At 47.0% G+C, this 115,343-nt stretch carries 88 protein-coding genes, 1 tRNA gene, 3 rRNA genes and 1 pseudogene (1 of these 93 running past the window's edge); 62 read left to right on the forward strand and 31 right to left on the reverse strand.

The window, feature by feature from the left end; genetic code table 11:
• Positions 1-1,586, forward strand: partial view of an ATP-dependent chaperone ClpB gene (gene clpB / locus ACUZ8J_RS05175; protein ID WP_011623737.1) — the 3' portion only. It extends 988 nt beyond the left edge of the window; 1,586 of the gene's 2,574 nt are visible here — the last part of the coding sequence; its start codon lies off the left edge, out of view; the stop codon is at positions 1,584-1,586.
• Positions 1,587-1,768: 182 nt separating this feature from the next.
• Here the strand turns inward: clpB and ACUZ8J_RS05180 are convergent, their stop codons facing one another.
• Positions 1,769-2,233 (reverse strand): DUF4124 domain-containing protein, encoded by a 465-nt coding sequence (locus ACUZ8J_RS05180; protein ID WP_446693264.1) that lies wholly within the window; start codon positions 2,231-2,233, stop codon positions 1,769-1,771.
• A 91-nt stretch (positions 2,234-2,324) separates the two neighbouring features.
• Here ACUZ8J_RS05180 and pssA point away from each other — a divergent pair, with 91 nt between their 5' ends.
• The 7 genes from pssA (at position 2,325) to ACUZ8J_RS05215 (ending at position 12,719) form a co-directional block, all read left to right on the forward strand.
• A complete protein-coding gene (gene pssA, locus ACUZ8J_RS05185) occupies positions 2,325-3,143 on the forward strand; it encodes a CDP-diacylglycerol--serine O-phosphatidyltransferase (RefSeq protein ID WP_279775395.1) in 819 nt (272 codons plus the stop codon).
• 691 nt (positions 3,144-3,834) lie between these two features.
• A 16S ribosomal RNA gene (locus ACUZ8J_RS05190) occupies positions 3,835-5,377 on the forward strand.
• A 361-nt stretch (positions 5,378-5,738) separates the two neighbouring features.
• Positions 5,739-8,631, forward strand: a 23S ribosomal RNA gene (locus tag ACUZ8J_RS05195).
• A 127-nt stretch (positions 8,632-8,758) separates the two neighbouring features.
• Positions 8,759-8,874 (forward strand): 5S ribosomal RNA (rrf, locus tag ACUZ8J_RS05200).
• Together the 16S, 23S and 5S rRNA genes form the textbook arrangement of a ribosomal RNA operon.
• A 646-nt stretch (positions 8,875-9,520) precedes the next feature.
• The gene (locus tag ACUZ8J_RS05205) at positions 9,521-9,733 is read left to right on the forward strand and encodes an OadG family protein (protein ID WP_446694906.1); all 213 of its coding nucleotides are present in this window, start codon (positions 9,521-9,523) and stop codon (positions 9,731-9,733) included.
• A gap of 11 nt (positions 9,734-9,744) precedes the next feature.
• Positions 9,745-11,580: a sodium-extruding oxaloacetate decarboxylase subunit alpha gene (oadA, locus tag ACUZ8J_RS05210; protein ID WP_446693265.1), complete on the forward strand. Its 1,836-nt coding sequence runs from the start codon at positions 9,745-9,747 to the stop codon at positions 11,578-11,580.
• An 8-nt stretch (positions 11,581-11,588) separates the two neighbouring features.
• Complete coding sequence (locus ACUZ8J_RS05215) at positions 11,589-12,719, forward strand: sodium ion-translocating decarboxylase subunit beta (RefSeq protein ID WP_011717987.1); 1,131 nt, start codon at positions 11,589-11,591, stop codon at positions 12,717-12,719.
• A 49-nt stretch (positions 12,720-12,768) separates the two neighbouring features.
• On the opposite strand, the gene ACUZ8J_RS05220 is transcribed toward ACUZ8J_RS05215, so the two are convergent.
• A complete protein-coding gene (locus ACUZ8J_RS05220) occupies positions 12,769-12,936 on the reverse strand; it encodes a hypothetical protein (protein ID WP_011623730.1) in 168 nt (55 codons plus the stop codon).
• A gap of 244 nt (positions 12,937-13,180) precedes the next feature.
• Here ACUZ8J_RS05220 and tnpA point away from each other — a divergent pair, with 244 nt between their 5' ends.
• Positions 13,181-13,618 carry an IS200/IS605-like element ISShes4 family transposase gene (tnpA, locus tag ACUZ8J_RS05225; protein WP_446693266.1) on the forward strand — a complete coding sequence of 146 codons (438 nt, stop codon included), beginning with the start codon at positions 13,181-13,183 and terminating at the stop codon, positions 13,616-13,618.
• 97 nt (positions 13,619-13,715) lie between these two features.
• Here the strand turns inward: tnpA and ACUZ8J_RS05230 are convergent, their stop codons facing one another.
• Positions 13,716-14,969 (reverse strand): dicarboxylate/amino acid:cation symporter, encoded by a 1,254-nt coding sequence (locus tag ACUZ8J_RS05230; RefSeq protein WP_086903826.1) that lies wholly within the window; start codon positions 14,967-14,969, stop codon positions 13,716-13,718.
• A 287-nt stretch (positions 14,970-15,256) separates the two neighbouring features.
• On the opposite strand from ACUZ8J_RS05230, the gene ACUZ8J_RS05235 reads away from it, so the two are divergent.
• The 5 genes from ACUZ8J_RS05235 (at position 15,257) to ACUZ8J_RS05255 (ending at position 21,741) form a co-directional block, all read left to right on the forward strand.
• The gene (locus ACUZ8J_RS05235; RefSeq protein WP_133182208.1) at positions 15,257-15,682 is read left to right on the forward strand and encodes a YqaA family protein; all 426 of its coding nucleotides are present in this window, start codon (positions 15,257-15,259) and stop codon (positions 15,680-15,682) included.
• A gap of 141 nt (positions 15,683-15,823) precedes the next feature.
• On the forward strand, positions 15,824-18,673 hold the full coding sequence (locus ACUZ8J_RS05240) for a M16 family metallopeptidase (protein ID WP_446693267.1): 2,850 nt from the start codon (positions 15,824-15,826) through the stop codon (positions 18,671-18,673).
• A gap of 183 nt (positions 18,674-18,856) precedes the next feature.
• A complete protein-coding gene (gene gshA / locus ACUZ8J_RS05245; protein WP_446693268.1) occupies positions 18,857-20,506 on the forward strand; it encodes a glutamate--cysteine ligase in 1,650 nt (549 codons plus the stop codon).
• Positions 20,506-20,967, forward strand: coding sequence for a hypothetical protein (locus ACUZ8J_RS05250; RefSeq protein ID WP_446693269.1), 462 nt, complete (start codon positions 20,506-20,508; stop codon positions 20,965-20,967). The genes gshA and ACUZ8J_RS05250 overlap by 1 nt, the downstream gene beginning before the upstream one ends.
• 156 nt (positions 20,968-21,123) lie before the next feature.
• Complete coding sequence (locus ACUZ8J_RS05255) at positions 21,124-21,741, forward strand: transglycosylase SLT domain-containing protein (RefSeq protein WP_446693270.1); 618 nt, start codon at positions 21,124-21,126, stop codon at positions 21,739-21,741.
• Between the two features lie 48 nt (positions 21,742-21,789).
• On the opposite strand, the gene ACUZ8J_RS05260 is transcribed toward ACUZ8J_RS05255, so the two are convergent.
• The 4 genes from ACUZ8J_RS05260 to dauA form a co-directional block, all read right to left on the reverse strand.
• The gene (locus tag ACUZ8J_RS05260) at positions 21,790-23,052 is read right to left on the reverse strand and encodes a sensor domain-containing diguanylate cyclase (protein WP_446693271.1); all 1,263 of its coding nucleotides are present in this window, start codon (positions 23,050-23,052) and stop codon (positions 21,790-21,792) included.
• 152 nt (positions 23,053-23,204) lie between these two features.
• On the reverse strand, positions 23,205-24,302 hold the full coding sequence (gene purK, locus ACUZ8J_RS05265) for a 5-(carboxyamino)imidazole ribonucleotide synthase (protein ID WP_446693272.1): 1,098 nt from the start codon (positions 24,300-24,302) through the stop codon (positions 23,205-23,207).
• Positions 24,302-24,793 (reverse strand): 5-(carboxyamino)imidazole ribonucleotide mutase, encoded by a 492-nt coding sequence (gene purE / locus ACUZ8J_RS05270; RefSeq protein ID WP_011626975.1) that lies wholly within the window; start codon positions 24,791-24,793, stop codon positions 24,302-24,304. Before purE ends, purK begins: the two co-directional genes overlap by 1 nt.
• A 259-nt stretch (positions 24,794-25,052) precedes the next feature.
• The gene (gene dauA, locus ACUZ8J_RS05275) at positions 25,053-26,819 is read right to left on the reverse strand and encodes a C4-dicarboxylic acid transporter DauA (protein WP_446693273.1); all 1,767 of its coding nucleotides are present in this window, start codon (positions 26,817-26,819) and stop codon (positions 25,053-25,055) included.
• A gap of 225 nt (positions 26,820-27,044) precedes the next feature.
• Here dauA and ACUZ8J_RS05280 point away from each other — a divergent pair, with 225 nt between their 5' ends.
• From ACUZ8J_RS05280 to ACUZ8J_RS05295, 4 genes are all read left to right on the forward strand, one after another.
• Entirely contained in the window at positions 27,045-28,919 is a 1,875-nt protein-coding gene (locus tag ACUZ8J_RS05280; RefSeq protein WP_446693274.1) for a vWA domain-containing protein, read from the forward strand.
• 44 nt (positions 28,920-28,963) lie between these two features.
• Complete coding sequence (locus tag ACUZ8J_RS05285; RefSeq protein ID WP_446693275.1) at positions 28,964-29,566, forward strand: sigma-70 family RNA polymerase sigma factor; 603 nt, start codon at positions 28,964-28,966, stop codon at positions 29,564-29,566.
• Complete coding sequence (locus ACUZ8J_RS05290) at positions 29,559-30,281, forward strand: hypothetical protein (protein WP_446693276.1); 723 nt, start codon at positions 29,559-29,561, stop codon at positions 30,279-30,281. Before ACUZ8J_RS05285 ends, ACUZ8J_RS05290 begins: the two co-directional genes overlap by 8 nt.
• Before the next feature lie 220 nt (positions 30,282-30,501).
• Complete coding sequence (locus tag ACUZ8J_RS05295; protein WP_109285562.1) at positions 30,502-31,038, forward strand: hemerythrin domain-containing protein; 537 nt, start codon at positions 30,502-30,504, stop codon at positions 31,036-31,038.
• Positions 31,039-31,105: 67 nt separating this feature from the next.
• Here the strand turns inward: ACUZ8J_RS05295 and ACUZ8J_RS05300 are convergent, their stop codons facing one another.
• The 5 genes from ACUZ8J_RS05300 to ACUZ8J_RS05320 form a co-directional block, all read right to left on the reverse strand.
• On the reverse strand, positions 31,106-31,291 hold the full coding sequence (locus tag ACUZ8J_RS05300; protein WP_007650190.1) for a DUF3545 family protein: 186 nt from the start codon (positions 31,289-31,291) through the stop codon (positions 31,106-31,108).
• A gap of 216 nt (positions 31,292-31,507) precedes the next feature.
• Positions 31,508-33,145: a glucose-6-phosphate isomerase gene (pgi, locus tag ACUZ8J_RS05305; protein ID WP_446693277.1), complete on the reverse strand. Its 1,638-nt coding sequence runs from the start codon at positions 33,143-33,145 to the stop codon at positions 31,508-31,510.
• A 20-nt stretch (positions 33,146-33,165) separates the two neighbouring features.
• Complete coding sequence (tal, locus tag ACUZ8J_RS05310; protein WP_446693278.1) at positions 33,166-34,122, reverse strand: transaldolase; 957 nt, start codon at positions 34,120-34,122, stop codon at positions 33,166-33,168.
• 248 nt (positions 34,123-34,370) lie between these two features.
• Positions 34,371-35,489: an OmpA family protein gene (locus tag ACUZ8J_RS05315; RefSeq protein WP_167373567.1), complete on the reverse strand. Its 1,119-nt coding sequence runs from the start codon at positions 35,487-35,489 to the stop codon at positions 34,371-34,373.
• 240 nt (positions 35,490-35,729) lie between these two features.
• On the reverse strand, positions 35,730-38,099 hold the full coding sequence (locus tag ACUZ8J_RS05320) for a phosphoketolase family protein (RefSeq protein ID WP_374918496.1): 2,370 nt from the start codon (positions 38,097-38,099) through the stop codon (positions 35,730-35,732).
• 433 nt (positions 38,100-38,532) lie between these two features.
• Here ACUZ8J_RS05320 and ACUZ8J_RS05325 point away from each other — a divergent pair, with 433 nt between their 5' ends.
• Together ACUZ8J_RS05325 and yaaA are read left to right on the forward strand one after the other, a co-directional pair.
• Positions 38,533-39,999, forward strand: coding sequence for an alanine/glycine:cation symporter family protein (locus tag ACUZ8J_RS05325; protein ID WP_126511742.1), 1,467 nt, complete (start codon positions 38,533-38,535; stop codon positions 39,997-39,999).
• 108 nt (positions 40,000-40,107) lie between these two features.
• The gene (gene yaaA / locus ACUZ8J_RS05330) at positions 40,108-40,881 is read left to right on the forward strand and encodes a peroxide stress protein YaaA (protein WP_446693279.1); all 774 of its coding nucleotides are present in this window, start codon (positions 40,108-40,110) and stop codon (positions 40,879-40,881) included.
• 71 nt (positions 40,882-40,952) lie between these two features.
• Here the strand turns inward: yaaA and ACUZ8J_RS05335 are convergent, their stop codons facing one another.
• Positions 40,953-42,359: a M28 family metallopeptidase gene (locus tag ACUZ8J_RS05335; protein ID WP_446693280.1), complete on the reverse strand. Its 1,407-nt coding sequence runs from the start codon at positions 42,357-42,359 to the stop codon at positions 40,953-40,955.
• Between the two features lie 135 nt (positions 42,360-42,494).
• On the opposite strand from ACUZ8J_RS05335, the gene ACUZ8J_RS05340 reads away from it, so the two are divergent.
• Complete coding sequence (locus tag ACUZ8J_RS05340; RefSeq protein ID WP_006084975.1) at positions 42,495-42,791, forward strand: ArsR/SmtB family transcription factor; 297 nt, start codon at positions 42,495-42,497, stop codon at positions 42,789-42,791.
• 60 nt (positions 42,792-42,851) lie between these two features.
• On the opposite strand, the gene rpsT is transcribed toward ACUZ8J_RS05340, so the two are convergent.
• Entirely contained in the window at positions 42,852-43,118 is a 267-nt protein-coding gene (gene rpsT, locus ACUZ8J_RS05345) for a 30S ribosomal protein S20 (RefSeq protein WP_011623708.1), read from the reverse strand.
• A gap of 252 nt (positions 43,119-43,370) precedes the next feature.
• Between rpsT and murJ the strand changes: the two genes are divergently transcribed.
• From murJ to ACUZ8J_RS05405, 12 genes and pseudogenes are all read left to right on the forward strand, one after another.
• Positions 43,371-44,930, forward strand: coding sequence for a murein biosynthesis integral membrane protein MurJ (murJ, locus tag ACUZ8J_RS05350; protein ID WP_089067203.1), 1,560 nt, complete (start codon positions 43,371-43,373; stop codon positions 44,928-44,930).
• Positions 44,931-44,995: 65 nt separating this feature from the next.
• Positions 44,996-45,931, forward strand: a complete 936-nt coding sequence (gene ribF / locus ACUZ8J_RS05355; protein ID WP_011623706.1) for a bifunctional riboflavin kinase/FAD synthetase — start codon at positions 44,996-44,998, stop codon at positions 45,929-45,931.
• A 32-nt stretch (positions 45,932-45,963) separates the two neighbouring features.
• Positions 45,964-48,786, forward strand: coding sequence for an isoleucine--tRNA ligase (gene ileS, locus ACUZ8J_RS05360; RefSeq protein WP_446693281.1), 2,823 nt, complete (start codon positions 45,964-45,966; stop codon positions 48,784-48,786).
• Between the two features lie 9 nt (positions 48,787-48,795).
• The gene (lspA, locus tag ACUZ8J_RS05365; protein WP_011623704.1) at positions 48,796-49,308 is read left to right on the forward strand and encodes a signal peptidase II; all 513 of its coding nucleotides are present in this window, start codon (positions 48,796-48,798) and stop codon (positions 49,306-49,308) included.
• A complete protein-coding gene (gene fkpB, locus ACUZ8J_RS05370) occupies positions 49,308-49,730 on the forward strand; it encodes an FKBP-type peptidyl-prolyl cis-trans isomerase (protein WP_446693282.1) in 423 nt (140 codons plus the stop codon). The genes lspA and fkpB overlap by 1 nt, the downstream gene beginning before the upstream one ends.
• Before the next feature lies 1 nt (position 49,731).
• A complete protein-coding gene (ispH, locus tag ACUZ8J_RS05375; RefSeq protein ID WP_011623702.1) occupies positions 49,732-50,688 on the forward strand; it encodes a 4-hydroxy-3-methylbut-2-enyl diphosphate reductase in 957 nt (318 codons plus the stop codon).
• A gap of 215 nt (positions 50,689-50,903) precedes the next feature.
• The gene (gene pilV, locus ACUZ8J_RS05380; RefSeq protein WP_446693283.1) at positions 50,904-51,455 is read left to right on the forward strand and encodes a type IV pilus modification protein PilV; all 552 of its coding nucleotides are present in this window, start codon (positions 50,904-50,906) and stop codon (positions 51,453-51,455) included.
• Positions 51,456-52,457, forward strand: a complete 1,002-nt coding sequence (locus ACUZ8J_RS05385; protein WP_446693284.1) for a PilW family protein — start codon at positions 51,456-51,458, stop codon at positions 52,455-52,457.
• Between the two features lie 27 nt (positions 52,458-52,484).
• Complete coding sequence (locus ACUZ8J_RS05390; RefSeq protein ID WP_446693285.1) at positions 52,485-52,925, forward strand: pilus assembly PilX family protein; 441 nt, start codon at positions 52,485-52,487, stop codon at positions 52,923-52,925.
• A pseudogene (locus ACUZ8J_RS05395) lies at positions 52,925-56,409 on the forward strand (pilus assembly protein). Before ACUZ8J_RS05390 ends, ACUZ8J_RS05395 begins: the two are co-directional and overlap by 1 nt.
• A 14-nt stretch (positions 56,410-56,423) precedes the next feature.
• Entirely contained in the window at positions 56,424-56,816 is a 393-nt protein-coding gene (locus ACUZ8J_RS05400) for a type IV pilin protein (RefSeq protein WP_446693286.1), read from the forward strand.
• Entirely contained in the window at positions 56,813-57,115 is a 303-nt protein-coding gene (locus ACUZ8J_RS05405; RefSeq protein ID WP_446693287.1) for a TapY2 family type IVa secretion system protein, read from the forward strand. Before ACUZ8J_RS05400 ends, ACUZ8J_RS05405 begins: the two co-directional genes overlap by 4 nt.
• Positions 57,116-57,410: 295 nt before the next feature.
• Here the strand turns inward: ACUZ8J_RS05405 and ACUZ8J_RS05410 are convergent, their stop codons facing one another.
• The 3 genes from ACUZ8J_RS05410 to ACUZ8J_RS05420 all read right to left on the reverse strand — a co-directional run bounded on the left by ACUZ8J_RS05410 (position 57,411) and on the right by ACUZ8J_RS05420 (position 59,875).
• Entirely contained in the window at positions 57,411-58,619 is a 1,209-nt protein-coding gene (locus ACUZ8J_RS05410) for an IS4-like element ISVsa5 family transposase (protein ID WP_001352368.1), read from the reverse strand.
• A 110-nt stretch (positions 58,620-58,729) separates the two neighbouring features.
• Positions 58,730-59,209 (reverse strand): GspH/FimT family pseudopilin, encoded by a 480-nt coding sequence (locus tag ACUZ8J_RS05415; protein WP_446693288.1) that lies wholly within the window; start codon positions 59,207-59,209, stop codon positions 58,730-58,732.
• Between the two features lie 153 nt (positions 59,210-59,362).
• Entirely contained in the window at positions 59,363-59,875 is a 513-nt protein-coding gene (locus tag ACUZ8J_RS05420; protein WP_446693289.1) for a GspH/FimT family pseudopilin, read from the reverse strand.
• Positions 59,876-60,113: 238 nt separating this feature from the next.
• Between ACUZ8J_RS05420 and glnB the strand changes: the two genes are divergently transcribed.
• Positions 60,114-60,452, forward strand: coding sequence for a nitrogen regulatory protein P-II (gene glnB, locus ACUZ8J_RS05425; protein WP_011073353.1), 339 nt, complete (start codon positions 60,114-60,116; stop codon positions 60,450-60,452).
• A 192-nt stretch (positions 60,453-60,644) separates the two neighbouring features.
• On the forward strand, positions 60,645-61,934 hold the full coding sequence (locus ACUZ8J_RS05430; RefSeq protein ID WP_011717954.1) for an NAD(P)/FAD-dependent oxidoreductase: 1,290 nt from the start codon (positions 60,645-60,647) through the stop codon (positions 61,932-61,934).
• Between the two features lie 60 nt (positions 61,935-61,994).
• Here ACUZ8J_RS05430 and ACUZ8J_RS05435 read toward each other — a convergent pair whose 3' ends face one another.
• Positions 61,995-63,011: a LacI family DNA-binding transcriptional regulator gene (locus ACUZ8J_RS05435; RefSeq protein WP_011623692.1), complete on the reverse strand. Its 1,017-nt coding sequence runs from the start codon at positions 63,009-63,011 to the stop codon at positions 61,995-61,997.
• A 427-nt stretch (positions 63,012-63,438) separates the two neighbouring features.
• Here ACUZ8J_RS05435 and ACUZ8J_RS05440 point away from each other — a divergent pair, with 427 nt between their 5' ends.
• The 3 genes from ACUZ8J_RS05440 (at position 63,439) to ACUZ8J_RS05450 (ending at position 68,410) form a co-directional block, all read left to right on the forward strand.
• Positions 63,439-66,063 (forward strand): TonB-dependent receptor, encoded by a 2,625-nt coding sequence (locus ACUZ8J_RS05440; protein ID WP_086903084.1) that lies wholly within the window; start codon positions 63,439-63,441, stop codon positions 66,061-66,063.
• 97 nt (positions 66,064-66,160) lie between these two features.
• A complete protein-coding gene (locus ACUZ8J_RS05445) occupies positions 66,161-67,684 on the forward strand; it encodes a tryptophan halogenase family protein (protein WP_446693290.1) in 1,524 nt (507 codons plus the stop codon).
• Positions 67,685-67,720: 36 nt separating this feature from the next.
• Positions 67,721-68,410, forward strand: a complete 690-nt coding sequence (locus tag ACUZ8J_RS05450) for a SapC family protein (RefSeq protein ID WP_446693291.1) — start codon at positions 67,721-67,723, stop codon at positions 68,408-68,410.
• An 18-nt stretch (positions 68,411-68,428) separates the two neighbouring features.
• Here the strand turns inward: ACUZ8J_RS05450 and ACUZ8J_RS05455 are convergent, their stop codons facing one another.
• Positions 68,429-69,337, reverse strand: a complete 909-nt coding sequence (locus tag ACUZ8J_RS05455) for a sulfite exporter TauE/SafE family protein (protein WP_446693292.1) — start codon at positions 69,335-69,337, stop codon at positions 68,429-68,431.
• Between the two features lie 490 nt (positions 69,338-69,827).
• Here ACUZ8J_RS05455 and ACUZ8J_RS05460 point away from each other — a divergent pair, with 490 nt between their 5' ends.
• The 8 genes from ACUZ8J_RS05460 (at position 69,828) to nagP (ending at position 81,352) form a co-directional block, all read left to right on the forward strand.
• The gene (locus ACUZ8J_RS05460; protein ID WP_446693293.1) at positions 69,828-70,814 is read left to right on the forward strand and encodes a substrate-binding periplasmic protein; all 987 of its coding nucleotides are present in this window, start codon (positions 69,828-69,830) and stop codon (positions 70,812-70,814) included.
• Positions 70,814-72,301, forward strand: a complete 1,488-nt coding sequence (locus tag ACUZ8J_RS05465) for a methyl-accepting chemotaxis protein (RefSeq protein WP_446693294.1) — start codon at positions 70,814-70,816, stop codon at positions 72,299-72,301. The genes ACUZ8J_RS05460 and ACUZ8J_RS05465 overlap by 1 nt, the downstream gene beginning before the upstream one ends.
• Before the next feature lie 28 nt (positions 72,302-72,329).
• On the forward strand, positions 72,330-75,020 hold the full coding sequence (locus tag ACUZ8J_RS05470; RefSeq protein ID WP_446693295.1) for a family 20 glycosylhydrolase: 2,691 nt from the start codon (positions 72,330-72,332) through the stop codon (positions 75,018-75,020).
• Positions 75,021-75,243: 223 nt separating this feature from the next.
• Positions 75,244-76,152, forward strand: coding sequence for an N-acetylglucosamine kinase (gene nagK / locus ACUZ8J_RS05475; protein WP_169548102.1), 909 nt, complete (start codon positions 75,244-75,246; stop codon positions 76,150-76,152).
• Between the two features lie 58 nt (positions 76,153-76,210).
• Positions 76,211-77,209 (forward strand): glucosamine-6-phosphate deaminase NagB-II, encoded by a 999-nt coding sequence (nagB-II, locus tag ACUZ8J_RS05480; RefSeq protein WP_446693296.1) that lies wholly within the window; start codon positions 76,211-76,213, stop codon positions 77,207-77,209.
• Between the two features lie 43 nt (positions 77,210-77,252).
• Positions 77,253-78,389 carry an N-acetylglucosamine-6-phosphate deacetylase gene (gene nagA / locus ACUZ8J_RS05485; protein ID WP_446693297.1) on the forward strand — a complete coding sequence of 379 codons (1,137 nt, stop codon included), beginning with the start codon at positions 77,253-77,255 and terminating at the stop codon, positions 78,387-78,389.
• 138 nt (positions 78,390-78,527) lie between these two features.
• Positions 78,528-79,715, forward strand: a complete 1,188-nt coding sequence (gene nagX, locus ACUZ8J_RS05490) for a transmembrane glucosamine N-acetyltransferase NagX (protein ID WP_446693298.1) — start codon at positions 78,528-78,530, stop codon at positions 79,713-79,715.
• Between the two features lie 338 nt (positions 79,716-80,053).
• Positions 80,054-81,352: an N-acetylglucosamine MFS transporter NagP gene (nagP, locus tag ACUZ8J_RS05495; protein ID WP_109285592.1), complete on the forward strand. Its 1,299-nt coding sequence runs from the start codon at positions 80,054-80,056 to the stop codon at positions 81,350-81,352.
• Positions 81,353-81,416: 64 nt separating this feature from the next.
• On the opposite strand, the gene ACUZ8J_RS05500 is transcribed toward nagP, so the two are convergent.
• From ACUZ8J_RS05500 to ACUZ8J_RS05515, 4 genes are all read right to left on the reverse strand, one after another.
• Positions 81,417-82,139 (reverse strand): TorF family putative porin, encoded by a 723-nt coding sequence (locus tag ACUZ8J_RS05500; RefSeq protein ID WP_126511732.1) that lies wholly within the window; start codon positions 82,137-82,139, stop codon positions 81,417-81,419.
• A gap of 184 nt (positions 82,140-82,323) precedes the next feature.
• Positions 82,324-82,689, reverse strand: coding sequence for a cupin domain-containing protein (locus ACUZ8J_RS05505; protein WP_011623678.1), 366 nt, complete (start codon positions 82,687-82,689; stop codon positions 82,324-82,326).
• A gap of 16 nt (positions 82,690-82,705) precedes the next feature.
• Positions 82,706-84,196 (reverse strand): CoA-acylating methylmalonate-semialdehyde dehydrogenase, encoded by a 1,491-nt coding sequence (locus ACUZ8J_RS05510; protein WP_446693299.1) that lies wholly within the window; start codon positions 84,194-84,196, stop codon positions 82,706-82,708.
• Positions 84,197-84,247: 51 nt separating this feature from the next.
• Positions 84,248-85,588, reverse strand: a complete 1,341-nt coding sequence (locus tag ACUZ8J_RS05515) for an aminotransferase class III-fold pyridoxal phosphate-dependent enzyme (RefSeq protein WP_446693300.1) — start codon at positions 85,586-85,588, stop codon at positions 84,248-84,250.
• A 280-nt stretch (positions 85,589-85,868) separates the two neighbouring features.
• Between ACUZ8J_RS05515 and ACUZ8J_RS05520 the strand changes: the two genes are divergently transcribed.
• The 4 genes from ACUZ8J_RS05520 (at position 85,869) to ACUZ8J_RS05535 (ending at position 89,530) form a co-directional block, all read left to right on the forward strand.
• Positions 85,869-87,365, forward strand: coding sequence for an aldehyde dehydrogenase (locus ACUZ8J_RS05520; RefSeq protein WP_446693301.1), 1,497 nt, complete (start codon positions 85,869-85,871; stop codon positions 87,363-87,365).
• A gap of 192 nt (positions 87,366-87,557) precedes the next feature.
• Positions 87,558-87,923 carry a septal ring lytic transglycosylase RlpA family protein gene (locus tag ACUZ8J_RS05525; RefSeq protein ID WP_374916760.1) on the forward strand — a complete coding sequence of 122 codons (366 nt, stop codon included), beginning with the start codon at positions 87,558-87,560 and terminating at the stop codon, positions 87,921-87,923.
• A 144-nt stretch (positions 87,924-88,067) separates the two neighbouring features.
• Positions 88,068-88,925 (forward strand): sulfurtransferase, encoded by an 858-nt coding sequence (locus ACUZ8J_RS05530; RefSeq protein ID WP_446693302.1) that lies wholly within the window; start codon positions 88,068-88,070, stop codon positions 88,923-88,925.
• Positions 88,926-89,017: 92 nt separating this feature from the next.
• Positions 89,018-89,530 (forward strand): DUF2937 family protein, encoded by a 513-nt coding sequence (locus ACUZ8J_RS05535; protein ID WP_282633902.1) that lies wholly within the window; start codon positions 89,018-89,020, stop codon positions 89,528-89,530.
• Between the two features lie 42 nt (positions 89,531-89,572).
• Here the strand turns inward: ACUZ8J_RS05535 and ACUZ8J_RS05540 are convergent, their stop codons facing one another.
• On the reverse strand, positions 89,573-90,880 hold the full coding sequence (locus ACUZ8J_RS05540) for an NAD(P)/FAD-dependent oxidoreductase (RefSeq protein WP_446693303.1): 1,308 nt from the start codon (positions 90,878-90,880) through the stop codon (positions 89,573-89,575).
• A gap of 233 nt (positions 90,881-91,113) precedes the next feature.
• Between ACUZ8J_RS05540 and ACUZ8J_RS05545 the strand changes: the two genes are divergently transcribed.
• From ACUZ8J_RS05545 to gabT, 10 genes are all read left to right on the forward strand, one after another.
• On the forward strand, positions 91,114-91,662 hold the full coding sequence (locus tag ACUZ8J_RS05545) for a cupin domain-containing protein (protein ID WP_039977919.1): 549 nt from the start codon (positions 91,114-91,116) through the stop codon (positions 91,660-91,662).
• Positions 91,663-92,054: 392 nt separating this feature from the next.
• Entirely contained in the window at positions 92,055-92,816 is a 762-nt protein-coding gene (locus ACUZ8J_RS05550; RefSeq protein ID WP_446693304.1) for a gamma-glutamyl-gamma-aminobutyrate hydrolase family protein, read from the forward strand.
• Between the two features lies 1 nt (position 92,817).
• Positions 92,818-94,173, forward strand: coding sequence for a glutamine synthetase family protein (locus tag ACUZ8J_RS05555; RefSeq protein ID WP_011623668.1), 1,356 nt, complete (start codon positions 92,818-92,820; stop codon positions 94,171-94,173).
• Between the two features lie 616 nt (positions 94,174-94,789).
• On the forward strand, positions 94,790-95,890 hold the full coding sequence (locus tag ACUZ8J_RS05560; protein WP_446693305.1) for a polyamine ABC transporter substrate-binding protein: 1,101 nt from the start codon (positions 94,790-94,792) through the stop codon (positions 95,888-95,890).
• 159 nt (positions 95,891-96,049) lie between these two features.
• Entirely contained in the window at positions 96,050-97,186 is a 1,137-nt protein-coding gene (gene potA, locus ACUZ8J_RS05565) for a polyamine ABC transporter ATP-binding protein (RefSeq protein WP_011623666.1), read from the forward strand.
• A complete protein-coding gene (locus ACUZ8J_RS05570) occupies positions 97,183-98,088 on the forward strand; it encodes an ABC transporter permease subunit (RefSeq protein WP_011623665.1) in 906 nt (301 codons plus the stop codon). The genes potA and ACUZ8J_RS05570 overlap by 4 nt, the downstream gene beginning before the upstream one ends.
• Complete coding sequence (locus tag ACUZ8J_RS05575; RefSeq protein ID WP_011623664.1) at positions 98,085-98,900, forward strand: ABC transporter permease subunit; 816 nt, start codon at positions 98,085-98,087, stop codon at positions 98,898-98,900. Before ACUZ8J_RS05570 ends, ACUZ8J_RS05575 begins: the two co-directional genes overlap by 4 nt.
• Before the next feature lie 293 nt (positions 98,901-99,193).
• The gene (locus ACUZ8J_RS05580; RefSeq protein WP_011717931.1) at positions 99,194-100,480 is read left to right on the forward strand and encodes an NAD(P)/FAD-dependent oxidoreductase; all 1,287 of its coding nucleotides are present in this window, start codon (positions 99,194-99,196) and stop codon (positions 100,478-100,480) included.
• Positions 100,481-100,536: 56 nt separating this feature from the next.
• Entirely contained in the window at positions 100,537-101,985 is a 1,449-nt protein-coding gene (gabD, locus tag ACUZ8J_RS05585) for an NADP-dependent succinate-semialdehyde dehydrogenase (protein ID WP_446693306.1), read from the forward strand.
• Positions 101,986-102,087: 102 nt separating this feature from the next.
• A complete protein-coding gene (gene gabT, locus ACUZ8J_RS05590; RefSeq protein WP_446693307.1) occupies positions 102,088-103,365 on the forward strand; it encodes a 4-aminobutyrate--2-oxoglutarate transaminase in 1,278 nt (425 codons plus the stop codon).
• A 53-nt stretch (positions 103,366-103,418) separates the two neighbouring features.
• Here gabT and ACUZ8J_RS05595 read toward each other — a convergent pair whose 3' ends face one another.
• Both ACUZ8J_RS05595 and ACUZ8J_RS05600 read right to left on the reverse strand, forming a co-directional pair.
• Complete coding sequence (locus ACUZ8J_RS05595) at positions 103,419-104,477, reverse strand: LLM class flavin-dependent oxidoreductase (RefSeq protein ID WP_446693308.1); 1,059 nt, start codon at positions 104,475-104,477, stop codon at positions 103,419-103,421.
• Positions 104,478-104,844: 367 nt separating this feature from the next.
• The gene (locus ACUZ8J_RS05600; protein ID WP_089067236.1) at positions 104,845-106,395 is read right to left on the reverse strand and encodes a peptide MFS transporter; all 1,551 of its coding nucleotides are present in this window, start codon (positions 106,393-106,395) and stop codon (positions 104,845-104,847) included.
• A 418-nt stretch (positions 106,396-106,813) separates the two neighbouring features.
• Here ACUZ8J_RS05600 and ACUZ8J_RS05605 point away from each other — a divergent pair, with 418 nt between their 5' ends.
• Complete coding sequence (locus tag ACUZ8J_RS05605) at positions 106,814-108,934, forward strand: methyl-accepting chemotaxis protein (RefSeq protein WP_446693309.1); 2,121 nt, start codon at positions 106,814-106,816, stop codon at positions 108,932-108,934.
• A gap of 227 nt (positions 108,935-109,161) precedes the next feature.
• Here the strand turns inward: ACUZ8J_RS05605 and ACUZ8J_RS05610 are convergent.
• The 5 genes from ACUZ8J_RS05610 to rpsU form a co-directional block, all read right to left on the reverse strand.
• Positions 109,162-109,238: transfer RNA gene (locus ACUZ8J_RS05610), tRNA-Ile, on the reverse strand.
• Between the two features lie 289 nt (positions 109,239-109,527).
• Positions 109,528-111,378: an RNA polymerase sigma factor RpoD gene (gene rpoD, locus ACUZ8J_RS05615; protein ID WP_089067238.1), complete on the reverse strand. Its 1,851-nt coding sequence runs from the start codon at positions 111,376-111,378 to the stop codon at positions 109,528-109,530.
• A 135-nt stretch (positions 111,379-111,513) separates the two neighbouring features.
• Positions 111,514-113,235 (reverse strand): DNA primase, encoded by a 1,722-nt coding sequence (dnaG, locus tag ACUZ8J_RS05620; protein ID WP_446693310.1) that lies wholly within the window; start codon positions 113,233-113,235, stop codon positions 111,514-111,516.
• Positions 113,236-113,318: 83 nt separating this feature from the next.
• Positions 113,319-113,762, reverse strand: a complete 444-nt coding sequence (locus tag ACUZ8J_RS05625; RefSeq protein ID WP_011717923.1) for a GatB/YqeY domain-containing protein — start codon at positions 113,760-113,762, stop codon at positions 113,319-113,321.
• Positions 113,763-113,768: 6 nt separating this feature from the next.
• Positions 113,769-113,984: a 30S ribosomal protein S21 gene (rpsU, locus tag ACUZ8J_RS05630; RefSeq protein WP_006080725.1), complete on the reverse strand. Its 216-nt coding sequence runs from the start codon at positions 113,982-113,984 to the stop codon at positions 113,769-113,771.
• Between the two features lie 214 nt (positions 113,985-114,198).
• On the opposite strand from rpsU, the gene tsaD reads away from it, so the two are divergent.
• The gene (gene tsaD / locus ACUZ8J_RS05635; RefSeq protein ID WP_011623654.1) at positions 114,199-115,215 is read left to right on the forward strand and encodes a tRNA (adenosine(37)-N6)-threonylcarbamoyltransferase complex transferase subunit TsaD; all 1,017 of its coding nucleotides are present in this window, start codon (positions 114,199-114,201) and stop codon (positions 115,213-115,215) included.
• The last annotated feature ends 128 nt before the right edge of the window (positions 115,216-115,343 follow it).

The raw sequence follows: 115,343 nt of genomic DNA on the forward strand, positions 1-115,343 counted from the left end.
AGCGCCGCTTCCAAAAAGTATTAGTGGATGAGCCTAGCGTGGAAGATACCATCGCGATTTTGCGTGGCCTCAAAGAGCGTTACGAGCTGCATCACCATGTGGAAATTACCGATCCGGCGATTGTGGCAGCGGCCACCATGTCGCACCGTTATGTGTCGGACCGTAAATTACCCGATAAAGCCATCGACTTGATTGACGAGGCTGCGTCGAGCATCCGTATGCAGATGGATTCTAAGCCTGAATCCCTCGACAGATTGGAGCGCCGTGCAATCCAGTTAAAACTGGAAGAGCAGGCATTAGCCAAAGAAAACGATGAGGCGAGCCGACGTCGACTCGAACATTTGCGTGTCGAGTTGCATGAGGTTGAGGCTAAGGCGTCGGAGCTTAATGAAATCTGGCGCACCGAAAAAGCGGCGCTTGCAGGGACTCAGCATATTAAAGCCGACCTTGAACAGGCGCGGATGGATTTAGAAGTGGCACGCCGCGCGGGCGACTTGACCCGTATGTCTGAGCTGCAATATGGCCGTATTCCAGAGCTTGAAAAGCAACTGGACTTAGCATCGCAAGCCGAAATGCAGGATATGACGCTGCTACGCAATAAAGTTACTGACTTAGAAATTGCCGAAGTGCTCTCAAAGGCGACGGGTATTCCGGTTTCTAAGATGCTTGAAGGCGAGCGTGAAAAACTGCTGCAAATGGAAGTGGCACTGCATGAGCGGGTGATTGGTCAAAACGAAGCCGTGGATGCGGTGGCCAATGCGATTCGCCGTAGCCGTGCAGGACTTGCCGATCCGAATCGTCCTATTGGTTCGTTCCTGTTCTTAGGACCAACAGGTGTGGGTAAAACTGAGCTGTGTAAGTCGTTGGCTAAGTTCCTCTTCGATACGGAATCGGCCTTAGTGCGCATCGACATGTCTGAATTTATGGAGAAACACGCGGTTTCCCGTTTAGTGGGGGCGCCTCCGGGCTATGTCGGCTATGAAGAGGGCGGTTACTTAACCGAAGCGGTACGCCGTAAGCCTTATTCGGTGATTTTGCTCGATGAGGTGGAAAAGGCTCACCCAGACGTGTTCAACATTTTGCTGCAGGTGCTGGATGATGGCCGCTTAACCGATGGTCAAGGTCGTACCGTCGACTTTAGAAATACGGTGATCATCATGACCTCAAACTTAGGCTCTGACATTATCCAAGAAGGATTCGGTCACCTAAGTTATAGCGAAATGAAGAGCGCGGTGATGAATGTGGTGACCCATAGCTTTAGACCCGAGTTTCTAAACCGGATCGACGAGTCAGTGGTATTCCATCCCTTGGATGCGGAAAATATCAAGCATATTGCATCTATCCAAATTGCTTCATTGCGTAAGCGTTTGGCAGAGAAAGACTATACGCTGGAGATCACCGACGAGGCATTATCGTTAATCGCAGAAATTGGTTTCGACCCAGTCTATGGCGCAAGACCGCTGAAACGTGCCTTGCAGCAAGAGATGGAAAACCCATTAGCGCAAAAATTATTGCGTGGCGATTTACTGCCCGGCAAACCGATTAAGGTCAGTTGCGCCGGTGGTGAGTTGGTATTCGAGCAATAATTTGCGCGGATGGTTAACGTGCTAAATGCTGCTTAACCTAAATAAAAAAACCGAAGTTTTAGACTTCGGTTTTTTTATATCTATACGCTACAGATAAATGTTCGGTAACCCTAAAAGAGCTGTACGCGATAGTCTGGCGTGACTAACAAGGTTTGCATGCAGCCTATAACAAACGCAGAGCATTATTTCTTATCGCAAAACAGTTTTATCCGCTGCTGATTCTCGCTAATTGCCGCTTGGCGCTCTTCTTCAGTCATTGCGACTGGTTCTTTATTGCCTTCTTCTTGGCGGGTGAGCTTGGTATGAGTCGTTAACACATCTAAATTATGTTTAGCGTTTTCACAAATCGTTTCGGCTTGCTTGGCGTCTTTCTCTTTAATTAACGCTGCTGACTTTTCGGACTCGGACATTTCAGGGGGCGCATCTTTTTTAGCGGGAGCGATATAGCCAATTTTACCAGGCTCGATATCTTCGCTATAGAGTTGCTGCGTTTTGGATTGTTCCTGCTCCGGTGGCTGCTGGCTGTAATGGGTGACACCATTCTCATCTACCCAAGTGTAAATCACCCCGGCGAATACGGGCTGAGTGAGCATCATTAAGCATGCAATCCGCAAAAACATAGCGCTAACCTTGGCTTTTCTTAACATAAAAATCATCCCTAAGGGTCACCATCGACATGATAGTAAAATATGCTATCTTGAAGCCTACTTCCATTTCAGCTCATAGCTTTATAAGTGTATGCAAAATTCCTCGAATCAAACAGTAAAGAATAAAGGTATCTATTTACTGCCGAATTTATTCACCACCGCAGGCTTGTTTTCCGGTTTCTATGCTGTGATTGCCTCTATGAATGCTAACTTTGAAGCGGCGGCGATTGCGATTTTTGTGGCCATGATTTGCGATGGCTTAGACGGCAGAGTGGCAAGGTTAACGAACACGCAAAGTGACTTTGGTGCCGAATATGACAGCATGGCAGACATGGTGTCCTTTGGTATGGCACCTGCGTTACTCGCCTATAATTGGGCGCTTGCGGATTTAGGTAAGGTTGGTTGGCTCGCAGCATTTATCTATTGTGCGGGCGCAGCATTAAGGTTGGCACGTTTTAATACCCAAGTCGGCGTGGCAGATAAGCGCTATTTTCAAGGCTTAGCGAGTCCTGCTGCAGCGGCAGTAATTGCTGGTAGCATTTGGCTTGGCAATCAGTACAACCTCGATGGTAAGAATATCAGTTGGATTGCCGGATTGATTACGGCCACCACGGGATTATTAATGGTGAGTAATTTCCGTTATCACTCATTTAAGGAAATTGACTGGCGCGGCAAAGTGAATTTCATTGCTATCTTATTTGTGGTTGGCGTGTTTGTGGTGGTGTCGGTGCAACCGGCATTAATACTCTGTATTGGTTTTTACCTCTACGCTATCTCGGGGCCTGTGATCACCATTCGTACCGTGAGAAAACTAAAAGTGGCGCACATTGTGGGTGATGGCGATCATGAAAAGGAACAAGACACGGGAGAGGGCACCAAGAGTTCGACAAATTCTACGGATAATCCTTAGCCCGACAGTTCCAACACTCGCAAGCTTTATTCAATGAGTCAGTTCTGCGGTTCAAGAGTCACCATTCGTTATTCTTGAACCGTTTTCCTCATTCGACACCTATACATATATATACAAAAGTTTTAAAGCATCCTTTCTTAAGGCTATTCGATCTATAGAATTCCCTGCACATCCATGCCGCATATGCCAAACTTATCAACCCGAGTGACAAAGATTGCAGCATATTTATCCGATACTTGTAGTTTTGCTGGTTATTTGCTCACTTGGCGTGATTTGTTAAAAAAGCCCTTGCGTAAAAAGTTCTGCTGCCTATAATGCGCATCCACTGACACGGCAGACAGCAAAAGCAAGCGCAGTATCAGTGCGAATCGAATGCAAAATGTGCAGTTGACTCGAAAGCCTCAAGAAGTTTGCAAAAACGCCTTGACGCGACAAGGGAAATGCGTAGAATACGCAGCCCTGACCCGCTGAGCGGTAACGCGAAAGCTGAGGTCAAATGCTCTTTAACAATCTAAACAAGAAATCTGTGTGGACACTCACAGGTGTTGAGTTAATCGAAATTACTCTGCCGTTTGGCGAGTAATCAAAATTTAAATCAATGAATGAGTGTTCATAGCAATATGTACAACGACTTATTAAGTTAAGTCGATTCAGAATTCATTGAGTCGAATCTTCGGATTCACAAAACTTTTAATTGAAGAGTTTGATCATGGCTCAGATTGAACGCTGGCGGCAGGCCTAACACATGCAAGTCGAGCGGCAGCACAAGTGAGTTTACTCATGAGGTGGCGAGCGGCGGACGGGTGAGTAATGCCTAGGGATCTGCCCAGTCGAGGGGGATAACAGTTGGAAACGACTGCTAATACCGCATACGCCCTACGGGGGAAAGAGGGGGACTTTCGGGCCTCTCGCGATTGGATGAACCTAGGTGGGATTAGCTAGTTGGTGAGGTAATGGCTCACCAAGGCGACGATCCCTAGCTGTTCTGAGAGGATGATCAGCCACACTGGGACTGAGACACGGCCCAGACTCCTACGGGAGGCAGCAGTGGGGAATATTGCACAATGGGGGAAACCCTGATGCAGCCATGCCGCGTGTGTGAAGAAGGCCTTCGGGTTGTAAAGCACTTTCAGTAGGGAGGAAAGGTTGTAAGTTAATACCTTGCAGCTGTGACGTTACCTACAGAAGAAGGACCGGCTAACTCCGTGCCAGCAGCCGCGGTAATACGGAGGGTCCAAGCGTTAATCGGAATTACTGGGCGTAAAGCGTGCGCAGGCGGTTTGTTAAGCGAGATGTGAAAGCCCCGGGCTCAACCTGGGAATTGCATTTCGAACTGGCAAACTAGAGTCTTGTAGAGGGGGGTAGAATTCCAGGTGTAGCGGTGAAATGCGTAGAGATCTGGAGGAATACCGGTGGCGAAGGCGGCCCCCTGGACAAAGACTGACGCTCAGGCACGAAAGCGTGGGGAGCAAACAGGATTAGATACCCTGGTAGTCCACGCCGTAAACGATGTCTACTCGGAGTTTGGTGTCTTGAACACTGGGCTCTCAAGCTAACGCATTAAGTAGACCGCCTGGGGAGTACGGCCGCAAGGTTAAAACTCAAATGAATTGACGGGGGCCCGCACAAGCGGTGGAGCATGTGGTTTAATTCGATGCAACGCGAAGAACCTTACCTACTCTTGACATCCAGAGAATTCGCTAGAGATAGCTTAGTGCCTTCGGGAACTCTGAGACAGGTGCTGCATGGCTGTCGTCAGCTCGTGTTGTGAAATGTTGGGTTAAGTCCCGCAACGAGCGCAACCCCTATCCTTATTTGCCAGCGCGTAATGGCGGGAACTCTAGGGAGACTGCCGGTGATAAACCGGAGGAAGGTGGGGACGACGTCAAGTCATCATGGCCCTTACGAGTAGGGCTACACACGTGCTACAATGGCGAGTACAGAGGGTTGCAAAGCCGCGAGGTGGAGCTAATCTCACAAAGCTCGTCGTAGTCCGGATTGGAGTCTGCAACTCGACTCCATGAAGTCGGAATCGCTAGTAATCGTGGATCAGAATGCCACGGTGAATACGTTCCCGGGCCTTGTACACACCGCCCGTCACACCATGGGAGTGGGCTGCAAAAGAAGTGGGTAGCTTAACCTTCGGGAGGGCGCTCACCACTTTGTGGTTCATGACTGGGGTGAAGTCGTAACAAGGTAGCCCTAGGGGAACCTGGGGCTGGATCACCTCCTTACCTATACGACTAACTCGATGTTTGGTTGGTAAGAAACTGCTCCATGCGTTTCTTACACACGGCACATCCATGTGCCTGAGTGTTCACACAGATGGCTTGTTGAACTTCTCGAAAGAGGAGGGAGAGCGAAATGCACCGCATGCCGGTAAGCATTGTTCTTTAACAATTTGGAAAGCTGATAGTAATTAATACAATGATGTCTGTCGTTGTGTTAATACGAAAAAATTGAGTTCTTAAAACACTTTTTAAGTGTCTTGAATATTCAAGTCTAAGGCGAGTCCATCTTCTTGGTCGAAGATGAGACAAGTAAAACCAGCTGGTCGCAACAGCGCAAGTGATGTGAAACTCATTTGGGTTGTATGGTTAAGCGACTAAGCGTATACGGTGGATGCCTTGGCAGTCAGAGGCGATGAAGGACGTAGTAACTTGCGAAAAGCGTTGGCGAGCTAGTAACAAGCATTTGAGCTAACGATGTCCGAATGGGGGAACCCAGCAGCATAAGCTGTTATCACTACATGAATACATAGTGTAGTGAGGCAAACGAGGGGAACTGAAACATCTAAGTACCCTTAGGAAAAGAAATCAACCGAGATTCCCCTAGTAGCGGCGAGCGAACGGGGATTAGCCCTTAAGTCAGAGGGGTGTTAGTGGAATGGTCTGGAAAGTCCAGCGGCACAGGGTGATAGCCCCGTACACGAAAACTAACCTTTGATGAAAACGAGTAAGGCGGGACACGTGATATCCTGTTTGAATATGGGGGGACCATCCTCCAAGGCTAAATACTCCTGACTGACCGATAGTGAACCAGTACCGTGAGGGAAAGGCGAAAAGAACCCCTGTGAGGGGAGTGAAATAGAACCTGAAACCGTATACGTACAAGCAGTGGGAGCGGTACTTGAGACCGTGACTGCGTACCTTTTGTATAATGGGTCAGCGACTTACGTTTTGTAGCGAGGTTAAGCGAATAGCGGAGCCGTAGGGAAACCGAGTGTTAACTGCGCGTTTAGTTGCAAGGCGTAGACCCGAAACCCGGTGATCTAGCCATGGGCAGGTTGAAGGTTGAGTAACATCAACTGGAGGACCGAACCGACTAATGTTGAAAAATTAGCGGATGACTTGTGGCTGGGGGTGAAAGGCCAATCAAACCGGGAGATATCTGGTTCTCCTCGAAAGCTATTTAGGTAGCGCCTCGGACGAACACCTTTGGGGGTAGAGCACTGTTAAGGCTAGGGGGTCATCCCGACTTACCAACCCTTTGCAAACTCCGAATACCAAAGAGTGCTATCCGGGAGACAGACGGCGGGTGCTAACGTCCGTCGTCAAAAGGGAAACAACCCAGACCGTCAGCTAAGGTCCCAAAGTGTATGTTAAGTGGGAAACGATGTGGGAAGGCTTAGACAGCTAGGATGTTGGCTTAGAAGCAGCCATCATTTAAAGAAAGCGTAATAGCTCACTAGTCGAGTCGGCCTGCGCGGAAGATGTAACGGGGCTAAACATACCACCGAAGCTACGGGTGCAATCCATTAGGGTTGCGCGGTAGAGGAGCGTTCTGTAAGCCGTTGAAGGTGAAGGGGTAACCCACGCTGGAGGTATCAGAAGTGCGAATGCTGACATGAGTAACGATAAAGGGGGTGAAAAACCCCCTCGCCGAAAGACCAAGGGTTCCTGTCCAACGTTAATCGGGGCAGGGTGAGTCGACCCCTAAGGCGAGGCCGAAAGGCGTAGTCGATGGGAAACAGATTAATATTTCTGTACTTCCGCTAACTGCGATGGAGAGACGGAGAAGGCTAGGCTAGCGCGGCGTTGGTAGTCCGCGTTTAAGGTGGTAGGTGGAACGCTTAGGCAAATCCGGGCGTTCTTAACACTGAGAGCTGATGACGGTCCCCAAGGGGATGAAGTAGTTGATGCCATGCTTCCAGGAAAATCTTCTAAGCTTCAGGTTAGCGGGAATCGTACCCCAAACCGACACAGGTGGTCGGGTAGAGAATACCAAGGCGCTTGAGAGAACTCGGCTGAAGGAACTAGGCAAAATGGTACCGTAACTTCGGGAGAAGGTACGCTGCTGTTGGTGATGGGACTTGCTCCCTAAGCTGACGGCAGTCGCAGATACCAGGTGGCTGCAACTGTTTATCAAAAACACAGCACTGTGCAAACTCGCAAGAGGAAGTATACGGTGTGACGCCTGCCCGGTGCCGGAAGGTTAATTGATTGGGTTATCGCAAGAGAAGCTCATGATCGAAGCCCCGGTAAACGGCGGCCGTAACTATAACGGTCCTAAGGTAGCGAAATTCCTTGTCGGGTAAGTTCCGACCTGCACGAATGGCGTAATGATGGCCACGCTGTCTCCAGCCGAGACTCAGTGAAGTTGAAATTGCGGTGAAGATGCCGTATACCCGCGGCTAGACGGAAAGACCCCGTGAACCTTTACTATAGCTTGGCACTGAACATTGACCCTACATGTGTAGGATAGGTGGGAGACTTTGAAGCGGGAACGCTAGTTCTCGTGGAGTCGTCCTTGAAATACCACCCTTGTAGTGTTGATGTTCTAACTTGGGCCCCTAATCGGGGTTAAGGACAGTGCCTGGTGGGTAGTTTGACTGGGGCGGTCTCCTCCCAAAGAGTAACGGAGGAGCACGAAGGTTGGCTAAGTACGGTCGGACATCGTACGGTTAGTGCAATGGCATAAGCCAGCTTAACTGCGAGACAGACACGTCGAGCAGGTACGAAAGTAGGTCATAGTGATCCGGTGGTTCTGAATGGAAGGGCCATCGCTCAACGGATAAAAGGTACTCCGGGGATAACAGGCTGATACCGCCCAAGAGTTCATATCGACGGCGGTGTTTGGCACCTCGATGTCGGCTCATCACATCCTGGGGCTGAAGTCGGTCCCAAGGGTATGGCTGTTCGCCATTTAAAGTGGTACGCGAGCTGGGTTCAGAACGTCGTGAGACAGTTCGGTCCCTATCTGCCGTGGGCGTTGGATGATTGAGGGGAGTTGCTCCTAGTACGAGAGGACCGGAGTGAACGAACCGCTGGTGTTCGGGTTGTCATGCCAATGGCATTGCCCGGTAGCTATGTTCGGAATCGATAACCGCTGAAAGCATCTAAGCGGGAAGCGAGCCCCAAGATGAGTCATCCCTTGGACTATAAGTCCACTAAAGAGCCGTTCGAGACTAGGACGTTGATAGGTCAGGTGTGTAAGCGTTGTGAGGCGTTGAGCTAACTGATACTAATGACTCGAGAGGCTTAACCATACAACCCAGATGGGTTTTGCGAGTTCTTAGACGAATACAAACACTTAAGAAGTGGCACTCAATCCAGCTTTCCGAATTTAATTTACTGCCTGCATGAGATAAGAAGGGTAAGTAAATACCAAATTTGCTTGGTGACAATAGCATTGTGGTCCCACCTGATCCCATCCCGAACTCAGAAGTGAAACGCAATCGCGCCGATGGTAGTGTGGGGTCTCCCCATGTGAGAGTAGGTCATCGCCAAGCGCCTAATTAAACGAAGAAGCCAGCTGAATAAGCTGGCTTTTTTGTTTTTCGTGTTTACCATTTCAGTTTCTGTATTCTTCATAAGCCTTCTTTAATTACTAACGTTATTACTCTACGGTCTAAGATGCAGCGTTAATGGAGAACGGCTGATTATCTTGTTTTCTAGACTTTTAAACCTGTGTTCTCATTATTCCTCTAAACACCTTCTTGGCAGCTTAACGCTTTAGCGCTGTATTTCGATGCTTCTTGGCTTATGTCCTTACTTATAAGACTCATCGTTAGATTTAAACTTGTACTCATTTAATAAGAGATTCAAGACCTCATTGTCGCTGGATTTCATCTTCTGCTGCTGTTTACTCAGGGCTTAATCTTGAGAGCCAATAACCTTTCTCTCCCCAATAAAAATATCTGCTTTGCTGTTTCATTAACGAATATTCATTTTATCGCTCATTCACTAAGGATCCCTCAGACACTTGTTGTCGATCTTATGTAAATTGGTCTTACCAATTTACATCTATAGATTGAGTTTGTTATCAATGAAGATGTTGTGAAGTTGTAAAACTAACACTTGATTGGGTTGAAAGCTGGAGGAGGTACTAACGTGAAAGGGGAGCTAATACAACAGCTTTTAGATGCTGTTGGCATCATGTTATTGGGCATGGGGCTAGTCTATTTATTTTTAAGTGTATTGATATTAGGGGTACATCTGGTTGCTAAGTGGTGCCGTGAAGAGCCCAAAGCAGTAGATCCGTTAAAGGCGAATGATGCGAGCTCGACCGGAGCTGCAAACACTTTAGATCCTAAATTGGTGACAGCGATCAGCTTAGCCGTCCAGCAGTATCGTTCTCAGGCTAGATAATGGAGCGCCATATGAACCGAGTAAATTGGATTATGGCGCCTAAGCCATTACAGTTAACCGATGTCGTCTTGAGAGATGCACATCAGTCTATTTTAGCAACGCGTTTACGCATTGATGACATGCTTCCGATTGCACCTCTGCTTGATAGAGTCGGTTTTTGGTCGCTTGAGTCTTGGGGCGGAGCGACCTTTGATGCCTGCATTCGCTATTTGGGTGAGGATCCTTGGGACAGGATCCGCGAGCTGAAAAAGTTAATGCCCAATACGCCTCAGCAGATGTTACTGCGCGGACAAAACCTTTTGGGTTATCGCCATTATGCCGATGATTTAGTGACACGTTTTGTCGAGCGTGCCCATGCCAATGGTGTGGATGTGTTCCGTATCTTTGATGCGATGAATGATGTGCGTAACCTCGAGATGGCGGTAAAAGCGGTGCGGGATGTTGGTGGGCACGCGCAGGGCACAATTTCCTATACGACCAGCCCTGTTCATTCGGTTGACACTTGGGTCGATATGGCAAAGCGTCTTGAGGACATGGGCTGTCATTCTCTGTGTATTAAAGATATGGCGGGTCTGCTGAAGCCGATGGAAGCCTTTGAGCTTATCAGTCGCTTAAAATCACAAACTCAACTCATGCTCTCATTGCATTGCCACGCCACAACAGGCCTGAGTACCGCAACCTATCAAAAGGCGATAGAGGCAGGAATCGATGTGCTCGATACCGCGATTTCTTCCATGAGTCAAACCTATGGTCATACGGCAACTGAAACCGTGGTTGCCATGGTGGCGGAGACTGAGCGTGAAACTCACTATGATCTTGCCTTGCTTGAAGAGATTGCCGCCTATTTCCGTGAAGTGCGGAAAAAGTACGCCAAGTTTGAAGGGGCATTAAAGGGCATTGATTCGCGCATTCTTCGCGCTCAAGTGCCCGGTGGAATGTTGACGAACATGGAGAGTCAGCTTAAAGAACAAGGCGCGGCTGACAAGCTCGATGCTGTGCTGGAGGAGATCCCTCGGGTACGTCAGGATTTAGGTTTTCTGCCTTTGGTTACGCCAACCTCGCAAATTGTTGGCTCACAGGCGGTGATCAACGTACTGATGGGGCAACGATATCAATCGTTAACGAAAGAGACTGAAGGCGTGTTAAGGGGCGAATATGGCGCTACTCCAGCCCCGGTTAATCCCGAGTTGCAGGCCAAAGTGCTTAATGGCGCGGCGGCGATAACCTGCCGTCCTGCGGATTTACTTTCACCAGAACTTGAGAACTTGCGTGCGGAGTTATTATCAAAGGCGCAGGACCAAGGGATTAGTCTCGTCTCAGAGAGTAAGGAAAAGTCACTGGACGATGATTTACTCATCTATGCGCTCTTCCCACAGATAGGCTTACAGTTTTTAAAACACCGTCACGATCCAACCGCCTTTGAGCCAAAACCCGAACTTGCGCCAGTGTTACCTGCTACGCCGCGAGAGGCCGAAACCTATACCGTTACGGTTGAGGGGCAAACTTATGTGGTTGAGGTTGCCGAGGGCGGCGAAATCAGCCAGATCCAAGCTCAAGGGCAAGGTGGACAGCAGCTTGGTCAAACTAATCCTTCTCAGTCGAGCGCTGCACCAGTGCCTCAAACCTGTGAGGTGAAGCTTAAGATGAGTGCGCCCCTATCGGGCAATATCTTCAAAGTGCATGTTGGCATTGGTGACAAGGTGTGCGCCGGCGATGTCGTTATCATCCTAGAGGCCATGAAAATGGAGACCGAAATCCGCGCACAGGGGGATGGCATTATTACTCATCTCTTTGTGAAGGAAGGAGATTCGGTTGCAGTGGGTTCTCAATTATTGGCCTTAGCCTAGGAGTTGTTATGGATGGTTTACTGGCTTTCTGGGCCGAAACGGGCATAGCCCATTTTACCGCGGGGCAAGCACTAATGATGGCTGTAGGCGCCTTGCTATTATACCTAGCGATAGTGCGTGGCTTTGAGCCCCTACTGCTGTTACCTATTGGTTTTGGCGCCGTGCTGGCGAATATTCCTAACGCGGGTTTTACCGAAGAGGGTGGAATGCTGTATTACGCCTACCATGTTGGGATTGAAACAGGGGTGTTTCCGCTGCTGATCTTTATGGGAGTCGGGGCACTGACAGATTTTAGTGCGCTGATTGCCAATCCAAAGACCTTGCTACTCGGCGCAGCGGCGCAGTTTGGGATTTTCGCAACCTTAATTGGGGCGATAGCGCTAAATCTGGTGCCTGGTTTTGAATTTACCATGCAGGATGCTGCTGCCATTGCCATTATCGGTGGCGCGGATGGACCAACGGCGATTTTTCTTGCCTCTAAGCTTGCACCTGAGTTGTTGGGGGCGATTGCTGTGGCGGCCTATTCCTATATGGCGCTGGTGCCAATTATCCAGCCGCCCATCATGCGTTTACTTACGACTCAAGCCGAGCGTGAGATAAAGATGGAGCAGCTTAGGGAGGTGAGTAAAAAGGAGAAGATTATTTTCCCGCTGATGGTATTGGGCTTAACGATTTTATTCTTACCCGCAGCGACCCCTCTGGTTGGCATGTTTTGCCTTGGCAACCTAATGCGCGAGTCGGGTGTGGTTGATAGATTATCGAAAACAGCGCAAAACGAGCTGATTAATATCGTTACCATTTTCTTAGGTTTAGCTGTTGGTTCTAAACTTTCTGCGGAGCAGTTTTTGCGCGTCGAAACCTTAGGGATCTTGGTTCTGGGGGCGTTGGCATTCGGGATTGGTACCGCAGCTGGAGTGCTGATGGCAAAACTGATGTGCAAATTAACCGGTGGTAAGGTCAATCCGTTAATTGGCGCGGCGGGCGTATCAGCTGTGCCCATGGCGGCAAGGGTGGTGAATAAGGTGGGATTAGAGGCTAATCACCATAACTTTTTACTAATGCACGCCATGGGGCCAAACGTTGCTGGGGTATTAGGCTCTGCGGTTGCGGCGGGGATTTTACTGGCTGTGCTTGGCTAAGCTGCGAATTTGGAGGCTAGAGCAAAGCCTATTGTGAACCAATAGGCTTTTAAGCCGTTAACCACAGGAGCAGCATAAGAAGCAAAATCACAGTGCCGCTGATGGCTATGATGTAGATAAAGCCACGTTTTCCTTGAGCCAGCGGTAAACCATTGGCTTTTAAAAACAGTATCCACAGCAAGCAAAGGATAAGCGGGAATAAAAACAGTTTAGTCATGCTTCATTCTACTTTTGGTAAATAAGTGAAGAGTTTAACAGCTTGTTTGACCGAAAGTCATGGACGTTTTATTCGCAATAAGTGAAATACGGATAATAAAAAAGACCGCATTTGCGGTCTTTTTATTGTCATCCCAAAACCACCGCCTCTGGCGGTGGTGATTGTCCCTTAAGGCTATAGCCTGAATAACGCCCATGTTAAAAGAGACCTTCTTATTCACCACAAGTAAGAGGAAACGAGAAACATGGGCGATTACAGAAGTTCATCACATGTTTACTGGCGTTGTAAATATCATATCGTTTGGACGCCTAAGTACAGATTCAAAATTCTAAAAGGTAACCTTGGTAAAGAGCTCTACAGGTCGATTTATATTCTATGCAATATGAAAAGTTGTGAGGTCTTAGAATTAAACGTCCAGATAGATCATGTGCATCTAGTCGTGATAATTCCCCCAAAGTTGTCATTATCCACATTAATGGGGATATTGAAGGGTAGGAGCGCAATAAGGCTTTTTAACAAATTCCCTCATGTTCGCAAGAAGTTATGGGGAAATAGCTTTTGGGCGAGGGGTTATTTTGTTGATACGGTAGGCGTAAATGAGGAAATCATAAGACGCTATGTTCGCCATCAAGATAAGCAAGATCTTGAGCATGATGCTCAATTGTCGTTACAGATGAAGTAGGTGTAAGGAAATAGCCCCTTCCAGGGGCAAATCAAAGCCGCCTTCTAAGAAGGCGGATTCTTTACTGGATAAATCTTTAATGATTTACCCTGAGTGATTAATTATCGGCAATCGCAGCCGTTTGAGTCTCGTTGCTGTAGAACTGATCAACATCAAGCTCATTTTCAGATTTGCCAATCACCACGGCGGTCATCATGTCGCCTGTGACGTTGGTTGCGGTGCGGATCATATCGATAATACGGTCGATAGCGGCAATAAAGGCGATACCTTCTAGGGGTAAACCAATTACGCCTAAGGTAACAGTTAACATCACCATCGCGCTGCCTGGCACGCCAGCGGTACCGACTGAGGCCACCGTGGCTGTTACGGCAATCATCACATAATCTAAAGTATCGAGTGGAATACCGTAAATTTGAGCGATAAAAATCGCGGCAATCGCAGGGTAGATACCACCACAGCCATCCATGTTCATGGTGGCGCCGAGCGGCATAACGAAGGCGCTATAACGCTTTGAAACACCCATGGTTTCAACCGCTCTGGTACTTGCAGGCAGAGTGCCGAAACTTGAAGAGGTACTAAAAGCCACTAATTGCGCCGGCATGGCCTTACGGAAAAATTGCACAGGGCTTAAACCCGCGGCAAATTTCACCAGTCCGCCGTAGACAAAAATCATATGGATAAGGGCGGCAATATAGATAGCGGCGATAAATTTACCTAGAGGTAATAGGGTCGATAAACCATATTCACCGACCACCCAAGCCATTAAGCCAAACACGCCGATAGGGGTGAGTTTGAGCACCATGCGTGTCAGTTGGAACATGACTTCAGCACCCGCTTCGATGGTGCGTTTTAGTGGCTCGGCTTTCTCGCCAACTTTGTTGATGGCTATCCCGACCAACGCAGCAAAGACAATGATCTGAAGTACTTTTCCATCCGCCAGTGAGGCAAAGGGATTGACTGGGATCATATCGAGCAGCACCTGCGCAAACCCTGGAATATTGCGCTCACGCACTTCCGTGGTGGCCAGTTGCATTGTGCCGCCCATATCGATAAGCGAGCCAACCGCTAAGCCAATCAGTGAGGCGACAGTGCCAGTCAGCATAAACATGCCTAAGGTCTTAAGGCTTAAGCGTTTGAGATTCGTTTGAGAGCCGAGCGAGGTGATACTGACCACAATCGCACAGAAGACCAATGGGGCAACCAGCATCTTAATGGCGCTGATAAACAAATCGCCAAGCGGTTTAAGTACAGTGGCGGTTTCACCTAAAAGTACGCCAACGAGCGCGCCTAAAATAAAGCCGGCGAGGACTTTTTGCCAAAAAGGAATGCGGCTAATGGTTTGAAGAATCATGCGTTTTCCAAAAATATATCATTACAAGCCCATGGACCTGAGATGCTAGTATGAGTATCCACTTGAAGTGAGTGAACTTATACCAAGCGACGAGTCAGGTACAGGACATTTTTTGCCATTAAAGGCATTGTATCGGCTGTGATAGGGTTATAACAAACCGATTTTCTTATAACTTATTGTGATAAATGAGTTTGTTGTGAAATGGTTAGCCGCTACATCCTTTTAACGCTGTGGTAGTTCTCTGTTCGAGATCGTGAAAGAGCTGTAATTTCATAGAGTAAGCTTTTATGTCTGAATTAAGTATGATGTTTTCTGGGGCTTTTTTAGCCGCGACCTTGTTACCGGGAGGATCAGAAGTTTTACTGATTGCGTTGCTGAATAAAGCGCCGCAAGCTTGGGTCGCATTAGTGGTAGTCGCCAGTGTCGGCAATACCTTAGGGGCGATGACTAGTTTTTATCTAGGGCGTATCGGCCGGTTTGCAAAGTCCCCCGAGGCCCTTAGTGAGGGAAAGCATGCCAAAGCCTTAGCCCTTATTGAGCGTTACGGTGTTTGGTCGTTATTGTTGTCGTGGGCGCCAGTGATTGGCGATCTATTATGTTTATTGGCGGGATGGTTAAAGCTTAGGGCGTTCCCCGCATTAGTGATGATTTTGATCGGCAAAACCCTGCGTTACCTTATCGTGGCGGCCGCCACATTGCATTGGTTTAGTTAGTTTTTACACTCGTTGTTCGGTTAAAGGATAATAGCGCTGCAAAGGAAGTCCTTGTATTACTTGGAACTTTGTAGGGCTTAATGAGTCTGAATTCATTATTGATACCGAGCATTCTACAGGGGCTAATTTTTTAGCCTATTGATGTATAAGGGGAATACCTTGAAAAAATGGATATTAGCGGTCGCGATTTCCGCCGCACTCGCAGGTTGTGCCAGCCAAACCTCAACGCAATTACCCGCGGGCGTAAAGTTAATTGAAAATGTGCAACTGAAGGACTCTGAAGTCGGTATTCCCTTTAAAAAATATCAGCTTGCTAATGGCCTAACGGTTATTTTGCATCAAGATCATTCCGATCCCTTAGTGCATGTCGATGTGACTTATCACGTCGGCTCGGCCAGAGAACTGGCAGGCCGTTCAGGATTCGCCCATTTATTCGAACATATGATCTTCCAAGGCTCTGAGCACGTCGCCGATGAGCAACATTTTGAGGTGGTAACTGAGGCGGGGGGCACGCTGAACGGCTCAACCAATACCGACAGAACCAACTACTTTGAGACAGTCCCTAGCAACCAGCTCGAAAAAATGCTGTGGCTTGAGTCTGACCGCATGGGCTTTTTGTTGCCAGCGCTAACCAGCGAAAAGTTTGAAGTACAGCGCGAGACAGTGAAAAACGAGCGCGCTCAACGCATTGATAATCAACCCTATGGCCGAATGAGCGAGCGCTTTAATCAGGCGATGTTCCCGGTCGGTCATCCCTATTCTTGGCCTGTGATCGGCTGGCCAGAGGATCTTAACCGCGCCACAGTGGATGATGTGAAACACTTTTTCCAGCGCTGGTACGGCCCGAATAACGCCACTCTGACCATTGGCGGCGATTTTGATGAGTTGCAAGCCTTAGCCTGGGTAAACAAATACTTTGGCGAAATCCCCCGTGGTCCCGAGGTTCAACCCGAGCCTAAGACCTTAGTTACGCTCGATAAGACGCGCTATATCTCGATGGAAGATAACGTGCATCTGCCGCTGATCCGTATCGGCTTTCCGACTGTGTATGCCAGCCATCCCGATGAAGCCGCGCTGGACTTATTAGCCAATATTCTCGGTGGCGGTAAAACCTCACTCGTGTACAAAAACCTTGTGAAGGATGGTTATGCCGTGCAGGCAAGCGTGAGCCAACCCTGCCAAGAGTTAGCCTGCCAGATGTCGATTTATGCCTTAGCCAATCCGCAAAAAGGCGCGACCTTAGCCGAACTTGAACAGCGTATTCTCGACTCGATTAATGAGTTTGAGCAGCGGGGCGTCACCGACGATGACCTGCAAAAAGTGAAAGTGCAATTTGAGGCCGATACCATTTTTGGCCTGCAGAGCGTAAAAGGCAAAGTGTCTATGCTTGCCTTGAATCAAACCATGTTTGGTGAGCCGAATAAGATTGGAGTAGACCTTGCGCGCTACGCCAATGTGACCAAAGACGATGTGATGCGGGTATTTAAAAAGTACATCAAAGACAAGCCCATGGTGGTGATGAGTGTGGTACCGCAGGGAATGACGGCTTTAGTCGCTCATCCGGATAACTTCACCCCTCAAACCTTGCCTGTGGCGAATACGGCTGTAGAGGGCGATTTACCCGCCGCTAAGTTGGTGTCAAGTTTCGACCGCTCAACAATGCCTGCCTCGGGCGCGGCGCCCGTGCTTAAAGTCCCGACGATTTGGAGCACTAAGCTAGCCAATGGCATCGAAGTGATGGGCACTCAAAGCAGTGAAACCCCAACAGTGGAGTTAGTGATTTATCTTAACGGCGGGCACAGATTAGTGCCCGTTGAAAAGGCGGGTCTGGCAAGCCTAACCGCTGAGATGCTGAATGAGTCGACTCAAAAGCGCTCAACAGAGCAATTGTCGCAGGCGCTTGAGATGCTCGGCAGTACGGTGGACTTTAGTGCCTCCGAATCCCAAAGCACGATTAAGGTGTCGGCGCTCACCGAGCACTTGGATGAAACCTTAGCCATATTGGAAGAAAAGCTGTTCCAGCCTGCGTTTAACGACGCCGACTTTGCGCGGGTGAAGCAGCAACAGTTGCAGCAAATTCAGCATATGCAGTCAGACCCTGGCTATGTCGCTAACTCTGCGCTGTATAGCTTGCTTTATGGCAAGAATAACGCTCAAGGCGTCAGTGATGCTGGGACCTTAGATTCAGTTGCCGCGCTGACACTTGCGGATGTGAAGGCGTTTTACGCTGAGCAGTACCGTGGTGCGAACGCTAAAATCATTACGGTAGCGAATCTGCCTGAAAGTGCGTTACTACCTAAGCTTGCGGGATTGAGTCAATGGCAAGGTGAGGCGAGTACATTACCGCCACTCAAGTCATTCCCTGCGCTGAAGGGCGGGACTATTTATCTGATCGATAAACCTGGCGCCGCTCAGTCGGTAATTAACATTGCCAAACGTGCCTTACCCTATGATGCAACAGGTAATTATTTTAAATCTTACCTGATGAACTATCCGCTCGGTGGCGCCTTCAATAGTCGTATTAACCTCAATTTACGTGAGAACAAGGGGTATACCTACGGGGCTCGCAGCTCATTTACCGGTGGCGTCGAAGTCGGTGATTTTGTGGCCTCGAGTGATGTGCGTACCGATGTGACGGCCAAGGCGGTAAATGAATTTATCAAAGAGATCAAAGCCTATCAGCAAAATGGGATGACAGACACTGAGCTCGGCTTTATGCGTAACTCGGTTTCCCAAGGGCAAGCATTGGATTATGAGACGCCTTATCAGAAGGCGGGCTTTATGCGGATGATCCAGCGTTATCAGCTGAGCCAAGATTTTACTACCGAGCAGGACAAAATTATAAATACTGTAACAAAAGATGAACTCAATGCCCTCGCGGCTTCCGAGCTAGATATCTCGAAAATGATCATCTTAGTGGTGGGAGATAAGGCGAAAATTGAAGCGGATTTAGCAACTTTAGGCTATCCAATTGAAACTTTAGTATTGTAAATTAGCTTTTCGACCCAATATAAATTGCAGACAAGCTAATTGTGCAGCACAACCTCGCTGCCAGTCTAAAGTATTAACGAGTAAGACGGTGACAGCATTAGCTGTCACCGTCTGCGTTTTATCGCAGAAGAATGTAATTAGGCTTGCTCCACGGACAGGTTTAGATTTATTTTGAGGCGTATTTTGAAAGATAAGCCTCAAAATAAAGGTCTGACTGTTAACCTTGTCGCGATAGCGAATCACCAATCAGAGAAGCGCAAATTGAAGCCATTCAATGAATTAGTACAACATTTCTCGGACGCTCAAGGGCGTGCCGCACTCCTTGGCATGTTACGTGGAATTGAGCGTGAAGCGCTGCGTATCGACGAGTCAGGCTACCTTGCGTTAGATGGTCATCCATTAGAGCTCGGCTCGGCATTAACGCATTCGCGCATTACGACAGATTACAGTGAAGCCCTGCTTGAATTTATCACGCCAGTAAACAATCACGTTGGTCCCCTATTGCAAGGACTCACCGAGACCCATGCCTTTAGCGTGCGTCACTTACATGGTCAGCGCCTGTGGCCCGTGAGCATGCCATGTTACGTGAAGGATGAGCAGAATATTCCGGTCGCCCGTTATGGCAGTTCTAACACGGGCAAGATGAAAACCTTGTATCGCAAGGGCTTAACCTACCGTTACGGTGCCCTAATGCAGATCATCTCTGGGGTGCATTTTAACTTCTCGGTATCGCAGGAGCTGTGGCAAAGCCTCTATGAGTTGAGTGACAAAAGCGTGAGTTTTGAAGATTTTATCTCCGAATCTTACTTTGGTCTCATTCGCAATTACCGCCGTTTAGTCTGGGTATTACCTTATCTGTTTGGGGCATCACCTGCGCTGTGTAGCTCGTTCATCAAGGGACAGAAGACCGATTTACGCTTTGAAAAATCGGGTCGCGGCACCCTGTATTTACCCTATGCGACTTCGCTGCGGATGAGCGACCTGGGTTACACCAATAAAGAGCAGGAAGATCTCAATATCAGCTATAACTCCCTGCCCGAGTATCTGGCTGGGGTGAGGGCCGCGATTAAGATGCCATCGGCCAACTTTGCCAATATCGGCGTGAAGGTGGATGGTGAATATCGCCAGCTCAATGCCAATGTGCTGCAAATTGAAAACGAATTTTACTCGCCTATCCGTGCGAAGCGCGTCACTAAAAGCGGTGAGAAGCCCTCTGAAGCCCTTGCCCGTGCGGGGGTTGAATATATTGAGGTGCGTGCATTAGATGTAAACCCCTTCAGCCCGATTGGGATTGAAGAGAACCAAGTGCGTTTCCTCGACCTGTTTTTACTCTATTGCTTACTAACCGAGTCGCCTAAGTCCGATGCGGCAGAAGAAGCCCGTTTAAGTGCTAACTTAAAATCTGTTGTGCTTGAAGGCCGTAAGCCTGGGCTCGAGTTATTAACCGAGACAGGTACACGCTCACTGCAAACGTGGCTTTTGGATCTGTTTGAGCATTTGGATTCATTGGCTAAGTTACTCGATGGCGATAAACAGGATTACCAAGTGGCATTAGCCCATTGGCGTGAAGCCGTGAATGACCCACAAAAGACCTTGTCTGGGCAAGTCATTCAGCAATTAATCACCAAAGGCCAAGACCATGGACAATGGGTGATGTCACTGGCGCAGCAATATCACCAATATTTTATGGATTACCCCTTATCAGCCGAGGTTGTCAGCGATTATCAAGCCGAGGCGCAAGCATCGCTTAATAAGCAAGCGGACATCGAAGCGGCGCAAAGTGCGGTATCCTTTGATGATTATCTGACGGACTATTTCGGGACTTCATCCTAATGAGTCACTATTTAACCGGGCGCAAACTTATACTGGCCTCCAGTCTACTTGGGCTCACGGCATTCCTGTCTGGTTGCGCCTCCTCGCCTGAAGATGACTTAAGTTGCGGGACTGTGTCTGGGTATTTACAGCCCGATGCTAGCACCCATTGGTATCGCGTGGTGGTGACCCATCTCAATGGTAAGCCTGTGGTATCTAAACCTAATTATCAACTGGCGCCGGGGGAATATGAGTTCACTGTTGCCGAGCTGATTGATGATCCTTCTCTTGGGGTTTCTCTCAGTGCGCGTACTCCTAAAACCTTTAAGTTAATGGTGGAAGGGCATCAGCGTTACCATATTGGCGCTTTATTCCACACGGATAAACGCTATATGGGTAAAGATACCAACTATTGGGAGCCCGGTGTGTGGCAGCAAGAAAATCATGAATGCCAGTTTGATCTCAGCCCTGAAACAAAATAGTCCGATTTAACAATGGATTGTCATTTCTGTTAATGAGTTTGGTCTGAGAATAGGCGCTAAGGTGATCTTAGCGCCAAAAACAGGATTGGCGCTTTGCCTCACCCTATGACTGTGCGATGATGGGCCAGTTTTATTTCTTGGGAGAACAAGCGCTGAATGAAATGGCTTTCGACAACTCTGCTATGTGCATCCATAGGGTTACTCTCTGGCTGCGCCACTTCTCCGCCTAAATCTCCCGATAACCTTTGCGATATTTTTCAAGAGCATCGTTCATGGTACGAAGCCGCTAAGGACACCCGTGATAAATGGGGCGTGCCTGTGCATGTGCCGCTGGCGATGATGTATCAAGAAAGCTCCTTCAAGCATAATGCCGTGCCGCCAATGGAATATTTTTTAGGGTTTATTCCCATCGGGCGAGCCAGTGATGCCTATGGCTACGCGCAGGCAAAAACCATGACCTGGGATGATTATGTTCGCGAGACGGGAAACAGTTGGTCTTCTCGCAGCAATTTTGATGATGCCATGGATTTTATGGGCTGGTTTATTTACAAGACGAATAAAATCAATGGCGTTTCCAAGTGGGATGCGAGGGCGCAATACCTCAACTATCACGAAGGCTGGGGAGGCTATCGCCGCGGGACTTATAAGTCTAAGGCGTGGCTGGTTAAAGTTGCGGCTAAGGTGGATGACAGGGCTAAGCGCTATGCTGCTCAATATAAAACCTGTCAGGAGGATTTAGATTCTTCTTGGCTATGGCGCTTATTCTTCGGCTAGTAACATTCATGCGTTTAGGAGCTTATGGTTGATAAGCTCCTGATGCCACTACTGCGCCAATTGGTTATTGGCCGCAATCGCTTCGAGTGCTTTTACTGCTTTCTTCTTACCGCGTTTTTGCTCATACATGGCTTGGTCTGCTAGTTTAAATGACTGAGCCCAATTATTGTTGTATGCGGCTATGCCCACGCTGAAGTTAAGATTTAAGGATGACTCTTGGTGTAACTTGACGCGCATAGCATCCAAATCACTTTCAAGCAGCTCTAATGGACCATGGCAGAGGGCGACAAACTCATCCCCTCCGAAACGCGAGATAATGCCTTTATTCTGCCAAAAACTGAGAATAGTCTTGGCTACTTGTTTGATGGCTAAATCACCGACTTGGTGCCCTTGTTGGTCATTAATAATCTTGAGATTATCCATATCGATAATCACCAAAAAGCTGCCTAGGTGCGCTTTAGGCTGCCAATGTTGCAGGGCATCTTCGAAGTTTTTACGGTTATAAAGTCCGGTTAAGTTATCGAAGTTGGCGAGTTTAGTGATTTGCAATGACTTTTGATACAGAGCAATTGCATTGCTGGCCTCATGGGTGAGAATAGAGACGAGATTGCGGTCGTAATCACTAAAGGCGCCAACACTGCTGCTGTCGAGATTAAGCATGCCATAGAGTTTGCCATCGATGCGTATTGGGCTTGAGAGCGTAGAGCGTATTGGTTGTTTGGCCGCGTTGAGCAAGATGTGCTGCTCTTCGCCGGTGAGCGTGCTGCCCGCATTGATATTCTTCATATCATCCACTACCACCACACGGTCGCATTTGCCACTAGTGAGTCGATACTCGAAGGATTGCTCGAGGGAAAAATTCAATTGCTTGAGCATGTTAAGATCGAGCCCTACAACGGATTCGAAGTGCAGTTTATGGGTCTCTTCGTTGACTTTGATGATGCTACCCATTTCGGCTCCGTTAATGATGCAAACGGCTTTATTCAGCAGAGCATCAAGAAACGCATGTTCATTTTTATACTGGCTCGATAGATGGGCAAGCTCATAAATGGCGTCGTTAATGCTCACGACTTGCTCTAAGTGTTGCCATAGACGGGTTAAGCGACCCTGGTGAAGGTAATAAATAAGGCTGTAGGCAATCACATAGATAAGACAGACAAACAGCAGCGGCAGAATAGTCCAGCCTTCGGTGGGAGCATTAAACACAAACAGTAAGACGAATAAGACTATTGGCACTATCAGCAGCAATAGATGATAGCGATAGTCCAGGCGGTCTATGGTTTTACGTTTAAAATTATCCCTTAATTTCACTCGGCAGTTCCTTTATTCGTGCTCCGGTTAGTCATCTTTAATCACTACATCACTAACTCATTCACGCTGAGTATGGATAAGTATATATCGAAGATTAAAAATCGACTGATAAGGGAAAAAATTTGCTCCCTTATCAGTGGTCTGCGGCTCGGTTAGGCTTTAGCGAACTCAGCTAAAATCCACGCGAGTGGCGCTTGGTATTGGCTTGGCATCCAAGTTTGCAGCGCGCTAATGCTGTCTTTTAACACGGCAGTATTAGGCACCGAAAGGTTTAAATGCCCGACTTTACGGCCAGGACGAACCTCTTTGTTGTACCAGTACAGTTCGGCATTAGGCAGGGTTAGCCAGCGGGGATCGTTTTCAATACCAATCAAATTGACCATCACGCATTGAAAGTTCACCTGTGGCTGCGGAATCGCAATACTGCACAGGGCTCTTAAATGCAGTTGGAATTGATCCATATGGGTGCCTGCTTGGGTCCAATGGCCTGAGTTGTGCACCCGCGGGGCTAACTCGTTAACCAGCAACTTATCGCCAACACGGAAGCATTCCATCGCCATCACGCCGACATATTCCAGCTCATGCATAATGGCGCTGAGCATGCCTTCCGCTTGGGCTTGCAGGTGATTCAGGCGAGTCAGTGGCGAAATTGAGGCCATCAAAATGCCATCTTGGTGCAGGTTGAGTGTTAATGGGTAAAACACGCATTGACCTTCACGGGTACGTACGCCGACTAAGGAGACTTCTTCATCGAAGTTGATTGCTTGTTCGGCAATGGCTAAGTTACGCCAATCTTGGGGGATCTCTCCCGCTTCGGCTTGTTTTAGCCAATGTTGACCCTTACCGTCGTAACCACCTGTGCGGCGCTTCATTAGCACTCGCGGGCCAAAATCTTGGTACAGATTTTCGACGTCGGTTTTATCATCGACAAGTGTCCAAGGCGCTGTTGGGACTTGGATCTGATCGAGTAAGCTTTTTTGGCTGTAACGGTCGGCTAAACGGCTAAATACTGGGCCGTTAACAAAATGCGGATGGGTGCTGAGTTGTAAGCTTAAGGCGGATTCGGGCCACTGCTCGCGTTCGGCGGTGATGATATCGTGAGGCGCTAGCGGCAGGATTTCATCGGTTGGCGTCATGATATCGACGGCGCGAACATCAATCGCCAAAGGCTCGCCCGCGTGGGTCAGCATGGCGCCAAGTTGGCCATTACCTAATACCCAAACCTTAGGTTTTGCACTTGCTTGAGTCATTAGGCTTCCCTCGGGTCGGGATTGTCCAGCACTGCGCGGGTTTGTTCTTCTCTAAAGGCTTCTAAACGTGCGGCAAGTTCAGCATCGTTATTGGCTAAGATTTGGCAGGCGAGTAGACCGGCGTTAAAGGCACCTGCGGTTCCGATGGCCAGAGTGCCAACGGCAATGCCTTTTGGCATCTGCACGATAGACAGTAAGCTATCCATGCCCGACAGCGCTTTGCTTTGTACTGGTACACCTAATACGGGTAAGCGAGTTTTTGAGGCAATCATACCGGGTAAGTGAGCAGCACCGCCCGCACCACCGATAATAATTTTAAAACCACGGTCAGCGGCTCCGGCTGCAAACTCCATCAGTTTATCTGGCGTTCTATGGGCAGATACGACTTCAACATGGTAAGGCACTTGCAGTTTATCCATGATCTCAGCGGCGGCTTCCATTGTGGGCCAATCACTCTTAGAACCCATAACAACAGCAACAAGGGCTTGCATGATAACTCCTTAACTCACTAATTTTAATTATATTTTGACCTTGTATCAGGTCTGGGTACAGTCGATGTCCGCAACCCCTATCAGAGCCGGGAGCATCATGGCGCAGAATAATAGCATGTAAAGCCTGATTTCTGACGTTTTTTGCGCGTAAAAATAGCGCTTTTAGCGTGGATAAAGTGTTTGCTGAATGGGCTTAACGTCGCGGTCATCCCCAAAGCCCGATAAGGGGCTTTGGGGATGAGGTACAAAATCGTTAATCCTACATGTTAGTTGTCTCTGCCGCGTTTGATTCGCCGGTCTGTTCTGGCAGCGGTGCCTCCGCCAACGCTTCGCGCAGGGTGGGATAAAACTTCAATACTCCTTCAATCGGCTGCACTTTAGCTCTCGCAAGGGTACGAATAGGCTGGAACTGCAAATCCGCCACAATCAACTTAGTGTGGTTAAGCTTACATTTATCAATGAGTTTATTGAGCGCCGACAAACCGCCCGCATCGAGAATGGACACCCCATCTAAGTAAAGCACTATCACTTGTTTGTCTTGGGTGAGGCTCGCTATCTCGGCAAAAATCCGGTCCGCCGCGGCAAAGAATAATGGTCCGTTAATCTTTATCACCGCCCAGTCAGCGGGAAGTGGCTGATCGACATAGCGTTTATTGGTGCTGATATCATAGAGCTTGGTCATCTCGGCTATTTCTTTCATAAACAGCAGAGCGGCTAAGATAATGCCCACGCTGATGGCGATCACCATATCGAAGATGACCGTTAAGGAGAAACAGCTTAAAAACACTAAGATATCGCTGGTGGGCGCCGTTTTAAGTAAATGCACCGCTTTGGGGGCTTCACTCATATTCCAAGCCACCACCAGTAATAATGCGGCCATGGCCGACATGGGTAAGTAGGCGAGTACACCTGCGAGCGCGACTAACCCAATTAACACCACAATGGCGTGGATCATCGATGCTATCGGGCTCTGGGCGCCAGCCTTAACATTTGCCGCACTGCGCGCAATGGCGGCCGTTGCCGGGATACCGCCAAAGAAGGGGGTAATAATATTACCTATGCCTTGGCCGAGAAGTTCGCTGTTTGCGCTGTGGCGTTTGCCTGTCATGCCATCGAGTACCACGGCACACAGTAACGATTCAATCGCACCTAACATGGCAATCGCGAAGGCGGCGGGGAGTAATGCTTGAAAGGTGGCCAGATTAAATTCAAAGACTTGGCCGTTGGCACCAGCCTGCAACCAAGGCCATTCAAAGTGGGGGAGGACCGCGGGGATCCCTGTGCCGACACTGCCGTCGCTTAATTGATAATGAAAGCGTGTCCCTATGGTTTCAATCTCTGCGCCCATGGCATTTAACACTAGAGCAAGAATACTGCCTAGGGCGATTGCAGGCAGATGGGCTGGTACTGGGATCTTCAATTTAGGCCAGAGTAGCATAGTGGCTAAGGTGGCACAGGCGACGAATAAGCTTGGCAAGTGAAGGCTGGGTAATGCCTGACCTAAGGCCATGAGTTTGGCAAAATACTGCTCTGGCATGTGCTCTATATGCAGGCCAAAGAAGTCTTTTAGCTGCAAGGTTGCAATTACCACCCCGATCCCCGCGGTAAAGCCTAAGGTGACGGATTCTGGAATGTAGAGGATCAATCTGCCGAGCCTTAACATCGCCATGGCAACTAACATCATGCCTGACATGACTGTGGCAATGAGCAGCCCCGCCAAACCAAATTGCTGGGCGATGGGATAGAGTAATACCACGAAGGCGGCCGTTGGCCCTGACACGCTATAACGGGAGCCGCCCGTCATGGCTATGATAAAACCACCGACAATGGCGGTGTATAGGCCATATTGTGGGGCTACACCGCTGGCAATAGCCAGTGCCATTGCGAGCGGAATGGCAATAATCCCGACGGTCAGTCCCGCCAGCAGATCTTGTCCAAAACGCTTAACCGAATACTTATCTTTTACGCACGCCTCGCTAAGGGCGTGGGCAATTCTTAATGAAAACAAATGAGCAGAGTGTGACACGTGTGGGTCCATAAACGCGGCTTGTTACAAGGCTCTATTTTAGAGTCCAGAAAAATGTCCTTGTGTGATCATAGTTACAAAAGGCGGTTAAATGTCTTTGTTTTTAATAAATACTGTGCTTGGTAAAGTGAGTGTGACAATTTCACTCTCCAAATAACCCTTTTGTGCCGGGCCTGCGTTTATAGGGATATCAACCACTGAGAACACTTTGATTAGGCCACTATCATGAGATATCCATCTTCAGTCTTTCACCACAAAACGCATTTAAGCTTTGTTGTTTCGGGATTAACACTCGCCGTATTACTTGGTTTGAGTGGTTGCAGTGATAAAGCCTCTGAACAAAAGCGTGCTGAATTAGCCGCTCAAGCAAAACTCGCCGCAGAGCAACAGGCAGAGCTTGATGAAAAAGCTGAGCTTGAGGAAAGAGCCGAGCGTCAGGCCAATAGGCAACGGGATGCCGCTATCGCCATGCATGAGCAAGTCTCGTCAGCAAAACTGCGGACAATGAGTGCTGAACATCGAGCCTATATAGCTCAACCTGCGGCCAGTATCAGTGCGGCGCCCGCGTTAAACCGCGATTGGCCGGGGGCTGTGCCACCTGAGCGCAATCGATTCGAGAAACAAGTGCAAAACGGCATCATGGTTGCGGGGGAAATCCCAGTTTCCACCTTTGCTATCGATGTTGATACAGGTAGTTACACGACCTTAAGACGAATGTTGAAGGAAGGGCGTTTACCACAGAAGGGCACTCTGCGGGTTGAGGAAATGCTGAATTATTTTTCCTATGACTATCCACTGCCGGGTAAAAATGAGGCACCTTTTAGTGTTACCACAGAGCTTGCACCATCGCCCTATAACGATGACATGATGTTACTTCGCATCGGTTTGAAGGGATATGAGCAGAGTAAAGCCGAACTCGGCGCCAGTAACTTAGTGTTTCTGCTGGATGTGTCAGGGTCGATGGCATCGCCCGATAAATTACCTCTGCTGCAAACTGCCTTGAAAATGCTGACTCAGCAACTCGATGCTCAGGATAAGGTATCGATTGTCGTCTATGCCGGCGCCGCTGGAGTTGTGTTAGATGGCGCGGCGGGTAACGACAGTCAAACCCTTAACTATGCGTTAGAGCAGCTCAGTGCGGGTGGTTCTACCAATGGGGCGCAGGGGATTAAGCTTGCCTATCAGCTTGCGAAAAAGCACTTTGTTGAAGGCGGCATTAATCGAGTGATACTTGCGACCGACGGTGACTTTAATGTCGGCACGACCAACCTCGATGAGTTAATCGATTTGGTTAGCACGCAGAAGCAACTGGGCATTGGGCTAACGACGCTCGGCTTTGGTATGGGTGATTACAATGACCATCTGATGGAGCAATTGACCGATAAAGGCAACGGACAATACGCCTATATTGATTCTATCAATGAGGCGAGAAAAGTGCTGGTGGAACAGTTAAGTGCAACCTTACTCACCATAGCCAAAGAGGTGAAAGTGCAGGTCGAGTTTAATCCCGCCCTTGTGGCTGAGTATCGTCTGATTGGTTATGAGAACCGTGCCCTCGCACGTGAAGATTTTAATAATGATAAGGTGGATGCGGGCGAAATAGGTGCTGGGCATACGGTCACGGCGCTTTACGAGCTTCGCTATGTTGATGCGGGGAATTTGGCTAATGATAAACTTCGCTATGGCTATAATCCCAAGACTGGCAATGAAAAATATAGCCGCGACGAAATTGCTTTTCTTAAATTACGTTATCAGCTACCGGATGCGACTCAGAGCCAGTTACTGAGTTATCCAATCCGTGCCGACCAAAGGGTAAACTCATTAGCGCAGGCGAGTGACGATTTTCGTTTTGCTGCTGCAGTGGCAGGATTAGGACAGTTACTCAATCAAAGCAACTATTTGCATCAATTTGATTATAATAAGCTTAGTGTGCTCACACGTTCTGCGCTGGGGGATGATACCAGCGGCTACCGACATGAGTTTATGCAACTTGTCGATACCGCTGCGATACTCGCACAAACACAGCGAGTGCCAATCAAAAAATCCTTTGATGCCGGAGATAAACCTTTCCCGCCCGAGGATAAACCGCATCAGCAATGAGCCAAATTATTATGTTTCAGTTAGTTAACCACTAGGGAGCTGCCATGGCCTTGGCGATACCGCAAATGCATGCCCATGAGCATACCGATGAACAGTTAATGCAACGCTATGCCAAGGGCGATGGCAAAGCGTTTGAGCAGCTTTATCTTAAACACAAAGGCGCCTTGTACCGTTACTTTGTGCGCCAACTCGGTGACAAACAATTAGCCGAAGATTTATATCAAGAAACCTGGGGACGGGTGATCCGTGCCGCCGCCAATTATGAGCCGAGCGCCAAGTTTAATACTTGGCTCTATCGGATTGCTCATAATCTGTTGATTGATCACGTCAGGGCGGTTAAGCCAGTTGATCTAGTCAGTCACGATAACGATGAAGGGCTAGATACTTTTGTGGGAGCAGAGCAGGAACAACCCGATGTGCATTGGCAGGAAACGCAAAAGAGTCAGTTGCTGAAAACTTGTATTGCCCTGTTACCCCAAGTGCAAAAAGAGGCTTTTATTCTTAATATCGAAATGGGCTTTACCGCTGCAGTGATAAGCGATATCGCAGGGGTAACACTCGAAGCGACCAAGAGCCGCATTCGCTACGCGTATCAAAGCTTAAAAGATTGTGTCAATGCTAAATGGCAGGAGGTGGGTCATGAGTAATTCGACTCTGTCATCGGAAGAAGAGGCGCTACGTCAGGAAGTTTCGGCTTGGTATCACAAGCAAGCACTGGAAATGCCACCTGAACGACTTGACCAAGATATTTTGCGCCTGTCACAGGCCCATTTGGCTGACATCAACGTTAACCAGCTCAAGCTCTCTGTCACGCCTGTGTGGCGCCGTTTTCCATGGGCGTTATCGAGCGCAGCCTCCTTAGTGCTCGTCGTCGGTTTAGTGATCCTCAACCGAGGCCATTTTGAGGAAGAGTTAGTTGCGCCAGTCGCTTTGACTATGAGTGCACCTATGCCCGCTCAGGCTGAGCTAGATAATGCTGCACAACAAGCAGAGATGGCGCATCAAGCTAGAGAAGAAGCCGCCACACAAAATAGGCAAAGGGAAGCAATGAGGGCACAGGCTAAGATGTCTGCGCAGGAAAATCAGCAACTAGAGTCTCGTGCAGCACCACAAATGGCAAGGGCACTATCGCAGCAAGATACACCTGTAATGGCTCGGGAAGACGCTATGATGGAGTCTTTAACTCACTTACAAGCCTTGATTGAAGCCAAACAAACACAAGAGGCATCTGCCTTAGTGCAGACGCTGCAGAAGCAATACCCAGAGTTGGCAAAAGCCGAGGGAGAAGTCACCGCAGATGATACGCAAGCGATAGCGAAGTTTAAGGCATTGCAACACCAGTTGAATCAACTAACAAAATGACATAAATAAACAGTGAGTTAGCTTTGCTTTAGTTAACTCACTGTCCACTCTTTATTAGGCATTTAGGGTTAATATGCCGATCAATTCACGCATTTTTACAGACTCTCATGTTAATTACTTGATCGTGGTCATAAAGTGAACACGAATTCGCCTGTTATATTGGAGATCGATAAACGACTTGACTAGTATCAATAGTCAGAGTCCCAGTTCAGGAGGCGATATGCTTAAAAGACTCATGCATGATCATAAACATATAGCAGTGTTGTTGAATGTCTTGAAAAACAAGCAGATGAAATTAGCTGAAGGTGAAGCCATCAATTTTATCGTGGTTCGGGACATAGTTGAGTATATGCAAGGATATGCTGAGCGCAGTCATCATCCTGTGGAAGACATTATCTATGCTTACTATTTGGCGCATAAGGCGAACGATGAAATTGATAAGTTGAGTGATGAGCACCAAGTGGTGACGGCGGCATCCTCGGCGTTAATGAATACCTTAAATCTCATTTTGAGTGATATTGTGGTCGCGAGGGATAAGTTAGTCGCTGATTTTGCCGAATATGTGGAGCTGCAAGAAAAGCATATGCAAATGGAGGAGCGAGAAATCTTCCCATTACTAGCTAAAACCTTAACCGATAAGGATTGGCAGGTGATTGAGCAACAGTGCCAAGCGTCTTTAATCGATGATCCGTTATTCCTCGACCGCGAGCAACAGGCCTTTGATGAACTGCGCTCTTACCTCAGGACAGCCGAATAGCGGAATGTAAAAACAGAAAAAGCGCCATTGGCGCTTTTTCTTTATATGCTGTTTATCAAACAATGGGTTACAACTGGATAGCGTCTATATCGTAATCAAAGTTGTTATCAATCTCTTGAAGTTCCTTGAGTAAACGATGTTTGTCCTTTAACGCTTCAATTTCTCGCCACTTACGCTTTTTATTGGAGCCTCGCGAGCGATCGGGTCTTTCTACGACTTCATCTAGCGCACAACCATAATCTAAACGATCCATGGTAACCTCCTGTTGTTGTATGTTTTGTCAGCGATTAAATAACATATTTTCAAAACAGGGTGCAAGAATTATGTTTCATTTGTGTTAACTTGAAATGAAGTTTGAATGATATTTCATTGATCTTCGCGGGAGTGGTAGAGGAAGTTGTGAGGGAATATCTTAAGTTTATTAATGGGATAAAATAAAAAAGCCAGCGATTGCTGGCTTTTTGTTCGATCAGATTTTACCGTGTCGATATAGGTTAATTAACCCATTGCTCGAGGCATCTAAGGCGGTGGCATCTTGCTCTGCGCCAATACGGGCGAGGACGTCATTACCTAAGCTTTTACCGAGTTCAACACCCCATTGGTCGAAGGAGTTGATGTCCCAAATAGCGCCTTGGACAAAGGTTCTGTGCTCATAGAGCGCAATCAGTGCACCTAAGGTTTCAGGAGTCAGCTTATCCATTAACAGAGTATTGCTTGGCTTATTGCCTGGCATAACTTTGTGTTTGGCGATAAGTAACTTCTCTTCATCACTTAAGTTGCTCTTGCTCAATTCGGCCAGCGCTTCATCTAAGTTGCGGCCTTGCATGAGCGCCTGAGTCTGTCCGAAGCAGTTAGAGGCTAACTGATCATGGTGCTCACCAATAGGATTATGGCTTTGCAGCGGCATAATGAAATCGGCCGGAATTAATGCAGTACCTTGATGCAGCAGCTGGTGGTAAGCGTGCTGACCATTTGTACCTTCGCCGCCCCAAATCACCGGACCCGTGCTGTAATCCACATGGCTACCATTAAGGGTGACTGACTTACCGTTACTTTCCATATCTAGTTGTTGGAAGTAAGCGGGAAGTCCACGTAGGTAATGATCGTAGGTCAATACCACATGACTTTGAGCATTAAAGAAATTGCCATACCACAGAGACAGTAATCCCATGATCACTGGCATGTTTTCCGCGAGAGGCGCATTGGCAAAATGGGTATCCATTTGGTGCGCGCCCTTTAATAGTGAGCGGAAGTTATCCATGCCGATGAGTAAAGCGATGGGTAAACCAATGGCTGACCAAAGCGAATAACGACCACCAACCCAGTCCCACATTGGGAAAATATTGTCAGCATCGATACCAAAATCGGTCGCTTTTGCCACGTTAGAGGTCACGGCAACAAAGTGTTTCGCCACATCTGACTGTGAACCACCTTTGGCTAAGAACCACGCCTTTGCCGTTAGGGTATTGGTCAGCGTCTCTTGTGTACCAAAAGACTTAGACGACATGATAAACAGAGTGGTTTCTGGATCGAGCAGCTTGAGTTTTTCACTGATCGAGGTGCCATCGACGTTGGCAACGAAATGGCAGTTGAGACCCGTAATCCAGTAAGGGCGTAATGCTTGGGAAACAATTTTAGGGCCAAGGAACGAACCACCGATTCCGATACTGACGATATCGGTAATGGCTTTGCCAGTGAAACCTTTCCATTGTCCTGAGGTGATTGAAGTAACAAACTGCTGCATTTTGTTCAGCGTTTGCTGTACTTCAGGAACGATATCTTGACCTTCGGCAACAATGGACCGCTCGGCGGTGCTGCGCAGTGCGGTATGTAATACGGCACGTTTTTCGGTGGTGTTAATAATATCACCGGCAAACATCGCCTTGATTTTAGCTTCAAGTTTTGCCTCTTGCGCTAGTGTCAGCAGCAAGTTGAGTGTCTCAGGTGTCGCTCTATTTTTTGAATAATCTAAAAATAAGTCACAGGTAGCAAGCGACATGTTGCTAAAGCGTGCCGGATCGCCTGCAAAGAGTTCCCGCATATGCGGGATCTGATGGCTATGCGCTGCTAACGCTTGCCAAGTTGTGCTTTGGGTCAAGATAGTCATCGAATCGTCTCCGAAGATACTTAGTTTGCCAGTTTTGCCTTGAGCATGACTTCGAGTTTGCCTTGGTCGATGGCGAAGTTACGGATACCTTCTGCTAACTTGTCGACAGCCATAGGATCTTGGTTGAAGTCCCAGCGGAATTGCGCTTCGGTTAACGGCTCACCGGCAGCAACTGTGGTGCTTGCAGGTATGAGTTTAGGTTGAATAGCAACTTGAGAGTTTGCCAGCTCTTCAAGTAATGAAGGGCCAATAGTCAGGCGGTCACAACCCGCTAATTCGATGATTTCACCGATATTACGGAAACTCGCGCCCATGACTACCGTGTTATAGCCATGCTGTTTGTAGTAGTTGTAAATTTCAGTCACAGAAATAACACCTGGGTCATTTACTGCGTCATAGTCTTTACCTGTGTCTTTTTTGTACCAGTCGAGGATGCGGCCAACGAATGGAGAAATTAAGTACACGCCAGCTTCTGCACAGGCACGTGCTTGAGCAAAGCTAAATAGTAGGGTTAAGTTACAGTTAATGCCTTCTTGCTCTAACTCTTTGGCGGCACAAATGCCTTCCCAAGTTGAGGCTAATTTGATCAGAATGCGAGATTTATCCACGCCCGCTTCTTGGTACAGACGTACTAGCTTATGCGCTTTGGCAATGGATTTTTCTTTATCGAAGGATAAGCGGGCATCCACTTCGGTCGAAATACGGCCTGGGACCAGTTTTAGGATCTCGACACCAATGTTCACTGCAAGTTTATCGCTGGCATCATCAATCTGTTGCTCAATATCAGCACTTTGTAATTTAGCCCACGCGATAGCATTGTCGATTAGAGCGCTATACTCGGGAATTTGAGCCGCTTTTAAAATGAGTGATGGGTTGGTCGTTGCGTCTTCTGGCTGATAGCGTTTGATCGCTTCAATATCGCCAGTATCGGCCACAATCGTAGTGTATGACTTGAGTTGCTCTAATGTATTTGCCATGAAAAACATCCTTCTCAGATAGCGGTCTAAACTCAGAAATGAACTGATGACTATTAGAAGCGATTTTGCCAACTTTTCCAACCATCAATGTAAAAAAATTACAAAAATGGTAAAACTATATCGAATTTAGGCCAAAAGCTGTGATTGCATTACAACAGTGAGCTAAGCGTCATCAGATTGCATAGTGTAGATGTTACAAAAACAAAAAGTCGCTGCAAGCAGCGACTTTTTTATTCTTAAGAGTGCAATTACTTCAGAACAGGTTGTTTTTCAGTAGTTGTCACGATAGCTTCGATGCGACGGTTAGCTGCATGAGCTTCTTTAGTGTCACCAGCGACTAATGGCTTAGTGATACCGTAACCGTTAGAAGTTACACGGCTTTGGCTGATACCATATTTTTCAACAAGGATCTTCGCAACAGCGTCAGCACGCTTGTCAGACAGAGTCATGTTGTAGTCTGGTTTACCTACGTTAGAAGCGTGACCAGCAATTTCAACTGTGAACTCTGGGTTTTTGTTCATGTAGTTAGCCAGTCTTTCGATGTCTTTGTAGTACTCTTTCTTCACTACAGCAGAATCGTTAGCAAACTGGATAGAACCTACATCTTCTTGCTTCTTAACGTTTTCATAGATAGTACAGCCAACAGAGTCAACTTTGTGAGTTGCTGGAGTTGCTGGGCACTGATCTTTATCGTCGTAAACGCCATCGTTGTCAGAGTCAACTGGTGTTGCAGCAACAACTGCTGCAGCTACTGGAGCAGCTGGAGAACCGAAACGGTAGCTTAATTCTAAGCCCCAGTAGTTGCTGTCAGCATTTACTGGAACGATCGCACTGGCACCAGCGTTATCGTCTAAGTTTTCATAGCGACGGTATTTAGCTTGTAACTTCAGGTTATCAGTGAAGTTATAACCAACACCTGCACCGAAGTAAGGTGCAAAGTCGTTTTCGCTGTAAGAACTAGAAACGCCACCAACGCGTTGGTTGTTTTCTAGGGTGTAGTACATTGCGCCAGCTTCAGCAGATAGGCTCCAACGGTTGCCTAGTGGCCATACACCAACTAAGCCAAGAGTTGCACCTTTAACGTCTGCATCATTGCCAATGCCTGCATAGGTCCAATCTGCACTACCTAGATCACGATAGCCGATTTCAGCACCAAAGTAGTCATTAAACATATAGCCTGCGAAGATGTCCCATGCGTATGGGTTGTCATCGCCGTTGTCAGTTGCAATGTGTTCATAGTTATTAACGCCTAAACCTGCACCAACATACCAAGGTGTTAACTCTTGAGATGCACTGGCAGCAAGTGGAAGCATTGATGTAAGCAAAACTACTTTTAATGTATTCTTCATCATTTTCTCTAAGTCCATTGTTTATGATTCTCCACCAATATGCTTTGCAGGTTTTATGCAAAACATTGCTAGCACTTAGTGTGGGGATCCTTTGGTATTGTAGCCAGCGATTAATTATCACTTCATTTGTTAAATTTTTCCAGTGCTTAGTCCAAAGTTTTTTTATGGAATAGCATATTGTTACTTTTGATTGATGTTAAAAAGGCATCCAGAAGGATGCCTTTTAATTGTATTTAATTTGTTAATTAAAATTTGGGGTTAACGGGTCCAAACCCAATTTTCAATTTCAACAGGGTCAACACCGTTTGCCTTAATATAGTTGCGATGGTCAACGAGTCGTTGCAGCATATCGGTTGTGATTGAAACGTGCTTGGTTTCATCGATGACGCCTTGTTGGAATAGTTTGTAAGCCATATCAATAACAAGGTGATAGCGAGAAGTGCCATTACGAACACCCATATCAAATGGTGTTGTAGTCGAACCTTCTTCTTCATAACCTTTAATTCTGAAACGGCGGCTTCCTTTGTAGTCAAAAATTAACTTTTTGATAGTATTTGGATAACCGTGATAGTTAAATACAACCCCTTTATCTTGGGTAAATATTTCATCCATCATCCAAGGTTTTTCTTTAAACTTACGGCTACCTAAACCATCACTGCTTAATTCGGTCACGCTGACAAAACGAATTCTCACTCTAGGTAAGAGTTCACGAATAATCACAAGTGAAGCCATGCATTCTTGAGTGACATAATCACCACAGCCGGCAAGAACGATATCTGGATTTTCATCGGAAGCAAAATCCCACACCATCACACCGTCTTTGGCTTGCTTACGTGCTTCTTCTAAACTCAACCATTGTGGCAGTTCTTTTTTACCTGCTACTAGGATGTTTAGTTTGTCACGATCTGCAAAAGCGCGTTCGGTATAAACTAAAGTGCTGTTTGCATCCGCAGGTAAATAAGCCGAAATGATCTTTGGATGTTTTTCTAGCATCGCACCCAAGAATGATGGATTTTGATGCGAGTAACCGTTGTGATCCTGACGCTCTAATAATGAAGAGAGTACGACGTTGCACGCGGGTAAGGGTTTACGGAAATGCACCCCTTGGCTGGCGTAAACGTACTTACAGTATTGGTCGGCCATGGAAGACACAACCTGTGAGAAAGACTCATAAGTTGGGAACATGCCGTGACGACCTGTCACAGTGTAGCCATGTAGCATACCAAACAGTAAGTTCTCAGAGAGTAACTCGAGTACGCGGCCATCACGAGTCATATCCTCGTCCCAACTTTCAATTGGCCATTGCCATGCGCGGTCGGTTTCTTCAAATACCGCTTGCAGTTGGTTTGAATAGGTTTCGTCTGGGCTAAAGATGCGTAAGTTACGTTGATCACGGTTCAGTTTGAATGCGTCACGCATCCATTGTCCCATTTTCAACATGGAGTAACCGCGGTGTCCACGTGGTACTTCTGGGCCGTAGCTGAGCTTTTCTAGATCTGGATTCGATAGGGCTCTGACGACTTCACCACCATAAGTAAGATGTTGACGACCACAGGCTAAATGTTTTGGTGGGATCAGAGAGCTAATATCCGCATCAAAAATCAGTTCACCCTGGGCATTGATTTGGTAAAGCTCTTGGAACTGATAGCTGGCAAGCCAGTTATCTAGTGCGCTAAGGTGACCTTTATCCGTTGCGCATTTATTGACGATAACTTGGTGCGATTCGCAGTTACCTTCTAATTTTGTACCATTATATTCGCTTACACCTGTCCAACCTTTGGCGGTGCGCATTAAAATCACTGGCCAGCGAGGTTTGACAACATCTTCACCTTTACGAGCACGGGTTTGGATATCGTTGATCATGCTGTAAGCAGTATCCATCGCGGCAGTCATTTGAACGTAGATATCTTCTTCCGCTTCACTGTCGACAATAATTGGGTGATAACCCAGACCACGGAATTCAAGATCTAGCTCTTCATGGCTCATACGTCCCATACGGGTTGGGCCCGAAATTTTATAGCCGTTGATATGCACGATTGGTAACACGGCACCGTTGGTTGCGGGGGATACTAAACGGTTAGCATACCAAGAGGCTGCCAGAGGACCGGTTTCAGATTCACCGTCACCAACTAATACTGTTGCGATAAGATCAGGATTGTCTAATACGGCGCCCCAACCTACAGCTAACGAGTAACCTAATTCGCCCCCTTCAAGGATTTGACCGGGTGCTTCAGGGTTTGCGTGTGATGGATAACCATAGGCCGCAGAAAACTTCTTACAGATATCTTCGATACCGGTTTCATTATAAGGAATAGTTTCTGGATAGAAGTGGCTGAGTGAGCCTTCAATGAATAAGTTAGCTTGTACTGCGGGGAAACCATGGCCTGGGCCGACGAGGTAAATGAAAGGACGATTATGTTTTACAATGAGTCGGTTGACGTTGGCATAGACAAAGTTGATACCTGGACAGGTTCCCCAGTGACCGAGCAAACGAGGCTTAATGTCCGAATGCGCAAGGGGTCGTTTGTGTAATACGTTTTGTTTTAAATAAATCTGAGACGTAGCGAGGAAGTTTGTGGCTCTTACATACTTTTTAAGAGCATTAATCTCATGTGTAGTAGTCGTCATATTAAGCCTCATTAGAGCAGACGGAAGTGAATTGTGTTTTCTTGGATTTACTATATTTGTAATTTTCTTACAAAAATGTGTTCTACATCCAAATTTTAAAACTTGTGTCTGTAGTTAACGCATGTGGCTTAAGTTTGTATTTTTGTTAATTTAATATTAACAGTGACTTATCTGAGCTTTGTCCGTGTGAGTTCACTGCTGTTTTAGTGGGCAAACGTAGGCTTGATCACATGAGTAATTTCGAATACTGTGCTATTTTGCTGCGTTGAATTCGGTAGCCGTGATGTTGTAAATTCACGGAAGGATAATTTGAAAGAATAAATCTACCGATATTCTTACCTTTATTTGGAAGGATTCATTCACCACAAATGTTGCACCTCTCCCTTAATTATAGGTAGAGGAGGGCATTTGCTACGGGAAGAAGTAAAATAATATGCTAGAAACCATTGTAAATTTTTTGAACGCACTGCTCTGGGGCAAATTGCTCGTATACGGACTGGTGGGTGCGGGCCTTTATTTCACCTTACGACTTGTTTTTATTCAACTTACGCATTTCAAACACTCTCTTAAAGTGATGACCATGAGCCGCCAAGGTTGCGAGAGTGGTCTGTCTTCATTCCAAGTCTTTTGTACTAGTATGGCGGCCCGTGTGGGGGCTGGAAACATGGCTGGGGTGGCTGTGGCTATCGGCGCAGCTGGACCTGGCGCTGTATTCTGGATGTGGCTTATTGCCATGCTAGGTATGGCGACGGCTATGGTGGAGTCGACTCTTGCGCAAGTATATAAGGTGCGTGACACCAACGGTCAATTCCGCGGCGGCCCTTCCTATTATATGGAGAAAGGGCTTGGTCAGAGATGGATGGGAGTGTTGTTTGCTTTCTTCCTGATCATTGCCTTTGGTCTAGTGTTTAACGCGGTGCAAGCGAATACCATTACGGGGGCAATGGAGCGGGTGTTTGGCTTCAATCCAACCTATGTGGGTATTGGGTTAGTGATAGCCAGTGGCTTTGTGATTGTCGGTGGGTTACGTAAAGTTGCTCGAGTGTCTGAGTTTATCGTGCCTATTATGGCGCTGGCTTATATTCTGATCGCTTTCATTATTGTGCTGTTCAACTTAGAACAATTACCTGCTGTAATAAGCCTGATCGTAAAGAGTGCTTTCGGTTGGCAAGAGGCTGCGGCGGGCGGTGTTGCTTATACTGTCGCACAAGCCATGCAAGCGGGGATTGCCCGTGGTCTGTTCTCAAACGAGGCGGGGATGGGGAGCGCAGCAAACGTCGCGGCCAGTGCATCACCGAATCCTAACCATCCAGCATCTCAAGGTTTTGTGCAGATGATGGGGGTGTTTGTCGATACCATCGTTATTTGTACAGCAACAGCGGCAATTATTTTACTTTCAGGCGATATCGGTTCTAGTGAAGACGGCATTCGTCTCACCATCAATGCGATGTCAAACCACGTTGGAGACTGGGGCGGCGCCTTTATCGCGATAGCCATTTTCCTATTCTGCTTTACCTCTATCATTGCTAACTATTCCTATGCGGAAACCAATGTAATGTTCTTGACGGGTAACAGCACTAAGGCGTTACCGCTATTCCGTCTGTGCGTATTGGGCATGGTGATGTTTGGCGCTGTGGCTAAAATCAGCTTAGTGTGGAACTTAGCGGACGTGTCTATGGGGCTGATGGCCACGGTCAATATCATTGCATTGCTGCTGTTATCGGGCCTCGCGATTCGGGTTATTAATGATTACTGTGAACAATTGAAGAGTGGCAAAATGCCTGAGTTCGATCGCAGCAAGTTCCCTGAGTTAATGGAACAACTCGATGATGGTATTTGGCAGGATAATAGTGCCAACGAGCAGGCGAAAACGCGTACAGAATCTGCGCTGAGTCGCTAAACTCAAGTTCACTGATTAGCGCTATCGGAAAAACCACGTCATCCGTACGTGGTTTTTTTATACCTGTTCAGTATCATAGTGGCGTATTTTATTTGTTGGAGCGTGTTAATGTTGATTTTGGTTTCACCGGCGAAAACCCTAGATTTTGAGCAACCTCCTTTGGCTCAAACCCATACTCGGCCCGATTTTTTAGCTTATAGCCAAGAACTCATTCAAGTCTGCCAACGGTTAACCCCGAGTGACATTGCAACATTAATGAAGGTGAGCGATAACATCGCAGGCTTAAATGCCGCGCGTTTTGGTGAGTGGACGCCCGACTACAGTATTGCCAACGCCAAACAGGCGATTTTTGCGTTTCGGGGGGATGTGTATACGGGGTTTGATGCCGATACGTTGACGCCTGAACAGCTCGAACGTACCCAGTCACAATTGCGTATTTTATCTGGGCTCTATGGTTTACTGCGCCCCTTGGATTTGATTTTACCTTACCGTTTAGAAATGGGGACTGCGCTTGCCAATCCTAAAGGTAAGAATCTCTACGATTTCTGGGGTAATACTCTCACCGAAGCGGTCAATCGTGCCGTTGCAGAGCAGGGTGATGAGCTGATAATTAACCTTGCATCGAATGAATATTTTAAAGCGGTTAAACCAAAGCAATTAACTGGGCAATTAATCACTCCAGTATTTAAAGATTTTAAAAATGGCCAATATAAAGTCATCAGTTTCTTTGCAAAAAAAGCGCGGGGAATGATGGCAAGATATATCATTGATCAGCAAGTCAGTTCGATTGATGAATTAAAAGCGTTTGATGTGGCAGGTTATTACTACAGTGAAGAATTGAGTAAACTGAATGAGCCAACATTCTTGCGTGAAGCGCAGTAACCTATTACGGTTTAAATAAAAAGAGCAGCTTAGGCTGCTCTTTTTATGAGTGAATGATTTACTTATGAGGCTTATTTCGATTCAGTGCTAATGGGGGTTAACACTAAATTCGAGTTTGCCATGATATAAGCAAATTGAGCGTACGCTGCCACATTTTGTGCCAGCGCCTTAGGGTCTATTTTATCTAAGGTATCGTTAGGTGTGTGGTGATAATCGAAGTAATCGTGGCCATCCTGTCTTAATGAAGCTACAGGTACGCCTAATGCGGGCAGCATTGAGACATCTGGCCCACCTGAGGCTTGGTTATTGCCGAGGGCAACACCGTTGTATGTCATTGGTTTTATGCTCTCTTGAACTTGGGCGAAAACACTGTCACTTACCTTAGTGTCGATTTGATAAATGGGGCCAGCGCCAAAGTCCGATTCGGCAGCGATATAATGCAGAGGTAGCTCGGCTTTGTGCGCTTCAGCATAAGCCTTGCCTCCAAGTAAGCCTATCTCTTCGGCCGCATATAGTACTACACGCACCGTACGAGCGGGCTTTTGCGGAAGATCTTGAATATGTTTCGCTGCTGCCGTCACAATGGCAACGCCTGCGCCATCATCAATCGCGCCTGTACCTTCGTCCCAAGAATCTAAATGGGCGCCAATCAACACAATTTCGTCAGGTTTACTACTGCCAGTGACTTCTGCAATCACATTGTAGGATGTGTTGGAGCCTAAATCCTTTGGTGACATATGTAGTTCGAGCACCGCGTTTGGATCGCGTTTTAACATGGCATCGACTAAATCGGCATCGGGATTTGACATCGCCGCCGCAGGGATTTTAGGCACGCCATCTTGATAACGCATCACACCAGTGTGCGCCATGCGGTCATGGTCGGTGCCAATTGAGCGAATGACAATTGCTACGGCTCCCTTTTGTGCGGCTGCGACTGCGCCTTTTGAGCGGCCGCCGACACTTTTGCCATAACCTTCACCCGTTATGTGACGTTCGGTCTTTTGGTCGATAAAGGCAATCTTGCCTTTTACATCTTCTGGATTTGCCGCTTGTAATGCCGCAAGGCTATCAAAACGAGCAATTTTGGCTTGAATGCCTTCGGCTGGCGTGGCAATACTGCCCCCTAAGGCTGTTATCACTAAAGGCTGTTCTACCGGTGAGATCATCTTGGCTTTGGCTTCACCGCGTTCCCAAATCGGAACTTGTACCGGCTCTTTATAAACCTTATCAAACCCAAGACTTGTTAACTTATTCACTGCCCAGTTCACGGCAATAATGTCTTTTGGGCTGCCAGCTAAGCGTGGACCGACTTCTACAGTGAGGGATTCGACTATGTCATATCCCAATGATGACGCTAATGCGGTTTGCTGCAATTGAGCCGGAATATCGTTTTTTACGGGTGTTTCTACGTGAGTTTGGCAGGCGCTCAAACCGCCAATAAATAGCCCAGTTATTAGTGTTGTTTGGTAGGATTTCATAGGTTTCCTTTATTTTTATTAAGCATGTCCCATTTTTGAAAACAATCTAGCAAAAAGTGTGCTTTATGTCCCGACTATATCTGTAAGGCAACGCTATATTAGCGCAGGGGTTAGTTTTAGGAGAAAAAGTGCGTAATGAATATTGAATTGATGCAGGAGCGAGCCGATCATGCCGTAGTGCTATTAAAAGCACTCGCAAACGAACGCCGTTTATTTATCCTTTGTTATTTATTGAACGAAGGTGAAATGTGCGTTGGCGAAATGAATAAAAAATTAGGCTTAAGTCAATCGGCACTATCACAACACCTTGCTTGGTTGCGCAAAGATAATTTAGTAACCACACGCAAAGAAGCGCAAACCGTATTTTATTCGCTTAAGAGTGATGAAGTGCGTGAGATGATCCATCTACTGAACAATATTTATTGTCATTAATGGTAATCATCAGATATAAAAAAACCGGCAATTGCCGGTTTTTTTTATTTACTAAGACAATTAAGCAGCTAGTGCTTTGATCTTAGCGTTCAAACGAGCCTTATGACGGGCAGCTTTATTCTTGTGAATAAGGCCTTTAGTCGCCATACGGTCAACGATTGGTTGTGCAGCAGCGAAAGCTTCAGTTGCTGTTTTGTGATCGCCAGCTTTGATAGCAGCGATTACTTTTTTAACGTATGTACGTAACATTGAGCGACGGCTGGCGTTATGCTGACGACGCTTTTCAGATTGAAGCGCGCGCTTCTTTGCAGACTTGCTATTAGCCAAGGTGCAACTCCTAAAAACTGGATTTGATACTTTTAAAGGCCGAGGAATATGCCTGCATTTAGTCACTTTGTCAATGACTATGATTGAATAATCATCATAAAGATAAATTAATTCAACCCGCCTTGGCTATCTTCAACCCAACTCGTGTAATATGTGGCGCAATTCTAACAGCTATTGCCGCAGTGTGACAGAGCCTGAGTCGATTTTTTGAGATGAATCACCTAATCCATTCGATGTAGGTCTGGGGGACGTTTGAGTAAAAAATTATTGAAATCTGGCATGATTGTTAGTGCTATGACGTTGATTTCTCGTGTTTTAGGTTTGGTTCGAGATGTAGTTGTTGCCAATTTAATGGGGGCAGGGACAAGCGCTGACGTTTTTTTCTTCGCCAATAAAATTCCTAACTTTTTACGCCGATTATTTGCCGAGGGCGCTTTTGCTCAGGCATTTGTTCCCGTATTGACCGAATATCAGGAAAAACACACTTCGGACGAAACTCGAGAGTTACTCAGTAAAGTGGCGGGGACCTTAGGGCTCTTGGTGACCATAGTGACTCTTATAGGTGTTATCGCATCCCCCGTATTGTCGGCCTTATTTGGTGGCGGCTGGTTTGTGGCCTGGCTTAACAATGAGCCCGATGGTGCCAAGTTTGAGCTGGCAACCGTTGTGCTTAAAATCACCTTCCCTTATTTGTGGTTTATCACCTTTACCGCGTTAGCTGGGTCCATCCTAAATACCCGTGGGCGTTTTGCGGTATCAGCCTTTACCCCAGTATTCTTAAACGTGGCCATTATTGCGGCAGCAATGTTTTTTGCGCCAACGTCTTCCCAGCCTGAAATTACCTTGGCGTGGGGTGTGTTCTGTGGCGGTTTAATTCAGTTTTTATTCCAGATCCCCTTCCTACTTAGGGAAAAGGCTCTCGTTAAACCGTCATGGGGCTGGAAACACCCTGGGGTCGTGAAGATTAGAACCCTGATGATCCCGGCGCTTTTTGGTGTGTCTGTCTCACAAATCAATCTGTTATTCGATACTTTTATCGCCAGCTTCCTGATGACGGGCTCTATTAGCTGGTTGTACTATTCGGACCGTTTATTGGAATTTCCACTCGGTTTGTTTGGTATTGCCATTGGCACCGTGATTTTACCGGCTTTATCTCGAAATCATGTGAATGCAGAAGGTGATGGCTTTGGTAAGACCATGGATTGGGGCATCAAGGCGATTCTTTTATTAGGATTACCCGCCATGATGGGGCTGATTGTGCTCGCCCAACCTATGTTGATGGTCCTGTTTATGCGCGGCGCCTTCTCTATCCAAGACGTTGAGATGGCATCCTACAGCTTGATGGCTTATGGCAGTGGTTTACTCAGCTTTATGCTTATTAAAGTGTTAGCGCCTGGATATTACTCGCGCCAAGACACTAAGACCCCTGTGCGCTACGGCATTATCGCCATGATCACCAATATGGGCTTTAACTTGATCTTTGCGATTCCCTTTGGTTATGTCGGCTTAGCGATTGCGACATCGATGTCGGCTTTACTGAATGCCACTCTGTTATATCGCGGCCTACATAAGGCGGGTGTTTACCGAATTTCTAAGCCAACAATGGTGTTTTTCCTTAAAGCCGTGGTTTCAACGGCCTTGATGGTGGTAGTCTTGTACTACTTCTTACCTTCACAATCCCAATGGTTGGAATGGCAGCTGGTTGGGCGTGCGAAGGCTTTGATTGGTTTGATTGCTGTTGGCGCTATGACGTATTTACTTGGCTTATTGGCGTTAGGAATTCGTCCTTGGTCAATGAAACGGGGAGTTTGATTGCTGATTCTTATCGTTAGCTGTTATATAATCAGCCGATTTGCGCTTGGCAGTTGTCTAAAGTTATGGAATTAATCCGCGGTATACATAACATTTTGTCATCTCACCATGGCTGTGTGCTGACGATAGGTAATTTTGATGGCGTGCATCGCGGCCATGCACAGGTGATTGCCAATCTGGTGCAAAAGGCCAAGCAGCTTTCATTACCTCCGACAGTGATGACATTTGAGCCTCAGCCACAGGAGTTGTTCCGTGGTGAGAATGCGCCCGCGCGTCTGAGCTTATTGCGGGACAAAATCATCCTGTTAGATGAGTTAGGCGTTGAACGGTTAGTGTGTGTTAACTTCAACCGTGCCTTTGCAGACCAACCGGCGGAGCATTTCATCGAAGAACTGTTGGTGCGCAAGCTCGGGGTGAAATACCTCGTCGTTGGCGATGACTTTTGCTTCGGTCAAGGCCGAAAAGGCAATTTTGAAATGCTGATGCAGGCGGGAGCTCGTTATGGCTTTACCGTGGTAAGCACCCAGAGCTTTATGGTTGGCTCGCAACGCGTGAGTTCGACCGCGGTAAGAGAACAATTGGCTAAAGGAAACCTAGAGCAGGCGAGACGTCTACTCGGTCATCCCTTTACCTTAAGCGGCCGTGTGGCCCATGGCCAAAAAATTGGCCGCACCATAGGTTTCCCCACCGCCAATATTGCCCTCAAACGCAATGTGGTGCCCGTGCGCGGGGTGTTTGCGGTGAAACTCTATTGGGATGAGAGCGATATTTATGAAGGGGTTGCCAACATTGGTTTCCGCCCGACCGTAAATGGTCAAGTTTGTCAGCTTGAGGTGCATCTTTTTGATTTTGAAGGTGACATTTATGGCAAGCATGTTGAGGTTGAGTTAGTGGCAAAACTTCGCGATGAACAACCCTTTGATTCATTGGATGCGCTAAAACAACAGATTTTGAATGATGCAAATGAGGCCAGAGCTTTATTTGGTAACGATGCAGGCTGATATTTATCAGTTTAATTAACGGTATAGGATCAATGAGCGACTATAAATTTACTTTGAATTTGCCGGAAACTGAGTTTCCGATGCGTGGTAATTTGGCAAATCGCGAGCCAGAGATGTTAGAGCGCTGGACGAAAGACGGTCTGTATCAGCAGATCCGTGATAGCCGAATTGGCCGCACACCTTTTATTTTGCATGACGGCCCACCGTATGCGAACGGCAGCATTCATATTGGTCACTCAGTCAACAAAATTCTTAAGGACATTATTGTTAAGTCAAAAACCATGTCAGGTTTTGACGCGCCTTATGTGCCTGGTTGGGATTGCCACGGTCTGCCAATTGAACTGAAAGTTGAGCAAAAAGTTGGTAAGCCTGGTCAAAAAATTTCTGCGGCCGAATTCCGTGAAGAATGTCGTAAATATGCCGCCGAGCAAGTCGATGGCCAACGTGCCGACTTTATTCGTTTAGGCGTGCTGGGTGATTGGCAAAAGCCTTATTTAACGATGGACTTTGCTACCGAAGCCAATATCGTACGCTCTTTATCTAAAGTGATTGAAAACGGTCACTTACATAAAGGTGTTAAACCTGTTCACTGGTGTACAGACTGTGGTTCTGCATTGGCTGAAGCCGAAGTGGAATACGAGGATAAAACCTCTCCCGCTATCGATGTGGCCTTTACTGCGACTGATAGCAAAGCTTTAGCCGCTCAGTTTGGTGTAAGCGATTACTCACATCCTGTCGCTATGGTGATTTGGACTACCACCCCTTGGACGCTGCCTGCTAACCGCGCGTTATCTATCAGCCCAGAGCTGGATTACAGCTTGGTTGAATTTACGAAAGAGGGTGCGACTCACGCAGTTATTCTGGCCGATGTGTTAGTTGAAGCTTGTATGACGCGTTACGGCGCCGAGAGTCACAACGTGTTAGGTAAAGTTAAAGGCGCAGCACTTGAGCTGGTTCGCTTTAAGCATCCATTCTTAGCCTTTGACGTACCTGCTATTTTAGGCGACCACGTGACGACTGACGCCGGTACGGGTGTGGTTCACACTGCACCTGGCCATGGTCAAGACGACTTCGTGGTAGGCCAAAAATACGGTTTAGAAGTAGCAAACCCTGTTGGTGATAACGGCGTTTACAAACCAGACACTGAGTTTTTTGCTGGTCAACACGTATTTAAAGCAAACGACAATGTGGTTGCACTGCTGAAAGAAAAAGGCGCGCTATTACACCATGTTGCGTACCGTCACAGCTACCCACACTGCTGGCGCCATAAAACGCCCATTATCTTCCGTGCTACGCCGCAATGGTTTATCTCAATGGATAACCAAAACCTGCGCAAGCAAGCATTAAGCGAAATTGAGCAGACTCAGTGGATCCCTGACTGGGGCCAAAGCCGTATCGAGAAGATGGTTGAGAATCGCCCTGATTGGTGTATTTCCCGTCAACGTACTTGGGGCGTGCCAATTACCTTATTCGTACACCGTGAAACTGAAGAGCTGCACCCTGACAGCGTGTCGTTAATGGCACGTGTAGCCAACCGTATTGAGCAGGAAGGCATTCAAGCTTGGTGGGATCTCGATGCCGCCGAATTGCTGGGTGAAGAAGCCGAACAATACCGCAAAGTGACCGATACCTTAGACGTATGGTTCGACTCAGGCTCAACCTTTGCTTCTGTGGTAGGCGCGCGCCCAGAGTTTCATGGTCATGGTGTCGATTTATACCTTGAAGGTAGCGACCAACACCGTGGTTGGTTTATGTCGTCACTGATGATCTCTACCGCTATGACTGGCAAAGCACCTTACAAGCAAGTGCTGACCCACGGCTTTACCGTTGATGGTAAAGGTCGCAAGATGTCGAAATCTATCGGTAACGTCATTGCGCCGCAGCAAGTCACTAACAAGCTAGGTGCGGATATTCTGCGTCTTTGGGTTGCTGCAACCGACTACAGCGGTGAAATGACCGTATCGGATGAAATCTTAAATCGTAGCGCCGATGCTTATCGCCGTATTCGTAACACTGCTCGTTTCTTACTGGCGAACCTTAATGGCTTCGACCCTGCTAAGGACTTGGTGGCAGTAGAAGATATGGTGGCGTTAGACCGCTGGGCAGTGCGCCGCGCGGCAGCGCTGCAGCAAGAAATCATTGAAGCTTACGAGCAATATAACTTCCATATTGTGACGCAAAAGCTGATGCAGTTCTGCTCGGTTGAGCTAGGTAGCTTCTACTTAGACATCATCAAAGACCGTCAATATACCGCTAAGCAAGAGGGCCATGCCCGCCGTAGCTGCCAATCTGCACTGTTCCACATTGCTGAGGCTATGGTGCGTTGGATTGCGCCAATCCTGAGCTTTACTGCCGATGAAGTGTGGCAATTACTGCCTGGTCAACGTGATGCTTATGTGTTTACCCAAGAATGGTACCAAGATCTGCAATCTATCACTTTAGATACTGATTTAAGTGATGCGTACTGGGAAAATCTGCTGACTGTGCGTAACGAAGTCAACAAGGTCATCGAGCAAGCGCGCCGCGATAAACGTATTGGCGGCTCCTTAGACGCCGAAGTCACGCTGTTTGCCGATGCTGCTTTAACTGAACAGTTAACGCATATTGGTGATGAGCTGCGTTTTGTCCTGTTAACTTCAGAAGCCAAAGTATTGCCATTGGCAGATGCGACAAGCGATGCCGTTGAAACTGAATTGGCTTCATTGAAGTTAGAGGTAAATGCAACAACAGCAGAGAAATGCGAACGTTGTTGGCACCATAGGGAAGAAGTGGGCACGATTGAGGCTCACCCAACGCTGTGCCATCGCTGCGTAACCAATATTGAAGGTGACGGCGAAGTTCGTCTGTTTGCGTAAAGGATCTGTATGCCATTAACTTGGAAAGACAGTGGCTTACGTTGGTATTGGGTAGTTGTATTGGTGTTTTTGGCCGATCAACTATCTAAACAATGGGTCTTAGCCAATTTTGATTTGTTCGAATCGGTGAAGTTATTACCTTTTTTTAATTTCACCTATGTACGTAACTATGGCGCCGCATTTAGCTTTTTAAGTGAAGCGGGCGGTTGGCAACGCTGGTTATTTACCTTAGTAGCTGTTGGTTTCAGTACCTTGTTGACTGTGTGGCTGCGCAAGCAATCGGCATCCCTCTGGAAGTTAAACTTGGCTTACACCTTAGTGATCGGTGGCGCCCTAGGTAACTTAATCGATCGATTGATGCACGGTTTTGTGGTGGATTTTATCGATTTTTATTGGGGTAAGAGTCATTATCCCGCCTTTAATATCGCCGATTCCGCGATTTTTATCGGCGCCGTGCTGATCATTTGGGATTCGTTTTTTAACAGCAAATCCGAACAAGATAAAACCGAAGAGGTGAAGTAGTGACTGTGACACGTTCGTTATTGTGCCATATGAATATTGTGCTTGAAGATGGTTCGACCGCCGATGGCACTAAAGCCTCTGGTAAGCCAGCACGCCTCAATATCGGTGATGGTACTTTAAGCCCTGCATTTGAAGCGCAACTTGTTTCTTTGAATGAAGGTGATAAGCACAACTTTACGCTTGAAGCGGTCGATGCCTTTGGTGAGTCAAATCCCGATGCGATTCATTATATGGATAGAACCCGCTTCCCTGCCGATATGGAGCTTGAAGTTGGCGTTATCGTCAGTTTCGCAGGCCCTGGTGGCAGTGAGATCCCCGGAATTGTGCGTGAGGTTGCGGGCGATTCGATTACGGTCGATCTAAATCACCCTCTAGCGGGACGCAAAGTGACATTTGAACTCGACGTGGTGAAGGTATTGTAAGATGAAATTAGATCCTACCAGCCCAAGTTTAAATATTATGCTGGCCAATCCTCGCGGCTTTTGTGCTGGTGTGGATCGCGCCATTAGTATTGTCGAGCGCGCACTCGAGTTATTTTCGCCGCCGATTTATGTTCGCCATGAAGTCGTGCATAACCGCTATGTAGTGCAAAATCTGAAGGACCGCGGTGCCGTTTTTGTCGAAGAGTTAGACCAAGTACCGGATAACAATATTGTTATCTTCAGTGCTCATGGAGTTTCTCAGGCAGTGCGTGCCGAGGCTAAGGCGCGTGGGCTGCGAGTTTTCGATGCGACTTGCCCATTAGTCACCAAAGTGCATTTGCAGGTCACTCGAGCGAGCCGCAAGGGGATTGAATGTATTTTGATTGGTCATGAGGGACATCCAGAAGTGGAAGGCACCATGGGGCAATATGATAACCCTAATGGCGGTGTTTATCTGATTGAATCTCCTGCAGATGTCGAAACTTTAGAAGTTCGTGATCCAAATAACCTCTGCTTCGTGACTCAAACGACGCTCTCGGTAGATGATACCCTCGATATTATCACCGCATTGCAAAAGCGTTTTCCTTCGATTGAAGGTCCGCGTAAGGATGATATTTGTTACGCGACGCAAAACCGTCAGGATGCAGTGCGTAACTTATCGGCCGATGTGGATCTGTTAATTGTGGTTGGTTCGAAAAACAGCTCTAACTCTAACCGCTTGCGTGAATTGGCATTAAAGACTGGGACTCAATCTTATCTGGTTGATACCGCGGATGATATCGATTCATCTTGGTTTGAAAATGTGACTAAAGTTGCGGTGACCGCAGGCGCATCGGCACCAGAAGTGCTGGTTCAGCAAGTGGTTCAAGCGATTGCGAAATTAGCACCGAGTGTTGTCACCGAAGTTGAAGGGCGTAAAGAAGATACCGTCTTTGCGGTGCCTGCGGAATTACGCTAGTTCATTCTAATCAATGTGATGAATCAAAAGAGGCCAATGGCCTCTTTTTTATTATCAAAATTCACCAAATACAAACAAGGCATAATGGAATTAACGCTTATATGCTATTGTTACTGGCTACTTACATTTTACTCATCTATTATTAACTGCTAGTAATGTTTTTATCGTAAGATTAAGATTTAAAAGGGTAAATAGCTGAAAAGCTTGTCAAAAATATGACTAAATTCGAACGATTGACGCATAACAGAATTCAACGGGGCTTCTCTTTAATTGAAGTGCTTGTCGCATTGGTGATTCTAGTGATTGGCTTGATCGGTATTTTTAATTTACACATAGTGGCCAAACGCGGCAGCTTTGAATCTTTTCAGCAGACGCAGGCCTCATATTATGCCAACGATGTAATAAATAGAATGAAGTTGAATGCCACTCAATTGGGCACTTATGCAGGTACTTATACCGGAACATTAGCTGCGCCTTCGTTAAGTTGTATAGGGGGTAATTTATGTTCACCTGCTCAAACAGCGTTATGGGATAAATATGAATGGGAGCAAGCTTTATTTGGAGCGTTTGAGATTGTTGGGAGTCAGAAGGTAGGAGGGCTGGAGAGCCCAGTAGGTTGCATTAACATAAATTCTAATACTGTAACTGTGATTATTACTTGGAGAGGAATTAGGGAAACTTCAGACGGCATTGGCGCATTAAGCTGTGGCTCGACCACTCCAGACAAAAGACGCCGTGTCTTCTCTGTTAAAACGGTGATTATTTAAATGTTTCATTTAAATCAAGTTTATGGGTATCAAAAGGGAATGTCACTCGTTGAGATCATGGTCGCGATGGTCATAGGACTTTTTTTGACTGCCGGTGTTTTTACTATGTTTAGTATGTCGTCTTCAAACGTGACGACGACAAGTCAGTTTAATCAGTTACAAGAAAATGGCAGGATAGCTTTGGCTATTTTAGAACGAGATCTTAGCCAGTTGGGTTTTATGGGAGATATAACTGGCACAGACTTTGTCCTTGGTTCAAATGCGACTATTTCCATAGGGACTGCTGTAGTGAATGACTGTGTAGGTGACGGCGTCAATAACGCTAGTTTACCAAATAATCAACCTGCACATTTTCGACGTCTATGGGGTTATGAGAATGGCGTTAGCAGCCAATCATTTGCATGTTTGTCAGATGTTAAGGCCAAAACAGATGTGTTGCAGATTAAGAGGTTGATTGGGCCCCCAGTTGAAGCGGCAGATGTAGAATTAACCCGTTTTTACGTATCGGCTACGTCTAGTGAAGCCGTATTCTTTAGTGGCGCAGGAGGCGTACCTGCATTACCTAATGCGCGGATCTGGGAATATCAGCATCATATTTATTACATAAAGAATGATGCCGATGGAATTCCTGTACTGAGACGAAGAACTCTTTCTACTGGAAACGGTATGTCGAATGAAGAGCAGCTCGTTGAAGGCATTGAAAATATGCGTATTTTATATGGGTTTGATAATGATGGTGATGACACTCCCGATGCATTTATGTCTGCTGCGGAAGTGACATCTCTTATGTGGGACAATCAAGAGTTTCAACGTCTCGTCGCTTTAAAAGTTTATATTTTAGTGCGATCAATACAAGAAGATAGTAGTTATACAAACGTCACAAAATACCGACTAGGTGATAAAGATACGAATACTAAAATTCCAGTGACGGAAGATCACTTTAGACGAAAAGTACTTTCTACCACTGTAGTTTTAGAGAACCCAGTATTGATGCGAAATTGAGTTATTAAGTGGATTTTGAGGCTATTTATGAAAAAACAAGAAGGTATTGTGCTGTTTTTCGCTTTGATAGTGCTCATTATTATGACAGTCATAGGTGTTGCTCTTGCTGTCAATTCGACAACATCTCTACGAATGGCTGGGGCGGGTTCAGAAAGAATAGAAGCACAAAGTATCGCCGGCGGTGGGCTTGATGAGGCGATTGAAAATACTAAAGGATCTACATTGGCGAATATGGCTGTAGAAACGACACTAACAAGTACGCTCGGAAGCAAACAATTATTAACGCCTATGCCTAAAGATGGCACAGTTCAGGATGTTAGTTGTCAACGTAGTACTAAAGCAAGTGGTGCAAATTTGGTTAGTTGCCGTCGTATTGAGATTAGCAGCAGTGCATCATTTGGTCGGGATAATCTGGGCCAGTTGACGGTTGTAGCTGGCATTGAGCAAGAAGTGCTCACTGGGAGTTGATTATGTGGAAAATAGTAACCTTCACTTGTTTGTTTTTCTTGATAGGTCTATCAAGTCAAACTCACGGAGATGATACTGAACTTTATGTATTTGAAACCGCAACAGATGTTGGAGCACGCCCTAAAGTTCTTATCATATTTGATAACTCTGGCAGTATGGACACATGGGAGAATGTCCCTGATCCTGATTATGTTCCTCCAGCCGATTACAATTCTGACTATAATCCTTCGACCGATTACTCAGGCTCTGGTATTAAAGATATTATCTATTTTTCAACAAGCTCGAGTACTGATCTTGAGTCATTGTTGGATTCCAATAAGCGTTTTTATACGAAATATAATGGATGCCATCAAAGTTGGGCGCCACTGGCAGAGTATGGTTTCTTTAAAGGTCATGTAAGTGAGCACTATTCTAAAAACTGGGATGATCTTAGAACCAATCAAGATCTGAGTAAAACAAGATATGTTGATTGCTGGGAGGATATTACAACAGCAGATCCTATTAATTCCAGTGATTATGGTCACTCTGGATTTCCAAAGGATGGTTCAAAGAGTACACCTTATACTCATGTCTCAAGTCCATCAGATAATAACTGGAATTCAGCTATATCTACAGCGAAGAAAACGGATATAGGTAAAGGCGGTTCGGTTACGCTTTACACTGAAAACTACCTTTTATGGTATAAGCTTATTAAGAATGGCAACATTCCTATAGTGTCAAAGAAGCGTATTGATATTGCAAAAAAAGCGATTACAGATGTAATTAATACGACTCCTTCCGTTGATTTTGGATTGGCAGTTTTTAACGACAATTCTAGCAGTAGCAGCAAGGACGGTGGCAGAATCGTTTCTGGTATTCGGGATATGAGTCCTGGCACAACGCCTGGTATTGCGGCTCGTAGTAATATTATTGAAAAAATTGATGATTTATATCCTGATACTTGGACGCCATTATGTGAAACTTTAGTGGAGGCTTATCAGTACTTTTCAGGTGGGGCTATAAAATATGGGCATAAGGATTCGAGTTCCCCTAGCTGGGATACGAGCATTGAGTCTGGCTCAAACTATCTTACCCCCCTGAAAATTTGTACTGATGTTGCATACGTGATTTATGTAACCGATGGCGCTCCAACAAATGATAGCAATGCGAATACCTATGTGAAAGACCTAACAGCTGGGGGAAGCCCGCTAGGGGATTATTCAACCAAGGATAATAGCTATCTTCCCGCATTGGCGAGTTATATGTACCACAATGATTTAGTCAATAAGACAGATGCGAATGGAGATAATCCACTTCAAAACGTTCGAACATTTACGATTGGATTTAGCTCCGGTGCTGATGATGCCGCCCCTCTTTTGATTGAAACAGCAAAACGAGGCGGTGGCAAATATTTTGCAGCTCAAGACAGTTTACAATTAACGAATGCATTATCCGATGCATTGAGTTCTATTCTGAGATAGATTCAAGTTTTACCTCACCAAGCATTGCCAGTAATAATTTTGACCGAACTCAGACTTTCGATTCTGCATATTATGCTATGTTTTTACCAGGAAAAGGCCCTAGATGGATTGGTAATCTCAAAAAACTTAAAGTGACTTCGAGTGGAATATTGGTTGATGCCGGAGGGAATGTTGCTATTGGTGATAATGGAAACATTAAAAAAACAGCCTGTACATATTGGACAGACTGTATTGGTGGTTCCGATGGCAATCAAGTGGAAGTAGGTGGTGTCTCACAAATGCTCGAAGGGTTAAACAGTAGAAAAATATATAGCAATACTGCAAGTAGTAACGGGCTTGAGCTCCTTACTGTAATCAATGCATCAAATGGAAGTACTGCTAATTTAGCTACTTATATGAGTATTGATGAAGCTGAGCTAGATTCTACGTTCAAATGGATCCATGGAGTAGATGTGGATGATGAAGATGGCGATGGCAGTACTACAGACAAACGCACCGATATTATGGGGGATCCACTTCATTCCAAGCCTTTAGCAATAAATTTCGGTACCAATGCCGCACCGGATGTGCGAATTATTTTAGGTACTAACCATGGTTTATTACATATGTTTAAAGATGCTGGAACAAGTGTCGATGAATCATGGGCATTTATGCCGTATGAGTTGTTACCAAATGTTCCTAAATTACGAGAAAATCTGTCCAGTGGACACTATGTTTACGGCATGGATGCTTCACCTGTCGCTTATGTGAAAAGTGGTACGAGTGGTGGAAAACCAACTGCTGCTTGGGTTTTCTCTGGTATGAGGAGAGGTGGTTCATCTTATTATGCATTAAATGTAACATCGCCCGATACACCTAGCTTAATGTGGGTTATTAATCCAGATACGGCGGGATTTTCTGAACTAGGACAAACTTGGGCTGAGCCAGTAATAACATTAATTCCAGGACATGATAAACCCGTGCTCATTTTGGGTGGCGGATATGATGTTAGCTATGATGGAACACCGTCTACTTCGCCGCTGGGGAGGAATGTTTATATTGTTGATGCGGAATCCGGTGCTCTAATACACACATTTGGTTCATCTGCAGGATCTGGAGTTACTGCATTACCTGGAATTAGCGATAGTATTCCCAATTCAGTTGCGGTATTGGATAGCAATAACGATGGTGTTTCAGATCGTATTTATGCCACGGATACTGGAGGAAATGTTTGGCGTATGGATTTACCTAGTGTGAATACCTCTACATGGACAGCATATAAGTTTGCATCTTTAGGGGGGGATTTAGCGGCTGATCGGCGTTTCTTTGCTGAACCAGTTGTTGCTCAAACTTTATTTAGTAATATTTCTGAAGTGTCTGTTGTTAATTCTGATGGTTCGACTACGACTACTAAAAATTATCAGAATGTACCATATGATGCCATTGCAATCGGCAGTGGTAATCGTCCAACTCCATTGTCCAAATCGACCGAGGATATGTATTTTATTCTTCAGGATCGTAATGTTATAACTAAAAGTTATGGTGGTAGTGGTCATCCTGCTGCTCCAGCAGCGATTACGTTAAGTGATTTATACAATGTGACTTCAGCGGCACCATCAACTGAAACTGAAAATATACAATTTGGTAAAAAACTGGGGTGGTATTATGATTTTCAGACAACAGGAGAAAAGAGTTTAACTGCCAGTTTAATTGTTGATGGGAAAGTGTATTTCACCTCATTTATTCCACCTTCTCAGTCAGTTTCTGACACTGTATGTACTGTTTCTGGTATCGGTAGACTTTATGTATTTGATTTGCATAAAGGTATTCGTACTCTGGCTAATGTATATTATGAGTTAGGAGAGCGGGTCCCTGATACCCCTCAAATTGTCATTCCAGCGCCAGAAACAGGTAAAGAACCATATATTTACATTATTGGGGTAGGGAAAGGGGAAAAACGTGATGATGGTGAATATACTGGAACAATTAACGTAGGCTCAGGTTTGGACGTTAATAAAATTTATTACCACATAGATGATAATTAATATAGATGACAAAGATGAAATTAAACAAAGGTTTTACGTTAATAGAGGTGATGATTGCTGTGGTTATCATTGGGATTCTTGCCTCTATTGCCTACCCTTCCTATGTGCAATATGTCGCTAAAAGTGCACGTTCTGAAGGTGTAGCGGCGGTAATGAGGGTCGCTAATTTGCAAGAGCAGTACTACTTAGATAACCGTGCTTATACGACAGATATGACTAAACTAGGATTGTCTGCGAGTCCATTTATTACTGAACATGGACACTATAGTGTTACGTCTTCTGGTACGGCTACTCTAACTGTGACAGCGACAGCAAAAGGTATTCAGGCATCACGGGACACAGCCTGTGCAACTATTACGTTGACAAGTGCAGGGGTAAAAGGACCGTCAGAGGAGTGTTGGAAATGAGTAAATTAATGTATGCCCTCTTTTTTTTAGCGTTAGCTGGTTTTGAAGGCGAAGTTTTGGCTGAAGAATTTCAAGACTATAAGTGTTATGTTGAATCATCGTATGGGGATGAATATTTAGTATTTTTTAAGTGGAATAAAAAGGATGTAAGTCGTCAAATGATGGCTCTACCAGCGAAACAATTAACTGATAAAATGGGAAAAAAATATTTTGTCAAATCGATTGATGAGTGTGTTCCTGTTGATAAGGACTTTATTTCAACTAAAGCAAAGAAATTAGATATTCAGACCTCGAAATAGTATGTAGTGTGGGAGAGATAAAAATCTGTGTAGATAGCATTCTATCTATATGTTTGCAAGGAAGACTGTAAATGTCCGAAGACGTACTGGAGGCAGCTTACAATTTTGTAGCAGGTTAATATTCTCATAAAATAATATGGTGACATGCTATAAAATCTAAGGAAAAAGGTCTGTCAAATCTCCTTGTCGTGAAGAGGTGATCTTATGGCGAGCACAGGTTTCTTATGCGCTTACAGTCGATGGCCGAATTCTAATCTTGGACGCGTTCATTGATGATTAACACTGAGAGATCCCCTCATAATTTCCCCAAAACGTAACCATGTGTGAATAGATTTTGAGTAAGCAGGGTTGCAGCCACGAGTGAGTCTTCCCTTGTTATTGTGTAGCCAGAATGCCGCAAAACTTCCATGCCTAAGCGAACTGTTGAGAGTACGTTTCGATTTCTGACTGTGTTAGCCTGGAAGTGCTTGTCCCAACCTTGTTTCTGAGCATGAACGCCCGCAAGCCAACATGTTAGTTGAAGCATCAGGGCGATTAGCAGCATGATATCAAAACGCTCTGAGCTGCTCGTTCGGCTATGGCGTAGGCCTAGTCCGTAGGCAGGACTTTTCAAGTCTCGGAAGGTTTCTTCAATCTGCATTCGCTTCGAATAGATATTAACAAGTTGTTTGGGTGTTCGAATTTCAACAGGTAAGTTAGTTGCTAGAATCCATGGCTCCTTTGCCGACGCTGAGTAGATTTTAGGTGACGGGTGGTGACAATGAGTCCGTGTCGAGCGCTGATTTTTTCGGCCTTTAGAGCGAGATTTATACAATAGAATTTGGCATGAGATTGGATTGCTTTTAGTCAGCCTCTTATAGCCTAAAGTCTTTGAGTGACTAGATGACATATCATGTAAGTTGCTGATAGGTTTCCAGTTTTCCGCTCCTAGGTCTGCATATTGTACTTTTCCTCTTACTCGACTTAACCAGTACCAACCCAGCTTCTCAACGGATTTATACCATGGCACTTTAAAGCCAGCATCACTGACAATGAGCGGTGTGGTGTTACTCGGTAGAATGCTCGCAAGGTCGGCTAGAAATTGGTCATGAGCTTTCTTTGAACATTGCTCTGAAAGCGGGAACGCTTTCTCATAAAGAGTAACAGAACGACCGTGTAGTGCGACTGAAGCTCGCAATACCATAAGCCGTTTTTGCTCACGGATATCAGACCAGTCAACAAGTACAATGGGCATCGTATTGCCCGAACAGATAAAGCTAGCATGCCAACGGTATACAGCGAGTCGCTCTTTGTGGAGGTGACGATTACCTAACAATCGGTCGATTCGTTTGATGTTATGTTTTGTTCTCGCTTTGGTTGGCAGGTTACGGCCAAGTTCGGTAAGAGTGAGAGTTTTACAGTCAAGTAAGGCGTGGCAAGCCAACGTTAAGCTGTTGAGTCGTTTTAAGTGTAATTCGGGGCAGAATTGGTAAAGAGAGTCGTGTAAAATATCGAGTTCGCACATTTTGTTGTCTGATTATTGATTTTTGGCGAAACCATTTGATCATATGACAAGATGTGTATCTACCTTAACTTAATGATTTTGATAAAAATCATTAGGGGATTCATCAGTGATTAACAGCTGCTACCATTGACGCCGTATGAAATGATGCCGCCAACATTGACGATAACGCCTTTTGAACCTTCACTTTTTCCTCCGGGGCAATAAATTAATGTTCCCGCTGATGAAAGTCCATCAGATGTGAATGTGAGAGAATCAACAGAACCTGTAATTTTGTCACTCGAATGGAAACCGTCGATAGCTCGTAATTCTTTATCGGTCCCAATATATACGCGAATTCCTTTGCTCCAGTCTGTTGATGTTCCGCAAGAAGTTGCGGTCGCAAATGGGCATACATTTACGGTTGTACCGTAGTTCACTGCTTGATTGCGAGCAAAAACCATAATGTCATGAATTTTGGCGATATTATTATTAACGCGCACACCTTCATAGACGGATATTAAAGATGGTACTCCGATAGTTAATAATATTGCAGCCACTGCAATAGTAACCATCAGTTCAACCAGTGTGAAACCAAGCAATTTATTTAGCATGCACTCAACCCTCGCTTATACAAACTAAAGTATAAGCGAGAATAGTCGGGATTTCAGTATCTAAGTTGCATCCTTTGTGCTGTTTAGTTTCTGAAAGATAGTCTTAATCCTTTATGTTGTTAATTGATATCGCCTGCAATCAATACGCGCCATTTATCCGCAGCGGATATTGGCATCTGTCGATAGTCTTGCCCTGCCAGCTTGATTTACCACAATCCCTCGCGAGTAAGGGCTGGTGGGACTTGATGGACAATACTTCAATGTTCCATTAGTACCAGAGGCAAGACCGTCTGGTTGAAAACGAATTGAGGTTCGATTGTAGATGACAATATCACTGGCATTGAAAGCGTTAGTGGTAAAAATAGTCGTTTCATTGCCATCAAGTTGACTATTGCTGTTTACATCAATAAATACCGTTAAACCAAGCTGCCAGTTAGATGTGCACTGACTGTTGCTTAAGGCACAGACTGTCACTTTTCGATTGAAGGAAATGGCATGATTTCGGGCGAGCATTAGTGTTTGCTGGATGACTTTGATATTACTATCAGCTCTGAATCTTGTGTTGAAATCGCTTAACGAGGGAGCGCCAATCGATAACAGAATGGTCGAAATGGATACCGTAGTGATGAGTTCAATCAGGCTAAAGCCATGTAGTAGAGTTTTCATAACAGATCCTTTGTTATAAATGTCGCTCGCATCCTACGAGCCTCTGGAGCAAAACTGCTGCTGTTTAAGTATAGAAGCGTACCAATGAGCCTTTTAGATTTTTACGGACTAAGAATTGTTTTATAGAAACTGTGTTTTATGAGGAAAGCGCTGCCTATACTTCAATAATCGCCTAACCCCGTGTAAGCTAATGGCATTCTATTTCGATTATCTGTCAGCAAGTACCGAGGAATGTTTGATGAAAAAAGTTGAAGCGATTATTAAGCCTTTTAAATTGGATGATGTACGCGAGTCACTTGCTGAGATAGGTATCACCGGGATGACAGTGCTGGAGGTTAAAGGTTTTGGCCGTCAAAAAGGGCACACCGAGCTTTACCGCGGTGCGGAGTATATGGTCGACTTTTTACCTAAAGTTAAAATAGAACTCGTGATTCAAGATGACTTAGTCGACCAAGCGATTGATGTTATTGTGGAAACAGCTCGTACCGGTAAAATTGGCGATGGTAAGATTTTCGTAACCGATGTAGAGCGCGTTATCCGCATTCGTACCGGTGAAGAAAACGAAGAAGCGGTGTGATTTATCCGTTTCAAGAGAGGGCCATTTGGCCCTTTTTTGTTGCTTAAAATTTATGATTGATGGGACTAAGTCTTTCTGTTCCTGAAATATCTTTAATGCAAAATAGCCTCTTTAGTTAGACTAAAGTAGTTATCTCTTATCCGTTCCATGGTATAACTTAGCCACTTAAATAGGCTTGTTGAGGTTGTTATTTTGGCTACGAAACGAATCGTGATAGTAGGTGGTGGGGCGGCAGGTTTAGCGCTAGCCTCTAAATTAGGCCGCAAGATGGGCGGTAGTGATGTCGTCGATGTTTGCTTAATTGATAAAAGCCCAATACATATTTGGAAGCCAAAATTACACGAAGTAGCTGTTGGGGTTATTGACCAGTCTATAGAGGGATTGTTGTATCGAGATCATGGTCTTAAGAATGGTTATCGATACATTCGTGGCGAAATTGAGCAATGTGAACCCGATGCCAAAACAATCCAACTTGCTGCGGTTTATAGTGACTCGGGTGAATTGCTGCTTGAGCCCCGTCAAATTGAATACGATTACTTAGTGCTAGCCTTAGGCGGGGTCTCTAATAGCTTTAATACCCTAGGTGCTGAGAAGCATTGTATTTTCCTTGATAGTTTAGATAACGCTAACTTATTCCATCAAAAATTATTGGATGCATTACTGCAACTCAATGAAACACAAGAGAAAGTCAGTATAGGTATTGTTGGCGCAGGTGCCACTGGTGTCGAATTAGCCGCAGAGCTTCACCATGTTATTGAGTCGGTGAAAGAGTATGGTTACCTCAATATCTCTAAGCATCATCTTGATGTGCATCTTATTGAAGCATCACCAAAAATTCTCCCACAGTTACCCGAACGAGTGAGCGCAAGAGCTCAAGCGGTATTGGATAAAATTGGCATCCGTTTGCATATCGGGGTGCAGGTTAAAGAAGTCACTCGCGATGGGTTTATTACACAGGATGGTGACGTTATCGAAGCGGGACTTAAAGTGTGGGCGGCAGGTGTGAAAGGTCCAAAAGCGTTTCAAAACTTCTCTAAGTTACCCATTACGCCACGCAATCAAGTGGAAGTTGATGCTTGTATGCGAGTTAAAGGCCATCAAGACATTTATGCCCTTGGGGATTGCGCTCTATTAATTTTGGAGTCCGGACAACCTGTGCCACCGCGCGCTCAAGCGGCAGCACAAATGGCGGATACCCTGTATGAGAATATTGTGAACCGTTTGCAAGGGAAGGCGGAAAAACCTTTTGTGTATAAAGACTATGGTTCTCTGGTGTCTTTAAGTCGTTTTTCTGCGGTCGGTAATCTAATGGGGAATTTGCGTTCAGGGACTTTCTTCGTGGAAGGTCATATCGCAAGGATCATGTATATTTCTTTATACCAAAGACACTTAGCGAGCCTATATGGCTGGTTCTCCGCAATTATTTATCGCATTGCGCAAAAGCTACTGAAATGGCAAAGGCCAAAGCTGAAATTGCATTAACTGAAAACAAAACAGAGAGCCTTGGCTCTCTGTTTTGTTTTAGCCTAGCAGGGCTGAAAATTAATGTTTGGGAGAAGCTGAAGAGTCTCGGATCACAGGCTCTGGCGTAAATGTTTTTGCAAACTTGGCATCTTGTTCACGGCGTTTCGCGATTAACAGCTCTGTTGCCACTTGGGCAATTTCAGCGTTAGGTTGATGCACTGTTGTTAGTTTTGGCCAAGTTTGGCGTGAGAATGGGCTGTCTTCGAAGCCGACAATGGATAGATCGCCAGGGATATCTAGCCCTGCTAAACGAGCTGCAAAAAGTGCCCCCGCTGCAATTTCGTCGTTACAGGCAACAATCGCTGTTGGACGGTTCTTCTGTTTGATCAGTGTGTTAGCCCCTTCAACGCCCGACTCAAATGAGTATTTTCCTTCAATTATGTAATCTTCATTCAGAAGCAGGCGATTTTTTGTTAATGCTTGTTTATAACCAAGTAACCGCTCTTTGGTGGACTCATGGTGTAGATCGCCACTTAAAAAGGCAATTTCTTTATGGCCTAAGTCGATCAAATGCTGAGTAATCTCAACCGCACCAAATTTGTCATTGACTAAAATCGTCAGTCCATCCTGCTCCTTATTACCTTCGCCGGCAATAATTCGCACATAGTTGGCCTCAATATCACTTAAGGCTTTAAGTACTTTAGGATCTTCAGAAAGAGGCGGTGTTAACACTAAACCTGCCAGCCGCGAATGTTTCACGAGTTGAGTCAGTTCATCACAAATGGTGTCAGATTTGGCGTTACAAGGATGAATAACCAGCTCATAGCCTTTATCTTTACAGGCCGACAAAATCCCGTTTTGCATATCAATAATGTAATAAGCGTTTGGATTATCATAAATAAAACCAATGGCATAGGATTTTGTGCCGGCAAGGTTCCTGGCCGCTAGATTGGGCTGGTAGTTTAATGCCTTGATGGCCTCATTCACTTTATCAACCGTGGCTTGTTTTACCGAAGGTTCGTTATTGGTTACGCGGGAAACTGTCTTGATTGACACTCCTGCATATTTAGCGACGTCGTTGATAGTGACTTTCATTGATCTACAAACTCTTTATTCAAATGTGCGAAGGGCTAGCTAATTTATGAACCTAAATCCTTTAGGCGCAATTTACAAGCCGACAGCGTTGTCAGCTTGCTTTTTATTATGCTTCTTATAGTGCGAGCATTTACCGCGTATAGCAATGCTGAATTGTTACAAACTGAGGCATTTTTCAACTGTTAACACTCGGTTATAAGTTGTAATTTTACATCAAAATATATAAGTGATTATTTTTGCTGGAATATATTGATTTTTCTCTTCTTAACACTTCGCTTTATGACATTTTTTTTTCGTCCAGAGTTATTTTGTTGTGGCAAGGCTGTTAATTATTGTGTAATGTTTGCACTAGACATGACAGCGTTGTCATTCCATCGGAATGGTTATGAATACTAAAACGATAATAAAGTTATGGAAGGGAAACGAGATGCGACCATCATCCTTTAAGAAAAGTGTACTAGCTACAAACATTGCTATCCTACTCGGCAGCGCTGTTTCAATCGGAGCTGTTGCTGCAGAAGCTGAAGCCACTGCAGCTGCTGCTGAAAATATTGAGAAAATTGAAGTTCGTGGTATGAGAGCTTCGATGAAAGCTTCTGTTAACGACAAACGTTTTTCTGATTCTGTCGTTGATGCTGTGACTGCTGAAGATATCGGTAAATTCCCTGATGGTGACGTAGGGGAGTCCTTAGGTCGTATTCCTGGCGTTGCTGTAAACCGTCAGTTTGGTCAAGGACAACAAGTTTCTATCCGTGGCGCTTCAAGCCAATTAACGAGCACGTTACTGAACGGCCATTCAGTTGCTTCGACTGGTTGGTTTGACCAACAAGCTATCGACCGTAGCTTTAACTACAGCTTACTGCCGCCAGAAATGGTTGGTGGTATTCAAGTTTACAAATCATCTCAGGCTGATATCGCTGAAGGTGGTATCGGCGGTACTGTAATTGTTAAAACTCGTAAACCTTTAGATTTGGAAGCAAACTCAGTCTTCCTGAGTGCGAAAGGGGATTACGGAACCGTTTCAGAAGAAATTGATCCACAAACTTCAGGTTTGTACAGCTGGAAAACGGAAGATGAGAAGTTTGGTTTCCTAGTGGCAGGTTCTTTGGATCAAACACAATATCAACGTAACGGTATTGAAACTCTGTTAGGTTGGGGGGAAATTGTTCCTACTACTTTCCAGCAAGACCGTGAGCGCACAGCTTTAAATGCTGCATTCCAATACAGACCAACTGATAACCTCGAATTCGGTCTGAATTTAATGAGCTTACAGCTCGATGCTAACAACGCTAACACGTCAATTTTCTTATTCCCAACCCAGCAAGGTGAGAATACTTGTCTTAAGAAAAATGCCGCAGGCGTATGTACATTAGTTGAACACACAGATAAAGGCGGATTTGCTTGGGCACAAACATGGGCTCGTAAAGCAAGTATGTCATCAGACACTGTGGATTTAGATTTCGCTTATCAGGCTGAAAACTATAAGTTAGAAGGCCGTATCGGTAAAACTAAAGCTGAAGGTGGTACCGATCTTACTTCTAACTACGGTCAATCAATTGGTAAACCAGAAGATTTCGCAGGGACTTACGATGCAACTGGTGATGTGATTGACATCAACATTGCAAATAACTCATTTGATGCGGGTGACTTCAACGGTCAATTAGAAACTGCTGGTTGGGCACTGAAAAAACAACCTAACACAGACGAAGAATCATTTGCGACCTTCGATATTACTGTTCCGGTTGAATTTGGCGTTATTACCTCTATTAAATCAGGTATTAGCTATGCAGACCACGATGTAACTCAAACAACTGAAGCTGCACAATCATCTAATATCGTCGCAAAAGATGCCTCTGAATATTACTCTGGCACTATGTCATCTGGCGCTGGTTTTACCTTACCTAAGCCAATTTTTGACAATATGATCAGAGATGCTTATGGCGCTATCGATGGCTTTACTTTAGATAAGTCTGGTTACGGTACACTGCAAGAGAAAAACTTAGCCCTGTACACTATGGCTACTTTTGCTGGTGAAGGTGTGCGTGGTAACTTCGGTTTAAGATATATCTCTACCGATGTTGAGTCTGACTACTACGCGTTTAGCCAAACTGGTACTTATGCTGATGATTTAAGTACTGATAAGGCAAGCTATCACGATGTCTTACCAAGCATGAACATTGCGTTTGACTTGGCAAGTGACTTAATTTTAAGAGCATCAGCTGCACAAGTTATTTCTCGTCCTAACTATGCGGATCTCTTCGCGACGTCTAAGTTACCAGGTTTCAACGATGGTACGCCAGGCAACGAGAAGAAAGTGACTGGTAGCGTGAATCTGCAGCCGTTCAAAGCCTCTCAGGCTGATCTGAGCTTAGAATGGTACTTCAGCGGTGAAGGATTATTTGCTGTTACTTACTTCATTAAAGATGTTAACTCTTTCATTTCGACAAGAGAAAAGCTGAACCAACAGATTGGTATTGATGATCCTAACTTAGTTGCGCAAGGTGGCAGTTCTTGTGGTGCAGGCATCTACGACTGCTGGACCGTCAGTGAAAACTACAATGCTAACGGTGGTTCTATCGATGGTATTGAGTTGCAGTTGCAAGACTCATTTGACAATGGTTTTGGTTACTCAGCTAACTACACCTTTGCAGATGCTTCATCTCCAGCTGAAAACTATGCGGACCGTGTAGGGGTGTTCTCAGACTCATCTAAGCATACTGTTAACTTAGTGGGTTACTATGAAATCGATGATTTCTCTGCTCGTGTAGCTTATAACTGGCGTTCTGAGTACATGATGCGCGAATTACCAGGCTTCTACGGTAACCGCGAGCATCAAGCCTACGGCACGTTAGATTTAAGTGCTAACTACGATGTAACTGATTACTTATCTGTGACATTTGAAGTGGTTAACTTACTTGAAGAAGATAGCATTCAGAAAGGTGTATCACCTGTTGATGCTGAAGGCGTTATCAGTGAGTTTAAAGATAACTACCCAGTGTGGAGCTTCGATGGTGAAGCTCGCTACAAACTTGGTGTAGCACTGCGCTTCTAATTCAATTCAGTGACCCAAAAGCCTAGCAATCGCTAGGCTTTTTATTATCAAAAACACCAACAATAAACTCAGCTTATGCAATTTTTAGAGGCGCGTTATGACAATCAGAAAAATAGCCATTATAGGGGGCGGGACTTCAGGTTGGTTAGCGGCGAATCATTTAGGGCGAGTGTTGCAGGGGCGCTCTGAGCTATCTATCACGCTGATTGAATCTCCTGATATTCCTATCATCGGTGTTGGTGAAGGTACTGTACCGTCCATTCGGAAATCACTACAGAGTTTTGGGATCAGTGAATCAGAGTTTATTCGCTCATGCGATGTGACATTTAAGCAGTCAATTAAATTTGTCAATTGGTTAGATAAAGCCCGACATGGTAAGGATAATTTCTACCACCATCTATTTGATATCATCAATTTACAAGGTGTAGACACTGTTTCTGCTTGGTTGGGCGAGAAACAAGGCGATTTTGCTGATTATGTTTCTCCCCAGCATCTTGTTTGTGAGGCTGCAAAAGCGCCAAAGCTAATCACGACACCTGAATATGCCGGAGTGTTAGGCTATGCCTATCATCTAAATGCGGCGAAATTTGCTAAATTACTGGCTAAAAATGCGATTGAGAAATTCAACGTTGAGCACATTTTTGCCACTGTGCAGGATGTTCGTTTAGGCGATGATGGTGCAATTTCATCTTTGCAGACCGAGGAAGGGACTCTCTCTTTCGATTTTTATATTGATTGCAGTGGCTTTGAATCCATTTTGTTAGCTAAGGCACTAAAAGTGCCATTTATTAGTAAAGCGCATCAACTGTTTATTGATACTGCGTTAGTCGCGCAAATCCCAACGCAGCCTACGGATATCATCCCTCCTTATACTCAAGCAACGGCCCATCAAGCGGGTTGGATTTGGGATATAGCATTGACCCAGCGCCGAGGCACGGGATTTGTCTATTCGTCAGCTCATATGGCGCAGTCAGAGGCAGAGCGAAAGTTTGACCATTATCTCGGTGGCAAACTTGCCGATGTTCCCCATCGTAAAATTCCAATGACAGTGGGCCATCGTCAACAGTTTTGGGTAAAAAACTGTGTAGCTTTAGGGTTAGCTCAAGGCTTTTTAGAACCAATTGAAGCGACATCCATATTGTTAACGGATTTCTCTGCACGTTTTCTGGCAGAACGTTTTCCAGTGCATACAGATGATGTTGATTACTTAGCAAAGCGATTTAATGATACCGTGGGCTACGCATGGGAGCGGGTCGTTGAATTTGCCAAACTACATTACTGTTTATCGGATAGAACTGACTCGTCATTTTGGCTAGATAATCAGGCTTCAGAGACTATTCCCGAAGGATTAAGGCAACGACTCGAACTATGGAAATCCTATAGTCCTATTGCTGAAGATTTTCCATCTAAGTTTGAAGTGTTTAACTTAGACAATTATTTATACGTGCTTTATGGCATGAAATATCAGACTAATTTGCGTGGCGGCTCATCGGCAACACAGGCCTCTTTGAACATGTATATGAACAACATGTCGAAGGTAAAACAACAGATGCTAGATGGTTTGCCTGAGCATAGGGAATTGCTCGATAAAATCTGTACCTATGGTTTGCAATCTATTTAATCGTTTTAAATTTAATGGGTAAAAAGGAAAAATATAATGAAAACACAATTTGTACCTTTAAATGACTCGAGTCATAAGAATTTGGCTATTGGTGATAAGGTCGATTACAGCTACTTTGAAACTGTGCATATGCTACCACTGCAAGTGCAAGAGTTTATGTCGGCTGCGACAAGCTTTCCTATTGTATTTACAAAGAATAACCAAACTGGCGAGTTTGTCTCTATCGCGATTACCGCGCTAAAACCTAATACCAATAAGCTGCTAAAAAATGGGCAGTGGCAATCACGATACTTACCTATTCAAGTGCAGCTGTATCCATTAGGCATGACCCATGTCGATGAGGAAAAGATTATCTTAGGTATCGACATTAACAACTCATCCGTGGCTGAAAATGAAACTCACCGATTATTTTCTGAGACTGGTGAGAAAACGGACTACTTGTCCAAGAAGCTCGAACTCGCGGGTTTACAAGCTAGCTACCAAGATATGACGAAGTACTTTATCAAAGTATTGTTGGAGCATGAGTTATTACAACCAAGAACACTTACAGTGACAGCGCTGGATGGTACGAAAACCAACATCGACGGGATCTATACGATTGATGAGCCTAAACTACAGCAGCTTGATGATGCGACTTTGCTGAATTTCGCGAAACGGGGTTTCTATTCAGCCATTTATGCGCATCTTTGTTCATTAAGTTTAATTGATTTAGTGATGGATAAATAAGATAGCGAGCTTTCAATATTAGTTTGCGAGCATGACACTCCCAGTCAAGATAATCCAACTTGAGAAAAACAGCTTTAAGGTTTTGACTGGGAGAAATAGCACCAGTTTTCGCGCTAATAAACCACCGATAATTGCACCTGGACCTGCAAACAGTACCAGTTCGAATAGGGCATGACTGCTACTTGTAAACACATGTATCGGACTTGCCGACCAGACGGTAATTGCCGAGACAACCACTCCGATGGCAACGGCCATCTTGGCACACACTCCCCGTAACATCAGATAGATCACTAGCAGCTCGCCCACGCCAACCGATAACCAGGCGGTGATGATCCCGCCCAAATAACCAATTACTGCTAGCCAGCAATAGTCTAGGGCGTTGAGGCGATGGCTTTGAAGAGTATGCCTCTGGCTGCTGATAATAATCGCTATCCCTAATAGGATGGAAAAAAGGCTAAAGCTGGTATGCAGCGAGGAAGGTGAGTTCAATTGCCATAACTGACTGCTCCAAAGGCCAAGCACTGAGCTGGTTGCCGCTAATAAAATGCTTGGAATAAAGCCTGACCAGGTTTTGTCATGGTGATGGTGTCGTCGATAGTAGCTTGACCATGAAATCGCCCCTGCCGTCATACCAAAACATTGGATCATAAATGACGTGGAGACACTCTGAACTTCACTGAAATTTAAGCTAGAGAAAACCGGAATAAAGATCACTCCACCTCCCGCTCCAGTGGCGTTTGCAAAGATGGCTCCCGTTATCCCCAAAAACACAAATTGACCGTATTGTTTTATTAACTCAATGGGTTGATGAAATTGGACTAACCAACATAGCCATGCACTCAATAGCACAAGGACGATTGCCAACGTTCGATAATATTGACCGAGGTTAATATGTCTACGTTTGAAGATAAGACCATATGGCAGCATTTTGAGTTATTGAGTGGGATGGATGAGTTGTTGCATGCATGTTATCAGTCAAAGACAGCGTTGTCACACTGGTGTGGAAATAAAAAGTTAAAACATAATTTATTGATATTTAATGGTTAAAAGTATTTTGACTAAAAAAATACCGATAAATGTCAAAAAAATGTAGAAAACCTGTTCTTTCTTGTGTAATTTAATCAATGACAACGCTGTCATCTGCTTGTGTGATTCGTTGTTTTGTAAGGTCTGCATGAAGAGGATGAGGTCTCCTTATTCATGTACTTGGCAGAAGTATTGCTGGTCGGGCGGCGATACGTTTGTCTTTAATATTTTGATAGTCTCTCCCCAGAAACTAGCGTTGGCTGGGTACTGTAAGCAGTGCCCAGCCATTTTTTTAGGTAGAGCGACCTTGCTTAGGATAAGCAGACAAGTTAGCGGCATTAAAAAATAAAACTCGCTGGATATTCCAGTCATAAAAAAGAGGCTGCGATTCATGGTTATTCATATTGCTACATTGCTTGGCAGTGTAGTAACTACTTTTGCTAAACGTTTGCTGATGCCCATCATTGGACTCTGGGCGAGCGCTATGGCTTGCGCTTTTAGTTTCACCGCGATAGCCGCCGTGGAGTCGGCGTCGTTTACGCTTACAAATGCCGCTACTGCAGGCAGTTCTACGGCAAATAATCTCGCTCCCATCAAGATAGTGACCACAATCCAACAGCAGTGGCAGTTTAATCTCCTCAAAGAGGCGCTGCGCCGCTCTGGTCAGTCCTATCAGGTCGAACAAATGTCGACGCAGATGAACCAAAAACGTAAGGTCGAAGAAGCGTTGGCTGGTACTGTCGATGTTTTTTGGAGCATGACTTCTAAAGAGCTTGAGGAAACCGTGCTCCCGGTTCGTATCCCTTTGTTTAAGGGATTACTCGGTAACCGCCTGTTAATTATCCGCAAAACGGATGAGGCTAGATTTGCCAATGTAAAAACGCTGGCGGATTTTAAGCGATTAAAAGCAGGGCAAAACCGCTATTGGCCCGATGCCAGCATCCTAGAAGCCAATGGTTTGCCTGTCGTGACTAGCTATCAATACACCAATCTGTATCCGATGTTAGAGGGGGGGCGATTCGATTACCTTGCCCTCGGCGCCCAGGAAATTGGCGATGAACTCGCAAGCCACCCCGATCCTGCGCTGAAAATCGATACTCACATCCTGCTGCAATATCGCTCGCCGGCATATTTTTTTGTCTCCCCCAAACGTCCCGAGTTAGCGGCGGCAATCTTAGCCGGGCTCGAAAATATGATAAGCGACGGCAGCTTTGATGAGATGTTTAATCGTGAGCTTAAGATAGACAAGCTCTACCGTGATGCGCAGTTTGAGCGGCGCGTGATTATCCGCTTAGATACGCCAGATTTACATCCCTTAACGCCGATTGAACGCCAAGAGCTGTGGTTAGATCTATTTAGTATGCAAGGTGCAACATAATGAAAAATTTAGCCTTAAAAGTACAAATTGGGCTAGCTGCGGCGATATTTACGATCGTGAGCGCCTTGTTTGGGGCGTCCTATTGGTTGGCGAGCGATAAGCTGATGAGCGGTGAAATGGCCTTTGAAGACAATACGGTCGCTAATCTGCAAGTCACTATGGCGCAACCTATTTTTACCTACGATTACGAACAGATCCGGGCTGTATTATCCGTCATGTTAAAGTCTGAACAAATTTATCAAATTACCGTTATGGATCATCGCGGTAAACTGCTTGCTGAGGATAAACAAGTCGAGGAAGTTGCCGTCAACTATCTACAAACAAGAGAGTTACAGTTCAGCGACCAAGGTAATCCTACCGGACGCTTAACCATTACTTTTTCCATTTTGCCCGTAAAAGCGCAGTTATCCGAGTTGTTGCTGAGCTACTTTATACAGGCTTTGTTGATTTTAGCGGGCAGCCTCTTCGTGATTTTCATTATTTTAAAGCGTTTAGTGATCACCCCATTAGATAAGGTTGTCACCGCGTTAGAAGAGATTGCTAATGGTGATGGCGATTTAAGTCATCGATTACCCGTTGAAACTGAAGATGAAATTGGCAAACTCGCCAATGCTTTCAACGGTTTTGTCGAACACATTCACGGCACGATTTCAAGGGTGCATGAAACCTCTGCTCTGCTATTGGGCGATGCTAAGGCGCTTGGAACCTTGTCGCAAAGCAACAACCAGCGTGTGCAAGCTCAGCTTAAAGAAACCGAAGCCGCGGTCACGGCCGTCAGTCAATTGAGTGCCAGTGCCAACGAAGTGGCCATCAATGCTAAACGTACCGCCGATGCGGCAACCCAAGCCGATAGAGCAGTTGACGATGGTCAGCGTCAGTTTGACTCGGGCTTAGCCATTACTCGCCAACTTGCGGCTGAGTTAGCACGTTCGGCTCAGTCGGTGTCGCAGTTGCAACAGGAAAACCAGCGTATTGATGAAGTTGTGGTGGTGATCAACAGCATTGCCGAACAGACTAATCTACTCGCCCTAAATGCCGCCATTGAAGCCGCCAGAGCGGGTGAGCAGGGGCGTGGTTTTGCCGTTGTTGCCGATGAAGTGCGCTCTTTAGCGAGCCGCACCCAACAGGCGACGGGAGAAATCCAAAAAATGATCCAACAGGTGCAGAGCCGAGTTGCCGAAACCGTGAATGTGATGCAATCGAGCCAGACTCTCTCCAATCAAGGGGTCAACCGTTCGGAAGAAATTAAGCTAGTGCTGTCTAAAGTGACTGATTTAGTTTCCAATATCAGTAATATGAATATCGAAGTTTCCCATGCGGCGCAGGAGCAAACCTGCGTCACCGAAGCGATTTCTCGTACATTAAATGATCTTGCCAATGTCTCAGGTTCAGCCTCCCTCGATAGTGAGCACTTAGCACAATCGAGTGAGCGACTGTTTCACCAAGGGGAAAGACTGCGGACGTTAGTAACTTCCTTCAGATTGTAGCCATTTCTGAAGCTAGAAAAGGAATATCATGAATAAAACGATTGCCGCCACCGCGATTTTATTGGCTCTGGGCTTAACGGCCTGTAGCGATGCGCCTAAAACCAATGCTGTGCCTAGCTCAAGTACTGCTGAGCAAGCTAAGCCTAACCAATTAACCCAAACGCAATTGCAGCAGTTTGGGGATACCTTGGGCGTGAGTTATCGCGTGCTGACTAACAGGCCCGACGATAGCTGTGACAAAGCCGCCGCCGAAGGTCGCTGTTTTGTTGCTGAAATCGATTTTGTCCCAGAGGTTGAGCTTAAGAGCCGTGATTGGGCGATTTATTTTAGCCAAATGCGCCCAGTTCAAGCCGTTGAAAGCAAAGAGTTTAGTATTACGCATATTAAGGGCGATCTCTATCGCATCGCGCCCACCGAGGCATTTAGCGGTTTTAGCAAGGGCGAGAAAAAGACCCTAAGGTTCCGCGGTGAGTTGTGGCAGCTCTCTGAAACCGATGCCATGCCAAACTATTACATTGTTGCAGGCGATTTATCGCCAGTGGTGATCGCCAGCACGCAAGTGCAGCAAGATCCTGAGACACAGATGGAAGTGCGCCCCTATGTTGAGGCGTACACCGATATGGTGAAGCAGTATCGCCGAACCGATGCGGACAAATTAGCGCCAGCCACACCTGCACAGTTATTTAGTAATAATCAACAGGTCAGTGAAGATGCCAGCTTAGCGGTCAATACCATTATTCCGACGCCACAAAAAGTCGCTATCCACAGCCAAGATAAAGCCGTGTCACTGACCTCTGGTATTAAACTGGATTTCGGCTCGGTCACTAACGCATCTGCGGCGCAACAACCTTTGGATCCTAAACACTTGGCGGCGGCACTTTCCCGCTTAGCGCGCTTAGGCGTTAACGAGTCAGAACAAGGTTTGGCGGTAAAGCTGAACTGGCGTCAAGGCGCTGAGGGCAGCTATTTGCTGGATATCAAAGCGGATGCGATTGAGATTGCCGCTGCCGATGCTGCCGGGTTTTCCTATGCGTTATCGTCACTGGCCAGTTTGATTGATGTGCAGGATCTGCGCGTCAATGCCATGACGATTGAGGATAGCCCAAGGTATCCCTTCCGTGGTATGCATATCGACGTGGCCCGTAACTTCCATAGCAAGGCGTTGATCTTTGACCTGCTGGATCAAATGGCGGCGTACAAGCTCAACAAATTGCACCTACATATGGCCGACGATGAAGGCTGGCGCCTAGAGATTGATGGCCTGCCGGAACTGACCGATATTGGCAGTAAGCGTTGCCACGATCTTGAGGAAAATACCTGTCTGTTACCGCAGCTTGGCAGCGGGCCTTTTGCGGATGTGCCTGTTAACGGTTTCTATAGCAAACAAGACTATATCGACATCGTTAAATATGCCGATGCGCGCCAAATTCAAGTGATCCCTTCGATGGACATGCCAGGCCATAGCCGCGCGGCGATAAAATCGATGGAGGCGCGTTACCGTAAGCTAGTGGCCGAAGGTAAAGCTGAGGAGGCGAAAACTTATCTGTTGTCGGATGCGGCGGACACCACAGTGTATTCTTCGGTGCAGTATTACAACGATAACACCTTGAACGTCTGCATGGAGTCGACCTATCAGTTTGTCGATAAAGTCATTGACGAAATTGCAAAATTACACCAAGCGGCGGGCCAGCCATTAACTCGATACCATATCGGTGCCGACGAAACGGCAGGGGCGTGGAAGCAATCACCAGCTTGTTTGGACTTTGTTGCCAATAACGATAAAGGTGTGAAATCCATCGACGATTTAGGGGCGTACTTTATCGAGCGCATTTCGAATCAACTCGCGAGTAAAGGCATCGAAGCGGCGGGTTGGAGCGATGGTATGAGCCATGTTCGCCCAAGCAATATGCCTGCGAAAGTCCAATCCAACATTTGGGATGTGATTGCCTATAAGGGTTACGAGCATGCCAATCAACAAGTCAACAACGGCTGGGATGTGGTGCTCTCAAATCCTGAGGTGCTGTACTTTGATTTCCCCTATGAAGCCGATCCTAAGGAGCATGGCTACTACTGGGCAAGCCGCGCAACCAACGCACACAAAGTGTTTAGCTTTATGCCGGACAACTTAGTGGCAAACGCGGAGCAGTGGACCGACATTCAAAATCTGCCTTTTGAGGCCGACGATAGGGCCAGAACCGATGAGAAGGGCAAACAATCCGGCCCAAGGGAACAAGGTAAAGCCTTTGCCGGATTACAGGGCCAGCTCTGGAGTGAAACCATCCGCAGCGATAACACTGTGGAATATATGATTTTCCCGCGTTTACTGATGCTGGCTGAGCGTGCTTGGCATCAAGCCGCGTGGGAAGTGCCATACCAATATCAAGGCGCTTTGTATAATCAAACAACGGGGCATTTCACCGCAGCGATGCGTGAGGCTCAGGCGCAATCTTGGCAGCAAATGGCTAACACCTTAGGGCATAAGGAGTTTATCAAACTCGATAAGGCGGGTATCGATTACCGAGTACCGACCGTCGGCGCCGAGATCAGTGACGGTAAACTGTTTGCCAACGTGGCTTATCCAGGACTTAAAATTGAATGGCGACAAGCGAGTGGGCAGTGGCAATCCTATCAAGCTGGACAGGCGGTAACGGGCCCTGTTGAGATCCGCGCCATTGCGGCCGATGGAAAACGTAAAGGTCGCAGCTTAGTCGTTAATTAATAAAAAGCTATATCTGGCTGTATTTTAAAATAAAAATACAGCCTTTTTCTTTTTCACTTTCAGTCAATTCTTTCGCCTGACATTTGATTAGAAATTGCTTCAAAAAGTAAATGACAACGCTGTCATTTTTGCTGTAACATTGAGTTAACTAAAGTTGAGTGTCGTATTAACGGCATAAGTATAAGCAACGGTAGCGCTGCATTAAGAGATGAAGAGGGGTGTCATGGGGTTAGTCCAGACAAAAGATCAACAACTGTTTATCGGTGTTGATGGGGGCGGCAGTAAGTGCCGAGCCACTATCTATACTGCGGACGGTACCGTTTTAGGGACAGGTGTTGCTGGGCGCGCTAATCCGCTGCATGGTCTTGCACAAACATTTGCATCTATTGAAGCATCGACTCGCCAAGCTCTGCTGGATGCGGGCATGAAGGAAACCGACAGCCATTTACTGGTTGCGGGCTTAGGGCTGGCAGGAGTCAATGTGCCGCGCCTGTATCAGGACGTGATCAGCTGGCAGCATCCGTTTGCTGCTATGTATGTCACAACCGATCTTCATACCGCTTGTATCGGTGCACACCGCGGCGCGGATGGTGCGGTGATCATTACGGGTACAGGTTCTTGCGGTTATGCCCATGTAGGTGATGACAGCTTAAGCATTGGCGGACACGGTTTTGCGCTGGGCGATAAGGGCAGTGGGGCTTGGTTAGGTTTAAAAGCCGCCGAGCATGTGTTACTCGCCCTCGATGGCTTTGCCGCGCCGACAGCTTTAACCAAGATGCTGTTAAACCATTTTGGGGTAAGTGATGCCTTGGGCATAGTCGAGCATCTCGCCGGTAAGTCTTCGAGTTGCTATGCCGAATTGGCCAGAAGCGTACTCGATTGCGCAAACGCGGGTGATGAAGTCGCTCGCGGGATTGTGCAGGAAGGCGCCGATTACATCAGTGAAATGGCCCGCAAGCTGTTTAGCCTCAATCCAGTGCGATTCTCAATGATCGGTGGTCTTGCCGAACCGCTACAGGCATGGCTTGGCAGCGATGTGGTGGCCAAGATTTCTGAAACCTTAGCGCCGCCAGAATTGGGTGCCATGTACTTCGCTCAGCAGCAATTTAACTCAGTCAACATTAATGAATAAGCCGTTTTAGCGCATCAGTGCTAAAGCAATACCCGTATTGATTTGTAAGGTAAATAACATGACAAACACTATTATGGAGCAAGAAGCTCGCACCGCGCCGCAGAAGATTGCGGGTCAGTTAGCCGCTAACGCCGATTTAATGCAGCAGTTAGGTGAAAAACTGCGTGCTTTCGATCCCCGTTTTGTGATGATTGTGGGCCGTGGTTCATCGGACCATGCAGGTGTATTTGCTAAATATCTTTTTGAAATCGAAGCGGGTGTCCCCACCTTTGCCGCCGCGCCATCTGTGGCCAGCGTTTACGGTAAAACCTTGAAGTTAGAAGGCGGATTAGTGATTGTGATTTCGCAATCTGGCCGCAGCCCTGATATTTTAGCCCAGGCGCGTATGGCGAAAAACGCAGGCGCGTTTTGTGTGGCGTTAGTGAACGATGAAACCGCGCCAATCAAGGATATCGTCGATGTGGTAGTGCCATTACGTGCTGGCGAAGAGAAAGCCGTTGCCGCAACAAAGAGCTACCTTGCAACTCTGTCGGCGATTCTACAATTAGCCGCGGCGTGGACGCAGAACGAATCCCTCGCCGCCGCAGTTAACTCGTTACCTCAAGCACTGCAAACTGCGGTCGATGCTGAGCCACAGTTGACTCCAGCATCGGTTGAAAACGTGAAAAACTTAGTCGTGTTAGGCCGTGGCTTAGGTTATGCAGTGTCTAAGGAAATCGCACTTAAGTTAAAAGAAGTGTGTTCTATCCACGCCGAAGCCTTTAGTAGTGCTGAGTTTCTCCATGGTCCTGTGACCTTAGTGGAGAAAAAACTCACGATTGTGGATGTCTGCATCGGCGATGAGTCGTACGCTAGCCATATCGAACAGATTGAAAATGTGAGCCAACGTGGCGCCGATTTAGTGCATTTAAATCAAACGTCGACGGATATTCACCCACGTGTTGCGCCGTTAGCCCTGCTACAACGTTTTTATATCGATGTGGCGGCAGTCGCGATTGCCCGTGGTATTGACCCAGACCAACCCGCTGGGCTGAAAAAAGTCACTCAAACGCTGTAATGGATGGCCGTTGTCGCCGCGTTAATTTGAAAAGAGGTTTGGGATGAAATTCACCTTAATTGCCGAGCAACTGTTTGATGGTGAAGCCTTCCATCGGGATGTGCCAGTCACCATTGAGGATGGGCTGATAGCCAGCTTAGACACCGCATCGGGTGCAAAGGAAATTCGCTACCCAGGCACCCTAGTGCCAGGTTTTATCGATGTGCAAGTTAACGGCGGTGGCGGCGCGTTATTTAATAGCAGCCCAACGGTCGCTTGCATTGAAACCATAGGTAAGGCGCATGCTCGCTTTGGTACCACAGGCTTTTTACCCACGCTTATCACCGATGATGTGCAGGTGATGGCCAAGGCTGCCGATGCGGTTGCCAGTGCGGTTGCGCAAAAGAGTGCAGGCGTATTAGGCGTACATTTTGAAGGCCCGCATCTTTCGGTACCTAAAAAAGGCGTTCATCCACAAGGTTTTATCCGTGAGATCACTGAGGCAGAACTGGCGATTTTTTGCCGTCAGGATTTAGGTATTCGAGTGGTGACCTTAGCACCTGAAAATGTCTCGCCCGAGGTGATCCGCCTGTTGGTGGAGTCGGGCGTTAAAGTGTGTTTAGGCCACTCCAATGCGGACTATGATACCGTTGTCGCAGCATTAGCGGCGGGGGCGACAGGCTTTACTCACCTCTACAATGCTATGTCACCCTTAGGTTCCCGAGAGCCTGGCGTGGTAGGCGCGGCGATTGAGAGCGAAACCGCTTGGTGTGGTTTGATTGTCGATGGCCACCATGTGCATCCAGCTGCCGCAAGGGTTGCCTTGCGCGCTAAACCCCGTGGCAAGGTGATGTTGGTGACCGATGCCATGCCGCCAGTCGGCATGGATGATGAAACCAGTTTTGAGCTGTTTGGTACTCAGGTGCTGCGTGTCGGCGATAGATTAAATGCAGTGACGGGTGAACTGGCAGGCTGTGTGTTAGACATGGCGACCGCGGTTGAGAACAGCGTGAAGATGCTCGGTTTACCGCTCGGAGAGGCCTTGAGAATGGCGTCTTTGTATCCTGCCGAGTTCCTTGGCATTGCCAAGAACGTAGGTCGGTTAGCGGTTGGGCAGCGTGCCGATTTAGTGCTACTGGATAATCAATATAAAGTGCTGGCCAACTATATTGCTGGAAATGCGGTTTATGTTCGCCCTTAGTGTGGGTTGAGTCAGTAAAGCGTTAACCTTGGCCCTTGTCTTATTTTGATGACAGGGGCTAAGTTTTTTTATTGTACAGTCTGCATTTTGCTCAAAAGTTATAAAATAAGTGAAATAACAATAATAAAGGATAATGGTATGAGTACGACTGCGCCGGAATCTGTCGCTAATACGGGCGTGAATGCTCAGAATGCTGCCGCGAAAAAGCGCCAGTCAAAACCGCGGTTGATGTCCCTCGATGCCTTGCGCGGCTTCGATATGTTTTGGATTTTAGGTGGCGAAGCCCTATTTGGCGCCTTGCTTATCTTGACGGGCTGGGCTGGCTGGCAATGGGGTGATACCCAAATGCACCATAGTGAGTGGAATGGGTTTCGCTTCTATGATTTGATTTTTCCGCTGTTTATTTTCCTCTCAGGTGTTGCCCTTGGATTATCGCCAAAACGCTTAGATAAACTGCCAATGCATGAGCGTATGCCTGTGTATCGCCACGGGATTAAACGTCTGTTTCTTTTGTTGTTGCTTGGCATTCTTTATAACCATGGTTGGGGGACGGGAGCGCCTGTCGATCCTGAAAAAGTCCGTTATGCCAGCGTCTTAGGTCGAATTGCCTTTGCGTGGTTTTTTGCTGCCTTGCTGGTCTGGCATACCAGTTTGAGGACCCAAGTGCTGGTGGCCTTGGGCATATTAGTGGCCTATGGCGCGGTGCAACTCTGGTTGCCGTTTCCTGGTGGACAGGCTGGAGTGTTATCACCCACTGAGTCAATCAATGCTTATGTGGATAGCCTTTTATTGCCAGGTGTGAGTTATCAAGGACGAACGCCCGATCCTGAAGGCGTGTTATCGACACTGCCCGCCGTAGTCAACGCCTTAGCGGGTGTGTTTGTCGGTCACTTTATTGTGAAATCCCATCCAAAAGGGGAGTGGGCTAAGGTTGGCTTATTGAGCGTTGCTGGTGGTGTTTGTTTGGCCCTAGGCTGGTTGCTGGATGGGGTTATTCCCGTCAATAAAGAGCTGTGGACAAGCTCATTTGTATTGGTCACTAGCGGTTGGAGCATGCTGCTGTTAGCGCTGTTTTATGCCCTAGTGGATGTGCTCAAATGGCAAAAGCTCGCCTTTATTTTTGTGGTGATAGGCACTAACGCCATCATTATTTATTTGGCCTCTAGTCTGGTGGATTGGAAATATATCGCCCAGAGTGTGTTCGGTGGCGTCATCGCGGCATTGCCAGAAAATGCTCAGCCCTTGGCGGCCGTGATTGCTTTGCTCACCGTTCAATGGTTAGTGCTGTATTGGATGTATCGTCGCAACATTTTTGTGCGGATCTAACGTCGATAGCAGATTTTTCTCAAAGCCACAGACTCACCTCTGTGGCTTTTTTATTTCTAGCAAACAAAGGGCGCATGGCATCTTTGGTTGTAAATCAGCGGTTAACTGAGAGTTTAGGGCTCATTCTGGGCAAACAAGGCCATTTTGCGGGCTAAATCGCAAATGACAGCGTTGTCTTTTTGCGTTGTTTGTTTTAACATCACTGAAACAATGGTGCGTTCGGATGATAACATTAGCCATTGCAGATGAGTTGCGATACGGATGTGCGGAATACTCAGCGGTTTTTAGTCCCGCCATCACCTTAAAAATTAATTACTATAAGAAGCAGGTTTATGGAAATGACACTCGATAAAAGCCAGCAGAAAAGCAGTTTTCTCCCCATGGCGATAGTGGCAGCACTCTTTTTCATCCTCGGATTCGCAACGTGGTTGAATGGATCTTTGATGCCCTATTTAAAACAAATTTTGCAACTCAATCCCTTCCAAGCCTCATTAATCCTGTTCTCTTTCTACATTGCAGTGACTTTTACCGCGCTGCCTTCGGCGTGGGTGATCCGTAAAGTGGGTTATAAAAATGGTATGGCACTGGGGATGGGCATCATGATGCTCGCCGGCTTACTGTTTATTCCTGCGGCTAAGACCCAAATATTCGGCCTGTTTTTATGTGCGCAATTAGTGATGGGCACAGGCCAAACCCTCTTACAGACGGCGGTCAATCCCTACGTGGTTCGCCTTGGACCGGAAGAGTCTGCTGCGGCCCGAGTGAGTGTGATGGGCATTTTGAATAAAGGTGCGGGGGTGATTGCCCCCTTAGTTTTCTCTGCATTGATTTTAGATAGCTTTAAAGACCGCATTGGCACTACGTTAACCCAAGTGCAAATTGATGAAATGGCAAACAGTTTGGTTTTCCCTTACCTCGGTATGGCAATTTTTATTGGGGTGTTGGCGCTTGCTGTTAAAAAATCTCCACTGCCAGAACTCTCTAATGAAGATGAAGTGGCCGAGCACACAGATAAAGGCCAAATCAAAGCGGCCTTATCCCATCCTAACCTCGCATTTGGGGTTATCGCGCTATTTGTGTACGTGGCGGTTGAGGTGATTGCTGGCGACACTATCGGTACTTTTGCCTTATCACTGGGCGTTGAACATTACGGTGTGATGACCTCATACACTATGGTGTGTATGGTTTTGGGTTATACCTTAGGGATTATCCTTATTCCTCGCTTTATCTCTCAGCCAACGGCACTGATGATTTCGGCGATTCTTGGTCTATTACTGACCCTAGCCATACTGTTTGGGGATAACCATTCCTACGCGATTGCCAATGCGCTGTTAGTGCCTTTCGGCGGTGTGGCCTTGCCTGATACCTTACTCTTCATTGCTTTCTTAGGATTAGCCAATGCGATTGTTTGGCCTGCGGTATGGCCTCTGGCGCTGTCGGGTTTAGGTAAGCTCACCAGCACTGGTTCGGCATTACTGATCATGGGGATTGCGGGTGGTGCTTTCGGTCCACTGTTTTGGGGACTCACGAGTTCGGCCACCGATATGGGGCAGCAGGGCGGTTATATGGTGATGTTACCTTGCTACCTGTTTATTCTCTTTTATGCCGTTAAAGGCCATAAGATGCGTCACTGGTAATCGGTTATCACGCGATATAAAAAAGCCCTCAACAGAGGGCTTTTTAGTATTTGCAGGGTGTGAATTAGAAGGCGTAACTGACGCTTGCTAATACGGTATCGTCGTTTTTCCACACACCGTCGGAGACTTTCTGATCGCCGCTCAAGTCGGTGCCAAGCCAAGCGAGTGACAGGCCAAATCCCATAAATTCGGTAGATACGCCAACGGAATAATCCGAGTAGCTATCAAAGCCTTCACCATCGTCTAAGGCATCGCCTACGTTGTAGCCGTAATGCAGATCGAGGTTCCAGTTTTCAACAAACTCATAGGAGTAATTGATTTCGCCGTAGTGATAATCTAAATCGCTGCCACCGTAATCATTGGTGTACCAATAGGCAACGCGAAAGCCGCTAAACTCGACGCCAGCTGTTACTTCGAAATAGCCGAGATCACTCTCGCCCGAATAGTTATAGCGGTTGAGGGTCACGTCGTAGCTGACGTTATCATTGATGTCACCGCCGTAGGCAACATAAAAGTCGTACTCGATATCTGGACCGTTATAACCTGGCTCGTCAAAGTCGACATTACTGGCCCAGGCGCCGACCGAAAATCCTGACTCAAAACTCCAATCGACACCACCTTGAACCGCAGGATCGCCCGCTGTTTGCGAGATGCCACGGAAGCGATAATCGTTGGTTACGCCAATTTCCCCCGACACTTCTGCGGCGGCAATGCCGGAGAATAAACTGGTCGTTAGCGCGAGCCCAACAACTTGTGCCAGCCGCTTTTTATTTAGGTTGTTATTCACGGTATTTCTCCCATTTTCTTGGTTGACACGGATGTACTAAGTTCTTTTAGCTTTTAAAACAGGCTAGTACATTCGTTGCTTTGCCAAACAACAACTCAGGAAACCCCGTAGCTGTGACCTCATGGCGAGTTAAGCTAAATCGCTTTAGCTTGGTTAAACGAGGTAAAAAGCACCCCTATGAAACTCACTTTTGTTCGAAGATGACATAAACCTTGCGACAAGGCTCAACGACTTGCCACACCCCTTGAAACCCCGCAGGAATAATAAATCGGTCGCCGACACTGAAGGTTTGTGACTGTCCCTCAAGATCTGTGATGACGCTGGTCCCTTCGAGGATCTCGCAATACTCGTATTCAGTGTAGTTGATTTTCCAAGCACCTGATTCGCTTTGCCAAATTCCACTATGGAATTGATTACAGGGGCTAGAGTAATGATTCTGTAATTGCTGGGTTGGGTTACCAGAGATGCGCTTTTCTGGGGCGACTTGATAACTTTCCACCGGCGACTGTGCGCTGGCAAAGCGAATGATCGAGGTTACGCTCATGGTCATATAGGCTCCACCGAGGTTATTTCATGGTGGGCATAACAAACTCGGCCTGAGTCTGTTTGCCTACGGGCCAGCGCGCCGTGATGGCTTTACGTTTGGTATAAAAACGTACCCCATCAGGACCATGCATATGCAGGGGACCAAAGAGTGAACGTTTCCAGCCTCCGAAGGAGTGAAAGGCCATAGGCACAGGGATGGGCACGTTAACCCCGACCATACCGACTTGCACATGGTGGCAAAAATGTCTGGCAGCTTCACCGCTTTGGGTAAAGATGGCGGTGCCATTGCCAAATTCATGTTGGTTGATAAGCGCCAGTGCGCTGGCATAGTCTTTAACTCGCACAATCGACAGCACTGGGCCGAAGATTTCTTCGCGGTAAATACGCATCTCTGGAGTGACGTTATCGAATAAACAGGCCCCTAAGAAGTAACCCTGCTGATGGTCGGCCACGCTTAACTGACGACCATCTACCACTAAGGTCGCGCCTTCTTGGACGCCAGCATCGACAAATTCCGTGACTTTGGCGAGGTGCTGGCGGGAGATCAAAGGTCCCATTTCCATTTCAGGGGTGAGGCCATTGCCCACTTTTAACTGTTGAATTTGCGGTAATAATTTATCGACTAGCTTGTCGCCCACATCCCCCACGGCCAATACCACCGAAATAGCCATGCAACGCTCGCCCGCACTGCCATAGGCGGCGCCCATGAGGGCACTAACCGCTTGATCTAAATCCGCATCCGGCATCAGTAGCATATGGTTTTTCGCGCCGCCGAGGGCCTGCACCCGTTTACCGTGTTTAGATGCGGTGCTGTAAATGTATTCGGCAATCGGGGTGGAGCCTACAAAGCTGACGGCTTGAATATCTTCATGGCTGAGCAGGGTATCGACGGCCTCTTTATCACCGTTGACTACGTTAAATACCCCTGCAGGGAGGCCTGCTTCGGTGAGTAATTCCGCAATACGCATTACCGCGCTTGGGTCTTTCTCCGAAGGTTTCATAATAAAGGTGTTACCGCAGGCAATCGCGATTGGGAACATCCACATGGGAACCATCACGGGGAAGTTAAAGGGCGCTATGCCTGCGACAACACCTAAAGCTTGATTGACTGACCAAGCGTCGACACCACCGCCGACCTGCTCCGTATGCTCCCCTTTGAGCAAGTGTGGGATACCACAGGCAAATTCGACGACTTCGAGGCCGCGGATGAGTTCTCCCCGCGCATCATCGAGCACTTTGCCGTGCTCTAAGGTAATCAGCCGCGCCAGCTCATCCATATGTTGCTCGACCAGCGCTTTAAACTTAAATAACACACGAGCACGATTGAGGGGCGTTACCTGTGACCAAGTGTCGAAGGCCGATTTGGCGATAGCAATGGCGGCGGAGACTTCGTCGCGACTCGCGAGGGAGACCTGACCTCGGCATTCTCCCGTAGCGGGTTCGAAAATCTCTTGGCTTCTTGTACTGGCGGCGGTGTGCGCGCCATTCACATAATGAGTCATTGTCAGCATAGGTAACCTTTCAATTGCCCCCAATTTGGGCGTTAGATAAAAAATTGTGCATCATCCTACGGCGCGAATTGCATCGCTTAGGCTGTTAACTATTTGGTCTATTTGGTGTTTTTCTACGATTAACGGTGGGGAGATGGCGATAATATCGCCCGTCGCCCGCACGAGCGTGCCTTGATGGAAACAATGCTCGAACACGCTGTAACCGCGTTTGCCTACGCCTTGGCTATTCGGCGCGAGTTGGAAGCCTGCGACCAATCCGGTGTTGCGAATATCAATCACATTCGGCAAACCTTTTAGACTGTGAACGGCATCCTCGAAATAACGCTCAAGTTCGAAGCTGCGTTCAAATAGCTGTTCGTTTTCATAGATGGACAGCGTAGCGAGCGCCGCGGCCGCCGCTACTGGATGCCCTGAGTAGGTATAACCGTGGAAAAACTCGATGAGTTCGGTGGGGCCTTGCATACAGGTATCGTGAATAAAATCCTGCACAAACACGGCGCCCATTGGAATTGCACCATTATTGATGGCTTTGGCCGTGGTGATTATGTCGGGGATAACGCCCCAACGCTGGCTGGCAAAGGCGGCACCAACGCGGCCAAAGGCGGTGATCACCTCGTCAAAAATCAACAGGATGCCGTGTTTTTGGGTGATTTCCCGTAGGCGCTTTAAGTAACCCTGTGGCGGTAAAATCACCCCCGCCGAACCCGACATAGGTTCAACGATAACGGCGGCAATATTCTCAGCGCCGTGGAGTGTGACGAGTTGTTCTAGGACTTCGGCTTTTTCGGCACCTAGGCTAGGTAAGCCACGGCTAAAGGCTGAATTTTGAATATCTAAGGTGTGGGGCAGGTGATCCACACCTTGCAGCAGTTGGCCACTGAAGGCTTTACGGTTATTGCTCAAGCCCCCTACTGAAATGCCACCAAATCCTACGCCATGATAGCCCAGCTCACGGCCAATAAAACGAGTGCGCGACGCTTGACCATTGGCTCTGTGGTAACAGAGTGCCATTTTAAGCGCGGTATCGACGGACTCTGAGCCCGAGTTGGTAAAGAAGACCTTATTGAGTCCTTCAGGGCTGAGTTCAGTTAACCGTTCGGCGAGTTCGAAGGCGAGGGGATGACCCATTTGGAAGGAAGGAGCGTAATCCATCTCGCGAATTTGCTTGCTAATGGCTTCGCTGATCTCACGGCGGCCATGGCCGGCGTTACAACACCACAAGCCAGCCGTTGAGTCTAATACCTTGTTGCCATTGATATCCGTGTAGTACATGCCTTCTGCTTGGGCGAGCAGGCGAGGGCTGGCTTTAAACTGGCGGTTGGCGGTAAAGGGCATCCAATAATGTTCGAGAGAAGGATGCTCATGCGTTGTGTTGTAGGGTGAATCGGCCATAGTGTTTACCTTGTCCTTTTCCTTGTTAAATGAGGTCAGGTCTGCGTTAAGGGTGGCTAATATTTGCTATGCTATGTTAGAAATAATGAACATGGAAGAGGTGTGTGCAGTTATTTGTGGCAAAAATGCTATTTTTGTAAAAAATATTGAATATTAATGATTGAACAGCGTAATCTAAGCAGCAGTTAACGACTTAGGTCATCTTTGGCATTTGGCCGTCGAGATAGCCCTCATCCCAATAAAGCTAAAATAAACAAATACAAACGATTAAGAGGTCATCATGAGTACACCTAAAAAACGGAGTGATTGGGAAAGCCTCGCTGCTAGCCTAGCAATCAATGGCAAGGCTTATATCAATGGCGAATACCGCGATGCGGCAGCGGGCAGCACTTTTGATTGTGTCAGCCCAATCGACGGACGCGTATTAGTCAAGGTCGCCAGTTGCGATCTGATGGATGCCAATATCGCCGTCGCTAATGCCCGTGAGGTGTTTGAATCTGGTGTATGGTCAAAGACAGCTCCCGTTAAACGTAAGCAAGTGATGATCCGTTTTGCCGAGTTATTGGAAGAAAACGCCAATGAACTCGCCCTGTTAGAAACCTTGGACATGGGTAAGCCAATCCGTTTTTCAAAGGCGGTAGATATTGCCGGCGCCGCCCGTGCTATCCGTTGGTCGGGTGAGGCCGTTGATAAACTCTACGATGAGCTGGCGCCTACGGCACATAATGAAATCGGCATGATCACCCGCGAACCGGTTGGCGTGGTGGCGGCGATTGTGCCTTGGAACTTCCCGTTATTGATGGCCTGTTGGAAGTTGGGGCCAGCGCTGGCGACGGGTAACAGCGTTATTCTTAAACCCTCGGAGAAATCCCCCTTAACCGCGATTCGTATCGCCGAGCTTGCGGTACTGGCCGGGATCCCTAAGGGCGTGCTAAACGTACTGCCGGGTTATGGGCATACGGTCGGTAAGGCACTGGCGCTGCATATGGATGTCGATACCTTAGTCTTTACTGGCTCAACAAAAATCGCTAAGCAATTAATGATTTATGCGGGCGAATCGAATATGAAGCGGGTGTGGCTCGAGGCTGGCGGTAAGAGCCCGAACATTGTATTTAACGATGCGCCCGATCTTAAAGCGGCAGCGGTGGCGGCGGCCGAAGCCATTGCCTTTAACCAAGGTGAAGTCTGTACCGCAGGCTCGCGTTTGCTGGTGGAATCTGGGGTTAAAGATCAATTGATTGCGCTGATTGCTGAAGAACTCGCCTCATGGCAGCCCGGGCATCCGCTGGATCCCGCTACCGTCAGCGGCGCTGTGGTCGATAAGCAGCAACTCGATACAATCTTAAGCTATATCAAGGCGGGCCAAGATGAAGGCGCCAGTTTAGTCCATGGTGGACAACAAGTGCTGGCTGATACGGGCGGCGTGTATGTGCAACCCACTATCTTTAGCCAAGTACACAACAAGATGAAAATCGCCAGCGAGGAAATCTTTGGCCCAGTGTTATCTGTCATTGAATTCAATGGCATGGAAGAGGCGATTGCGATAGCCAATGACACCATTTACGGCTTAGCGGCTGGCGTGTGGACGGCGGATATCAGCAAGGCGCACAAAACCGCCAAGGCACTGCGTTCGGGAATGGTGTGGATTAACCATTATGATGGTGGCGATATGACGGCGCCTTTCGGTGGTTACAAACAATCGGGCAATGGCCGCGATAAATCCATGCACTCCTTCGATAAATACACCGAAATCAAGGCGACTTGGATAGTCATCTAAGTCGTTTTGCTCCCTCTCAAGCCTCTTTACGCCGATGCGAAAGGGGCTTTATTTTTTCTGGTTAACCCTCTAATTAAATGGATAAAGTGGCGCAAGGGTGCCTCTTAGGGATTTTTGCTGTACATTGCTCGGATGATGAACTCATTTGCTAAGGGATGTTCTGTGAGTCTCAAATACGTATCTTTGACCTTAATGCTGCTAGTCACCTTGGCCTTGTCAGGCTGTTCTTCTACCCATTCGGGAAACTGGCAGGGGTTTACCGAGTCTGGCCAAGCCTCTTTCTACGGCGATAAACATCAAAATAAGAAAACCGCCAGTGGTGAGCGTTATAACCATAAATTAAAAACGGCCGCACATAAGGAAATTCCTTTTGGCTCAGTGGTTAAAGTGACAAATCTTAAGAATGGTAAAACGGTTGTGGTTAAGGTCAACGACAGAGGGCCTTTCGTGCGGGGCCGAATTATAGATTTGTCCAAATCTGCATTTAGCAGCATAGGCAATACTTCGGCGGGTTTATTAGATGTCAAAATTGAAGTGATTCAAGCGGCGAGTCAGTAATCGACTCTCAATGAGCTTGTCATGTGTGCTTTACCAAAACAGTATCGGTTCGAATGGTTTGAATAGCGCTTGGGTTTTGCATGTGCAGCAAAACCTAGGCTGATAAGTCATTATCCCAGTTGGAAATCAGAATAAGGACAGCCAATGGAATATCCTCTCGTGAGTACTCAATGGCTCGAAGAGCACCTCACCTCGCCAGATCTCGTGTTACTCGATGCAAGCATGGCCGTGGTGTTGGGCAAAGAGCCTATCTTCTATTCCGAACCTGTGTGTATTCCGCGTTCGAGGCGCTTTGATGTCGAAACGGATTTTTGCGATAAAACGTCCACTCAAATCCATGCCTTACCAAGGTTCGAACAGTTTGTCGAAGGCATTGCCAAGTTAGGAATAGACCCGCAAAGCGTGGTGGTTATCTATGATAATCAAGGGATTTATTCATCTCCACGCGCTTGGTGGATATTCAAGGTGATGGGATTTCACCGTGTCTATGTGCTCGACGGTGGTTTACCCCAATGGATGGCTGAAGACAGAGTCACCTCATCCCGCTATCAGGAAGAAGGGATAGATTATGGTGCAAGCGATAGTGAGGAACTGACTGCTGTACTGGAATATCAGCCTGCGAAGGTGATGGATGCTGAGGCTGTGTTAGCCAAGCTTGATGATAGCGATAGTGCGATTATTGATGCACGGGGATCGGCGCGCTTTTTAGGCCAAGTGAGTGAGCCGCGACCTGGAGTGCGCAGCGGGCATATTCCCCATTCGGTCAATCTCCCCTTTGGTGACGTGCTCAATGGCTTCAAAATCAAAGATGTGACCGAATTGGTTAAGCTGTTTCAAGGGCTTGTTAGCGATAAACCGTTAAGGATTTTTAGCTGTGGCTCGGGTATTACCGCCTGTATTTTAATCTTAGCCTCGGTCGCTGCAGGGCATACTGATGCTGTACTTTACGATGGTTCTTGGGCGGACTGGGGCAGTCGCAACGATTTACCCATCGAGCGTTAAACGATATTAGGTGGAGTGCTGTCCTTCGGAATGCTAACCTTGCAGCAATCAATTGACGGTGATATATCCTTTGACTTATCAAGGAGTTTGTCATGATAACCAGATTGTTCGATAAATTGATCTTCGGCTTTATCTTAGTGATGGCGCTGCAACTCCCCCAATTAGCCGATCATTATCAGCAGTTTTTGGCTGGGCTCTATACTTCGACCCAATGGCAAGTTGAGGGCTATAAGGCAACGGCTAAGGCGTATCACTTCAGCGATGTTGAAACCATGATCGCCCGCCATTTGCAAAATGAAGAGCCTAGCGTTAGGGCGGATGCCGAGCAAAAGCGCCAGACGTTGGCTCTGCTGCAAACACTTCAACAGGGAATGCAGACTTTTGAGCAGGGCAATCTCTTCGAGAAAACCGCCTATATGTTGAATCCCGCTCGTTTTGAATATTTAGAGCAGACTATTGTTAACTTTAAGCCTGGCATCCCGTTAACCGCCAGTGGTATCGGTTTTGGCGTGTTGGTGGCGTTGATCGTGTATTATCTTGCTTCACTGCCTTTTATTCTGTGGGCAAGGCGGCGTAGGCGGATTAAATTAACCCGTGCCCTATAGGTCGTTGGATACTTGCGCGTTTATCCAACGACAGGGCAAACCTTAGAATAAGTCCTTAAACCTGTGGTACAGCATACCCGCAGCCAGCATAGGCGAGCGGAATGTGGGGCCGCCAGGGAAGGTCATATGCTTAATCTTGGCGAATACATCAAAATATCCCGCTTGCTGACAAATGGCTTCGGCGAGCAGTTTGGCAGCCATATGGGTGGCATTGACGCCGTGGCCTGCGTAGGCTTGGGCGTAAAAAATATTACTCGCATCGGGGAGACGACCGATTTGGGGCATACGGTTGGCGCCAATGCCTATCATGCCGCCCCATTCGTAATCGATGCGTACACCTTTTAACTGTGGGAATACCTTCTCAAGGTTCGGCCTGAGCGCTGCTTCAATATCTTTGGGATCTTTGCCTGAATAAGTACAAAGTCCACCAAACAGTAAGCGTCTATCCGCTGATAAGTGGAAGTAATCTAGTGCAATTCGCATATCTGCAAATGCCATGTTTTGCGGGATAAGGCTTTGGCATTGCGCTTCTGTGAGTGGTTCAGTTGCAAGTAGATAACTCCCCGCGGGCAGGACTTTACCGCCGATGTAGCTATTTAATTTATGGCCAATATAGGCGTTGCCTGCGAGTACGAGATATTGGCAAGTCACTTCGCCTTTTGCCGTTAATACTCGCGGTTTATTGCCTGAAATAATCTTTTCTGCGGCGCTGTATTCAAATAATTGCGCACCTAATTCACGGGCAACACGAGCCTCGCCCAAGGCCAAGTTAAGTGGATGTAAATGGCCACTTCCCATATCCACTAGGGCACCTTGGTAAAATTCTGAGCCGATAACTTCACTGAGTTGGGATTGGGTAAGCAGCTTTATTTCATGCTGATATCCTAGGCTTTTAAGACTGTCGAATTCGTCTTGAAGCTCAATCATATGTCGAGGCTTCACCGCAAGATCGCAATAGCCCATTTGTAAGTCACAATCGATATTATGGGTCTGTATCCGATTGCTAACGATCTCCACGGCTTCAAAGCCCATTTGCTGGATCGCACTGACACCTTCTTGTCCAATTTCGTTTATAAATTGCGCTGGGTCATGGCCAATACCGCGGATCAGCTCACCACCATTACGCCCAGAGGCGCCCCAGCCTATGCGCTTGGCCTCGAGTAGCACCACGTTTAGGCCCTTTTGCCGAAGTTCGATAGCTGTGTTAATCCCACTGAAACCACCGCCGATAATGCAAACGTCGGTGCTTACCTTGCCCTCAAGTTGGGGATGAGCGTAAATTTCTTTTGCAGTATCAACATAATAAGACTGGGGATATTGTTCACTATGAACGGGAGGTTTGGTGGTCATTTGAGCTCCAAAAAATTGTTTTTATTGTAAATTGGGCTTGTCCCAGTATACTCATCACACTTTTGTGATACTGCTAAAAAGTGTGCATTTTATTTAACACACTTTTTAGCTAGAATACAACGGAAGCGTGTAAACTCACGCTTTGGGGCTAAAATGTGTTTAGGATGGTGTTTATCCTGAACAACCTGTTCTTCATCTATCGGGATGACCGATCCTTTGGGGAGATGTGAAATTTGGATATTGGAGCCAGTCTCAGAACTGTTCGAAAAATGAAAGGCTTATCCCAGCGTGAGCTGGCTAAGCGTGCTGGTGTGACTAACAGTACAATTTCAATGATCGAAAAAAACAGTGTTAGCCCATCCGTCAGTTCTTTGAAAAAAGTATTGTCGGGTATCCCTATGTCTTTAGTAGACTTTTTCTCAATTGAAGCCTCGATTGAGAGCGAGCAAAAAGTGGTTTATCGCTCCGATGAACTCCTCGATATAGGTACTGGGCCGTTAGAATTTAAATTGATTGGCCGCGACTTTCCCAATCGTGCCATGTCGGTGATGAGTGAAACCTATCCACCGGGTTCAGATACGGGCGAGGAAATGCTAAAACACGAAGGTGAAGAGGCGGCCATGGTGATCGAAGGCAAATTCGAACTGACCGTTGGCGATGAGGTATATATCTTAGAAGCGGGTGATAGTTACTATTTTAACAGTGAGTTACCCCATAGATTTCGTAACCCTTTCGATGAACCCTGTCGACTGGTCAGTGCAACAACGCCAGCGAATTTCTAATCGCATAGCTAGTCGCAGAGCGCTGTCCTAGATAGTCTAGGATGGCGCTATCTTGAGATTTCCCCCTTATCTACCTCGCATCAAACTGGCTTTGGATTACAAAATATTTTTCAAAGTGTAAATAATATTTTTCAAATGACTCTAAATCAGCTCTGATTATCTTTGCCTAATTTTCATCATAAACAACCGCTATAAGCCGATTCTGTTACCCTTAGGCAACACAATACCCCCTAATTTCCTGTATTACATCCCAAAATGCTGTCTTGCAACTAAACGATCATTAACAAGTGTTTAACCTCTTGCCTGAGGTTAAAATTCGGTGTACTGTGTGAAAAAATGAACATTAAAACTTAACATGTTCATTATGCAGTCATTCAAGGTGAAGGTGAGTTATGTCTGTCGAGTTGCCCCTTATTGGTGTTATTGCGTGTAATCAACAATTGGGATTACATCCCTTTAATATTGTTGGTGAAAAATACCTCTTAGGTGTAGTGAATGGTGCTAAGGGCTGGCCCTTAGTGATCCCCTCATTAGGTGCTGAACAACCTATAGAGGCGATTCTGGCAAGTCTCGATGGCATTCTCTTTACTGGTTCGCCTTCGAATGTTGAACCCCATCTCTATGCGGGTGAACCGAGTGAAGTCGGTACTCACCACGATCCCAAACGCGATGCCACCACCTTACCGCTTATCCGTGCGGCCATTGCGGCGGGTGTGCCTGTGCTTGGGATTTGTCGTGGCTTTCAAGAGATGAACGTCGCTTTTGGTGGCAGTCTGCATCAGAAGTTACACGAAGTGGGCGGTTTTATTGAACACAGAGAAGATAAAGAGGCCTCGTTAGAGGTGCAATATGGGCCATCCCACAGTATTACTGTGGAGCCTGGGGGGGTCATTTACGAGGCCTGGGGCCGTAACTCGGCAGAGGTAAACTCTGTACATACTCAGGGCGTGGAGCGTCTTGGGATTGGGTTGCGGCCAGAAGCTTATGCTCCAGATGGTCTAGTGGAGGCCTTCTCCGTTATAGACGCAAATGAATTTGCCCTCGGTGTGCAATGGCATCCTGAATGGAAGGTGAGTGAAAACCCATTTTTCCTTTCTATATTCAATGCTTTTGGTGATGCGTGCCGTCGTAGGGCTACAACTCGAGTGAAATAAAATGAATAAGCTAATCGCTTTTTTAAAAGAACGAAAAATCACAGAAGTCGAATGTGTTATCAGCGATATGACAGGTATCGCCCGCGGAAAAATTGCCCCAGTGGATAAGTTCCTCGACGAAAAAGGCATGCGTTTACCCGAAAGCGTGTTGCTGCAAACCGTGACCGGTGACTTTGTTGACGATGATATTTATTACAGCTTGCTCGACGACGCGGATATCGATTTTGTCTGTGTCCCCGATGAAAATGCCGTGTTTATGCTGCCTTGGACGATTGAAGCTACAGCTCAAGTGATCCACGATTGCTACGACAGAATGGGCAATCCCATCGAATTATCGCCACGTAACGTGTTGAAGAAAGTGCTTTCGCTATACGAGCAAAAAGGCTGGGAGCCAGTTATTGCACCTGAGATGGAGTTTTATCTCACCAGCCGTAGCGATGACCACGATTTACCCCTTAAGCCACCAATCGGTCGCTCGGGCAGACCGGAAGCGGGACGTCAGTCTTTCTCGATTGATGCGGCTAACGAATACGACCCGCTTTTCGAAGATATGTATGACTGGTGCGAGCTGCAAGGTTTAGATATCGATACGCTGATCCACGAAGACGGCCCAGCGCAAATGGAGATTAACTTCAGCCATGGTAATCCATTATCTCTTGCGGATCAGGTGTTTGTATTCAAGCGCACCCTGCGTGAGGCGGCATTAAAGCACAATGTGTGCGCCACCTTTATGGCTAAACCTGTGACCGATGAGCCAGGCAGTGCCATGCACATTCATCAAAGCGTGATTAATAAGGAAACGGGCAAAAACATCTTCACCAATGAAGACGGTACTCAAAGCCCATTATTCCTAAGCTATATAGCTGGTTTACAAAAGTTTATTCCTGAACTCTTGCCGTTGATGGCTCCTAATGCCAACTCGTTCCGTCGTTTCTTACCGGGCACCTCTGCGCCAGTAAACTTGGAATGGGGCGTTGAGAACAGAACCTGCGGCCTGCGTATTCCTGAGTCATCACCGCAAAACCGCCGCATTGAAAACCGTATTCCTGGGGCGGATGCAAACTGCTATTTAGCGATCGCGGCGAGCTTACTCTGCGGTTACATAGGTATGGTGGAAGGGTTAAAACCTTCAACACCAGTGCAGGGTAAATCGAACGAAAGCCGTAGCAACAATCCACATTGCCTGCCGTTGACCTTAGAAGAAGCGTTAGCGGCGATGGAAGAGAGTGATGCCTGTAAGGAATATTTAGGTGAAGCCTTTACCACTGGCTTTGTGGCGGTTAAACAGGCCGAGCTTGAAAACTTCCGCCGTGTCGTTAGTTCGTGGGAGCGTGAGTTCCTGTTACTTAGTGTGTAATTTGCACTGTTTTTGTTCAAAACTGTCACGGCCTTAACGGATTTAGGGTCAAGATAGCGGGAATATTTGAACAATCAGTAAAAATGCTCTGCACCAATTCGGTGAGTTTGCTTAACTTTGGTGCAGAGTGCTTTTAAATTGAAATGCTTACGTATGCTTTACGGTAACTGAGTCGCGCTGTGAAATCTCATTCAATGAACTCAAAGCGATGATGATTTTGCACCTTGGTTGCTAATACATAAAATTATTTGAATGAAGCGATTTGTAACTCGCTGTTAGTTAAGGGCTAAAAGAGTTTTCCTGAGATGGTTTCAGCGGTTTTTCTAGGGGCTTGAGGCATTTGCCTGAATGTTGCAAGATGTAGGGCGTACAAATATCTAGTCTTTTTTTGTGCTTGTTAATGCAAGTGAGTAAATCGACAAATTTGGCATGAAATCTGATACTCCCATTCATTGCAGCCACCTAGAGATGAAGGCATTATGGTGCTGTAGAGACTGCCGATGCGGTTTTTAAGGTGTAGCATTGGTCGAGAATAACAACAATAACCGAGCAGATGGTCGGTGACACAATTTCAGAATTGTTAAAGGCAATTCTGCTACCCGAGAAAGGAGAAAGCATGAAGCTATTTAATAAGATGACGACTTTGGTTTTAGTAACCGCGGGCGCCCTCGCAAGCGTTGCTGCTCAAGCTGAAGAAGTAGTGCGCGTATATAACTGGTCTGATTATATCGCCGAAGATACCTTAGAAAACTTCAAGAAAGAAACGGGCATTCGGGTGATTTACGATGTGTTTGATAGTAACGAAGTGCTGGAAGCCAAATTACTGTCTGGCCGCAGTGGTTACGACATCGTGGTTCCATCTAACCATTTCCTCGCTAAACAAATTAAGGCTGGCGCATTCAAGCCGCTAGACCGCTCTAAACTCAGCAACTTTAAAAACCTCAATGCCGATCTGATGAAACAGTTAGAGAAGGCAGATCCTGGTAACCAATATGCCGTACCTTACCTCTGGGGTACCAATGGTATCGGTTACAACATCGATAAAGTGAAAGCCGCGGTAGGTGAAGATGCGCCATTTGATTCTATGGAGCTGATCTTTAACCCAAAATATGCTGAAAAAATCTCTAAGTGTGGCTTTGCTATGCTGGATTCGGCCGATGATATGGTGCCACAGGCGATGATCTATTTAGGTCTTGACCCTAACAGCACGAAAGCCGAAGACTATGAAAAAGCAGGTGAATTACTCGAAAAAATTCGTCCTTACGTGACTTATTTCCACTCATCACGCTATATCTCTGATCTCGCGAACGGGGATATCTGTGTGGCATTCGGCTTCTCTGGTGACGTATTCCAAGCTGCGGCCCGTGCCGATGAAGCGGGTAACGGCAACAAGATTGGTTACTCGATTCCAAAAGAAGGCGCGAACCTGTGGTTCGATATGTTAGCTATCCCTGCGGATGCGGCTAACGTTGAAAATGCTCACAAACTTATCAACTACTTACTTCGCCCTGAAGTGATTGCGCCTATCTCTAACTATGTGGCTTATGCTAACCCTAACGACCCAGCGCAGCCCTTAGTAGATGAAGCGATTCGCAATGACCCTGCGATTTATCCGCCAAAAGAAGTGTTGGATAAATTGTATATTGGCGAAATCCGTCCATTGAAAATCCAACGCGTATTAACCCGCGTCTGGACCAAAGTGAAGTCTGGCCAATAATCGAGATGGGGCAAGCATTGCTTGCCCCTTTTAATCGCACAGACATTGCCTTGCTCCTTGAGCATTCGGCCTACAGATTTTATCTCTATTCATTAATTCATTGTGTAAATCTCAAGTATTGAACGCCTTGTCGCATCAATACTCGGGTGGAGAAGTACTATGGCAAGCACCTCGGGCGTCACCAACAAACCCACTACAAAGACGCAAGAAAAAGTCCTGCTTAAGATTGAGCGGGTCAGTAAATTGTTCGACGATGTACGCGCGGTTGACGACGTATCATTGACGATTAATAAAGGTGAGATTTTTGCTTTACTTGGGGGCTCTGGCTCGGGTAAGTCGACCTTATTGCGTATGCTCGCGGGGTTTGAGAGACCAACCTCTGGGCGGATTTTTCTCGACGGTGAAGACATTACCGATTTGCCACCCTACGAACGTCCCATCAACATGATGTTCCAGTCTTATGCGCTCTTTCCCCATATGACGGTCGCGCAAAATATCGCCTTCGGTTTAAAGCAAGATAAGTTACCCAAAGCGGAAATTGAGCAAAGGGTGCAAGAAATGCTCAAGCTGGTGCATATGGAGCAATATGGCAAACGTAAGCCGCATCAGCTTTCCGGTGGTCAACGTCAACGGGTGGCGTTAGCCCGCTCCCTCGCGAAACGTCCTAAATTACTGCTACTCGATGAGCCCATGGGCGCACTGGATAAAAAGCTGCGTACTCAAATGCAGTTAGAAGTGGTTGAGATTCTTGAGCGTGTTGGCGTGACCTGTGTAATGGTGACCCATGATCAGGAAGAAGCCATGACCATGGCGGGCCGCATTTCGATTATGAGCGATGGTTGGATTGCCCAAACTGGCTCTCCTATGGACATTTACGAGAGTCCAAACAGCCGCATGATTGCCGAATTTATCGGTTCAGTGAACCTCTTTGGCGGCGAGATTGAAGTGGACGAAGTCGACCACCTTATCATTAAACCCAATGATTTAGCTCAGCCTTTCTATGTGGGTTACGGGGTAACGACCAGTGCAGAAGAAAAGCATGTGTGGTTAGCGGTACGCCCCGAAAAAACCATTATCAGCCGTGAGCAACCCGAGGGCGAGTACAACTGGGCCAAGGGCATAGTGCATGACATCGCCTACCTAGGTGGCATTTCGGTGTACTACATTCGCCTCGAGAACGGCCAAATTGTGCAATGCAGTATGACCAACCGTGAACGCCGTGCCGACCATGCGACATGGGATGATGAAGTGTTCATCAGCTGGGAGGACACCAGTGGCGTGGTGTTAAGATCATGAAGATGAAGTCAAAACTAAAATGGCTTAAGGGACGTTTCTGGACGATTAGCTTCCCCTACGCTTGGCTGTTGTTGTTCTTCGCCTTGCCCTTTGCCATTGTTCTTAAGATCAGTTTTTCGACGGCGGCGATTTCGATTCCGCCCTACGAGGCGACCTTCCAATATGCGGATGATGTATTAAACATCTTCCTGCATTTAGGTAACTATTTGATGTTACTTGATGATTCGCTGTATTACACCGCGTATCTCAGTTCATTAAAAATGGCGCTTATTTCGACCATTGGCTGTTTGATCATTGGTTATCCCATGGCCTATGCCATTGCCCGTGCGCCAGCAAGGTTGCAAACCGTGCTGTTGTTATTGGTGATGTTACCTTCTTGGACCTCGTTCTTAATCCGCGTTTATGCCTGGATGGGGATCTTAAGTAACACGGGGATTATCAATAACACATTGATGTGGTTAGGAGTCATTTCTGAGCCATTGCAAATCTTAAACACTAACATCGCCGTCTATATCGGGATTATCTACGCCTATTTGCCCTTTATGATTTTGCCGCTGTACGCGACCTTAGTGAAGTTAGATATGAGCCTGATTGAGGCTGCATCTGACTTAGGGTCGAGCCGTTTAAATACCTTCTGGAAAATCACTTTCCCATTATCGAAGAGCGGGGTGATTGCAGGTTCTATGCTGGTGTTTATTCCTGCGGTAGGGGAGTTTGTGATCCCTGAGCTGCTCGGCGGCCCAGATTCTCTGATGATAGGTAAAGTGCTGTGGCAGGAATTCTTCAATAACCGTGACTGGCCTGTGGCCTCATCTCTGGCGATTGTGATGCTGGCACTCTTGATTATTCCTATTACCTTATTCCATCGCTATCAGGCGCGTAGTTTGGAGAAAGACCTATGAAAAAGCTGAGTTTTTCTTCGGTGATGCTGTGGTTCGGCTTGTTCTTCTTGTACGCACCTATGCTGATCCTCGTGATTTATTCTTTTAACGAATCTAAGTTAGTGACAGTGTGGGGCGGGTTTTCACCTAAATGGTACGGTGAGTTATTTGCCGATCAGCAAATTCTCGATGCGGTGTGGACCAGCCTTCGGATTGCGTTTTACAGCTCAACCATGGCGGTGATTATCGGTACTATGGCCGCCTTTGTGATGACGCGATTTAAGCGCTCTTGGGCCAAGCTCACCCTGTCGAACATGATCACTGCGCCTTTGGTTATGCCTGAGGTGATCACGGGTCTGTCATTGCTACTGTTATTTGTGCATATGGCGGATCTCTTAGGTTGGCCGAAAGAGCGCGGCATGGTGACCGTTTGGATTGCCCACTCGACCTTCTGTGCGGCCTACGTGGCTGTGGTGGTGTCATCAAGATTGCGTGAGTTAGACATGTCAATCGAAGAGGCGGCAATGGATTTAGGCGCGACGCCGCTTAAGACCTTCTTCCTGATCACTGTGCCCATGATTTCACCGGCATTAGTGGCGGGCTGGTTGTTATCCTTTAGTCTGTCACTCGATGACTTAGTGATCGCAAGCTTTGCCTCTGGCCCAGGCGCGACCACCTTACCTATGGTGGTGTTCTCCTCGGTGCGTTTGGGGGTATCGCCTAAGATCAACGCCTTGGCAACACTTATCATTCTATGTGTGTCGTTAATCGCCTTCTTGTCTTGGTATATGGCAAGACGCGCCGAAAAACGTGAGCGTATGCCGCTGAACTAATAAGTGGTGCTATAACACAGAGTAAACAAACACAGAGTGAACAAACACTGAGTTGTCATTCTCTCGCGAAAGGATGGCCTTGATTGCTAAGGCCATCCTTCTTCCTCCCTCCAAGTCTTCTTATCTGTACCTCCACAGTAATTTTCGAATCCGTTTCAGGCATTAAGGATGCTTTGTTTGAAATATCAAACGTTGTGTAAATTATTGTGCTTTTATGGCTAGTGTTTCCCGATTTGAAGGTGTAGGATGTGATAGTTGTTTAAAATAATGAACATAAAAATCAAGGGAACATCATGTCAGCCATACCTCACACTGGATCATATTATGCGGCATCGGCCAACGATAAGGTTGAGCGCGCGCGTTTACAGGAATCGATTGAAGCCGATGTTTGTGTGATTGGCGCGGGGTACACAGGCCTGTCTGCCGCACTGCATTTACTCGAATCGGGTTTTAGTGTGGTGGTGCTCGAAGCGGCGCGAATTGGCTGGGGAGCCTCGGGGCGTAATGGCGGACAAATCGTCAACAGCTATAGCCGTGACATTGATACCATTGAAAAAACCGTCGGCAAAGAACAAGCCAAGCTTTTTGGACAAATGGCCTTCGAGGGCGGACGCATCATCCGTGAACGTATCGCTAAGTACAACATTGACTGTGATCTAAAGGATGGCGGCGTATTTGCGGCGATGAACGAAAAGCAAATGGGCCATTTACGCCATCAAAAGCAGTTATGGGAAAGCCATGGCCACGTGGGCAAGCTGGAGCTGCTCGATGCAAACAGCATTCGTTCTGTGGTAAATACTGAGCGCTATGTCGGCGGTATGTTAGATAAGAGCGGCGGCCACATTCATCCGCTGAATTTAGCCTTGGGTGAAGCCCGTGCGGTAGAATCCCTCGGCGGAAAGATATTTGAAGACTCAGCTGTATTGCGGGTCGATGAAGGCGATAGCCCTGTGGTGCACACCGCTAAGGGCAGCGTAAAAGCCAAGTTTGTGGTGGTGGCGGGTAACGCTTACCTCGGTAAACTCATGCCTGAATTGCAAGCCAAGTCTATGCCCTGTGGCACCCAAGTGATCACCACAGAGCCCTTGGACGAAGAGTTGGCTGCAAGTCTGTTACCCCAAGACTACTGCGTCGAAGACTGTAACTATCTGCTCGATTATTTCAGGCTGTCTGGCGATAAGCGTCTGATCTACGGCGGTGGTGTTGTTTATGGTGCCCGCGATCCTGCGGATATCGAATCCCTGATTATCCCGAATATGCTCAAAACTTTCCCTCAGTTAAAAGGGGTTAAGGTTGATTACGCTTGGACGGGTAACTTTTTATTGACCTTATCGCGTTTACCACAGGTCGGCCGTATTGGTAAAAATATCTATTATTCACAGGGTTGTAGCGGCCATGGCGTCACTTATACCCACTTGGCAGGCAAGTTAATTGCCGAAATGCTCAATGGTCAAGCCACGCGTTTCGATGCTTTTGCGGCGCTGCCCCATTATCCCTTCCCCGGCGGTCACGCCTTACGAGTGCCTTTTAGTGCGCTGGGGGCATGGTATTACAGTTTAAGAGATAAATTAGGTATCTAATTTATATGGATTTTTATACGAGGTAAGGCATTACCTCGCCGCGAGAGGAATTTCCTGTGTTGTTAAAAGACCCGAGTCTGCTACGTCAGCAATGTTATATCAATGGTCAGTGGTGCGATGCACAGTCAAAAGAAACTGTCGCTATCGCCAATCCCGCGACGGGCGTGGTGATCGCCAGTGTCCCTGTGATGGGGCAAGCCGAAACTCAAGCAGCAATTGCGGCAGCCGAAGCGGCCTTGCCCGCATGGCGAGCACTTACCGCAAAAGAGCGTGGTGCCAAGCTGCGTCGCTGGTTTGAATTACTCAATGAAAACAGTGATGACTTAGCGCTAATGATGACTACTGAGCAGGGCAAACCCCTCGCCGAAGCGAAGGGTGAAGTTTCTTACGCCGCCTCCTTTATCGAATGGTTCGCCGAAGAGGCGAAGCGCGTCTATGGCGATACGATTCCTGGGCATCAGGGCGATAAACGCATCATGGTGATCAAGCAGCCCGTGGGCGTGACTGCGGCCATTACTCCTTGGAACTTCCCTGCGGCGATGATCACCCGCAAAGCCGCGCCAGCACTGGCTGCAGGTTGTACTATGGTGGTGAAACCTGCGCCGCAAACGCCTTTTACCGCATTAGCCTTGGCCGTGCTTGCCGAGCGCGCCGGGATCCCTGCGGGTGTGTTCAGTGTGATCACTGGTGATGCTATTGGCATTGGTAATGAGATGTGTAGCAATCCAGTTGTGCGTAAGTTGTCTTTTACTGGCTCGACCCAAGTGGGCATTAAGTTAATGGAGCAATGCGCGCCGACTCTGAAGAAATTATCTTTAGAATTAGGCGGTAATGCGCCATTTATTGTATTCGACGATGCCAATATCGATGCGGCGGTTGAAGGCGCCATGATCGCTAAGTATCGCAATGCGGGGCAAACCTGTGTTTGCGCTAACCGCATTTATGTTCAGGCGGGCGTGTATGACGAATTTGCCCGCAAGCTCAGCATTGCCGTGGGCAAATTAAAGGTGGGTGAGGGGATTACTGAAGGCGTCACGACGGGACCACTCATCAATCGCGCGGCGGTCGAAAAAGTCCAGAGCCATCTTGAGGATGCGCTCAGCAAAGGGGCATCTGTGGTTGCGGGCGGCAAGCCCCATAGTTTAGGTGGCAACTTCTTCGAGCCAACGGTACTGACACATGTCGATAGCAGTATGCGTGTCGCCCGTGAAGAAACCTTTGGCCCACTGGCGCCGCTGTTTAAGTTTACCGATGTGGACGATGTGATTAAGCAAGCCAATGATACTGAGTTTGGCTTGGCGGCTTATTTTTATGGCCGTGATATCTCACTGGTGTGGAAAGTGGCCGAGGCATTGGAATACGGCATGGTGGGCGTCAACACTGGGTTGATTTCCACTGAAGTCGCGCCGTTTGGCGGAATGAAATCCTCAGGACTTGGCCGAGAAGGCTCTAAGTTCGGCATCGAAGAATATTTAGAAATCAAATATATCTGTATGTCTGTTTAAGCATCAGTTTGGAATAGACCGCCAGTGGTAGCCCTTTGGGCATAGGCATTGTTATCGACATTTGTGTATAGCCAAGTTAGGCACGCGAGCAAGGAATACTAAATGAGCACAACCAATGATTCATTAATGGCACGTCGCCAAGCCGCAGTCGCAGGCGGTGTTGGTCAAATACATCCTGTTTTTACTGCTCGCGCCGAAAACGCGACCGTGTGGGATGTTGAAGGTCGAGAGTTTATCGATTTTGCGGGTGGTATTGCTGTGCTTAACACTGGGCATTTACATCCCAAGGTGAAGGCGGCCGTTGCGGCGCAGCTTGAGGACTTCTCCCACACCTGTTTTATGGTGCTTGGCTACGAAAGTTATATTCAAGTCTGTGAAAAACTGAATCAGTTAGTGCCGGGGGATTTTGCCAAGAAGACAGCCTTATTCACCAGCGGCTCAGAAGCGGTTGAAAACGCGGTTAAAGTGGCTCGTGCATACACTAAGCGGGCGGGCGTGATTGCCTTTACCTCGGGTTACCATGGTCGCACTATGGCGGCGTTGGCATTAACGGGAAAGGTCGCGCCTTACAGTAAAGGGATGGGATTAATGTCGGCTAATGTGTTCCGCGCCGAGTTCCCCTGTGCGCTGCACGGCGTGTCAGATGATGATGCGATGGCCTCTATCGAACGTATCTTTAAAAACGATGCCGAGCCGAGCGATATTGCGGCCATCATCCTCGAGCCTGTGCAGGGTGAGGGTGGATTCTATGCTGCATCGCCAGCCTTTATGCAGCGTTTACGCGCGCTTTGCGACCGTGAAGGCATTATGTTGATTGCCGATGAAGTGCAAACGGGGGCGGGTCGTACCGGGACCTTCTTCGCCATGGAGCAAATGGGTGTGAGCGCCGATATCACCACCTTTGCTAAATCCATTGCCGGTGGTTTCCCTCTTTCAGGTATTACGGGTAAAGCTGAAGTCATGGATGCCATTGGCCCCGGTGGTCTTGGTGGCACCTACGGCGGTAATCCGCTGGCCTGTGCGGCGGCGCTCGCCGTACTTGAGGTGTTTGAAGAGGAAAAGCTGCTTGAACGTGCCAATGTAATTGGCGAGCGCATTAAGTCGGCGCTAAACACTATGCAGGTTGAACATCCTCAAATCGCCGATGTGCGTGGTCTAGGGGCGATGATCGCCATTGAATTGATGGAGGATGGTAAACCCGCGCCTCAGTACTGTGCCCAAATCTTAGCCGAGGCAAGAAACCGAGGATTGATCCTCCTCTCCTGCGGCACCTACGGAAACGTGCTGCGTATTTTGGTGCCATTGACAGTGCCAGACGAGCAGTTAGGAGCAGGTCTGGGCATTCTGAAAGCCTGCTTCGATGCCGTGTTAAAAGGTTAATAGCCATAAAAAATCCCGCTTAGGCGGGATTTTTTATGGGGTGGGTTTAACGCTTAAGAGCCTTTTATCTCCATCAGGATTTGTAGCGCGCGCTCACGTTTGTCCTGATCATACAAATCGTTAGTAAAGATAAACTCATCGACACCTAACTCCTTCACTATCATCTCTAAGCGGTGCTTGATGCTGGTGGGGCCACCGGTGACGGATAAGCCTAAGAAGTTATCGACATAGGTTTTTTCCTGCTCGCTCCACAAGCCATTCATACTGTTCACGGGCGGTTTTAACCACAGCGCTTCACCACGGATCAGCGCAAGTACCCGTTGCTTGGAGGTGGTACTCAGGTATTCGGCTTCGGCGTCCGTCTCGGCAGCGATTAGCGGCAGGCCAAGCATGACATAGGGTTTATCCAACACCTTAGATGGCTTAAAGTCGCGGCGGTAAATCTCAATCGCATCGTAGAGGAATCTTGGCGCAAAATGCCCTGCAAAGACATAGGGTAAGCCGCGCTGTGCCGCAAGCTGGGCGCTAAACAGGCTCGAACCAAGTAGCCAAATCGGCACATGGGTGCCTTCGCCGGGAATCGCTCTAACGGGATGATGGCCATTGTAGTCGCCGAGTAAGGTTTGTAACTCGCTCACCTCGGCGGGAAATTGCTCCGCGCGGCTCATATCGCGGTTAAGGGCGCGGCTGGTGATTTGATCGCTCCCTGGCGCGCGGCCAAGCCCTAAATCGATACGTCCAGGATAAAGACTTTCGAGTGTACCAAACTGCTCGGCAACCACTAGGGGCGCATGGTTGGGCAGCATAATCCCGCCCGCGCCGACGCGAATGCGTTTAGTATTCTCGGCAATATAGCCAATTAATACCGATGTTGCGGCGCTGGCGATACCGGGCATATTGTGGTGCTCGGCAAACCAGAAACGATTAAAGCCTAAGTCATCGGCAACCTTAGCGTATTGCAGGCTGGCGCATAGCGTGTCTCCGATGCTGGCGCCATGGCGAACCGGGGCAAGCTCTAACAGTGAAAAGGGTATATCCGCCAGGGGAGATTTAGCCGCGGGCACTGCCTGCGATGGGGCGGCGGATGAGGTTGATGTGGATGATGTAGCCATAAATTAAGCGCCTCTTTGCGTGAGTCAGCTCTGTGGCAGCGGCTTTATTTGGCTCCCACGGATGAATGTGGTGGGTGCTAAAGCGATTGTTCTGTCAGTGCTGATGGAGTCTTACCCTAGGATATGGTGACGTATCAATGATAAACAAGCTCAAGGCTTGAGCTTAACACTGAGTTAAAATTGGAACCGAACATCTTAGTTTTGCAAACAGGGGTGAAAGCCTTATCCCAAGCCAATGTATGAAAAGTCGGCACAGAAAGTTCAGATTGTTTGGTGATGAGCTGTAACCTAAAGGTATAAAAAAACTGCCGCAAGCGGGGCTTGTCGGCAGTTTTTATCGCTCACATATGGTTATGTGAGTGAAGGATTATTGCTCGGCTTTCACATCACGTAGTGAGGCCGCCGCGTTATCATCAATACTGTTATGGGCGTGATGACTTTCGGTCAAACGGCGCATCAGCGGTAATACGGCTAAGGCGATAAAAGTACAAACCACGGCCGCAATACCTAATTTATTGAATAGATTGGTATAGACTGGCAGAGTTTGCAGCGGGTCGACTAAGTCCTGTGGCACGCTGGCAAAGTTAGCCACAACGCCGCCCAAGTACTGAGAAATACCCGATGCCACGAAATAGGCACCCATCATAAAGCCGCCCATGCGAGCTGGTACGTAGCGGGCGATCATGGCTAAACCAAGACCACTCACCAGCAGTTCACCGAGTGAGTAAGAGGCATAACCCCAAATCATCACCCAAGAAGAGGTTTTACCCTCAACGGCAAATTGGCCAGCAAAACCATAGATAAAGAAGCCAATCGCGACAACCGCAAAACCTAAGGCGAACTTAGCGGCAATCGAAAAGTCTTTATTGTTGCGACCTGCCCATGAATAACTCCAAGCCAACACAGGGCTTAACACCATGATCCAGATTGGGTTCAATGCTTGGAACTGTGCCGGAGACCAAGTCCACAAATGGGTACCAAAGACTTGGAAATCCCAATCGACGTTACGCAGCGCAAACAGGGCCAGTGAGGTCGACATTTGTTGATAGAAGATAAAGAAGAATACCGTCTGCACTGTGAGGATTAGCGCCGCGATAAGGCCGGCCCGCTCACTTGGCTCACTGGTACGAATTAAGTGGAAGAAAATCCCTAATACCGCTACACCCGCGGCATACACGAACACTCGAGCAACATCTTCATATTCAAGAATAATGGCAGAAGCAACAACGGAAAGCGCCGCTAATACTAAAACGATAGCCAAGTTCTTCTTATTGACTGGGCGAGTATCAGGCTCTGAGCCATAGTTGGCGAGGCTCTTGTGCATCAGGGCATAGTTACCTAAGCCGACTATTAAGCCCACACAGCACACGGCAAAGGCGGCATGCCAGCCAAATTCGTTACCGTATTGCGCGTTAACATAATCCTTAATCCAAGGTGTTAACAGCATAGAGAAGGTCGAACCTACGTTTACTGCCATGTAGTAGATGGTAAAGGCGCTATCGATTTTAGAATCGTCACCTTCGTAAATCTTACGGACTAAGTTACCCGCATTGGGTTTAAATAGGCCGTTACCGACCACAATCACCCCAAGTGCGGAGAACATAAACCAAGTGTTTTCGGTCGGCACTGTCATCAATGCATAACCTACCGACAAAATCCCCGCACCGAGCAGCATAGTGCGTTTGGTGCCGAGAATTTTATCCCCAACCCAACCACCGATGGCCGGCGACACGTAAATCAGCGCCGCACAGGCACTCCAAACTAAGTTTGCTCGGGAGTCATCAAAGCCAAGACGCTGCACCATAAAGTACACGATCAGCGCCTGCATGCCGTAATAACCAAAACGTTCCCATAATTCGATAAGTGACACAGTCATAAACGAATGTGTCTTGCTTACCTGATTGGTACCAAGAGTCATAAAGCTTGCTTCCGTTATTGTTGTTTTGTGTTAGAGGCCAAGAGTATAAGGCGATAGTCTGTGCAAACCAATGCCACAACGCTACAGAATAGACTTTGTTACAAATGAAATGGGCATTTTTAATCTGGAATTAATTTTTGTAAAAAAATAGTGCTCAACTCGCGGCGCTTATTGTGAGTTGAGTCATGTCAGAGCATGTCGTTTCACGATAAATATCAAACTCTCAGCTAACCGAAATAATTCCACGATTTGCCGAAAAGGAGTCAGTTAAAAGTTTTACTTGCGCTTAACAATTCATTATCTTAAAGGCTGGTAATCTCGTGACTGAGTGCTATTTTTTAAACTGAGAAGCAAAAATAAAAATGAACTAGATCAAAATAATTAGGCTCTTGACCTTCTATCTTTTGGAGTTTACTCGATGAAGCATTTGTCCATCAGTACTAAGTTGTTGTGGATCACTTCCGCCTTATTCCTCTCAATTGTCGCCATTCTTTCCATCAGCCTCTGGTGGACCCTTTCGGACCAAAACACCGAGCTGTCTAATCAGGTTCAAGAGACACTACAAACGGAAACCCGTGACAAACTCGAAGCCCGTGCGGGCGAATATGGCGAGATGGTGGCTGGCTTTATCAATGAAGCCTATCGGATCCCGTTTTCCTTTTCCGGCATGTTGGAGAGCACGGCGGAAGATCTGCCATTAAAGCGTGACCGCTTAGAGCTTGCCGTGGCGGCGGTATTAAAGAAAAACAACCAGATATCCTCCATGTATGCGCAGTTTGAGCCCAATGGTTACGACGGGCTCGACAGTGAATTTTTAAATGTTGAGGTTAGCCACAGCGTCGCATCATCGGGGGCATTGGAGGTGTATTACACTCGCAACGATGATGGTACGGTCGAACATCATCAAGTGGATGACTCAGCTGAAAAATATGTCTCGACCTTAAACGAGTTTGGGATCCGTGAAGCCGAATGGTATCTCTGTGCCAAGGAAACCCTAAAACCTTGTTTAATGGAACCTTATCTCTATGAAATCAGCCCTGGTAATACAGCTTTGATGACATCCTTAACCGTCCCAGTGGTGAAACATAAACAGTTCATCGGGGTGGTGGGCGTCGACGTGAACTTGCCCGTGTTTCAAGCGCTGATTGATAAGCTCTCCAAGAGCCTCTATGGCGGTCAAGCTAAAGTGACCCTACTCAGTACCCGTGGTTTAGTGGTCGCCGCGAGCCATTACAGCAAAAAAGCGCGTCCGCTGAGCGAATCTATCGACCCTAAACTTGCGTCACAGATAGTCGCGTTACATAAAAATGGCGGTTACATGGCGAGCGATGATGAGATTATCGTGGCCTATCCGATAAAAATCCCACTGGCGAAAGCGGAATGGTCACTGGCCATCCAAGTCCCTAAGGCCCAAGCCTTTAAGAGTTCCATTGAGTTGAATGACAAAATGGATGAAATGGCCACATCCCTTGGCAGCATCTTGTTGATGGTCGGTTTAGCCGTGTCTATTCTTGCCGTGGTTACCATCAGCATAGTGATCCGCAGCATTATTGCGCCGCTGAGGATGATCCAAGGCCGTGTTGAACACTTGGCCAGTGCCGATGGTGATTTAACCCAATCCATTGTGGTCGATGCCCATGCAGAACTGATTGCACTGGGTAAAGGCTTTAACTCCTTTATCCATAAGTTAAAAGACTTGATCAGCGAGTTAAAAACGCTCGCGGGACGCACCCAGGAGGAAAGTCTCTCCTCGGCGCAAATTGCGGAGTTGACCCGCGATAGTGTCCATCGCCAGTATGGCGAAATCGAGAGCGTGGTAACCGCGGTCAATGAGATGAGTGCCACGGCGCTTGAAGTGGCCAAAGCCTCTGAACAAACGGCTGCGGAAACTGAAGCCATGTCCCGTAATGTACGTCTCAGCGAAGAGAGCCTGACTAAGGCCATGGAATACGTAACCACAATGTCGCAGGAGTCGATGCAGGCGAAAGTGGCCGTGAGCAAAGTGGCTGAAAGTAGCACTAATATCAGCCGTATTCTCGAGGTGATTAGTTCAATTGCCGCGCAAACCAACTTGCTGGCGTTGAACGCCGCGATTGAGGCGGCGCGGGCCGGCGAACAAGGACGGGGTTTTGCTGTGGTGGCCGATGAGGTGAGGGCGCTTGCCTCTAAAACCCAAAGTTCGACCGATGATATCAGCGTATTAATCGATGCCCTGCAGCAAGAAGTAAATAGTGCCTCTGGCATTATTGATAAAGGTGCTGAGCGTGCGGAAATGGCCGTGTCGCAAACCGAGCAAGCGCTCACCTCGCTTAATTCTATGGTCAGTCAGATAGAGGAAATCTCTTCTCAGGTGACGCATATTGCCGCTGCAGCGGAGGAACAAAGCGCGGTAACTGAAGAAGTTAATCGTAATATCACCGGCATTTCCGATTCGGCCTCGGAGCTGGCGCGCCTTGCGGGTGAAGCGCAGCAAAGCAGTGTGGTCCTCGCCGAACTGGTGAAACAGCAGCATCAACAATTAGGTAAGTTAAAGACCTAAATCGAGGGGCCTTGCACAGCGTGCGCAAGGAAAAGGTATCAAGGCGCTTAAGTGGATTTCACTCAGCGCCTTTATTTTTAATCTTATTCTAGCAATAGCCTAAAGAGACAAATCGAAATCGCGTTTGAGTTGGTTATCGGAAATGAAGCGTGTGGGGATGAATGAGTATCGACAGATAACAGACACAAAAAAGCCCATTATTAAATGGGCTTTTTTGTTGAATTGGGTGGTGGCCCCTCACGGACTTGAACCGTGGACCTAACGATTATGAGTCGTGTGCTCTAACCAACTGAGCTAAGGGGCCGACTAAAGGCAATCGTCATTACCTAAAGCGAGTGGCAGTATACTAAGCTTGTTTGCGCTTGTCACCCGTGTTTTTTGATGAAATTCACCGAATTGATTCAAGTGGTTATCTGTTAATCAACTGTGGTTTTTGCTTGTGGATTTCATATCGTCTGAATGGAGAAGTGATTTTTAACCATTTGATTTTGAAAGAGAGCTTAACGATAGAAATTCAGCGGGAATTTTAGGGATGTTAATGGGGGCAATAAAAAGCCCCGCGAGGCGGGGCTTAGCATCGAGTCTTCGGTTGACTATTCGTCTAAGAATGACTTTAAGATTTCCGAGCGTGAAGGGTGGCGCAGTTTACGCAGGGCTTTCGCCTCGATTTGACGGATACGCTCACGGGTTACGTCAAATTGTTTACCCACTTCTTCCAACGTGTGGTCGGTATTCATGTCGATACCAAAACGCATACGCAGTACTTTCGCTTCACGGGCCGTTAAGCCTGCTAATACCTCATGGGTGGCGCTCTTCAGGCTTTCGCTGGTGGCGCTGTCCAGTGGCAATTCGAGGGTAGTATCCTCGATAAAATCACCTAAATGCGAATCTTCATCGTCACCGATTGGGGTTTCCATGGAGATAGGCTCTTTAGCGATTTTCAGTACCTTACGGATCTTATCTTCCGGCATCATCATACGCTCTGCCAGTTCTTCAGGTGAGGGTTCACGACCCATTTCCTGCAGCATTTGGCGAGAGATACGGTTCAGCTTGTTGATGGTTTCGATCATATGTACTGGAATACGGATCGTACGGGCTTGGTCCGCGATTGAGCGGGTGATTGCCTGACGGATCCACCAAGTCGCATAGGTCGAGAACTTGTAACCACGACGGTATTCGAACTTATCAACGGCCTTCATCAGACCGATGTTACCTTCTTGGATAAGATCCAAGAATTGCAGACCACGGTTGGTGTATTTCTTCGCGATAGAAATTACCAGACGTAAGTTTGCCTCAACCATTTCTTTCTTCGCACGGCGAGCCTTGGCTTCACCGATTGACATACGACGGTTGATATCTTTAATGGCGGCAATCACTAAGCCGGTTTCTTCTTCGATGGCGGCCAGCTTGCTACGGCAACGCTGTACGTCTTCTTCAACCATCCTTAAGCCTTCGGCATAAGGCTTGGTTGAGTTCTTTTCTGCATCGAACCAATCTAGATTGGTTTCGTTACCGGTGAAGAATTTAACGAAGTTCTTCTTCGGCATTTTGGCCTGTTCAACGCAGAGCTTCATCAGTAGACGCTCTTGAACGCGCACGCGGTCCATCATAGAGCGCATGCTTTTCACTAAGCGGTCGAATTGCTTAGGTACGAGGCGGAACTCTTTGAAAATCTCGCCGATTTCAAACAGTGCTTGAATCGATTCTGGGTGCTCACGACCTTTGGCATCGATGATTTTAAGCGCGTTTTCGTAGGCGGTTCTTAATTGGCTAAAGCGTTCACGTGCTTCTTCAGGATCGGGCCCCTTGTTGCCATCGTCATCACCGTCGCCATCACCGTCTTCGTCTTCGTCGTCTTCATCGTCATCTTCATCATCGAGATCTTCTTCCGATAATTCAGAACCGATATGAGTCGCTGTTGGACCTAAGTCTTCTTCGTCCGGGTTAACAAATCCAGAGATAATATCAGACAGGCGCAGTTCGTCGGCTTCGTACTGGTCGTACTGTTCAAGGATCATGGCGATCGCTTGTGGGTATTCGGCGACAGAGCTTTGAACTGTGTTGATGCCTTCTTCGATGCGTTTGGCGATAACGATTTCGCCTTCACGGGTCAGCAGTTCAACGGTACCCATTTCGCGCATGTACATACGCACTGGGTCTGTGGTGCGGCCTAGCTCACTTTCTACTGTGGCAAGGGCGGCTGCGGCTTCTTCCGCTGCATCTTCGTCTGTGTTGTCTTCCGACATCATCATGTCATCGGCATCTGGTGCTTCTTCGAACACCCGAATACCCATGTCATTTATCATCTGGATAATATCTTCGATCTGGTCAGAATCGACCATGTCTGCAGGTAAGTGATCGTTCACTTCTGCATAGGTTAAGTAACCTTGCTCTTTACCTTTGGCAAGCAACAGCTTGAGTTGCGACTGCGGAGTATGATCCATAGATATCATCCAAGTTGGGAAACTGTTACAACGACGGACAGTTAGCTTGTGCTAAGTGCCGCGCAAATCGTCAATTATAGCCATGTGCACTTACCTGTGCTAGTCACTGGGATACTGATTGAGGACATTTTTGCCTCAGTTTAGTCCTTTCATGACTGAGATCAGCTTCTGCAGCTGGATCTTCTCTTCCTTAGTATGGGTCTGTTTTAGACTCAATTCCTGATATCGTTGTTCAATATATTGATTGTTCAACCAAACCAGGGTCTGTTTAAACTTTTCGAGCAGGTTTTCATCCGCCACTTGATGGTCCCATTGGGCTAATTTATGCAGCGTCCCGCTGTGGGGGCTGTCTCTGAATTGCTCAAGTAGTTGTGCGCTGTTTAACCTATGCTCTCGTGTTAATTCCAACAGCAATGGCAGCAAGTCAATGCCTGGCATTTGCAGATGGTTTAATGCCGGTTGTGGGGATAATCCCACTCCCAGCTCTGGATGCTGTACTAGCAAGGCGATGGCAAGTCGCAATGGTGTACCGCGTCCTTTGAGTCCTTTTCTTTCTATCGAATGAGTTGCAAATTTAATTTGAAGCTTTTGTGTAAGTTCTTCAACTGACTGCATTTGCACTTCTTTCATTAACCCATGTAGCAATATATTTTGTAACAATGGGTCTTTTACTGTTTCGATCATTGCTTTTGCTTTTTCAGCAATTAGTTTTTTGTCATTGGCATATTTTTGCGCCAATGTATCAAATAAAAATGTTTCAAGCGGTTGAGCATTATCAATTAACAGCTCGAACTGATCCTTACCTTTTTGCCGTATTAAAGAGTCTGGGTCTTCACCTTGAGGCATAAACGCGAATTTTACGGTATTACCTGGTTTTAACATTGGTAAGCCAGTTTCTAAGGCTCTCCAGGCTGCTTCACGGCCGGCTCTATCGCCGTCATAACAACAAATCACTTCCTTGGCACTACGTAGCAACAACTGGAATTGTTCAGCCGTCGTCGAGGTGCCTAGTGAGGCAACCGCGTAATCCACGCCATATTGGGCGAGGGCGACCACGTCCATATAGCCTTCGACAATCAGTACCTTATCGGGATCGCGATGACGTTGTTTTAGCTCGTATAGGCCGTAGAGTTCATTGCCCTTATGAAATATGGGCGTTTCTGGCGAATTCAAGTACTTGGGGGTGCCATCTCCCAATACTCTGCCACCAAATCCAATCACACGACCACGGCGGTCGCGAATAGGGAACATCAGGCGGTCACGGAATCTGTCGTATCTTTTACCGCTGTCATTGCTGATCAGCATGCCTGCGGTCAGGAGTTTATCCTGTGCATCTTGACTGTGTCGGTAGCGGCTTAATAAGCCATCCCAACCGTCGGGCGCAAAACCAATCCCAAAATGCTCAACAATATCATCGGATAATCCGCGATAGGCGAGGTAGTCGATGACTTTTTGTTTATCTTGGTGTTGTCTTAATTGAGTTTGAAAAAAGCGACTCGCTTCTTCCATTAATTGGTATAGATCACGGCTTAGGCCATCGTCTTGGCGTTTACCCGTGCCTTGTTCCCTTGGGACTTCTAAACCCAGTTGTCCGGCAAGATCTTCGATGGCATCGACAAAGTCGAGTCTGTCGTACTCCATCACAAAATCGATGGCGTTGCCGTGGGCACCGCAGCCAAAACAATGATAAAACTGTTTATCGCGGCTAACGGTAAACGAAGGTGATTTTTCGCTATGAAAAGGACAACAGGCCGAGTAGTTTTTACCCGCCTTTTTCAAGGGCACCTTGCGGTCGATAAGCTCGACAATGTCGGTGCGAGCGATTAGCTCATTGATAAAATCACGAGGTATTGCCATTGAGTGCTTAAAATCTCGCCTTGCGCGAATTTAAACAAACAAGCCGCGCATAGGCACGGCTTGTTCATACATTGAAACGCTAATTATTGCAATTTTGCACGGATCATAGCGCCGATAGCGCCCATGTCTGCACGTCCTTGAACTTTAGGTTTTAATGCTCCCATTACTTTGCCCATATCCGCCATGGAGGATGCGCCTATTTCAGCAATAGCGGCATCGATGAACGCGGCAATTTCCGCCTCAGAGAGGGGAGTTGGCAGGAAAGTTTCAATAACTTGAATCTCTTCTGCTTCTGCTGCGGCCAATTCGCTACGACCCGCTGCTTCATATTGAGCAATCGAATCGCGACGTTGTTTCACCATTTTGGTTAAGACAGCTATAACCTGCTCATCATTCAGAGTTTCGCGGGTATCCACTTCAATCTGTTTGATGGCTGCAAGTGCCATACGAATAGTGCTCAATCTCGCCTTCTCTTTGGCGATCATGGCCTGCTTCATATGGTCTTTTAGCTGATCAATTAGGCTCATAAGAGATTAGTATAAACGTACGCGACGTGCGTTTTCGCGAGAAAGCTTTTTAGCTAAACGTTTAACTGCAGCTGCTTTAGCGCGCTTACGTGCAGTAGTTGGCTTCTCGTAGAATTCACGAGCACGCACGTCAGCTAAAATACCAGCTTTTTCACAAGAGCGCTTGAAACGACGCAGAGCTACGTCGAATGGTTCGTTTTCACGTACTTTAATAATTGGCATACGCCATCACCCCTTAGGTGTAGGTTGTGTGGTTCAATTGCTTGAACCAAGTGTATTTAAAATGGTGCGGAATTTTATACCGAGACAACTAGGCTTGTAAAGCCCTAATCCTTTGTGGCGGGTTTGGCTAGGGGAATATGATGATCGGCGACTGGAGTAATTGTCATCATACAGGTAGAATTAGCGCCCTTTGGTAATTTGGATATGAGGCACCATGCGGGTTCTAGGTATTGAGACATCTTGTGACGAGACAGGTATTGCCGTCTATGACGATAAGCTGGGGTTACTTTCCCATGCTTTATATAGTCAGGTTAAGTTGCATGCGGATTATGGTGGGGTTGTGCCTGAACTGGCTTCCCGCGACCATGTGCGCAAAATTGTCCCGCTGATCCGCCAAGCGTTGAAAAACGCCAATACCGAAATTGCCGATTTAGATGGTATTGCCTACACCAAAGGCCCAGGCCTTATCGGTGCTTTATTAGTGGGCGCTTGTGTTGGCCGCTCACTTGCCTTTGCTTGGAACAAACCCGCCATCGGTGTGCATCATATGGAAGGGCATTTGTTGGCGCCAATGCTGGAAGACGATGCGCCTGAGTTTCCTTTTGTTGCACTGTTAGTGTCTGGCGGCCACTCTATGTTAGTAAAGGTTGATGGTATCGGCCTTTATGAAGTCTTAGGTGAGTCGGTGGATGACGCCGCTGGTGAAGCCTTCGATAAAACCGCTAAGTTGATGGGGCTGGATTATCCCGGCGGTCCACGGCTTGCAAAACTTGCCGCCAAAGGTGAGCCAGCAGGTTATCAATTTCCGCGCCCAATGACCGACAGACCCGGTCTCGATTTTAGCTTCTCAGGCCTGAAAACCTTCACCGCCAATACCATTGCCGCCGAGCCCGATGATGAGCAAACTCGCGCGAACATCGCCCGCGCCTTTGAAGAAGCGGTCGTTGATACGCTCGCGATTAAATGTCGCCGCGCGTTAAAACAAACTGGCTATAACCGTTTAGTGATCGCGGGTGGCGTGAGTGCCAACACGCGCCTACGGGAAACCTTGGCCGAGATGATGACCTCTATCGGTGGCCGAGTTTATTATCCACGTGGTGAGTTTTGTACTGACAATGGCGCCATGATTGCCTTTGCAGGCCTGCAGCGTTTAAAGGCGGGGCAACAGGAAGACTTAGCGGTCAAAGGTCAGCCGAGATGGCCGCTCGATACCTTACCGCCTGTTGCATAAGTTATCGCGAGCCAAATAAGCAAAATAAAAAACAGCGCATGATGCGCTGTTTTTTATTGTTCTCTTGGATTGGTCACTCGAATATTGCTCTCTCGAATGAGTCCAAGCCATTTATCGGCGTGAGTAGT

It is taken from the genome of Shewanella sp. Koi 1 (assembly GCF_052907445.1).

Bases quoted from the DNA above. Each gene is read 5' to 3' on its own strand.
- ACUZ8J_RS05180 (WP_446693264.1), bottom strand. From the start codon at position 2,233: ATGTTAAGAAAAGCCAAGGTTAGCGCTATGTTTTTGCGGATTGCATGC.
- pssA (WP_279775395.1), top strand. From the start codon at position 2,325: ATGCAAAATTCCTCGAATCAAACAGTAAAGAATAAAGGTATCTATTTA.
- ACUZ8J_RS05205 (WP_446694906.1), top strand. From the start codon at position 9,521: ATGTTATTGGGCATGGGGCTAGTCTATTTATTTTTAAGTGTATTGATA.
- oadA (WP_446693265.1), top strand. From the start codon at position 9,745: ATGAACCGAGTAAATTGGATTATGGCGCCTAAGCCATTACAGTTAACC.
- ACUZ8J_RS05215 (WP_011717987.1), top strand. From the start codon at position 11,589: ATGGATGGTTTACTGGCTTTCTGGGCCGAAACGGGCATAGCCCATTTT.
- ACUZ8J_RS05220 (WP_011623730.1), bottom strand. From the start codon at position 12,936: ATGACTAAACTGTTTTTATTCCCGCTTATCCTTTGCTTGCTGTGGATA.
- tnpA (WP_446693266.1), top strand. From the start codon at position 13,181: ATGGGCGATTACAGAAGTTCATCACATGTTTACTGGCGTTGTAAATAT.
- ACUZ8J_RS05230 (WP_086903826.1), bottom strand. From the start codon at position 14,969: ATGATTCTTCAAACCATTAGCCGCATTCCTTTTTGGCAAAAAGTCCTC.
- ACUZ8J_RS05235 (WP_133182208.1), top strand. From the start codon at position 15,257: ATGTCTGAATTAAGTATGATGTTTTCTGGGGCTTTTTTAGCCGCGACC.
- ACUZ8J_RS05240 (WP_446693267.1), top strand. From the start codon at position 15,824: ATGTATAAGGGGAATACCTTGAAAAAATGGATATTAGCGGTCGCGATT.
- ACUZ8J_RS05250 (WP_446693269.1), top strand. From the start codon at position 20,506: ATGAGTCACTATTTAACCGGGCGCAAACTTATACTGGCCTCCAGTCTA.
- ACUZ8J_RS05255 (WP_446693270.1), top strand. From the start codon at position 21,124: ATGAAATGGCTTTCGACAACTCTGCTATGTGCATCCATAGGGTTACTC.
- purK (WP_446693272.1), bottom strand. From the start codon at position 24,302: ATGACTCAAGCAAGTGCAAAACCTAAGGTTTGGGTATTAGGTAATGGC.
- purE (WP_011626975.1), bottom strand. From the start codon at position 24,793: ATGCAAGCCCTTGTTGCTGTTGTTATGGGTTCTAAGAGTGATTGGCCC.
- ACUZ8J_RS05280 (WP_446693274.1), top strand. From the start codon at position 27,045: ATGAGATATCCATCTTCAGTCTTTCACCACAAAACGCATTTAAGCTTT.
- ACUZ8J_RS05285 (WP_446693275.1), top strand. From the start codon at position 28,964: ATGGCCTTGGCGATACCGCAAATGCATGCCCATGAGCATACCGATGAA.
- ACUZ8J_RS05290 (WP_446693276.1), top strand. From the start codon at position 29,559: ATGAGTAATTCGACTCTGTCATCGGAAGAAGAGGCGCTACGTCAGGAA.
- ACUZ8J_RS05295 (WP_109285562.1), top strand. From the start codon at position 30,502: ATGCTTAAAAGACTCATGCATGATCATAAACATATAGCAGTGTTGTTG.
- ACUZ8J_RS05300 (WP_007650190.1), bottom strand. From the start codon at position 31,291: ATGGATCGTTTAGATTATGGTTGTGCGCTAGATGAAGTCGTAGAAAGA.
- pgi (WP_446693277.1), bottom strand. From the start codon at position 33,145: ATGACTATCTTGACCCAAAGCACAACTTGGCAAGCGTTAGCAGCGCAT.
- tal (WP_446693278.1), bottom strand. From the start codon at position 34,122: ATGGCAAATACATTAGAGCAACTCAAGTCATACACTACGATTGTGGCC.
- ACUZ8J_RS05315 (WP_167373567.1), bottom strand. From the start codon at position 35,489: ATGGACTTAGAGAAAATGATGAAGAATACATTAAAAGTAGTTTTGCTT.
- ACUZ8J_RS05320 (WP_374918496.1), bottom strand. From the start codon at position 38,099: ATGACGACTACTACACATGAGATTAATGCTCTTAAAAAGTATGTAAGA.
- ACUZ8J_RS05325 (WP_126511742.1), top strand. From the start codon at position 38,533: ATGCTAGAAACCATTGTAAATTTTTTGAACGCACTGCTCTGGGGCAAA.
- yaaA (WP_446693279.1), top strand. From the start codon at position 40,108: ATGTTGATTTTGGTTTCACCGGCGAAAACCCTAGATTTTGAGCAACCT.
- ACUZ8J_RS05335 (WP_446693280.1), bottom strand. From the start codon at position 42,359: ATGAAATCCTACCAAACAACACTAATAACTGGGCTATTTATTGGCGGT.
- ACUZ8J_RS05340 (WP_006084975.1), top strand. From the start codon at position 42,495: ATGAATATTGAATTGATGCAGGAGCGAGCCGATCATGCCGTAGTGCTA.
- ribF (WP_011623706.1), top strand. From the start codon at position 44,996: ATGGAATTAATCCGCGGTATACATAACATTTTGTCATCTCACCATGGC.
- ileS (WP_446693281.1), top strand. From the start codon at position 45,964: ATGAGCGACTATAAATTTACTTTGAATTTGCCGGAAACTGAGTTTCCG.
- lspA (WP_011623704.1), top strand. From the start codon at position 48,796: ATGCCATTAACTTGGAAAGACAGTGGCTTACGTTGGTATTGGGTAGTT.
- ispH (WP_011623702.1), top strand. From the start codon at position 49,732: ATGAAATTAGATCCTACCAGCCCAAGTTTAAATATTATGCTGGCCAAT.
- pilV (WP_446693283.1), top strand. From the start codon at position 50,904: ATGACTAAATTCGAACGATTGACGCATAACAGAATTCAACGGGGCTTC.
- ACUZ8J_RS05385 (WP_446693284.1), top strand. From the start codon at position 51,456: ATGTTTCATTTAAATCAAGTTTATGGGTATCAAAAGGGAATGTCACTC.
- ACUZ8J_RS05390 (WP_446693285.1), top strand. From the start codon at position 52,485: ATGAAAAAACAAGAAGGTATTGTGCTGTTTTTCGCTTTGATAGTGCTC.
- ACUZ8J_RS05400 (WP_446693286.1), top strand. From the start codon at position 56,424: ATGAAATTAAACAAAGGTTTTACGTTAATAGAGGTGATGATTGCTGTG.
- ACUZ8J_RS05405 (WP_446693287.1), top strand. From the start codon at position 56,813: ATGAGTAAATTAATGTATGCCCTCTTTTTTTTAGCGTTAGCTGGTTTT.
- ACUZ8J_RS05410 (WP_001352368.1), bottom strand. From the start codon at position 58,619: ATGTGCGAACTCGATATTTTACACGACTCTCTTTACCAATTCTGCCCC.
- ACUZ8J_RS05415 (WP_446693288.1), bottom strand. From the start codon at position 59,209: ATGCTAAATAAATTGCTTGGTTTCACACTGGTTGAACTGATGGTTACT.
- ACUZ8J_RS05420 (WP_446693289.1), bottom strand. From the start codon at position 59,875: ATGAAAACTCTACTACATGGCTTTAGCCTGATTGAACTCATCACTACG.
- glnB (WP_011073353.1), top strand. From the start codon at position 60,114: ATGAAAAAAGTTGAAGCGATTATTAAGCCTTTTAAATTGGATGATGTA.
- ACUZ8J_RS05435 (WP_011623692.1), bottom strand. From the start codon at position 63,011: ATGAAAGTCACTATCAACGACGTCGCTAAATATGCAGGAGTGTCAATC.
- ACUZ8J_RS05440 (WP_086903084.1), top strand. From the start codon at position 63,439: ATGCGACCATCATCCTTTAAGAAAAGTGTACTAGCTACAAACATTGCT.
- ACUZ8J_RS05445 (WP_446693290.1), top strand. From the start codon at position 66,161: ATGACAATCAGAAAAATAGCCATTATAGGGGGCGGGACTTCAGGTTGG.
- ACUZ8J_RS05450 (WP_446693291.1), top strand. From the start codon at position 67,721: ATGAAAACACAATTTGTACCTTTAAATGACTCGAGTCATAAGAATTTG.
- ACUZ8J_RS05455 (WP_446693292.1), bottom strand. From the start codon at position 69,337: ATGCTGCCATATGGTCTTATCTTCAAACGTAGACATATTAACCTCGGT.
- ACUZ8J_RS05460 (WP_446693293.1), top strand. From the start codon at position 69,828: ATGGTTATTCATATTGCTACATTGCTTGGCAGTGTAGTAACTACTTTT.
- ACUZ8J_RS05465 (WP_446693294.1), top strand. From the start codon at position 70,814: ATGAAAAATTTAGCCTTAAAAGTACAAATTGGGCTAGCTGCGGCGATA.
- ACUZ8J_RS05470 (WP_446693295.1), top strand. From the start codon at position 72,330: ATGAATAAAACGATTGCCGCCACCGCGATTTTATTGGCTCTGGGCTTA.
- nagK (WP_169548102.1), top strand. From the start codon at position 75,244: ATGGGGTTAGTCCAGACAAAAGATCAACAACTGTTTATCGGTGTTGAT.
- nagB-II (WP_446693296.1), top strand. From the start codon at position 76,211: ATGACAAACACTATTATGGAGCAAGAAGCTCGCACCGCGCCGCAGAAG.
- nagA (WP_446693297.1), top strand. From the start codon at position 77,253: ATGAAATTCACCTTAATTGCCGAGCAACTGTTTGATGGTGAAGCCTTC.
- nagX (WP_446693298.1), top strand. From the start codon at position 78,528: ATGAGTACGACTGCGCCGGAATCTGTCGCTAATACGGGCGTGAATGCT.
- nagP (WP_109285592.1), top strand. From the start codon at position 80,054: ATGACACTCGATAAAAGCCAGCAGAAAAGCAGTTTTCTCCCCATGGCG.
- ACUZ8J_RS05505 (WP_011623678.1), bottom strand. From the start codon at position 82,689: ATGACCATGAGCGTAACCTCGATCATTCGCTTTGCCAGCGCACAGTCG.
- ACUZ8J_RS05510 (WP_446693299.1), bottom strand. From the start codon at position 84,196: ATGCTGACAATGACTCATTATGTGAATGGCGCGCACACCGCCGCCAGT.
- ACUZ8J_RS05515 (WP_446693300.1), bottom strand. From the start codon at position 85,588: ATGGCCGATTCACCCTACAACACAACGCATGAGCATCCTTCTCTCGAA.
- ACUZ8J_RS05520 (WP_446693301.1), top strand. From the start codon at position 85,869: ATGAGTACACCTAAAAAACGGAGTGATTGGGAAAGCCTCGCTGCTAGC.
- ACUZ8J_RS05525 (WP_374916760.1), top strand. From the start codon at position 87,558: ATGCTGCTAGTCACCTTGGCCTTGTCAGGCTGTTCTTCTACCCATTCG.
- ACUZ8J_RS05530 (WP_446693302.1), top strand. From the start codon at position 88,068: ATGGAATATCCTCTCGTGAGTACTCAATGGCTCGAAGAGCACCTCACC.
- ACUZ8J_RS05535 (WP_282633902.1), top strand. From the start codon at position 89,018: ATGATAACCAGATTGTTCGATAAATTGATCTTCGGCTTTATCTTAGTG.
- ACUZ8J_RS05540 (WP_446693303.1), bottom strand. From the start codon at position 90,880: ATGACCACCAAACCTCCCGTTCATAGTGAACAATATCCCCAGTCTTAT.
- ACUZ8J_RS05550 (WP_446693304.1), top strand. From the start codon at position 92,055: ATGTCTGTCGAGTTGCCCCTTATTGGTGTTATTGCGTGTAATCAACAA.
- ACUZ8J_RS05555 (WP_011623668.1), top strand. From the start codon at position 92,818: ATGAATAAGCTAATCGCTTTTTTAAAAGAACGAAAAATCACAGAAGTC.
- ACUZ8J_RS05560 (WP_446693305.1), top strand. From the start codon at position 94,790: ATGAAGCTATTTAATAAGATGACGACTTTGGTTTTAGTAACCGCGGGC.
- potA (WP_011623666.1), top strand. From the start codon at position 96,050: ATGGCAAGCACCTCGGGCGTCACCAACAAACCCACTACAAAGACGCAA.
- ACUZ8J_RS05570 (WP_011623665.1), top strand. From the start codon at position 97,183: ATGAAGATGAAGTCAAAACTAAAATGGCTTAAGGGACGTTTCTGGACG.
- ACUZ8J_RS05575 (WP_011623664.1), top strand. From the start codon at position 98,085: ATGAAAAAGCTGAGTTTTTCTTCGGTGATGCTGTGGTTCGGCTTGTTC.
- ACUZ8J_RS05580 (WP_011717931.1), top strand. From the start codon at position 99,194: ATGTCAGCCATACCTCACACTGGATCATATTATGCGGCATCGGCCAAC.
- gabT (WP_446693307.1), top strand. From the start codon at position 102,088: ATGAGCACAACCAATGATTCATTAATGGCACGTCGCCAAGCCGCAGTC.
- ACUZ8J_RS05595 (WP_446693308.1), bottom strand. From the start codon at position 104,477: ATGGCTACATCATCCACATCAACCTCATCCGCCGCCCCATCGCAGGCA.
- ACUZ8J_RS05600 (WP_089067236.1), bottom strand. From the start codon at position 106,395: ATGACTCTTGGTACCAATCAGGTAAGCAAGACACATTCGTTTATGACT.
- ACUZ8J_RS05605 (WP_446693309.1), top strand. From the start codon at position 106,814: ATGAAGCATTTGTCCATCAGTACTAAGTTGTTGTGGATCACTTCCGCC.
- rpoD (WP_089067238.1), bottom strand. From the start codon at position 111,378: ATGGATCATACTCCGCAGTCGCAACTCAAGCTGTTGCTTGCCAAAGGT.
- dnaG (WP_446693310.1), bottom strand. From the start codon at position 113,235: ATGGCAATACCTCGTGATTTTATCAATGAGCTAATCGCTCGCACCGAC.
- ACUZ8J_RS05625 (WP_011717923.1), bottom strand. From the start codon at position 113,762: ATGAGCCTAATTGATCAGCTAAAAGACCATATGAAGCAGGCCATGATC.
- rpsU (WP_006080725.1), bottom strand. From the start codon at position 113,984: ATGCCAATTATTAAAGTACGTGAAAACGAACCATTCGACGTAGCTCTG.
- tsaD (WP_011623654.1), top strand. From the start codon at position 114,199: ATGCGGGTTCTAGGTATTGAGACATCTTGTGACGAGACAGGTATTGCC.